The sequence below is a fragment of the Pseudosporangium ferrugineum genome, assembly GCF_003002065.1.
Classification (GTDB): domain Bacteria; phylum Actinomycetota; class Actinomycetes; order Mycobacteriales; family Micromonosporaceae; genus Actinoplanes; species Actinoplanes ferrugineus_A.
The window spans coordinates 57,268-171,162 of the sequence record NZ_PVZG01000012.1 but is presented as its reverse complement, the minus strand read 5'-3'; the positions used below and the strand labels follow the sequence as shown (position 1 = coordinate 171,162).

Annotated in this window: 98 protein-coding genes and 2 pseudogenes (2 of these 100 cut by a window edge); 56 read left to right on the top strand and 44 right to left on the bottom strand. The window is 73.3% G+C overall.

What is annotated here, in order from left to right; translation table 11 throughout:
* The 6 genes and pseudogenes from CLV70_RS24705 to CLV70_RS24685 all read left to right on the top strand — a co-directional run.
* On the top strand, positions 1–512 hold the end of the coding sequence (locus tag CLV70_RS24705) for an NAD(P)/FAD-dependent oxidoreductase (protein ID WP_211303867.1). It extends 1,150 nt beyond the left edge of the window; only the last 512 of its 1,662 coding nucleotides appear in the window; its start codon lies beyond the left edge, outside the window; the stop codon is at positions 510–512.
* Positions 513–529: 17 nt separating this feature from the next.
* Positions 530–775 (top strand): acyl carrier protein, encoded by a 246-nt coding sequence (locus tag CLV70_RS24700; RefSeq protein WP_146164144.1) that lies wholly within the window; start codon positions 530–532, stop codon positions 773–775.
* A 5-nt stretch (positions 776–780) separates the two neighbouring features.
* Positions 781–1,122, top strand: a pseudogene (locus CLV70_RS40480) (SRPBCC family protein); the annotation flags it as partial.
* Between the two features lie 69 nt (positions 1,123–1,191).
* Positions 1,192–1,635 carry a cupin domain-containing protein gene (locus CLV70_RS40475; protein ID WP_211303873.1) on the top strand — a complete coding sequence of 148 codons (444 nt, stop codon included), beginning with the start codon at positions 1,192–1,194 and terminating at the stop codon, positions 1,633–1,635.
* A gap of 2 nt (positions 1,636–1,637) precedes the next feature.
* On the top strand, positions 1,638–2,906 hold the full coding sequence (locus CLV70_RS24690) for a beta-ketoacyl-[acyl-carrier-protein] synthase family protein (RefSeq protein WP_106128966.1): 1,269 nt from the start codon (positions 1,638–1,640) through the stop codon (positions 2,904–2,906).
* Positions 2,903–4,132 (top strand): beta-ketoacyl synthase N-terminal-like domain-containing protein, encoded by a 1,230-nt coding sequence (locus CLV70_RS24685; protein WP_106128965.1) that lies wholly within the window; start codon positions 2,903–2,905, stop codon positions 4,130–4,132. The genes CLV70_RS24690 and CLV70_RS24685 overlap by 4 nt, the downstream gene beginning before the upstream one ends.
* 50 nt (positions 4,133–4,182) lie before the next feature.
* Here CLV70_RS24685 and CLV70_RS24680 read toward each other — a convergent pair whose 3' ends face one another.
* Together CLV70_RS24680 and CLV70_RS24675 are read right to left on the bottom strand one after the other, a co-directional pair.
* A complete protein-coding gene (locus CLV70_RS24680) occupies positions 4,183–4,686 on the bottom strand; it encodes an anthrone oxygenase family protein (protein WP_106128964.1) in 504 nt (167 codons plus the stop codon).
* Between the two features lie 36 nt (positions 4,687–4,722).
* Complete coding sequence (locus CLV70_RS24675) at positions 4,723–5,859, bottom strand: Glu/Leu/Phe/Val dehydrogenase dimerization domain-containing protein (protein ID WP_106128963.1); 1,137 nt, start codon at positions 5,857–5,859, stop codon at positions 4,723–4,725.
* A 283-nt stretch (positions 5,860–6,142) separates the two neighbouring features.
* Between CLV70_RS24675 and CLV70_RS24670 the strand changes: the two genes are divergently transcribed.
* The 5 genes from CLV70_RS24670 (at position 6,143) to CLV70_RS24650 (ending at position 11,858) form a co-directional block, all read left to right on the top strand.
* Entirely contained in the window at positions 6,143–7,456 is a 1,314-nt protein-coding gene (locus CLV70_RS24670) for a UDP-glucose dehydrogenase family protein (protein WP_106128962.1), read from the top strand.
* An 18-nt stretch (positions 7,457–7,474) separates the two neighbouring features.
* Positions 7,475–8,395: an ACP S-malonyltransferase gene (locus tag CLV70_RS24665; RefSeq protein WP_106128961.1), complete on the top strand. Its 921-nt coding sequence runs from the start codon at positions 7,475–7,477 to the stop codon at positions 8,393–8,395.
* Complete coding sequence (locus CLV70_RS24660; RefSeq protein WP_106128960.1) at positions 8,392–9,678, top strand: acyltransferase domain-containing protein; 1,287 nt, start codon at positions 8,392–8,394, stop codon at positions 9,676–9,678. The genes CLV70_RS24665 and CLV70_RS24660 overlap by 4 nt, the downstream gene beginning before the upstream one ends.
* Positions 9,679–9,780: 102 nt before the next feature.
* Entirely contained in the window at positions 9,781–10,284 is a 504-nt protein-coding gene (locus tag CLV70_RS24655; RefSeq protein ID WP_106128959.1) for a hypothetical protein, read from the top strand.
* The gene (locus CLV70_RS24650) at positions 10,281–11,858 is read left to right on the top strand and encodes a multicopper oxidase family protein (protein WP_106128958.1); all 1,578 of its coding nucleotides are present in this window, start codon (positions 10,281–10,283) and stop codon (positions 11,856–11,858) included. The genes CLV70_RS24655 and CLV70_RS24650 overlap by 4 nt, the downstream gene beginning before the upstream one ends.
* 195 nt (positions 11,859–12,053) lie before the next feature.
* On the opposite strand, the gene CLV70_RS24645 is transcribed toward CLV70_RS24650, so the two are convergent.
* Positions 12,054–12,635 carry a hypothetical protein gene (locus tag CLV70_RS24645; RefSeq protein WP_106128957.1) on the bottom strand — a complete coding sequence of 194 codons (582 nt, stop codon included), beginning with the start codon at positions 12,633–12,635 and terminating at the stop codon, positions 12,054–12,056.
* A 212-nt stretch (positions 12,636–12,847) separates the two neighbouring features.
* Here CLV70_RS24645 and CLV70_RS24640 point away from each other — a divergent pair, with 212 nt between their 5' ends.
* The 5 genes from CLV70_RS24640 to CLV70_RS24620 all read left to right on the top strand — a co-directional run bounded on the left by CLV70_RS24640 (position 12,848) and on the right by CLV70_RS24620 (position 17,218).
* The gene (locus CLV70_RS24640) at positions 12,848–14,080 is read left to right on the top strand and encodes an EAL domain-containing protein (protein WP_106128956.1); all 1,233 of its coding nucleotides are present in this window, start codon (positions 12,848–12,850) and stop codon (positions 14,078–14,080) included.
* 153 nt (positions 14,081–14,233) lie between these two features.
* Entirely contained in the window at positions 14,234–14,425 is a 192-nt protein-coding gene (locus CLV70_RS39815; RefSeq protein WP_158277817.1) for a hypothetical protein, read from the top strand.
* Positions 14,419–14,721, top strand: a complete 303-nt coding sequence (locus CLV70_RS24630) for a DUF1905 domain-containing protein (RefSeq protein ID WP_106128954.1) — start codon at positions 14,419–14,421, stop codon at positions 14,719–14,721. Before CLV70_RS39815 ends, CLV70_RS24630 begins: the two co-directional genes overlap by 7 nt.
* A 132-nt stretch (positions 14,722–14,853) precedes the next feature.
* On the top strand, positions 14,854–16,446 hold the full coding sequence (locus CLV70_RS24625; protein WP_106128953.1) for an alpha/beta hydrolase: 1,593 nt from the start codon (positions 14,854–14,856) through the stop codon (positions 16,444–16,446).
* 328 nt (positions 16,447–16,774) lie between these two features.
* Positions 16,775–17,218 (top strand): VOC family protein, encoded by a 444-nt coding sequence (locus tag CLV70_RS24620; protein WP_146164143.1) that lies wholly within the window; start codon positions 16,775–16,777, stop codon positions 17,216–17,218.
* A gap of 261 nt (positions 17,219–17,479) precedes the next feature.
* Here CLV70_RS24620 and CLV70_RS24615 read toward each other — a convergent pair whose 3' ends face one another.
* From CLV70_RS24615 to CLV70_RS24605, 3 genes are read right to left on the bottom strand one after another with little or no spacing between them, the layout of a single operon-like run.
* The gene (locus tag CLV70_RS24615; RefSeq protein ID WP_106128951.1) at positions 17,480–18,556 is read right to left on the bottom strand and encodes an amidoligase family protein; all 1,077 of its coding nucleotides are present in this window, start codon (positions 18,554–18,556) and stop codon (positions 17,480–17,482) included.
* The gene (locus CLV70_RS24610) at positions 18,553–19,239 is read right to left on the bottom strand and encodes a hypothetical protein (protein WP_106128950.1); all 687 of its coding nucleotides are present in this window, start codon (positions 19,237–19,239) and stop codon (positions 18,553–18,555) included. Before CLV70_RS24610 ends, CLV70_RS24615 begins: the two co-directional genes overlap by 4 nt.
* A complete protein-coding gene (locus tag CLV70_RS24605) occupies positions 19,236–19,754 on the bottom strand; it encodes a SigE family RNA polymerase sigma factor (RefSeq protein ID WP_106128949.1) in 519 nt (172 codons plus the stop codon). The genes CLV70_RS24610 and CLV70_RS24605 overlap by 4 nt, the downstream gene beginning before the upstream one ends.
* A 137-nt stretch (positions 19,755–19,891) precedes the next feature.
* Here CLV70_RS24605 and CLV70_RS40470 point away from each other — a divergent pair, with 137 nt between their 5' ends.
* On the top strand, positions 19,892–20,425 hold the full coding sequence (locus tag CLV70_RS40470; RefSeq protein WP_211303866.1) for a hypothetical protein: 534 nt from the start codon (positions 19,892–19,894) through the stop codon (positions 20,423–20,425).
* Between the two features lie 96 nt (positions 20,426–20,521).
* A complete protein-coding gene (locus tag CLV70_RS24595; RefSeq protein WP_106128948.1) occupies positions 20,522–21,211 on the top strand; it encodes a class I SAM-dependent methyltransferase in 690 nt (229 codons plus the stop codon).
* A 61-nt stretch (positions 21,212–21,272) separates the two neighbouring features.
* On the opposite strand, the gene CLV70_RS24590 is transcribed toward CLV70_RS24595, so the two are convergent.
* Positions 21,273–21,476, bottom strand: a complete 204-nt coding sequence (locus tag CLV70_RS24590; protein WP_106128947.1) for a cold-shock protein — start codon at positions 21,474–21,476, stop codon at positions 21,273–21,275.
* Between the two features lie 370 nt (positions 21,477–21,846).
* Here CLV70_RS24590 and CLV70_RS24585 point away from each other — a divergent pair, with 370 nt between their 5' ends.
* On the top strand, positions 21,847–22,620 hold the full coding sequence (locus CLV70_RS24585; RefSeq protein ID WP_106129058.1) for a hypothetical protein: 774 nt from the start codon (positions 21,847–21,849) through the stop codon (positions 22,618–22,620).
* On the opposite strand, the gene CLV70_RS24580 is transcribed toward CLV70_RS24585, so the two are convergent.
* Together CLV70_RS24580 and CLV70_RS24575 are read right to left on the bottom strand one after the other, a co-directional pair.
* Positions 22,599–24,215 (bottom strand): amidohydrolase, encoded by a 1,617-nt coding sequence (locus CLV70_RS24580; RefSeq protein ID WP_106128946.1) that lies wholly within the window; start codon positions 24,213–24,215, stop codon positions 22,599–22,601. The two genes, CLV70_RS24585 and CLV70_RS24580, sit on opposite strands and share 22 nt — an antisense overlap.
* A gap of 1 nt (position 24,216) precedes the next feature.
* Positions 24,217–24,654 carry an NUDIX domain-containing protein gene (locus tag CLV70_RS24575; RefSeq protein ID WP_106128945.1) on the bottom strand — a complete coding sequence of 146 codons (438 nt, stop codon included), beginning with the start codon at positions 24,652–24,654 and terminating at the stop codon, positions 24,217–24,219.
* A 78-nt stretch (positions 24,655–24,732) separates the two neighbouring features.
* Between CLV70_RS24575 and CLV70_RS24570 the strand changes: the two genes are divergently transcribed.
* Genes CLV70_RS24570 through CLV70_RS24560 form a run of 3 tightly spaced genes read left to right on the top strand, consistent with a single transcriptional unit; the run spans position 24,733 to position 27,825 of the window.
* Entirely contained in the window at positions 24,733–25,737 is a 1,005-nt protein-coding gene (locus tag CLV70_RS24570) for an aldo/keto reductase (protein ID WP_106128944.1), read from the top strand.
* Between the two features lie 53 nt (positions 25,738–25,790).
* Entirely contained in the window at positions 25,791–26,600 is an 810-nt protein-coding gene (locus CLV70_RS24565; RefSeq protein WP_106128943.1) for an SAM-dependent methyltransferase, read from the top strand.
* 7 nt (positions 26,601–26,607) lie between these two features.
* Positions 26,608–27,825, top strand: a complete 1,218-nt coding sequence (locus CLV70_RS24560) for a P1 family peptidase (protein WP_245908434.1) — start codon at positions 26,608–26,610, stop codon at positions 27,823–27,825.
* 885 nt (positions 27,826–28,710) lie between these two features.
* On the opposite strand, the gene CLV70_RS24555 is transcribed toward CLV70_RS24560, so the two are convergent.
* The 11 genes from CLV70_RS24555 to CLV70_RS24505 form a co-directional block, all read right to left on the bottom strand.
* Positions 28,711–29,841, bottom strand: a complete 1,131-nt coding sequence (locus CLV70_RS24555) for an alpha/beta fold hydrolase (protein ID WP_106128942.1) — start codon at positions 29,839–29,841, stop codon at positions 28,711–28,713.
* 132 nt (positions 29,842–29,973) lie between these two features.
* Complete coding sequence (locus CLV70_RS24550; RefSeq protein ID WP_106128941.1) at positions 29,974–31,155, bottom strand: serine hydrolase domain-containing protein; 1,182 nt, start codon at positions 31,153–31,155, stop codon at positions 29,974–29,976.
* Positions 31,152–32,063, bottom strand: coding sequence for a hypothetical protein (locus tag CLV70_RS24545; RefSeq protein WP_106128940.1), 912 nt, complete (start codon positions 32,061–32,063; stop codon positions 31,152–31,154). The genes CLV70_RS24550 and CLV70_RS24545 overlap by 4 nt, the downstream gene beginning before the upstream one ends.
* Positions 32,064–32,195: 132 nt before the next feature.
* Positions 32,196–34,334 carry a chemotaxis protein CheA gene (locus CLV70_RS24540; protein ID WP_106128939.1) on the bottom strand — a complete coding sequence of 713 codons (2,139 nt, stop codon included), beginning with the start codon at positions 34,332–34,334 and terminating at the stop codon, positions 32,196–32,198.
* Positions 34,334–34,612: an STAS domain-containing protein gene (locus CLV70_RS24535; protein ID WP_106128938.1), complete on the bottom strand. Its 279-nt coding sequence runs from the start codon at positions 34,610–34,612 to the stop codon at positions 34,334–34,336. Before CLV70_RS24535 ends, CLV70_RS24540 begins: the two co-directional genes overlap by 1 nt.
* Positions 34,609–34,977: a response regulator gene (locus CLV70_RS24530; protein WP_106128937.1), complete on the bottom strand. Its 369-nt coding sequence runs from the start codon at positions 34,975–34,977 to the stop codon at positions 34,609–34,611. The genes CLV70_RS24535 and CLV70_RS24530 overlap by 4 nt, the downstream gene beginning before the upstream one ends.
* An 8-nt stretch (positions 34,978–34,985) precedes the next feature.
* On the bottom strand, positions 34,986–36,026 hold the full coding sequence (locus CLV70_RS24525; RefSeq protein WP_106128936.1) for a methyl-accepting chemotaxis protein: 1,041 nt from the start codon (positions 36,024–36,026) through the stop codon (positions 34,986–34,988).
* On the bottom strand, positions 36,019–37,074 hold the full coding sequence (locus CLV70_RS24520) for a protein-glutamate methylesterase/protein-glutamine glutaminase (RefSeq protein WP_106128935.1): 1,056 nt from the start codon (positions 37,072–37,074) through the stop codon (positions 36,019–36,021). The genes CLV70_RS24525 and CLV70_RS24520 overlap by 8 nt, the downstream gene beginning before the upstream one ends.
* Complete coding sequence (locus CLV70_RS24515) at positions 37,071–37,565, bottom strand: chemotaxis protein CheD (protein ID WP_106128934.1); 495 nt, start codon at positions 37,563–37,565, stop codon at positions 37,071–37,073. The genes CLV70_RS24520 and CLV70_RS24515 overlap by 4 nt, the downstream gene beginning before the upstream one ends.
* Positions 37,558–38,391: a CheR family methyltransferase gene (locus CLV70_RS24510; RefSeq protein WP_106128933.1), complete on the bottom strand. Its 834-nt coding sequence runs from the start codon at positions 38,389–38,391 to the stop codon at positions 37,558–37,560. The genes CLV70_RS24515 and CLV70_RS24510 overlap by 8 nt, the downstream gene beginning before the upstream one ends.
* Positions 38,391–38,978 (bottom strand): chemotaxis protein CheW, encoded by a 588-nt coding sequence (locus CLV70_RS24505; RefSeq protein ID WP_245908433.1) that lies wholly within the window; start codon positions 38,976–38,978, stop codon positions 38,391–38,393. The genes CLV70_RS24510 and CLV70_RS24505 overlap by 1 nt, the downstream gene beginning before the upstream one ends.
* Positions 38,979–39,179: 201 nt before the next feature.
* Here CLV70_RS24505 and CLV70_RS24500 point away from each other — a divergent pair, with 201 nt between their 5' ends.
* A complete protein-coding gene (locus CLV70_RS24500; RefSeq protein ID WP_106128931.1) occupies positions 39,180–40,892 on the top strand; it encodes a methyl-accepting chemotaxis protein in 1,713 nt (570 codons plus the stop codon).
* A 33-nt stretch (positions 40,893–40,925) separates the two neighbouring features.
* The gene (locus CLV70_RS24495) at positions 40,926–41,558 is read left to right on the top strand and encodes a hypothetical protein (protein WP_106128930.1); all 633 of its coding nucleotides are present in this window, start codon (positions 40,926–40,928) and stop codon (positions 41,556–41,558) included.
* Between the two features lie 61 nt (positions 41,559–41,619).
* Here the strand turns inward: CLV70_RS24495 and CLV70_RS39810 are convergent, their stop codons facing one another.
* Positions 41,620–42,048 carry a hypothetical protein gene (locus CLV70_RS39810; RefSeq protein WP_158277816.1) on the bottom strand — a complete coding sequence of 143 codons (429 nt, stop codon included), beginning with the start codon at positions 42,046–42,048 and terminating at the stop codon, positions 41,620–41,622.
* 169 nt (positions 42,049–42,217) lie between these two features.
* On the opposite strand from CLV70_RS39810, the gene CLV70_RS24485 reads away from it, so the two are divergent.
* A complete protein-coding gene (locus tag CLV70_RS24485) occupies positions 42,218–43,933 on the top strand; it encodes a protein kinase domain-containing protein (protein ID WP_158277815.1) in 1,716 nt (571 codons plus the stop codon).
* Positions 43,930–44,520: an FHA domain-containing protein gene (locus CLV70_RS24480; protein ID WP_106128927.1), complete on the top strand. Its 591-nt coding sequence runs from the start codon at positions 43,930–43,932 to the stop codon at positions 44,518–44,520. The genes CLV70_RS24485 and CLV70_RS24480 overlap by 4 nt, the downstream gene beginning before the upstream one ends.
* A gap of 7 nt (positions 44,521–44,527) precedes the next feature.
* Here CLV70_RS24480 and CLV70_RS24475 read toward each other — a convergent pair whose 3' ends face one another.
* Positions 44,528–45,199: a response regulator gene (locus CLV70_RS24475; RefSeq protein ID WP_106128926.1), complete on the bottom strand. Its 672-nt coding sequence runs from the start codon at positions 45,197–45,199 to the stop codon at positions 44,528–44,530.
* A complete protein-coding gene (locus tag CLV70_RS24470) occupies positions 45,196–46,305 on the bottom strand; it encodes a sensor histidine kinase (RefSeq protein WP_106129056.1) in 1,110 nt (369 codons plus the stop codon). Before CLV70_RS24470 ends, CLV70_RS24475 begins: the two co-directional genes overlap by 4 nt.
* 134 nt (positions 46,306–46,439) lie before the next feature.
* Here CLV70_RS24470 and CLV70_RS24465 point away from each other — a divergent pair, with 134 nt between their 5' ends.
* Positions 46,440–47,069, top strand: a complete 630-nt coding sequence (locus CLV70_RS24465; protein WP_106128925.1) for a helix-turn-helix transcriptional regulator — start codon at positions 46,440–46,442, stop codon at positions 47,067–47,069.
* A 48-nt stretch (positions 47,070–47,117) separates the two neighbouring features.
* Complete coding sequence (locus tag CLV70_RS24460) at positions 47,118–48,128, top strand: LacI family DNA-binding transcriptional regulator (RefSeq protein ID WP_106128924.1); 1,011 nt, start codon at positions 47,118–47,120, stop codon at positions 48,126–48,128.
* Here the strand turns inward: CLV70_RS24460 and CLV70_RS24455 are convergent.
* The 3 genes from CLV70_RS24455 to CLV70_RS24445 form a co-directional block, all read right to left on the bottom strand.
* The gene (locus CLV70_RS24455) at positions 48,125–49,003 is read right to left on the bottom strand and encodes an enoyl-CoA hydratase/isomerase family protein (protein WP_146164142.1); all 879 of its coding nucleotides are present in this window, start codon (positions 49,001–49,003) and stop codon (positions 48,125–48,127) included. The two genes, CLV70_RS24460 and CLV70_RS24455, sit on opposite strands and share 4 nt — an antisense overlap.
* Positions 49,004–49,124: 121 nt before the next feature.
* A complete protein-coding gene (locus CLV70_RS24450; protein ID WP_146164141.1) occupies positions 49,125–50,537 on the bottom strand; it encodes a serine/threonine-protein kinase in 1,413 nt (470 codons plus the stop codon).
* A 10-nt stretch (positions 50,538–50,547) separates the two neighbouring features.
* Complete coding sequence (locus tag CLV70_RS24445; protein WP_245908432.1) at positions 50,548–51,996, bottom strand: MDR family MFS transporter; 1,449 nt, start codon at positions 51,994–51,996, stop codon at positions 50,548–50,550.
* A gap of 196 nt (positions 51,997–52,192) precedes the next feature.
* Here CLV70_RS24445 and CLV70_RS24440 point away from each other — a divergent pair, with 196 nt between their 5' ends.
* The 4 genes from CLV70_RS24440 (at position 52,193) to CLV70_RS24425 (ending at position 56,179) form a co-directional block, all read left to right on the top strand.
* Positions 52,193–52,906 carry a hypothetical protein gene (locus CLV70_RS24440; protein ID WP_106128921.1) on the top strand — a complete coding sequence of 238 codons (714 nt, stop codon included), beginning with the start codon at positions 52,193–52,195 and terminating at the stop codon, positions 52,904–52,906.
* 148 nt (positions 52,907–53,054) lie between these two features.
* Positions 53,055–54,299, top strand: coding sequence for a hypothetical protein (locus CLV70_RS24435; RefSeq protein ID WP_146164140.1), 1,245 nt, complete (start codon positions 53,055–53,057; stop codon positions 54,297–54,299).
* Positions 54,296–55,393: a phosphate ABC transporter substrate-binding protein PstS gene (pstS, locus tag CLV70_RS24430; protein WP_245908431.1), complete on the top strand. Its 1,098-nt coding sequence runs from the start codon at positions 54,296–54,298 to the stop codon at positions 55,391–55,393. The genes CLV70_RS24435 and pstS overlap by 4 nt, the downstream gene beginning before the upstream one ends.
* Before the next feature lie 102 nt (positions 55,394–55,495).
* Positions 55,496–56,179, top strand: coding sequence for a TetR/AcrR family transcriptional regulator (locus CLV70_RS24425; protein ID WP_106128919.1), 684 nt, complete (start codon positions 55,496–55,498; stop codon positions 56,177–56,179).
* A gap of 129 nt (positions 56,180–56,308) precedes the next feature.
* Here CLV70_RS24425 and CLV70_RS24420 read toward each other — a convergent pair whose 3' ends face one another.
* The 3 genes from CLV70_RS24420 to CLV70_RS24410 all read right to left on the bottom strand — a co-directional run bounded on the left by CLV70_RS24420 (position 56,309) and on the right by CLV70_RS24410 (position 58,946).
* Positions 56,309–57,019, bottom strand: coding sequence for a hypothetical protein (locus CLV70_RS24420; RefSeq protein WP_106128918.1), 711 nt, complete (start codon positions 57,017–57,019; stop codon positions 56,309–56,311).
* 9 nt (positions 57,020–57,028) lie between these two features.
* Positions 57,029–57,685, bottom strand: a complete 657-nt coding sequence (locus CLV70_RS24415) for a DUF6230 family protein (RefSeq protein WP_211303865.1) — start codon at positions 57,683–57,685, stop codon at positions 57,029–57,031.
* A gap of 94 nt (positions 57,686–57,779) precedes the next feature.
* Positions 57,780–58,946 carry a PucR family transcriptional regulator gene (locus tag CLV70_RS24410; protein ID WP_106128917.1) on the bottom strand — a complete coding sequence of 389 codons (1,167 nt, stop codon included), beginning with the start codon at positions 58,944–58,946 and terminating at the stop codon, positions 57,780–57,782.
* 124 nt (positions 58,947–59,070) lie between these two features.
* On the opposite strand from CLV70_RS24410, the gene CLV70_RS24405 reads away from it, so the two are divergent.
* A complete protein-coding gene (locus CLV70_RS24405) occupies positions 59,071–60,336 on the top strand; it encodes a YncE family protein (protein ID WP_425440213.1) in 1,266 nt (421 codons plus the stop codon).
* A gap of 42 nt (positions 60,337–60,378) precedes the next feature.
* A complete protein-coding gene (locus CLV70_RS24400) occupies positions 60,379–61,629 on the top strand; it encodes an FAD-binding protein (RefSeq protein ID WP_106128916.1) in 1,251 nt (416 codons plus the stop codon).
* 1 nt (position 61,630) lies between these two features.
* Here CLV70_RS24400 and CLV70_RS24395 read toward each other — a convergent pair whose 3' ends face one another.
* The 4 genes from CLV70_RS24395 to CLV70_RS24380 are packed head-to-tail and all read right to left on the bottom strand — an operon-like array spanning position 61,631 to position 66,392.
* Complete coding sequence (locus CLV70_RS24395) at positions 61,631–63,253, bottom strand: PP2C family protein-serine/threonine phosphatase (RefSeq protein ID WP_146164139.1); 1,623 nt, start codon at positions 63,251–63,253, stop codon at positions 61,631–61,633.
* Positions 63,254–63,295: 42 nt separating this feature from the next.
* Positions 63,296–64,084 carry a maleylpyruvate isomerase N-terminal domain-containing protein gene (locus CLV70_RS24390; RefSeq protein WP_106128914.1) on the bottom strand — a complete coding sequence of 263 codons (789 nt, stop codon included), beginning with the start codon at positions 64,082–64,084 and terminating at the stop codon, positions 63,296–63,298.
* 40 nt (positions 64,085–64,124) lie between these two features.
* A complete protein-coding gene (locus CLV70_RS24385) occupies positions 64,125–65,309 on the bottom strand; it encodes a fatty acid desaturase family protein (RefSeq protein WP_106128913.1) in 1,185 nt (394 codons plus the stop codon).
* Between the two features lie 9 nt (positions 65,310–65,318).
* A complete protein-coding gene (locus CLV70_RS24380) occupies positions 65,319–66,392 on the bottom strand; it encodes a ferredoxin reductase (RefSeq protein ID WP_106129051.1) in 1,074 nt (357 codons plus the stop codon).
* 109 nt (positions 66,393–66,501) lie between these two features.
* Here CLV70_RS24380 and CLV70_RS24375 point away from each other — a divergent pair, with 109 nt between their 5' ends.
* From CLV70_RS24375 to CLV70_RS24350, 6 genes are all read left to right on the top strand, one after another.
* Positions 66,502–67,695, top strand: a complete 1,194-nt coding sequence (locus CLV70_RS24375) for an RsbRD N-terminal domain-containing protein (RefSeq protein ID WP_106129050.1) — start codon at positions 66,502–66,504, stop codon at positions 67,693–67,695.
* A 63-nt stretch (positions 67,696–67,758) separates the two neighbouring features.
* Positions 67,759–70,035, top strand: a complete 2,277-nt coding sequence (locus CLV70_RS41790) for an AAA family ATPase (RefSeq protein WP_106128912.1) — start codon at positions 67,759–67,761, stop codon at positions 70,033–70,035.
* Positions 70,032–72,956 carry an NB-ARC domain-containing protein gene (locus tag CLV70_RS24365; RefSeq protein WP_106128911.1) on the top strand — a complete coding sequence of 975 codons (2,925 nt, stop codon included), beginning with the start codon at positions 70,032–70,034 and terminating at the stop codon, positions 72,954–72,956. The genes CLV70_RS41790 and CLV70_RS24365 overlap by 4 nt, the downstream gene beginning before the upstream one ends.
* Entirely contained in the window at positions 72,953–74,197 is a 1,245-nt protein-coding gene (locus CLV70_RS24360; RefSeq protein ID WP_106128910.1) for a CHAT domain-containing protein, read from the top strand. The genes CLV70_RS24365 and CLV70_RS24360 overlap by 4 nt, the downstream gene beginning before the upstream one ends.
* Positions 74,184–75,176 carry a hypothetical protein gene (locus CLV70_RS24355; RefSeq protein WP_106128909.1) on the top strand — a complete coding sequence of 331 codons (993 nt, stop codon included), beginning with the start codon at positions 74,184–74,186 and terminating at the stop codon, positions 75,174–75,176. Before CLV70_RS24360 ends, CLV70_RS24355 begins: the two co-directional genes overlap by 14 nt.
* Before the next feature lie 73 nt (positions 75,177–75,249).
* Positions 75,250–77,361: a glutaminase family protein gene (locus tag CLV70_RS24350; RefSeq protein ID WP_106128908.1), complete on the top strand. Its 2,112-nt coding sequence runs from the start codon at positions 75,250–75,252 to the stop codon at positions 77,359–77,361.
* Positions 77,362–77,513: 152 nt separating this feature from the next.
* Here the strand turns inward: CLV70_RS24350 and CLV70_RS24345 are convergent, their stop codons facing one another.
* Positions 77,514–78,281 (bottom strand): class I SAM-dependent methyltransferase, encoded by a 768-nt coding sequence (locus tag CLV70_RS24345; protein ID WP_106128907.1) that lies wholly within the window; start codon positions 78,279–78,281, stop codon positions 77,514–77,516.
* Between the two features lie 65 nt (positions 78,282–78,346).
* Between CLV70_RS24345 and CLV70_RS24340 the strand changes: the two genes are divergently transcribed.
* On the top strand, positions 78,347–79,162 hold the full coding sequence (locus CLV70_RS24340) for a siderophore-interacting protein (protein WP_106128906.1): 816 nt from the start codon (positions 78,347–78,349) through the stop codon (positions 79,160–79,162).
* Here CLV70_RS24340 and CLV70_RS24335 read toward each other — a convergent pair whose 3' ends face one another.
* Complete coding sequence (locus CLV70_RS24335) at positions 79,163–80,572, bottom strand: dihydrolipoyl dehydrogenase family protein (protein WP_106128905.1); 1,410 nt, start codon at positions 80,570–80,572, stop codon at positions 79,163–79,165.
* 152 nt (positions 80,573–80,724) lie between these two features.
* Between CLV70_RS24335 and pulA the strand changes: the two genes are divergently transcribed.
* A complete protein-coding gene (gene pulA, locus CLV70_RS24330; protein ID WP_425440216.1) occupies positions 80,725–86,091 on the top strand; it encodes a pullulanase-type alpha-1,6-glucosidase in 5,367 nt (1,788 codons plus the stop codon).
* A 19-nt stretch (positions 86,092–86,110) separates the two neighbouring features.
* On the opposite strand, the gene CLV70_RS24325 is transcribed toward pulA, so the two are convergent.
* The 6 genes from CLV70_RS24325 to CLV70_RS24300 all read right to left on the bottom strand — a co-directional run bounded on the left by CLV70_RS24325 (position 86,111) and on the right by CLV70_RS24300 (position 92,162).
* Complete coding sequence (locus tag CLV70_RS24325; protein WP_106128904.1) at positions 86,111–86,740, bottom strand: phosphoesterase PA-phosphatase; 630 nt, start codon at positions 86,738–86,740, stop codon at positions 86,111–86,113.
* On the bottom strand, positions 86,737–87,948 hold the full coding sequence (locus CLV70_RS24320; RefSeq protein WP_106128903.1) for an MAB_1171c family putative transporter: 1,212 nt from the start codon (positions 87,946–87,948) through the stop codon (positions 86,737–86,739). The genes CLV70_RS24325 and CLV70_RS24320 overlap by 4 nt, the downstream gene beginning before the upstream one ends.
* On the bottom strand, positions 87,945–88,478 hold the full coding sequence (locus CLV70_RS24315) for a hypothetical protein (RefSeq protein ID WP_106128902.1): 534 nt from the start codon (positions 88,476–88,478) through the stop codon (positions 87,945–87,947). The genes CLV70_RS24320 and CLV70_RS24315 overlap by 4 nt, the downstream gene beginning before the upstream one ends.
* Before the next feature lie 79 nt (positions 88,479–88,557).
* A complete protein-coding gene (locus CLV70_RS24310; RefSeq protein WP_106128901.1) occupies positions 88,558–89,025 on the bottom strand; it encodes a helix-turn-helix domain-containing protein in 468 nt (155 codons plus the stop codon).
* 303 nt (positions 89,026–89,328) lie between these two features.
* Entirely contained in the window at positions 89,329–90,630 is a 1,302-nt protein-coding gene (locus CLV70_RS24305) for a ferredoxin reductase family protein (RefSeq protein ID WP_106128900.1), read from the bottom strand.
* A 29-nt stretch (positions 90,631–90,659) separates the two neighbouring features.
* Positions 90,660–92,162: a class I SAM-dependent methyltransferase gene (locus CLV70_RS24300; RefSeq protein WP_106128899.1), complete on the bottom strand. Its 1,503-nt coding sequence runs from the start codon at positions 92,160–92,162 to the stop codon at positions 90,660–90,662.
* Between the two features lie 52 nt (positions 92,163–92,214).
* Here CLV70_RS24300 and CLV70_RS24295 point away from each other — a divergent pair, with 52 nt between their 5' ends.
* Both CLV70_RS24295 and CLV70_RS41225 read left to right on the top strand, forming a co-directional pair.
* Positions 92,215–93,579, top strand: a complete 1,365-nt coding sequence (locus tag CLV70_RS24295) for an NAD(P)/FAD-dependent oxidoreductase (RefSeq protein WP_106128898.1) — start codon at positions 92,215–92,217, stop codon at positions 93,577–93,579.
* Positions 93,580–93,772: 193 nt separating this feature from the next.
* Positions 93,773–94,351, top strand: a pseudogene (locus CLV70_RS41225) (phosphatase PAP2 family protein); the annotation flags it as partial.
* 18 nt (positions 94,352–94,369) lie between these two features.
* On the opposite strand, the gene CLV70_RS24285 reads toward CLV70_RS41225, so the two are convergent.
* A complete protein-coding gene (locus CLV70_RS24285; protein WP_106128896.1) occupies positions 94,370–96,148 on the bottom strand; it encodes an ABC transporter ATP-binding protein in 1,779 nt (592 codons plus the stop codon).
* 78 nt (positions 96,149–96,226) lie between these two features.
* On the opposite strand from CLV70_RS24285, the gene CLV70_RS24280 reads away from it, so the two are divergent.
* The 8 genes from CLV70_RS24280 to CLV70_RS24245 all read left to right on the top strand — a co-directional run bounded on the left by CLV70_RS24280 (position 96,227) and on the right by CLV70_RS24245 (position 105,999).
* Positions 96,227–96,634 carry a MarR family winged helix-turn-helix transcriptional regulator gene (locus tag CLV70_RS24280; RefSeq protein ID WP_211303864.1) on the top strand — a complete coding sequence of 136 codons (408 nt, stop codon included), beginning with the start codon at positions 96,227–96,229 and terminating at the stop codon, positions 96,632–96,634.
* A 149-nt stretch (positions 96,635–96,783) separates the two neighbouring features.
* Positions 96,784–97,611 carry a phosphatase PAP2 family protein gene (locus tag CLV70_RS24275; protein ID WP_245908429.1) on the top strand — a complete coding sequence of 276 codons (828 nt, stop codon included), beginning with the start codon at positions 96,784–96,786 and terminating at the stop codon, positions 97,609–97,611.
* A 62-nt stretch (positions 97,612–97,673) separates the two neighbouring features.
* Entirely contained in the window at positions 97,674–98,231 is a 558-nt protein-coding gene (locus CLV70_RS24270) for a TetR/AcrR family transcriptional regulator (RefSeq protein WP_106129047.1), read from the top strand.
* A gap of 1 nt (position 98,232) precedes the next feature.
* Positions 98,233–100,407: an MMPL family transporter gene (locus CLV70_RS24265; protein ID WP_106128894.1), complete on the top strand. Its 2,175-nt coding sequence runs from the start codon at positions 98,233–98,235 to the stop codon at positions 100,405–100,407.
* 196 nt (positions 100,408–100,603) lie between these two features.
* Positions 100,604–102,154 (top strand): multiple monosaccharide ABC transporter ATP-binding protein, encoded by a 1,551-nt coding sequence (mmsA, locus tag CLV70_RS24260; protein WP_106128893.1) that lies wholly within the window; start codon positions 100,604–100,606, stop codon positions 102,152–102,154.
* Positions 102,151–103,476, top strand: a complete 1,326-nt coding sequence (gene mmsB / locus CLV70_RS24255) for a multiple monosaccharide ABC transporter permease (RefSeq protein ID WP_106128892.1) — start codon at positions 102,151–102,153, stop codon at positions 103,474–103,476. The genes mmsA and mmsB overlap by 4 nt, the downstream gene beginning before the upstream one ends.
* Positions 103,477–103,534: 58 nt before the next feature.
* A complete protein-coding gene (locus CLV70_RS24250) occupies positions 103,535–104,641 on the top strand; it encodes a substrate-binding domain-containing protein (protein ID WP_106128891.1) in 1,107 nt (368 codons plus the stop codon).
* A 221-nt stretch (positions 104,642–104,862) separates the two neighbouring features.
* Positions 104,863–105,999: an ROK family transcriptional regulator gene (locus CLV70_RS24245; RefSeq protein ID WP_106129046.1), complete on the top strand. Its 1,137-nt coding sequence runs from the start codon at positions 104,863–104,865 to the stop codon at positions 105,997–105,999.
* Here CLV70_RS24245 and CLV70_RS24240 read toward each other — a convergent pair.
* Positions 105,993–106,628 carry an HAAS signaling domain-containing protein gene (locus CLV70_RS24240; protein ID WP_106128890.1) on the bottom strand — a complete coding sequence of 212 codons (636 nt, stop codon included), beginning with the start codon at positions 106,626–106,628 and terminating at the stop codon, positions 105,993–105,995. The genes CLV70_RS24245 and CLV70_RS24240 overlap by 7 nt on opposite strands.
* 156 nt (positions 106,629–106,784) lie before the next feature.
* On the opposite strand from CLV70_RS24240, the gene CLV70_RS24235 reads away from it, so the two are divergent.
* From CLV70_RS24235 to CLV70_RS24220, 4 genes are all read left to right on the top strand, one after another.
* The gene (locus CLV70_RS24235; protein WP_106128889.1) at positions 106,785–109,091 is read left to right on the top strand and encodes a putative bifunctional diguanylate cyclase/phosphodiesterase; all 2,307 of its coding nucleotides are present in this window, start codon (positions 106,785–106,787) and stop codon (positions 109,089–109,091) included.
* A gap of 273 nt (positions 109,092–109,364) precedes the next feature.
* The gene (locus CLV70_RS24230; RefSeq protein WP_106128888.1) at positions 109,365–110,288 is read left to right on the top strand and encodes a sugar phosphate isomerase/epimerase family protein; all 924 of its coding nucleotides are present in this window, start codon (positions 109,365–109,367) and stop codon (positions 110,286–110,288) included.
* Between the two features lie 20 nt (positions 110,289–110,308).
* Positions 110,309–112,378 (top strand): PQQ-dependent sugar dehydrogenase, encoded by a 2,070-nt coding sequence (locus CLV70_RS24225; protein ID WP_106128887.1) that lies wholly within the window; start codon positions 110,309–110,311, stop codon positions 112,376–112,378.
* A gap of 137 nt (positions 112,379–112,515) precedes the next feature.
* Positions 112,516–113,283: a hypothetical protein gene (locus CLV70_RS24220; RefSeq protein ID WP_245908428.1), complete on the top strand. Its 768-nt coding sequence runs from the start codon at positions 112,516–112,518 to the stop codon at positions 113,281–113,283.
* A gap of 366 nt (positions 113,284–113,649) precedes the next feature.
* Here the strand turns inward: CLV70_RS24220 and CLV70_RS24215 are convergent, their stop codons facing one another.
* Positions 113,650–113,895 carry the 3' portion of a helix-turn-helix domain-containing protein gene (locus tag CLV70_RS24215; protein WP_106128886.1) on the bottom strand. 204 nt of this gene lie beyond the right edge of the window, so the window shows 246 of its 450 coding nt (coding positions 205–450); its start codon lies beyond the right edge, outside the window — the gene reads right to left on this strand; the stop codon is at positions 113,650–113,652.

Below are 113,895 nucleotides of genomic sequence, written 5' to 3'. Positions count from 1 at the left end.
GCCTCATCGACTTCAACGACGCCATGGTCAACGCGTCGTTCATCGCGTTCGAGCACTACGAGCTCTGGAACGCGGTGTTCCGGGTGTGGGCGTACGGCGGCGTGCCGGGCAACCTGCGCCTGGAGCGGCTCATCGACAAGTACGAGGCGAGCGGGGACGACGCCGTCTTCGCGGGCGTCGAGCACCCGGAGAACATCGGGCTGTGGTGGCCGGACTCCCCGGCGTACCGGGAGCTGTTCGACGAGATGGTGCGGCTCTGCGCCGCCGTCGAGGCCGGGCGGATCCCGGCCGGCGAGGCGGGCCGCACGCTGATGGACCGGATCGCCAAGGCCGACTTCGTCGCGCCCAGCCTGGGCTTCGCCGACCGCGACGCCCGCTTCATCACCCCGACCAGGGAGATGCTCAAGGAGCTCATGCGGTGGCTCGCCACCGAGGCTCCGGAGGACATGCGCTTCCTCGCCACCGGAAGCCGATTCGCCCCGCCCGCCGGCGTCCCCGCCGGCGCCAAGTGATCAGGAGCAACGCCGCCATGAGCAACGTACTCAGCGACCAGACCGTCATCGACCTGCTCATCGCGGTGGGGGCCAGCCCCGCCGTGACGACCGGCGACTTCGACTCCACCTTCGAGGACCTCGACCTCGACTCGCTGGCCCGCGCCGAGTTCGCGGCCCGCGTCAAGCAGCACAGCGGCGTCGAGGTCGAGGACGCCGTGCACGACGACAGCACCCCGAACTCGATCCGGCGGCTCGTCTTCGCGTCGCTCGCGGAGGTGTGACCGCGATGCCGGAGAGCACCGACAACGAGATCGTCATCGACGCGCCCATCGGCTTCGTCTGGCAGCTCACCAACGACGTCCGCCGCTGGCCGGAGCTGTTCACCGAGTACGCCTCCGCCGAGATCCTCGAGGAGTCGGGCAGCAGCGTCACCTTCCGGCTCAGCATGCACCCCGACGAGAACGGCACCGTGTGGTCGTGGGTGTCGCAGCGCACCACCGACCGCGCGACGTGGTCGGTCCGGGCGCACCGAGTGGAGACCGGCCCGTTCGACCACATGAACATCCAGTGGCAGTACGAGGAACTGGGCCCGGAGAGCACCCGGATGCGGTGGCGGCAGACGTTCGCCATGAAGCCCTCCGCGCCGATCGACGACGCGGGCATGCGGGACCGGCTGAACGCCAACACGGTCGTGCAGATGGCCGTCATCAAGGAGCGGGTCGAGCTCGCCCGGCGGCGGGTCATGGACTTCGCCGACGTGCCGGCCAACCGGCGCCGCGGCGGCGATCTGCGCACCCTGCTGTCGCCGGCTACCGTGGGCAGCACCTCCGGCTTCGCCGGCGCGGTCCGGCTCGCCCCGGGGGAGACGGTCTCCGAGCACTACCACCCGTACTCCGAGGAATTCCTCTACGTCGTCGAGGGTGAGCTGCGCATCGACCTCGACGGCGACCCGCGTACGGTGCGGGCGAACCAGACGCTGTTCGTGCCGAAGGGCGTACGGCACCGGATGGTCAACGCGGGCGGCGGCCCGGCGGTCGCCGTGTTCTTCCTCAGCCCGCTGGCGCCGTCGCCGGAGCTCGGGCACGTCGACACGGAAGAGGTCGCCGAGCCCTCGGCGGCGCTCTCCGAAGTCGGGGGCTGAGCATGGCGGAACGACGCGTCGTGGTCACCGGCATCGGCGTGGTGGCACCCGGCACGCCCGGGCGGGAGGCGTTCTGGGAGCGCATCCTCAGCGGCGTGCCGGCCACCCGCCGGGCGACCCTGTTCGACCCCACCGGGTTCCGCTCGCAGGTCGCGGCGGAGTGCGACTTCGACCCGGTCGCCGGCGGGCTCTCCGCGCAGGAGATCCGGCGCAACGACCGGTTCGCCCAGTTCGCGCTGGTGGCCGGCACCGAGGCGATCGCCGACTCCGGGCTCGACCCGCTCCGGTGGGACGGCGACCAGGTCGGGGTGAGCGTCGGCAGTGCCGTCGGCGCGACCACCCGGCTGGAGACCGAGTACGTCGCGGTCAGCGACCGCGGCCGCAACTGGGAGGTGGACGGCCGGTACGCGATGCCGTTCATGTACTCGGTCTTCGTGCCGTCCGCGCTGGTCACCGAGGTGTCGATGAAGTTCGGCGCGCACGGCCCGGCCACGATGATCTCCACCGGGTGCACGTCCGGCATCGACGCCATCGGGCACGCCGCGCAGCAGATCATCGACGGCGAGGCCGACGTGATGCTGGCCGGCGGCAGCGAGTCGCCGATCTCGCCGATCTCGTACGCCTGCTTCGACGCGATCCGCGCCACCAGCCCGCACAACGACGACCCGGTCCGCGCGTCCCGCCCGTTCGACAACACCCGCCAGGGCTTCGTCATGGGCGAGGGGTGCGCGATGCTCGTGCTCGAGGAGTACGAACGCGCCAAGGCCCGCCACGCGGCGATCTACTGCGAGGTGGCCGGCTACGCGAGCCGGGCCAACGCGTTCCACATGACCGGCCTGCACCCGGACGGGCTGGAGCTCGCCGAGGCGATCCGGCTGGCCATGAGCCAGGCCGGGGTGGCGCCGGAGCAGCTCGGCTACATCAGCGCGCACGGTTCGGGCACCAAGCAGAACGACCGGCACGAGACCGGGGCGTACAAGCGGATCCTCGGCGACGCCGCGTACCGCACCCCGATCAGCTCGATCAAGTCCATGCTGGGCCACTCGCTCGGCGCGATCGGCGCGCTGGAGATGGCGGCGTGCGCGCTCGCCATCGACCGGGGTTCCGTGCCGCCCACCGCCAACCTGTACGAGCCCGACCCGGAGTGCGACCTGGACTACGTGCCGGTGGAGGCGCGCGACGTCGCGGTGCCGCACGCCCTCTCGGTCGGCAGCGGGTTCGGCGGGTTCCAGTCCGCGATGGTGTTCTCGGAAGTGGGGAGGTCACGATGACGCCTCGGGCGGTCATCACCGGGCTCGGCGTCGTCGCGCCCACCGGCATCGGCGTGGCCGACCACTGGTCGGCCACGCTCGCCGGCAAGTGCTGCATCACGCCGTTCACCCGGTACCCGGACACCTCGCCGATCCAGCTCGCCGGGCAGGTCGAGGGTTTCGACGAGCGGGCGCACGTGAGCAACAAGCTGATCGTCCAGACCGACCGGTTCACCTGGTTCGCGCTGGCCGCGACGACGATGGCGTTCACCGACGCGGGGCTCGACCCGGCGTCGATGGACCCGTACGCCGTCTCGGTGGTCACCGCGGCGGCGTCCGGCGGCAACGAGTTCGGGCAGCGGGAGATCCAGTCGTTGTGGGCGCAGGGGTCGGAGACGGTCACCGCGTACCAGTCGATCGCCTGGTTCTACGCGGCCAGCTCGGGCCAGATCTCCATCCTGCACAAGCTGCGGGGGAGCTGCGGCGTGCTCGTCGCCGACACCGCGGGCGGCCTCGACGTCTTCGGCCAGGCACGCCGGGTGATCACCCGCGGCGGCCAGGCCGTCGTGGTCGGCGGCACCGAGGCGCCGCTGACGCCGTACGCCCTGGTCTGCCAGGCGGACCTGCAGGCGATGAGCACGGCGGGCGACGCCGGCGACGGCTACCGCCCGTTCGACGCGGCGGCCGGCGGCTACCTGCCCGGCGAGGGCGGCGCCATGGTGGTCGTCGAGAGCCTCGATTCCGCCCGGGACCGCGGCGCCGAGCCGTACGCGGAGGTCCTCGGTCACGCCGCCACCCACGACGCCCACCACCACACCGAGCCCGACCCCGGCGGGCGCCAGCTGGCCCGGGCGATGGCGACCGCCATCTCGCGGGCCGGGCTGGCCCCGCACGACATCGACGTCGTGTTCGCGGACGCGGCCGGGGCGCGCGGCGCCGACGGCATCGAGGTCGCGGCGCTGCGGCAGGTGTTCGGCGACGCGGCCGGCGGCATTCCGGTGACCGCCCCGAAGAGCATGGTGGGGCGGCTCTACTCGGGCGGCGGCCCGCTCGACGTCTCGTGGGCGGCCCTGGCGCTGCGCCACGGCGTCATCCCGCCCACCGTCAACCTCGACCCGGCCTCCGCCGGCTACGGCCTGACGTTCGTGACCGAGCCGGTACGCCCGGAGCGCCTGCGTCACGCCCTCGTCGTGGCCCGCGGGGTGGGCGGCTTCAACAGCGCGCTGGTGCTCGGCGCGGTCGGCTGAGCACACGGAAGAGGCCCCGCCGGTGAGCCGGCGGGGCCTCTTTCGCGCCCTCAGGTGGTGAGCAGGACCGCGATGACGTACTCGACGAAGCCGGTCACGATGATGAGGGTCCGCCAGCCGTGCGTGCGGATCCACCGTTCGCGGACCGCGACCAGGCGCTCGGTCTCGTCCTCGGTCAGCTCGTCCAGGGACGGGCCCGGCACGCCGCCGGCCGGCACCAGGACGCGGGCGGCGATGTCCTTGTTGATGCGCACGTTGACCATCTCGGACACCACCGCGAGGGCGATGTTGTGCGCCAGCGCCACGATGCGCAGGGCGCGTACCTCGGGTTCCTGGGGCAGGAACAGCAGGATGAGCGTGGTCAGCCCGGTGACGATGTTGAGGGCCGGCATGTACCGCTCGATGCTGCTGTCCAGCGCCACGTGCAGGCGCATCCACTCGGGCACGGGAATCCGCCGGAACGTCGGGCAGACGCCGTACAGGACCATGAGCAGGGCACCCGCCTGGATGCCGCTGCCGACGAGGCTGACGCCGGTGAGCACGGAAGACCACATGTTGTTCGCTCCTGTTCGGGAAGGGGTGGACGGCGCTCAGGCGGTCCGGGGCAGGTGCACCGTGCGGACGGCGGCCAGGTCGGCCATCCGGGCCTCGGCGATCCGGGCGGCGGCCACGTCGGGGCGGACCCGGTCCGCGGCGCCGCGGCGGAAGATCTCGCGGGTGACGTCGTAGATGCGGTCCGCCCGCTTGGTGGCGCGGACCAGGTCGAAGCCGCCGATCTCGTCGGCGACCTGGATGACCCCGCCGGCGTTGACGACGTAGTCGGGGGCGTACAGGATGCCGCGGTCGTCGAGCAGCTTCGCCACGGTCTCGTCGGCGAGCTGGTTGTTCGCGGCGCCGCACACGACGCGGGCGCTGAGCCGGGAGACCGTACGCTCGTCCAGCACGCCGCCCATCGCGCACGGCGCGAAGACGTCGAGGTCCGCGGTGAGCAGCGCGTCGAGGTCCGGCGCGATCTGCACGCCGGGGATCTCCGCGCGGGCCCGGTCCAGCGCCCGCTGGTCGACGTCGTGCACGATGACCGTGGCGCCCTCCTCGGCCAGGGTCCGCGCCAGCCGGAAGCCGACCTTGCCGACGCCCTGGATGCCGATCCGCCGCTGCCACGGCGCGCCCCAGCGGCCCCACACCTGCTCGCCGGCGGCCCGCATGCCGAGCAGGACGCCGTGGGCGGTCAGCACCGCCGAGTCGCCCGCGCCGCCGAGCTCGGTGCTGCGCCCGGTGACGTAGGAGCTCTCCCGGGCCACCACGTCCATGTCCGCGGAGAACGTACCGATGTCGCAGGCCGTGATGTAGCGCCCCGCCAGCGACTGCACGAAGCGGCCGAACGCGCGCAGCAGCATCTCGGACTTGTCGCGCTCGGGGTCGCCGATGATGACCGCCTTGCCGCCGCCCAGGTCCAGGCCGGCGATGGCGTTCTTGTACGCCATCCCCTTCGACAGCTCCAGCACGTCGGCGAGGGCGTCCTCCTCGCACGCGTACGGGTAGAACCGGGTGCCGCCGAGCGCGGGCCCGAGCGCGGTCGAGTAGATCGCGATGATCGCCCGCAGGCCGCTGCGCGGCTCGTGACAGAAGACGACCTGCTCGTGACCGCTCTCGCGGGACAGGACCCCGGCCGCGCGGGGCGGGGTCCGCACGCCGGCGGTGCGGGGACTCGTTCGTTGCGTCGCCATGTCGGGTGCCTCTTTCGCGGAAGACGGCGCCGGTTGCGCCGACACGGGTGAACCTAGGTCCGCACGGGCGGGGGAGTCTTCCGACCGCGGTGGTGGTGGCGGCGTCCCCCGCACAGTGGACGCGCACCCTGCTGCGGGCCTGCCCGCGCAGGTCAGGGGCGTTCGGGCGGGCGCGTACGGGCGGCCGGCGACCGGCTCCGGGGAGGAGCCGGAACCTCATCACCGCGGTGGGCGACCCGCGGCGGCGCGGTCAATAGCGTCGGTGGTCGACGGAGGAGGCGACATGGAACCTGTCCGACTGCGGATCGGCGTCATCGGCACCGGCTATCTCGGCGTGACCCATGCGGCGTGCATGGCGGAGCTCGGGCACGACGTCGTCGCCGTGGACGTGGACCCGGTGAAGGTGGCCCGGCTGGCCGCCGGCGAGATGCCCTTCCACGAACCCGATCTGGGGCCGATGCTGGCCCGGCACGTCCGCAGTGGACGGTTGCGCTTCGGCACGTCCTTCCGCGAGGTGGCACTGAACGCCGACGTGCACTTCGTCTGCGTGGGCACGCCGCAGCAGGCCGGTTCGGACGCGTGGGACACCAGCCACGTGGAGCAGGCGTTCCGCGACCTGGCGAGGCACCTGGACCACTCGGCGCTGATCGTCGGCAAGTCGACCGTGCCGGTCGGCACGGCCGAGCGGATGGCCGCGCTGGTGGCCGAGGTGGCGCCGGCGGGCAGCCGGGTCGAGGTGGCGTGGAGCCCGGAATTCCTGCGCGAGGGCCAGGCGGTGGCCGACACCCTCACCCCGGACCGGCTCGTCTTCGGGGTGTCGTCCGGATGGGCCGAGCAGATGCTGCGGCTCACGTACCAGCCGCTGGTGTCGGCCGGCACCGCGGTCCACGTGACTGACCCGGCCACCAGCGAGCTGGTCAAGGCCGCCGCCAACGCGTTCCTGGCCACCAAGATCTCGTTCGTGAACGGCCTGGCCGAGATCTGCGAGGCGACCGGCGCCGACGTGCTCGCGCTCGCCGACGCGCTGGGCAGCGACCCGCGGATCGGTCGCCGCTCGCTCCACCCCGGCCTCGGCTACGGCGGCGGCTGCCTGCCGAAGGACCTCCGCGGCCTGCACGCCCGCGCGCGGGAGCTCGGCGTCAGCGGGGCGGTGTCCTTCCTGGAGGCCGTCGACGACGTCAACCTGCGGCGCCGGCGCCGGCTGGTCGACCTCGGGCTGGAGCTGCTGGGGTCGTACCGGGGTGCGCGGGTGTGCGTGCTGGGTGCCAGCTTCAAGCCGGGCACCGACGACATCCGGGACTCGCCCGCGCTGCACGTGGCGTCGGGCATCCAGCGCGCCGGCGCGGACGTCGTCGTCTACGACCCCGTTGCCGGGGCGGCCGTGCGGCAGGCGTACCGGCAGCTGTCGGTGGCCGGCTCGCTCGACGAGGCCGTCGCCGAGGCGGACCTCGTGCTGCTGCTCTGCGAGTGGGACGAGTTCCGCCGCCTCGACCCGCTGGCCCTCGGCACCGCCGTGCGCCGCCGCAACCTCATCGACGGCCGGTACGCGCTGGACGCCAAGCGCTTCCGGGCCGCCGGCTGGACGTACCGGGCCTGACGAAGGAGAGCTGAGCCGATGCCGTTCGACCCGTCCGGGACCCTGCCCGGGGTGGCCTTTCCGGGCCAGATCAGTGACACCGAGGCGCTGGGCCGCGGCCTGCAGCGCCACCGCGACCATCCGCTCGTCCGCGCGCTCGAGCAGGTCATCGACCACGACCCCGCCACGGCCGACTTCAGCGACACCCGGGTGGCGCAGCCGTGCACGTACGCCCTGGGCCTGATCGGCGCCTGGGCGGCGGGGGGCGAGGACGCGCCGGTGCCGGTGGCGATGGGCCACAGCATGGGCGAGATCACCGCGATGGCGTACGCCGGCGCGATCGACCCGTACGACGGGCTGCGGCTCGTCCGCTCGCTCGGCGAGATCGGCGACGAGCAGTACCGGCGCCGGCCGAGCGCCCTGGTCGCGGTCGTCGGCCTGGACCGGGACACGGTCGAGTGGCAGCGCCGGCTGGTCGTCGCGGAGTCGGGCGGCGTGCTGGAGCCGTCCGGCTTCAACGATCGCCGCCAGACGGTGCTCTGCGGCGACGAGCGTTCCGTCGACACCATGGTCCGCCGGGTGCGGGAGGGGGTGGGCTCGGCGCGGCGCCTGCAGATCCGGGGCGCGTACCACTCGTCGCTGATGGTCGAGGTGCTCCAGGAGTGGGAGGCGGCCGTCGCCAACGTGCGGTTCCGGCCGCCGCGGGTGCCACTGCTGTCCAGTGTGGACCTCTGCGTGCGCGCCGACACCGCCGGCCTGCCCGAGCTGCTGGCCCGGTGGCTGGTCCTGCCGGTGCGCTGGCACGAGGCGACGTCGGCGGCGGCGGAGCGGGGCGTGGCGGCGCTGTGGGACGCCGGGCCGGCGGACGTGCTGCGCCGGATCGGCCGGCGTACCGGCGCGATCCCGTTCCTGGACCGGGCGCCGGCCGCCCCGGCGGTCTCCGTCGGAGCGCTGCGGTGACCGCCGCGGTGCCCGTCGCGACGGGGGTGCGCCCGGACCGGCTGCCGCGGCCGGTGCTGCTGACCTGGTCGGCGCCGACCGCGGAGGCCGAGCGGGAGCTGCGGGAGCGGCTGCCGGGGCGGATCGCGGCGGCCGGCGACTCCGCGCTGGTCGCGCTCGCCGATCGGCTCGCCGCCGAGGCGGACCCCGATCATCCCGTACGCGGCGCGTTCGTCACCGACGGGGACCCCGCCGACCTGGCGCTGCTGACCCGCCCGGCGTTCGCGGGCGTACGCCGCACCGACGAGCGCGCGGCCCGTCCGGTGGCGCTCCTGCTGCCCGGCCACGGCTCGCAGTACCCGCGGATGGGCGTCCAGCTGTACGCCGCGTTCGGCGACGTGGCCGAGGCGATGGACGGGTTCCTGCGGGCGTACGGGCCCGGCGGCGCCGAACTGCACGCGGACTGGCTCACCGCCCGCCCCCGCATCCCGGTGCACGCCGCCGAGCGCGGGCAGCCCCTGCTGTTCGCCCTCGACGTGGCGATCGCCGGTCACCTCGCCGCGGCGGGCGTCGAGCCCGCCGCCCTGATCGGCCACAGCGTCGGCGAGTTCGCCGCCTTCGCCGTCGCGGGCGTGATCGGCGTCGCGGAGGCCGCCCGGCACCTCGCCGCGCGGGCCCCGCACTACTCCTCCGCGCCGCCCGGCGGCCTGCTCGCCGTCGCGGCCGACCCGGACTGGGTGGCCGGGCTGCTGCCGCCGGGCGCCACGGTGGGCGTCCGCAACGGCCCCCGGCAGACGCTCGTGGTCGGCACCGACGCCGCGCTCGCCGTCGCCGAGCAGCGCCTGATCGACGCGGGCCGCGCCCCGGTACGCGCCCAGATCCCCGTGCCGTTCCACTCCCCGCTGATGGCGCCGACGGCCCGCCGGTACCGCGAGGCGCTCGCGGCGACGACCCTGGCGCCGCCCCGCATCCCGATCTACTCCACCCGCACCGGGCGCCGGCTCACCGACCGGCAGGCGGTGGACCCGGAATTCCTGGCCGGCCAGGTCGCCACCCCGGTGCTGTTCTGGGACGCCCTGGACGCGCTGCTCACCGAGCGCGACGTGCTGCTGGTCGAGGCGGGCCCGGGGCGCGCGCTGACCATGGCGGCGCGCGCCCACCCGGCGGTGCTGGAGGGACGCAGCGACGCGGTGGCCGCCATGCCGGTGCGGGCCGGCAGGCCGGGCGTGGAGCACCGGGCGCTGCTCGGCGCGCTCGGCCGGATCTGGCTCGAGGGGCACCCGCGGCCGCTCGCCATTATGTAGCAACTCTTGGTGTGCCACGCTTTATATAGCGATGCTAGTGTTGCCCCAGACGCCGGTCGCCCGGCGGCCGTCCGTTCCCGGCTCTCAGGAGGAATTGGCACGATGAGCTCACGGCTCGAGATCGGCGATCAGGCGCCGGCGACCCTGGGAAGTCCCGAAACCACCGGCAAGGTGGCGCGGGTGGCCCGGCCCTGGGCCTACTGGCCGCTGCGGGTCGTCGCCCTCGTCGAGACGGTGCTGATCTTCGACCAGGCGGTCTACGCCGGGCGGTTCCTCTCCGGCGACTTCCCCGCCCTGCACGTGCACCGGGAGAACGCCACCTACACCGGCATCGTGCTGCTGGTGCAGCTGATCGCCGCGGTGCTGCTGCGCTGGCCCGGCGGTGGCCCGCTCTGGCCCGCCTTCTACACCGCCGGCATGTTCGGGCTCATCGCCCTGCAGATCGTGCTGGGCTTCTCCCGCTCCCTGGTGATCCACGTCCCGCTCGGCGTCGGCCTGGTCGTCGTGACCGTCCTCATGCTCGTGTGGGTGTGGCGGCCGAAGCCCCACGACTGGTGGCCGCGGGCGAACGGCAAGGACGACGCGGCCGCCGAGGAGCGCTCGTGAGCCGTCAGATCTCCCGGCGCACGCTCTTCCGGGCGGGGCTGGCCGGCGCCGGCGCCGTCGCTACCGCGGGTGTCGCCGTGCCGCTCGGCCTCAACTGGCGCGGCACCTCGTCCGCCGGCGTGCTGCTGCGCAGCGGGCGCGCGCTGCCCGAGCCGTACCAGCAGCCGCTCGTCATCCCGCCCGTCCTGCGGCCCACCCGCACCGACGGCACCACCGACTACTACGAGATCACCCAGCGGGTGGCCGACGCCGAGCTGATCCCCGGCGTGCGCACCCCGATCTGGGGATACAACGGGATCTTCCCCGGACCCACCCTGGTGTCCCGCAGCGGGCGCCGCACGGTGGTCAAGCACCGCAACGAGCTGCCCGTGCCGGCCGTGGTGCACCTGCACGGCGGCCACACCCCGCCGGAGTTCGACGGCTACCCGATCGACTTCATCCTGCCGGTGGGCGCCAAGGACGACAGTGCGTGGGGCGGCATGGCCACGCACCTGCACGGCGCGCTCCACCAGGGCGAGCGGCAGTACGAATACCCGCTCGACCAGCGGGCGGCCACCCTCTGGTATCACGACCACCGGATGGACTACACCGGCGCCTCGGTCTGGCGCGGGCTGGCCGGCTTCCACCTCGTCCACGACGACGAGGAGGGGGTGCTCGGCCTGCCCGCCGAGGGACGCGACCTGCCGCTGATGATCGTCGACCGGTCCTTCGCCGCCGACGGGACCCTGCAATACCCGGCCCTCGACCCCACGATGGCGAAGCAGCCGGGCGTGCGGAACGCGTACGCGTCGGGCGTGCTCGGCGACGCGATCCTGGTCAACGGGGTGCTCTGGCCGTACGCGGAGGTCCCGGCCGTGCGCCACCGCCTGCGCCTGCTCAATGCCTCCAACGCCCGCCGCTACCGGCTGGTCCTCGACCCGCCGCCGCCGGGCGGCAAGGGGTTCGTCCAGATCGGCTCCGACGGCGGCCTGCTCGACCGGCCGGTGACCCACGACGCTATCGAGTTCGCCTCGGCGGAACGCTTCGACGTGGTGGTCGACTTCGGACGGTACAACCCCGGCCAGCGGGTCAACCTCGTCAACGAGCTCGGCGCCGGCTCGACCCGGCAGGTGATGCAGTTCCGGGTGGGTGCCAAGGCCACCGACGACAGCCGGGTCCCGGACGTCCTGTCCAGCACCCCCGCGCTGGCGCCGGCCTCGGCGACGGTCCAGCGCGACTTCACCTTCCGTACGGGCAGCGTCGGCGCGATGACCGGGTGGCTCACCAACGGCAAGCCGTTCGACCCGCACCGGTACGACGCGATGCCGAAGCTCGGCGACACCGAGATCTGGCAGTTCCAGTCGGACTTCCACCATCCGATCCACCTGCACCTGGTGCAGTTCAAGGTGATCAGCCGCAACAACAAGGAGCCGGGGGTCTACGACGCCGGCTGGAAGGACACGGTGGACCTCAAGCCCAACGAGCAGGTCCAGGTCATCACGCGCTTCACCGGCTACCGCGGCCGGTACGTCTTCCACTGCCACAACCTCGAGCACGAGGACATGGCGATGATGGCCAACTTCGTGACCACCTGAGCTCCGGGCCGGGCGCCCCGTCCCCTGGTGAGAGCCCGGCCCGGCCCCCGGCCCGGCAGTCCGGCAGGCCACCCCGTCGCCCCCGGAAGCCGGAGCCCGCGACGCGGGCCGCGACCGTGCAGGTCGCGGCCCGCGTCCGTCGCCCTTGCGGGTCGTCCTGCCGATGCGGCGCCCGCTCCGGACGCGCCGGCGCCGTCAGTCCTTCCAGCCGAAGGTCAGGCTGTCCGCGACCGCGTCGAAGACGTCGTTGAAGACGTCCGCCAGCTCGGTGTTCGGGGTCAGGAAGGCCAGGGTGGCCACCCGGTCGGTGCCCGGGACCGGCACGACGTACCAGCGGCGGTAGGCGGCACCCGGGCCGTCCGGGGCGGGGACCGGGACCGGGCCGCTGAGGCGCACGGCCGGGCCGGACGGCAGGGTCACGGTCTCCGCGGCCTCGCCGAGGTCGCGGCGTACGTCGTCGAGCGAGCCCACCGGCGGCGACATGCTCAGCATCGCGTGCGCGGTGACCACGAGCGGCTCGGTGGAACCGGCCACCGGTACGACGTCCGTGTAGAGGCCGACGACCACGACGTACGCTTGCTCACCCTGCCGGCGCAGCTCCCGGGCGGGCGGGGTGAGCAGGGCCACCAGGCGCTCCGTGCTGATCAGGTCGTGCGCCGCCCACCGGGCCTCGACGGCGCGCCGCAGGTCGGCGGCGAGGTCGCCGGCTCGCGGGTCGAGCTCGGCCCAGTCCTGCGGGAGGCGCAGGCTGACGGACGCCGGCGGGGAGAAACTCATCGGGTCACCTTCGGTGCGATCGACGGACGAATTGGCCGGGAATCATCACCCTTGTCCATGCGGTACGGCCTGACAATCACTCGTCCGGTTGTCGAGGGTCCGCCGCTCGACAGGCGGCGCCTCGGCCGGCCGGAGGCGGTTACGGCACCAACGGACCCACCCGGCCGGGTGATTGCCTCAAGTCGGGCGTCCGGCCGCCGTAATGGCCCGGCGTGAACACTGCCGAGCTCCCCGTCGTCGAACGGTTGCTCACGCTCGTCCGGCTTCACCTGGGCACCGAGGTCGCCTGGGCGTCGGTGCTGGCCGAGGGCCGGCAGGTCATCGTCGCCGCCGCCGGGGAGACCGCGGCCATGAACATCGTGGTCGGGGACGGGACCGACGCCGACGGCTCCTATTGCGTACGCGTCCTGGCCGGCCGGCTGCCCGCCGCGGTGGGCGAGGCGCGCCGCCACCCGGTGACCCGCGACCTGGCCGTGACGCGCGACCTGCGCATCGGCTCCTACGTCGGCGTCCCGTGGCGCACCCCCGACGGCGCCGTCGGCGGCATGCTGTGCTGCGTCAGCCGCCACCCCGACCCCGGGCTGGAGGAGCGCTCGCTGGCGTACCTCGAGACGGTCGCGGCGATGCTCGGCGACCTGATCGGCGGGCGCGAGCTCCAGGAACACCACGCGGCGGCCCGGGTCGAGCGGGCCGTGCGGTCGCTGTTCGACGCCGACGGGCTGCGGATGGTGTTCCAGCCGGCCGTACGGCTGAGCGACGGCGTGCCCACCGCGGTCGAGGCGCTGGCCCGCTTCGACCACGAGCTGTTCCCGACCCCGGACCGGGCCTTCGCGGCCGCGAGCCGGTTCCGGCTCGGCGTCGACCTCGAACTCCTGGCCGTACGCCGGGCCTTCGCGTTCCTGCCCGCCGTGCCCGCCGACATGATGATGTGCGTCAACCTGTCGGCGGAGGCGCTGCTCGACGACCGGGTGCAGCGGGCCCTGCTGGCGCACGCGGACCGGCGCATCGGGCTCGAAGTGACCGAGCACACGCAGGTCAGCGACTACCTGGCGCTGATCTCCGTGACCGAGCGGATGCGGGCGGCGGGCATCCGCATCGTGGTGGACGACGCCGGTGCGGGCTACGCGAGCCTCAAGCACATCCTGCAGTTGCGCCCCAACGTGATCAAGCTGGACCTCACCCTGGTACGCGACGTCGACACCGATGCCTCCCGGCAGGCGCTGGCCCGCTCCCTGGTCTCGTTCGCCCGCGACATCGGCGCGATCCTGGTGGCCGAGGGGATCGAGACGCCGGCGGAACTCGAGATGCTGCGCCGCCTCGGTGTCGACTACGGACAGGGATACCTGCTGGCGCGGCCCGCGAGCCTCGGCCGGATCCTGGCCGACCACGCGGTCCTGGGCCGCCGGGGAAGCTCCCGATTGGACGCGAGCGGCCCGGTCGGATAAATTGATGCCACGCCGTTGCGAGTTCTTCCCCCGTGGAATTCGCAGCGGCGTCCTACGTTCCGGACATCCTTCCGGCGCGCCGAGCGGGGTCCGGTCCTCCGGACCCCGCTCCGCTCGTTCCAGCCGGGGAGCGCTCCGCTCGTTCAGGCGCAGGTGGCCGAGCCGAGTTCGACCCCGTCCGGCGTGGTGGCAGCGCCGTTCGCGGTGAAACCGATCGTCACCGACGCGCCCGCCGCGAGCGAGGGGCTGTGCGACGGCGCCGTGACCGTCGTCGCGGTTCGGCTCACCGTCGCGTTCCCGCGGGCGATCCTGTCGTACCCCCGTGCCATGCTGGCGCCGTGGTGATCGATTTCGAGGCCGAGCTGTGGATCTGGGACGCCCGCAAGGGCGACAGCTGGACCTTCGTCAGCCTGCCCGTCGAGGAGTCCGAGACGATCCGCGAGCTGACCGGGGGCCTGCGCCGGGGGTTCGGGGCGGTGCGCGTCCGGGTCCGGATCGGCGCCACCACCTGGACGACCTCCATCTTTCCGGACAAGGCGCGCGCGGCGTACGTGCTGCCCGTCAAGCGCGCCGTCCGCCGGGCGCAGCGGCTCGAGCCGGGCGACACCACGCCGGTGACCGTCGAGGTGCTCGAGCTGTGAACGGCGCCGCTGGGGGTGGGGTGGCACTATCCGGTCACCGACATCGGCCTTACGGTCCTGGCGGATGCGCATGGCTCGATGACTAGTCTCCGAAGGTCGCCCAGGACGGGCGGCCCAGTGGAAAGGCTTGGGATGAGAAGAATCCTGGCGGCTGCCGCCGCCGTGGCGCTCGGGCTCGCGGGCGGGGGCAGCGCCGTGCTGTCGCCGGCCCAGGCCCACCCGGGAGGCGGATACACGCCGCCGCCGATCGCGTGGGGCACCTGTGAGAGCGCCGGACTGCAGGCCCGTGGGGCACAGTGCGGCTTCCTGACCGTACCGTTGGACTACGCCCGGCCGGGCGGCACCAAGATCAAGCTCGCCGTGTCGCGGATCAAGCACAAGTCGTCCGAGGCCGACTACCAGGGCGTCATGCTCACCAACCCGGGCGGGCCGGGCGGCTCCGGCCTGACCCTCTCCGTCCTCGGTGAGTACGTGCCCGGCGGCGTCGGCGGCGACTACGACTGGATCGGTTTCGACCCGCGCGGCGTCGGTTCCAGCCAGCCGTCGCTGACCTGCGACCCGGAGTACGCGGGCTACAACCGGCCCTACTTCGTGCCGGTCAACCGGCAGCTCGAGAACGCCTGGCTGACCAAGACCGCGAAGTACGCCAAGGCCTGCGACCGGGCCGGCGGCGCGCTGCTCGACCACGTCAAGACCACCGACTCGGTCGCCGACATGGAGAGCATCCGCAAGGCGCTGGGCGCCGAGAAGATCAACTTCTACGGCTTCTCGTACGGCACGTACCTCGGTCAGGTCTACGCGACCCTGCACCCCGACAAGGTGCGCCGGATGGTGTTCGACGGCAACGTCGACCCCCGCCGCGTCTGGTACGCCGCCAACCTCGACCAGGACGTCGCGTTCGACAAGAACATGGACACCTACTTCGCGTGGGTGGCCAGGTACGACTCGCTCTACCACCTGGGCAAGTCCGGCAAGACGGTCAAGCAGAAGTACTACGCGACCCTGCAGAAGCTGCGCAAGGCGCCGGCTGGCGGGCTGATCGGCCCCGACGAGTGGAACGACATCTTCGTGTCGGCCGGCTACTACGTCTTCGACTGGACGGTGATCGCGCAGGCGTTCTCCGGCTGGGTCAACGACGGCGACGCCGAACTGCTGCTCGCCCTCTACCCGGAGGCCGGTGACCCGGGTGCCGACAACGGGTACGCGATGTACCTCGCCACCCAGTGCACCGACGTCCAGTGGCCGCTGAGCTGGACCAAGTGGAAGTACGACAACTGGCGCGTGTACGCCAAGGCGCCGTTCATCACCTGGAACAACGCCTGGTTCAACGCGCCCTGCCGCACGTGGGGCGGCAAGGTCGGCAAGCCCGTCACCGTCAACGGCAAGAAGGCCCCGCCGATCCTGCTCATCGGCGAGACCAACGACGCGGCGACGCCGTACACCGGCAGCCTCGAGGTCCGCAAGCGCTTCCCGCGCTCGGTCCTCGTCGAGGGCGTCGGCGGCACCACGCACTCCGGCTCGCTCAACGGGGTCGCGTGCACCGACGACACCATCGCGGCGTACCTGGACACCGGCGCGCTGCCCGAGCGCGTCCCGGGCAACCGCTCCGACAAGCAGTGCGTCCCGGTCCCGGCACCGGACCCGACGGCCGCCGCGGCGCGCAGCCTGAGCACGTCCGGGGCTGTCGACCGGGCGGAACTGCGGGACCTGGTCACCATCCGCTGACCACCCACGCGACACGGCCCGGGACCCGCTCCCGGGCCGTGCCGCTCCCGGGCGGTGCTGCTTCCGGGCCGTGCCGCTTCCGGGCCATGCTGCCCCTGGGCCGTGCTGCGCCCGAGCCGTGCCGCTTCCGGGCCGGGCCGTGCCCTGGGCCAGCGGTCCGGACCATGCTCTCCGGCGTGCCTATCCCTGGCCGCTTATCCCCGGGCCGGGCCGTTGCCGTGGCGTGCCTTGACCGGTTTGGGCACTTCCGGGCAGGGTGTGTGGGCCATCGGGCTGCGGTGCCGCCGGGAGCGGTGGCGGGCCCGGCGGCGGGGATAACGTGATCTTCATGCCGATCCCGCTGCCCGCTCTCCATCATGTCGGTGTCGTCGTCCCCGACAGCGCCGCGGCCGCCGCGGACTTCGAGCGCCGATGGGGTGTCGCCGCCGGCCAGCCCTTCGACCTGGACCTTCCGCAGGCCCTGTTCCGCGGCGTGCCGGTCGACGTGTCGGCGCGGTACCGCTTCGTCGACACCGGCGCCTCCCAGGTCGAACTCATCGAGCCGCTCTCCGGGCAGTCGCCCTACTCCGCGTTCCTCGAGGAACGCGGCGAGGGCGTGCACCATCTCGCCTACTTCGTCGAGCGGATCGACGCCTACCTCGACGGTCTCCGGGAGGCCGGCGAACCGGTCGACATCCAGTTCGACGCCACCATCCCGGGCCGCGGCCGATTCGTGTACCTGGACGGGCTGGCGCACGGCCCGGCCATCGAACTCGTCGAGGTGCCCAGCTGACCGGCGGCGCGGCCTGAACGCGTCCCGGCCCGGCCGGCCCCAGAAGCGTGGCCGCCCGCAGAGCGCATCGGTCCTCGGAGGGCGGCCGGTCTCAGAGCCGGCCGGGCTGAGAGCGTGGCCGGGGTTCAGGGCACGGCCGGGCTGAGAGCGCGGCCAGACTGAAAGCGTGGCCGGGCTCAGAGTGCAGGCGGGTTCAGGGCGTGGCCGGGCTGAAAGCGTAGCCAAGTTCAGAGCGCAGCCGGGCTGAGAGCGCAGCTGGGCTCAGAGCGCGGCCGGTGAGCGGCCCGACAGGGACTCCGCGGCTAGGTGCAGCAGCTGGGTGACCGCCTCGTCCAGCCCGTCCGGTGCGGCCGGGAAGGGTTCCGGCTCGCAGCAGCGGTCCAGGAGCAGCTCGACCAGCGCGGCCCGGTGCACGATCTCGTCCGCGGTGATGGCGCCCGGCAGGATCCGGATCTCGATGGTGTCGCGCAGCGGCGTGCTCGTCAGCAGCTGGGTCAGGTTGACGTCGAAGAATTTTGTCAGGTTGCCGAGCTCCGCCGCCTCGCGGAGCTCCTCGTACGACGGGGTGCCCTCGACCGCCCGGACCAGGGGTTCCGGCAGGGGGGCCAGGCGGCGGCAGGCCGGGTTGGTCTGGAGCACCACCCGCAGTGCCTCGCGCCAGGAGGCGAACAGGCGTACCACGTTGGCGAGGGCGTGGGGTTGCCGGAACGGGGCGCCGTCGAGGTGGAGGTGCACGGCCGCCTCGTGGGGGACGGTGAAGCCGAGTTCGCGGGCCGGGGCCAGCAGTTCCTCCAGCGCCTCGGCGTGGCCGGTGCTCAGCGGGGGAGTGACGATCTCGCAGGGCCGTTCGCGTTCCCCGCCCTGCGGCGCGGCCATCGCGATGGTCGCGCCGGCGGCGTCGGCCAGGTGGTGGATCGCGCCGTGCCGTTCGACCCGGGTGCCCCAGAGCTGGGCGGTGGCGTCGAGCGCCGCGCCGATGGTGCCGCCGGGGTCGCTGTGCCGGGCGAGCAGGCGCAGCAGCCGCGAGTCGTCGGTCAGGACGCGGAACCAGCCGGGCGGCGGGGGAGTGCGCGGCTCCAGGCCGGCCAGCAGGGTGACGTCGTCCACCAGGGTGCACAGCGGGCTGCCGTCGGCTCGGCGTACCTCGAAGCCCTGGGTCAGATGCAGGAACCGTCCCAGGCCGGGGACCAGGGACGGTTCGCTGTCGTGGTGCCACACCGGGTGGACCCGGCCGCCGTGGCGGCCGGCCAGGTCCCGTGCGAGGCTCTGCCGGCTGAGGCCTGGCGGGGCCATCAGCTCGATCTCGAATCCCGTACGCCGGTGCAGCGGTGCGGTCACGGCTGGATGGGCAGGGTCTCGCCGGCCAGCAGCTTCTTGCCGCCGAGGACCTTCGCGTCGTACGGCGTCTTCTTATGCCAGATCTTGGCCAGCTCGGCCGCGTCGTCGTAGTCGTAGCCGGCGTTGAAGAAGGCGTCGACCTGCTTGTCTTCCTTGGACGTCGGCGGCGCCGGGGCCTCCGGGGCGCTGCCCGCCTCGATCGGCAGCTTCTTGCCGGCGAGCAGTTTCTTGCCGGCGGCCGCCTTCACCGAGCCGATGTCGTCGGTCTCCATCTTCCAGATCTTGGCGAGCTCGACCGCGTCGTCGTAGTCGTAGCCGGCATTGAAGAAGGCTTCCCGCTCCCGCTCCCGCTTCAGGTCGGCCGCCGACACCGTCGGCGTGCTCCCGGGCGTCTTCGGCTTGATGAGCGACGGCAGCGGCGACGGCGCCGCCGGGGCGCCGGCCTGGATGCCTGCGTTGCCCGCGTCGGTGGACGGCTGCCCGGGCAGCAGCCCCGGCAGGGTCATCACGCCGGCGATCAGGCCGGCGCCGAGCACGGCACCACCCGCCGCTTGGGCGCCCCACCTGCGGCGCTGATAGGTGCGCGACAGCTCCTGCACCCGGGCGTAGACGGCCGCCGGATCCGGGGTCTGGGTCTCGTGCTTCTCGAAGGCCTCGCGGAGCTTCTCTCCGTTATCGATCACGACGTCTCCTCGGCGTGGATCATGGTGTGTCGCTCCGACGTCAGTCGGAGGGTCTTGAGTGCCCTCGACGCGTGGCTGCGGACGGTCGCCGGCGAGCAGCCGATCAGATCGGCGATCGCCTCGTCCTCCAGTTGCTCGTAGTAGCGCAGCACGAGCACCGCCCGCTGTTTGCGGCCGAGCGTGGCAAGGCGGTGCCACAACTCGTCGGCCTCCACGACGTCCTGGGCGTGGTCGCCCACTCCGCCCCGCGCGTCGTCGAGATCCACCAGCCGCTCACCCACGGCGTGCACGTTGCGTGCCGCCCAGCTGCGCCGCCAGGACAGATACTCGTTCAGGACCATTCTGCGGACATACGCCTCCGGGGAGTCTGCGTCACTGATCCGGCGCCAGCGCACCTGCGCTCTCGCCAGAACTTCCTGGACGACGTCCTGCGCAAGGTCGCGATCGCCGGTGAGGACGACCGCGTACCGCAGCAGGCTCGGGAGTCGGGCCACCGCGAATTGCTCGAAGGTCACATCGTCTAGGACGCCGCACCCGCGCCGGTTGTGCAACGGTGTTCGCGACTTTTTCGGATTTCCTCCGGACCCGGCCGCCGGACCCGCCCTGACCGGCAAGTATCCTGCGTCGGCCGTCGTCGGGGGAAGGAAACATCGTGTACGAGCAGCAGCCGCACCAGCCCTGGGGAGCCCAGCCGCCCGGAGCGCCGCAGGGTGGTGGCGCCATCGCCCTGACCACCAAGTACCACCCGCTGGCGTTCATGCTGGGGCTGTTCAAGCCGCAGGTGGAGATCAACGGTCACCCCGCGGCGAACGCGTGGGGCCGTACCGTGATCCCCGTGCCGGCCGGGCAGCACCACGTGCACGTCCACGTGCCCTATCTGCTGCCGCCGCGGATCGGCTCCGCGGATCTCGGCGTACCGGTGCATCCCGGTCAGACGGTCGAGCTCGAGTACCGCGCCCCGATGATCGCGTTCATCGGCGGTGCGCTCGGCGCGCCACCGCAGAAGTACCCGGGCATGGCCGTCACGATCGTGTTGATGGTCATTTCCCTGGTCATCCTCCTGTGCGTCTGCGGCGGTTTCATCCTCGCGCTGGCGAGCGGCGGGTCGAACTCCGCGCTGGGCGTGCCCGGCCTCGATGCGGCGGCCCCGGTGATCGCCGCTCTGACCACGCCGGGAAGTGCCTGATCCACCCTGTCGCCCATTCGCGAATATGCCGGGAAATTCCGCCGTGCTAAATTCGTCGGTGGGTGATATGACATCAAAATACGTGAGCAGGAAAATGTGGAACCGGCCCCGCTGGGGCCGTGGCTGACCGGTGATCCGGCGGCGGGACAACCGGCTACCGACGGTTTGTCCCTGCGCCCGGTCGCGTTCGTTCCCGAGGTCGCGTTGTTCCTCGCCGAGGATCCGACGCTGCTCTGGGCCCGCCTGGAGGCGGCCGAGGGGCGGCGGCTGGGCCCGCCGTTCTGGGCGTCGGCCTGGTCGGGCGGGCAGGCGCTGGCCCGCTACGTCCTGGACCACCCGGAGCTCGTCGCGGGCCGCCGGGTGCTCGACATCGCGTCCGGCTCGGGGCTGGTCGCGATCGCCGCGGCGCGGGCCGGCGCGGCGAGCGTGCTCGCCAACGACGTCGATCCGTACGCGGCGGCGGCCATCGTCACCAACGCGCGGGCGAACGAGGTGGACGTGACCGCCGTGCCGCACGACGTGCTCGACGGCGACGGCGAGGGCGCGGAGGTCATCCTCGCCGGCGACGCGCTGTACGAGGCGGCTCTGGCGGTGCGCGTCCTGGCGTTCCTCGACCGGGTGGCCGCCCGCGGGGTGCTCGTTCTCGCCGGGGACCCGGGCCGCGGTCACGTGCCGGAGGGCCGGCTGGACCGCCTGGCGGAGTACGACGAGCTGCACCTGGGCCCGGCCGACGACCATCGCGAGCGGCGCCCGGCGGTGTTCCGCGCCCGCGGCCGGCAGCCGTGAGCCCTCCCCGTACACGACGAACGGCCCGCTGAACCAGCGGGCCGTTCGTCTTGCGGGAAGGTCAGAGGGGGCGGATGTTCGCCGCCTGCAGGCCCTTGGGGCCCTGCGTGACGTCGAACTCGACCCGCTGGTTCTCCTCCAGGTTGCGGTATCCGTCAGCCGCGATGGCGGAGAAGTGCGCGAACACGTCCGCGCCGCCGTCGTCCTGGGTGATGAAACCGAAACCCTTGTCGCCGTTGAACCACTTGACGGTTCCGAAAGCCATGCCTGCTCCTCGCACCTGCGCGGGACCCGCACCGTGCGGAACCCGTGTCGCCCGCGTTGATCTCCCGTTTCCGGCGGAACGGAGAGACGCCCGCCCGGTGATGGCGCGGAAAACAGAAGCGCCTGGCGGGTTCGGATCCCATCAGGCGCCGGTAACGTCAACGGATATCAAAACTGCAACGCCGCCACTCTAGCACCGAAATCGCCGGGCGACCGGAATCGCGAATCGGAATCCGCCGATATGAACATTCGCATATTACTCACGGTGCTCGGCCGGTCACCCAGTCACCTCTCGCGTACGGGGCGCTCACGTTGATAGCATGCCGCCGTTCTCGGGCCACCTGTGGAGGGTCTGCGTGTCGGACAATCGGATGAAGGATCGTGTGAAGGTCATGTTCAACGGGACTTCCCCGGAAAGCGCCACCTCGGAGCACGCGCTGATCTCCCCGGCCGGGCCGGGTGTGCCGTCCAACCAGGCGTTGCAGGTGCTCACCATGGCGCAGCGCACCGCCGAGGAGCACCTCGCCAAGGCGCAGCAGCAGGCCGACAAGATCCGTACGGACGCGCTGGCCGCCGCCGAGGAGATCGGCCGCGAGGCGCAGATGCACGCGCACAACGTGCGGCGCGAGGCGGAGCAGGTGCTGTTCGACGCCCGGGCCGCCGCCGAGCACACCGCCCGCGAGGCCCAGGCGCGCGCCGAGGAGGCCCAGCGCGGCGCCGCCAAGGTGGTGCTCGAGGCCCGCGGCGAGGCCGGCCGCATCACCGCCGACGCCCAGGCGAACGCCGACCAGCTGCGGCTGGCCGCCCAGCAGCGCTACGACGACATGGTGGGCAGCCTCGGCGCCCGGCGCGAGGCGCTGCAGCAGCAGATCGAGGCCCTCGAGCAGTTCGACCGGGAGTACCGCGGCCGGCTCACCGCCTTCATGCAGGGCCAGCTGCGCGCGCTCTGGGTGGACCAGCCGCAGGTCACCGGCGAGATCACCGAGGTGCCCGCCCCGGCCGCCCCCGCCGTGACGGCCGAGCCGGTCGCCGAGCAGGCCGAGCCGGAGCAGCCCGCCGAGGAGCAGCTCGAGGACGACGAGGCCGCCGAGACCGAGGAGGAAGGGCCGTCGCGGCACGGCGCTCACGCGTCGCGCGAGCAGTAGACCCGCTCACCCCCGACGTAGGTCAGCGCCACCCGGGTCCCGCCGATCGCCCCGGCGGGCCCGGCGAACGGGTTCCGGTCGAGAACCACCAGGTCCGCCCGGTGTCCCGCCCTCAGCAGGCCGCTGTCGTCCGAGTGGTTCACAAAGGCGGACCCGCTCGTGTACGCCCGCAGCGCCGTACCCAGATCCAGCCGCTGCCCGGGCAGGAACGGCGGCCGATCCTCCCCGAGGTGCACCCGGTTCACCGCGACGTGCACCCCCAGCAGCGGGTCCGGGCTGCTCACCGGCCAGTCGCTGCCCGCCGCCAGCCGCGCCCCGGCGCGCCACAGATCCCCGAACGGATACTGGCGCGCGGCGAGCGCCGGGTCGAGGAACGGGATGGTCAGCTCGTCCATCTGCGGTTCGTGGGCGGCCCACAGCGCCTGGAGGTTCGCCGTCACCCCGAGCCGCCGGAAGCGCGGCACGTCGTCCGGGTGCACCACCTGAAGGTGCGCCAGGTGCGGGCGGGTGTCCCGCATCCCGTTCGTGGACCGGGCCGCCGCGACCGCGTCCAGCGCCTCCCGGACGGCCCGGTCACCCAGGGCGTGGAAGTGCACCTGGAACCCCAGGGCGTCGAGGCTGGTCACGTAGCCGCGCAGCGCCGCCGGGTCGAGGAACGACAGGCCGCTGTTCGCGGTGGGATGCCCGCACCCGTCGCGGTACGGCTCGGTCATGGCGGCCGTGAAGTTCTCCGCCACCCCGTCGAGCATCAGCTTCACCGTGCCCGAGCGCAGCGGCCCGACCGTGAACCGCTCCCGCCGCTCGACCAGCGACGGGATCTGCCCGGCACCCAGGTCGCGGTCCCACCACAGCGCCCCGGCGACCCGCGACACCAGCGAACCGTCGCCGGCCGCGGTCAGATAGGCGTCGGACACGTCCGGATAGCCGTTCGACCCGCACAGCAGCGCGTCCTGCCAGGCGGTGACGCCCAGCGAGTGCAGGAGCGTCTGGGCCCGCCGCAGCCCCGCCAGCCGGTCCGCGGCCGTCACGGGCGGCACCAGCGCGGCGACCAGCGCCATGGCACCCTCCTGGAGGCCGCCGGCCGGTTCGCCGCCGGGACCCCGATCGATCCGGCCGTCCGCGGGGTCGGGGGTGTCCGCGGTGATCCCGGCCAGCTCCAGCGCCCGGCTGTTCACCCAGGCCCCGTGGTGGTCGCGGTTCATCAGGAAGGCCGGCCGGCCGCCGGTCACCCGGTCCAGAAGATCCTTTCCGGGTACGCCGCCGGCGAAGCTCTCCATCGACCAGCCGCCCCCGACGATCCAGGGGGCGCCGGCGTGGCTGTCCGCGTACGCCCGGATCCGCCGTAGGTATTCGGTGGTGTCGACGGTGCCGCTCAGGTCGCACTGGCCCAGCTCGATGCCGCCCAGGACGGCGTGCACGTGGGCGTCCTGGAAGCCGGGCAGCAGCAGCCGCCCGGCGAGGTCTACCACCTCGGTGCCGGGACCGGCCAGCTCGCGGACGTCGTCGTGCCCGGTCGCGAGGATCCGGCCGTCGCGCACCAGCAGCGCCGTGCCGCCGGTGCCGAACAGCGGCCCGCCGGTGAACAGCACGTCCATCTCAGGCCGTCACCCGGTAGACCCGCCAGCCGTCCGGCGCCGGCCGCCCGCGCCACGTGGCCAGCGCCATCGCCGACGGCTCGTACAGCGGCCCGGGCAGATCGTCGGGATCGCACCAGGTCCAGGCGTCGAACGCGTGCGGCTCCAACAGCCGCGGCGGGGTACCGGGCCACTCCGCGACCGCCGCCGCCGTCACGCCGCTGCCCCGGGTCCGTACCCCGACCGCGAAGACGGCCGGCGCCGTACCCTCGATCCCCGCCTCCTCCGCCGCCTCCCGGGCGGCGGCCTGCTCCCAGGTCTCCCCGGCCTCGACGTGCCCGCCCGGCAGGCTCCAGCTCGGCGCCTCCCCGGCGGTGATCCGGTGGCCGAGCAGCACCCGGCCGCCCGGATCGACCAGGATGAGCCCCACACCGGTCACCGGCCTGCCGTTGTCCGCCATTGCGTCCCCCTTCGCGTCGTGTCCCGCCGATTCTCGCCCCTTGACCTGGAGCGCGCTCCAGGTCCTAACGTCGGTGCCGTGCAGACGACGGAACTGGGGCGCACCGGCGAGCGGGTAAGCGCGCTCGCCCTGGGCGCCATGCAGATGGGAAACGCCACCGACGAGGCCGGCTCGGTCCGGATCCTCGACCGCTACCGGGAGGTGGGCGGGTCGTTCATCGACACCGCCGACTGCTACGAATGGTGGGCCCGGCCGGGCAGCCGCGGCGGCGAGAGCGAGGAACTGCTGGGCCGCTGGATGCGTGCCGGCGGCCGGCGCGACGAGATCTTCCTGGCGACCAAGGGCAGCGCGCTGCCGGCGTACTCGCCGGACCTCTGGGCCGCCGACGGTACGCCCGACTGGGACCTGGCCCGGCGCACGTTCGCCGGGGCCGGGGCGCGGACGCTGCGCGACGCCCTCGACGGCAGCCTCCGGCGGCTCGGCACCGACCGCGTCGACCTCTACTACGTGCACGTCGACGACCGGGCCACCCCGCTCGAGGAGACCCTGGAGGCGCTGGCCGGGCTCGTCCGGGCGGGCAAGGTGCGCTACCTGGGCTGGTCCAACGTACGGACGTGGCGGCTCGAACGCATCCGGCAGCTGTGCGCGCGCAACGGCTGGCCGCTGCCCGTGGCGGTGCAGCAGCAGCACACGTACCTGCGGCCGCGGGGCGGGGTGGACAGCGTGTCGATCACGGGCGCCGAGCAGCTGGACTACCTGCGGGAACACGACGATCAGACGCTGGTCGCGTACTCGCCGATCCTCAAGGGCGTGTACGACGACCCGGCCAAGCGCGGCGGGCACTGGGCGATGGAGGCGTACGCGGGACCCGACTCGGAGGCCCGTCTCGCGGTGCTCGCCGAGACGGCGGCGGAGGCCGGCGTGACGCCGAACCAGCTCGTCCTCGGGTGGCTGCTGCACCAGACCCGGCCCCGGGTGCTGCCGCTCATCGGGCCGCGTACGCCGGAGCAGTTCGAGGATGCCCTGCCCGCGCTCGGCCTCAAGCTGACCGCCGAGCAGCTGGCCCGCCTCGACGCCGCCTGATCCGTTGTCCACAGGCATCGCCCATCGTGGACGGAAGTCGTTAGGGTGAGCCGGTGAGCAGCGAGCGAGCGCAGATCGACGAGACCGTGCCGCACTCCGCCCGGGTGTGGAACTACTGGCTCGGCGGCAAGGACAACTTCCAGGCCGACCGCCAGGTCGGCGACGAGTTCGCGCGCTTCTACCCCGACATCGAGGTGGTCGCGCGCAGCTCCCGCGCCTTCCTCACCCGGGCGGTCACCCACCTCGTCGCCGAGCGGGGCATCCGGCAGCTGCTCGACATCGGCACCGGCCTGCCGACCGTGGACAACACCCACCAGGTCGCGCAGGCCGCCGCCCCCGACGCCCGCATCGTGTACGTGGACAACGACCCGATGGTGCTCGCGTACGCGAGGGCGCTGCTGACCGGCACCCCGCAGGGGGTGACCGAGTATCTCGACGCCGACCTGCGCGACCCCGCCACGATCCTCGAGCGGGCCGGCCGCAGCACCCTCGACCTGTCGCGGCCGGTCGGGCTGATCCTGATGAACATCCTCGGCCACGTGCCCACCCTCGACGAGGCCGGCGCCATCGTCCGGCGGCTGCTCGACGGCCTCGCCCCGGGCAGCTACCTGGTCACCGCGGACGGCACCAACGTGATCGACGGGCCCGCGTTCGAGGAGGCCATCGCGGTGTGGAACGCCAACGCGCCGCTCTCCTACCACCTGCGCAGCCCGGAGCAGCTCGCCACGTTCCTGACCGGGCTCGAGGTCGTCGAGCCGGGACTGGTGCCGTGCTCCCGCTGGCGTCCCGCCCCCGGCGCGACCGCCGAGGACCTGCGCGAGGTCGACGAGTACGGGGCGGTGGCGCGCAAACCTGAGGCATGATCGGAGGATGGACGGGCCGCAGCTGCTGTCGGCGTACGCCGGACACTGGACGGGCGCCGGCACCGGCGTGACCGTGATCCTGCCCCCACCGGGCACCGTGGCCTCCGGCGAGGTCCGCGGCGGCGCCCCGGCAACCCGCGAATTCCCCCTGCTCGACCCCACCCGCCTGGTCGACCGCGTCGACGCGGTGGTCCTGTCGGGCGGCTCCGCCTTCGGCCTTGCGGCGGCCGACGGGGTGATGTCCGTCCTCCGCGAACGAGGAACGGGCTTCCCGACCCCGGCGGGCCCGGTCCCCATCGTGGTAGCCATGTCCATCTTCGACGCGTCGGTGAGCACCGCACCGCCGGACGCGACGGCCGGCCGCGAAGCCGCCCTGGCCGCCCTCTCCGGCACCCCCTTCACCGCCGGCGGCCGGGCCCTTGCGGTTGGCGGGGATCTTGCGGGTGGCGGGGATCTTGCGGGTGGCGGGGGCCTTGCGGGTGGCGACGGCTTCGTGGGTGGCGAGGGTGTTTTGGGTGGCGAGGGTGTGGCGGGTCGCGGGGGCGTCGCGGGTCGCGGGGGCGTCGCGGGTGGTGAACACCTCGCGGGTGGCCGGGGTGGCGGGGGTCTCCCGGTTGGCGGGAGTGTCGGAGGCGGCCGGGGCCCTGCGGGTGGCGAGGATCTCGTGGGTGACGAAGGGCTTGCGGGTGGCCCGGGTGGCCCGGGTGGCGAAGGCCGCGCGGGGCGGGTGGGTGCCGGGGCGGGGGCTTCGAGCGGGAAGTGGCGGGGGCGTCTGGATCCGGGCGGGCTGGGCGTCGCCGAGCGGGCGGCCGGTCCGGCGCGGGTCGCCGCGGTGGCCGTGGTCAACGCCTGGGGCGACGTGCTGGCCGCCGACGGCCGGCCCATGTTCGCCGCCCCGGCCGGCCAGGGGGACGCCTCCGAGCCGGCGGGCCGGGGCGAGGCCGCCGGCCCGGTCGAGGCGATGTTCGGGCGGGGGAACACGACCCTGGCGGTGGTGATCACGAACGCGCGACTGAGCAAGACCGACTGCTTCCTGCTGGCACAGAGCGGCCACACCGGCTTCGCCCGGGCGATCCACCCCGCCCACTCCCGCTACGACGGCGACGCGGTGGTGACCCTGGCGACCGGAGAGGTCACCGACCCCGTCGACGTGGACCTCCTGCGCGCCGTCGCCACCGAAACCGTCGCCGACGCGATCCGCGCGGCGGTCGCCGACCCCCGCTGAACCCCGGCGCCGCCCTCACGCGCTGCGTCCGTGCTCGCGCGCTGCGTCTGCCTTCGCGTGTGGCGTGCGTGCTCGCGTGTGGCGTCGGTGCTCGCGCGCCGCGCCCGCCTTCACGCGTGGCGTCGGTGCTCGCGCGCCGCGCCCGCCTTCACGCGTGGCGTCGGTGCTCGCGCGCCGCGCCCGTCTTCACGCGTGGCGTCGGTGCTCGCGCGCCGCGCCCGTCTTCACGCGTGGCGTCGGTGCTCGCGCGCCGCGCCCGCCTTCACGCGTGGCGTCGGTGCTCGCGCGCCGCGCCCGTCCTCACGCGCCGCGTCGGTGCTCGCGCGCCGCGCCCGTCCTCACGCGCCGCGTCCGTGCTCGCGCGCCGCGCCCGCCTTCACGCGTGGCGTCCGTGCTCACGCGCCGCGCCCGTCCTCACGCGTGGCGTCGGTGCTCGCGCGCCGCGCCCGTCCTCACGCGCCGCGTCGGATCTGGAGGGGTGGGCAGGTCGTCGCTGGGCGGCGGAGGCAGCGTCCAGGGACAGGTCCCCGCAGAGAGCCACGGTCGGTGGCCGGCGGAGCCGACGTCGGGGTCACCCGGGCGGCCCCCGAGCAGCGGGGGAGCGCGAAAGCCGGCGGCCGGCGTCAAGGGTGGTGCGCGCCGTCGTTCTCCAAGTGGACGCGGTGGTGGGATTGCCCTGGAAGCAGCGTCTCGGGCCGCGGAGGGTGGGCCGCGGGAAAGTGGCCGCGCCCCGCGCGGGAGTGGGGGGAGATATGGCCGCACCCCGCGCGGGGGTGGGGGGAGACATGGCCGCATCCCGCACGGGGGTGGGGGGAGACGTGGCAGCACCCCACGCGGGGGTGGTCGCGTGGGGTGCTGCCGGTCCCGAGGGGGCGGATCGGGACGTCAGGAGAAGTGTGTGGCGATCCAGGCGGTCACCGTGTCCACCGAGGCGAAGACCGCGCCGTCGTGGCTGGCTCCGGTGATGGGGACGAAGGTTACTTCCTGGTCGTACTGGTCGAGTTCGTCGAGGAGGGGGCCGGCGGTGATGGCGTACGGGACCGCGTCGTCGTCGGTGCCCTGGACGATCAGGATGGGGGCGCTCGGCGGGACCGTTGCCGGGTTGCCGTACTGGGCGAGTTTCGACAGGACCGTGGGGGACACGACGCCGTTCGGGACGAGTTCGTCGGCGTTCAGGGGGGCGTACGCCTCCAGGATCTCGTTGAGGCAGCCGGTCTGGAGCACCGACGTGCGCTGCTTGGCGGGGCTGGCCAGGTAGCTGTTCGGGTTGAAGGTCGGCTCGACGGCGTTGATGCCGTACAGGGCCATCACCAGGTAGCCCTGGCCGGGGCTGCCGGGGATCTCCGGGGCGATCATGTCGAGGTTGGACACCGGGGCGATGGCCGCGACGCCCTTGAGGACGAGCGAGCCGTCGTAGGACGGGGCGAGCTGGCCGGCGAAGAGGGCGCCCTGGCCGCCCTGGGAGTGGCCGTCGACGGCGTACTGGGTGCTCAGGGCCGGGTCGAGGCTGCGGGCCGCCTTGACGCTGTCGATGATCGCGCGGCCCTCGCTGTTGCCCACCAGGTACGGGTGGGCCTCCGGGGTGCCGAGGCCGGGGTAGTCGGGGGCGGTGACCGTCCAGCCCTTCCGGAGCAGCGCGGCGATCGCGGCGCGGGCCTCGGGCCAGAAGACCGCCTGGTTGGTGGACGGGGTGCACTTGTCGGCGATGCCGGTGGTGCCGTGGCTCCAGACCACGGTCCGGTTGGTCTTGCCGGTCTTCGGGGTCAGGACGAGGCCGGTGGCGACGGTGGTCGCGCCGGTGACCGAGGTGGTGAAGTACTGGATGCGCTTGCCGTTGGCGAGGGGGGCGAGCTCGGGCGGCAGGGTCGCGGTGGTCGAGGTGATGACGGTGCCGGGGGAGAGCCACGCGTTCGCGGGGCCGCCCGTGCTGACCACGATGCCGAGGGACATGAGCAGGGTGGCCTGGAGGGCGGCGGCCAGTCTGACGGCGAATCGCCGCCGGGGCGCAGTTCTCATCTATGTGTTCCTTCCGGGTGCGCGGAGTGATGCGGGCATGGTGGTAACCGCTCCGGCGTACCCGCGGTGATGGGGGGCCGCGGACAAGGGGGTAGCCGGGTGGGACGGCAGGGGGTGGGGGAGCGGGGTGGATCAGGCGAAGTGGTCGGCGATCCGGCGCAGCGCGGTGATCGTCTCGTGGTCGCGGGCCGGGTCGTCCTCGGTGGGCCAGGCGCTGCACTTGACGATCACGACGTCGGCGACCGGGTCGACGAAGAGGTACTGGCCGTGCACGCCGAGGCCGGTGAAGGCCTGGAAGCAGCTCTCGCCGAGGGTCCACCACTGGTTGGCGTACCCGTAGTGGTCGTAGCCGCTGGGGCCGAGGGCGCCGACGGCCAGGTGGGGCAGGTCGGCGCCGCGGCTGCGGCGGACCCAGTCGGCGGGCACGACCTGCTCGCCGGCGACGATGCCGTCGTTCGCCATGAGCAGGCCGACCCGGGCGAGGTCGCGGGCGGTGGCGTTGAAGGCGCCGGCGCCGATGGCCGTGCGCGGGTGCGAGCGGGTGAGGCCGTAGTACGCGTCGCGCTCGGCGCCGATGCGGCGCCACAACCGGTCCGACGCGTACGCCGCCAGCGACCGCCCGGTGGCCGCCTCGAGCACCCAGCCGAGCACCTGGGCGTCGAAGGTGGAGTAGTTGAAGCGTTCGCCGATGTCCGCGGTGCGCGGGGCGCGGCGGATGATGGCCGCCACGTCGCCGCCGCTGAGCACGGCCCGCTCGAACTGGCGGATGAAGCTGTCGGAGCCGTCCCAGGTCTCGAGGTCGCCGACGCCGCTGGTCATGTCGAGCAGGTCGGCCAGGGTGGTGCCGTCGTACGCCGTACCCCGGAAGTCGCGCCGGTAGTCGGTGACCTGGTCCTTGACGCTGCCGATGGCGCCCTCGGCCAGGGCGATGCCGATGAGCACCGACGTGACCGACTTGGACAGCGAGAACAGCTGCATGCGGGTGCGCGGGCCGGCGAAGGCGCCGGGGTAGCTCTCGTGCACGATCGTGCCGTGGTGCAGCACCACGAACGCGGTGGTGAACGTGCGCCGGTGCAGGTCGGCGATGGTGTGGTCGGTGTCGTCGTAGCGGTAGGTGAGGTCGAGCGGGAGCGGCGCGGCGGGCAGCGACCGGGTGGCGTGACCGCGGGCGACCCGTTCGGTCGGGATCAGCCAGTTCATGTGGGTGAAGGTGAACTCGTTGATCGGGCGGCGCATGATCAGGTCGCTCTGCCGCTCCCACCACGAGGGCGGCTCGCCGGCCGGCAGAACCGGTTGGTGCGTCGTGCTCGTCATGGCATGTCCCCGCTGTCGTCGATGGTGCGGTCGGCAGGACGCGCTCTGTTCGAGACGCCTCGGAAGTGTTCACGCAACGTCAGGCCGGTGGGTTCAGCGACAGGTTCGAGATAGCTGTTGAGGATGCCGAGCACGGCCATGCCGACCAGGTTGTCGGCGATCTCCTCACCGACGATCCCGGCGGCGGGATCGCCCAGGTGGTGCAGGGCGAAGCCTTCCGTCACGGCGGCGAGCATGTTGGCGAGCTGGTCGAGGGTGACGCCGGGGCGCAGCTGGAAGCCGCGGGAGGCGAAGGTGGACTCGTAGATCTTCTTCCACGGTTCCAGGGCGCCGGCGTACTGGTTGGCGATGGCGTCGTGGATGCCGTCGTTGCGGTCCGCGGTGGCCACCATGATCAGTTGCAGCCGGAACAGCGGCATCCGGCAGATGGCCTGCAACTCGTGGAACGTCGCCCGGTCGATGGCGTCGACGAAGCTCTCCTCGTCGTCCAGCCAGTCGCGGGTCTCGTCCTCCGCGTCGTACTGCGGGTCGTAGTTCATCGCGTGGAACAGGAACGTGAGCAGGTCGTTCAGGTAGTCGTCGTGGGTGGCCCAGGTGGCGCGGTACGGGCCGTCGCCCTTCTGCCGCAGGAAGGGCGGCTCCAGGTTCTCCATCTCGCGGGACAGTGCACGTTCGGTCAGGAAGCGGAGGCCGGACCAGTACTGCTTGCGCCCGTCCCCGGCGGGGGTCCCGTCGCAGACGCCGAGGTTCTGCTCGACCAGGTTGGCGCCCGCCTTGAGGTAGGACGCCACCTTCGGCGAGTTGACCAGCGCGGCACGGGTGGCCTCCCGGACTCCCTTGACACGCGTGACGATGCCAGAGAAGTCCTGGTTATACGGGAAGGGTAGGTCCTTCTTGCCGAACGTCATGAAGCGATTCTTTGTCCGATAACCCGCGGGGACAAGTGCGCGGGTGCGTAGTACTCGGAGTCTAGTCCTCGTGAATTTGTAGATAGGCGTAGATATAACTTTCTGTAGCCGTACGATAACGGAATGAAATGGTTAGGCGGCTCTCCGCGCCCGGACGTGCTCCCGTTCCGAATGGTCCGCCACGAGCGGCCCCACGTCCAGGATGAGGGCGATCTCGCCGCTGCCCAGGATGGTCGAGCCGCTGATGCAGGAGAGCCCGCTGAACAACACCCCGAGCGGTTTGATCACCGTTTGCAGCTCGCCCAGGAGCGCGTCCACGACCAGTCCGGTGCGCTGACCGGACTGCTCCACAATGACGACGCTCTGCCGCCTCGCGGGCTCACCGGGAATGTCGAAAAGGTCGCGGAGCCGGATGAACGGCAGCACTTCGCCGCGCAGGTTCATGCAGTCGCGGCCGAGCGGCCCGGACGGCAGCTCGACGATCTCGGTCACCCGGTCCAGCGGCACGATGAACGACGACGGGCCCACCCCGACCAGGAAACCGTCGATGATGGCCAGGGTCAGCGGCAGCCGGATCCGGATCGTGGTGCCGGCGCCCCGGGTGGTCTCCACCTCGATGCTGCCGCGCAGGCCGGTGACGTTGCGCCGGACCACGTCCATGCCGACCCCGCGGCCGGACAGGCTGGAGACCGTCGACGCGGTGGAGAAGCCGGGTTCGAAGATCAGGTCGTGGACCTCGGCGTCGGTGAGCACCGCGTCGGCGTCGACCACGCCGCGTTCCACCGCCTTGGCCAGGATCTTCTCCCGGTCCAGGCCGCGCCCGTCGTCGCCGACCTCGATCACGATGTTCCCCGCGTCGTGGTACGCGTTCAGCCGCAACGTCCCCTGCGCCGCCTTGCCGTGCCGCCGCCGCTCGGCCGGCGCCTCGATGCCGTGGTCGAGCGAGTTGCGCACCAGGTGCAGCAGCGGGTCGCTGATCCGCTCGACCAGCGCCTTGTCCATCTCGGCGTCGCCGCCGGTGATCACCAGCGACACCTCCTTGCCCAGCTCGACGCACACGTCCCGGACCACCCGCTCGAAGCGGCGCAGCGTGGTGCCGATCGGGACCATCCGCAGCGCCAGCGCGCTGTGGCGTACCTCGTCGACCAGGCGCATCACCTCGCTCTGCGCCTCGCCGCCGGCCCCGGCCCGCAGCCCGGTGCTGGACTGCGCGATGACCAGCTCGCCGACCAGGTCGATGAGCCGGTCGAGGCGGGCGGCGTCGATCCGGATGGTCTGGGTGTCCTGGGAGCGGGTCTCGATCGTCTTGCGCTGGCGGTTGAGCGCGGCGTCCACGATGGGCCGCGGCACGATCCCGTGCTCGACGAGGATCTCGCCGATCGGCACCGGGCGGGTGCCGCTGCGCACCGCCTGCTCCTGCTGGATGTGCAGGGCCTCGGCCATCTCCAGCTCGGTCACCGCGCCGCTGCTGATCAGCACGTCGCCGACCCGGTCGCTCTCCGGCATCGCCCGGATGGCCCGCACGTACGCGTCGAGCTGGTGCTCCGCCGGCACGATCCGGATGTCGCTGTCCTCGCGGACGAACTCGAAGACGGCCTCGATCTCCTCCTTCGGGGCGCCGCTCAGCAGCTCCGCCTCGAAGGCGAGGTAGCAGGTCTCGGGGTCCATCTGCTCGGCGGCGGGCAGCCCGGAGTCGTCCACCGACACCCGCGACACCGTGCCGATGCTGCCCAGGTAGCGCAGGAACGACAGCGGGTCCATGCCGTTGCGCAGGCAGTCGGCGCCGAACCGCAGGCTCAGCCGCCACGACCGCTCGGGCGCCGCCCCCGCGTCCTCGGCGTGCCGGACGGCGGTCGCTCCCGGCCCGTCCCCCAGGTAGGGCTCCAGGCCGGCGAGCAGCGCGGCCCCCTCGGCCGCCTGCGCGGCATCCGGCTCGAGCCGGCCGCCGGCCAGCCCCTCGATCATCGTGCCGATGTGGTCGGCGCACGGCAGCAGCGCGCTGACCAGCCCGGGCGACACCTCCAGATCCCCTTCCCGTACGGAACCCAGCACCGTCTCGACCACGTGGGTGAACTGCACCAGGTGCCGCAGGCCGAAGAGCCCGGACGACCCCTTGAGCGTGTGCGCCGCGCGGAACACGGTGTTGACGGTGTCCGCCGCCGCGGGACGCACCTCGAGGTCGAGCAGCCCCTCCTCGAGCTGCTGCACCAGGTCCCGGGCCTCGGTCACGAACGTGTCGAGCGCCTCGCGCATGTCGTCGTCCGTGGACATCACTCCTCCTCGGCGGCCAGGCCGGCCAGGGCGAGCACCGCGGCGACGTTGCCGGCGGGCGCGCCGAGCTCGAACGGCAGGTCCAGGCGCGCGGCCTCGCGGCGGGCCAGCAGCAGGATCTGCAGCCCGGCGGTGTCGAGCTCCTCCACGCCGGACAGGTCGACGCGCAGGCCGCCGCTGCCCTGCAACGCCGCGAGGAGCCGCTCCTTCTGCTCGGCGGCGGTCATGATGGTCAGCTCGCCGTCGAGGGCGATCCGGCGCAGCTCGCGGGTGCTCATGGCGCGATCAGCTTCGCCACCGCGCTGAGCATCTGCTCCGGCTGGAACGGCTTGGTCACCCAGGCCTTGGCGCCGGCCGCCTGCGCCTGGCGCTTCTTGTCCTCCTGGGACTCGGTGGTCAGCATGATGATCGGGGTGAACTTGTACGCCGGCAGCTTGCGCGCCTCCGCCACGAACGTGATCCCGTCCATGTTCGGCATATTCACGTCGGAGATGATCAGGTGGATCCGCTGGCCGTTCAGCTTGGCCAGGGCGTCCTTGCCGTCGACGCCCGCGATGACGTCGTAGCCCGCGCCCTTGAGCGCGATGCTGACGACCTGCCGCACCGACGCGGAGTCGTCCACGATCAGAATGGTCTTGGCCATCGTCCCCCCTAGAAGAACGTGATTTCGGACGTGGACGGCGCGGCGCCCGCCCCGGACGTGTGCGCCTCGCGCTCCTCGGCCATCGTGTAGTTCGCGGCCAGCGCGTCCAGCAGCTGCCGGGCGTCGAGCGGCCGTTCGCCGGCCTCGGTGACGACCGCCGGGAACTGGTCGATGCTGTCCCGCAGATGCTCGAGGATCTGCCCGACCCGGTCCTGGAACTGGAGGTTGACCAGCGACTGGCTGATGTCGGTGCGGATGCCGACGGCGGCCTGCTCGAGCTCGGCGGAGGAGCTCTGCAGACCCGACAGCACCGTACGGAGATCCTCCAGCACCGCCTGCACCTCCTCGTTGGCCTGCGCCACCGCCTCGTCCTCGCGCCCGGCGCTCTCCTGCGCGCTGGCGAGCACCGACCCGATCGCGGACGCCACCCCGGCCACCTTCGCCGAGATCCGTTCGCTGGTGCTGTGCGACCGTTCGGCGAGTTCGCGTACCTCCAGGGCCACCACGCCGAAGGCCGCGCCCGCCGAACCCACCCGGGCCGCCTCGATGGCGGCGTTGAGGGCGAGCAGGTTGGTCTGCGCGGCGATCCGGGTGACCTCGCCGGACATCTGCCGCAGCTCGTCGTTGAGGTCGAGCAGGGTACGCAGCTCGTCCAGCGCCGCCCGCTTCGCGGTGAGGGCATGGTCGAGCGTCCCGACGACCTCGCCGAGGCGCCGCCGGCTGCGCTCGAAGGCCGCCGCGTTCTCGTCGTGCAGCGCGCCCGACGACGAGGTGAGCACGGCGTCGAGGTTCTCCACGATGCCGGCGAACTTCTCGGTCAGCCGGCCGACCGCGGACTCCATCTGCCCGCGCGACGAGTCGATCTGCGCCGACCACACCGGCGCCACCGCCCCGGCGAACTCGGACAGCCCCGCCAGCTGGTCGCCGGCCGGCCGCTCGGGTCCGGCGACGGCGTCCGGCTCCGTACGCGTGCCGCGCCACCGGGCGATGCCGTAACCCGCGCCGGCCCCGGCGAGCAGGGCCAGGACGATACCGATCAGCTCAGCCATGACGGTGGATCACCTCCGCGATCGAGCCCAGCGGGCTTTCCCGGTCGACCGCGCCGCGCAGGACCGCCTCGCGGGGCATGCCGTGCACGACGCAGGTGGCCTCGTCCTGCGCGACGGTGAAGGCGCCGGCCCGGCGCATCTCCAGCAGGCCGCGGGCGCCGTCGTCGCCCATGCCGGTCATGATCACCCCGACGGCGTGCCGCCCGGCCACCTTCGCCACCGAGCGGAACAGCACGTCCACCGACGGGCGGTGGCGGTTGACCGGCGGCCCGTCGAAGACGCGTACCCGGTAGGTGTCGGTGCGGCGCAGCTCCATGTGCCGGCCGCCCGGCGCCACCAGGACCTGGCCGGGCAGGACCGGGTCGCCGTCGGCGGCCTCGCGGACGCGTACCCGGCACAGGGCGTCGAGGCGCTCGGCGAACGCGGCCGTGAACTTCTCCGGCATGTGCTGGACGAGCACGATCCCGGGGCACGTGGGCGCCAGCGCCGGCAGCACCACCTCGAGGGCCTGGGTGCCGCCGGTGGACGTACCCATCGCCACGAGCTGTGCCGGTTCCGTCCCCGGCGGTCCGGGCGCGGGGCCGGGGGCCGCGGGCACGGCCGCGTACGTGAGGGACCGCGGCGCCTGCCGCAACCGGCTCGCATTGCTCGCCGCCGCGGCGCGGACGGCGGCGACGATGTCGCCGGAGTCCTCCTCCATGAACCGCTTCAGCCCGGAGTCCGGCTTCGCGATCACCGCCGCGGCGCCGGCGGCGAGCGCCTCCATCGTGGTCTCCGCGCCTCGCCGGGTCAGCGTCGAGCAGATCACCACCGGCGTCGGCCGTACGGACATGATCTTCTTCAGGAAGGTGAGGCCGTCCATCCGGGGCATCTCGATGTCCAGCACCACCACGTCCGGCCAGGCGCGGTTCATGTGCTCCATGGCGAAGATCGGGTCCGGCACCGCGCCGATGACCTCGATCCCGGCGCTGCCGCGCAGCCGGGCGGCGAGCACCTGCCGCACGACGGCCGAGTCGTCGACGATCAGCACGCCGATCCGCCCGGTCATGCCGTCGCCCGCTCGTCGAGGCTCTGCAGGCTGCGCAGCCAGACGTGTCCGGTGGCCAGTTCGAGCACGATCCGGCGCGAGCCCCGGCCGCCGACCTCGCAGGCGGAGACCCGGAACCCGTGGTACCGCAGCAGTTCCAGGCCGACGGCGGCGTTGCGGCCCGCCACCCCGCCGAGCGGGCCGGAGATGTCCGGGAACTGGTCGGCGCCGCCGAACACCTTGACGACGTACTCGTCCGGGTGGGTGCCGTGCCGGCGCACCTCGTGGTGGAAGAGGGCCACCGCGTCGTCGGCGTACCGGCCGTCGAGGTGGCGGGAACGGTCCCGCCCCGGGCGGCTGGGCAGCAGGTAGTGGCACATCCCGCCGATGAGCCGCCCGGGGTGCCACAGCGTGATCGCGACGCAGGAACCCAGCAGGGTGTGCAGGCGGGTGCCGCCGGCCGCGAAACGGAAGTCGCCCGGGTTGAGGTGGAGGTCGGCCGGCTCAGGCACCGCCCGCCCCCTCGAGCCGGTAGATCGAGGGTTCGACCATGCGCAGCCGCGACGGGATCGCGTTGAGCGACTCCGAGCTGCCGATGATCAGGTGGCCGCCCGGCACCAGCACGTCCTGCATCCGGTCCACGAGGTCGCGCTTCGTCGGCAGGTCGAAGTAGATCATCACGTTGCGCAGGAAGATCACGTCGAAGCTGCCCAGCCGGCGGATGTCCTCCATCAGGTTCAGGCAGTGGAACTGCACCCGCTCCCGGAGCTGCCGGGAGACGGTCAGCAGGCCCTCGTACTCCTCGCGGCCGCGCAGGCAGTAGCGGCGCAGCAGCGGCGGCGGGATCTTCCCGGCCGCCTCGATCGGGTACAGCGCCCGCCGCGCGGTCTCCACCACCTCGGTGGAGATGTCGCTGCCGAGGATCTCCCACTGCGCCGCCGGCAGCGACTCCGCGAGGACCATCGCCGCCGTGTACGCCTCCTCCCCGGTGGAGCTGGCCGCGCTCCACATCCGCAGGACCCGGCCCGGCTGCCGCTGTGGGACGATCACCGCGCTCAGGTACTCGAAGTGCCGGGGCTCGCGGAAGAAGAACGTCTCGTTCGTGGTGAGCAGGTCGATCATCCGGTGCAGCTCGACCTCGTCGTGGCTGTCGCGCAGCAGCGAGATGTAGTCGGCGTACCCGCCGAGCCCGAGCTGCCGGACCCGTTTGTCGAGCCGGCTCGCGACCAGGGCCTCCTTGCCCGGGCCCAGCGCGATCCCGGTGTGCTCCCGCAGCAGCCCGGTGAGGTGCCGGAACTCGTCGCCGGTGAGCTGCCGGGAGGCCGCGAGCGGCAGCATCACCGCGGCTCGGTAGCCGCGTCGCCGGCCGGGGGCGGCTGCTCCCGGGCCAGTTCGCCGAGGCTCACCATGTCGCTGATGGACAGGACCCGGCTGACGTCCAGCACGATGAGGAAGTCGTCGTCGCGGCGGGCCATCCCGCTGATGTAGTCGGCCCGGATGCCGGCGCCGAACGCCGGGGCGGGCTCCATGTCACCCTCGTCGAGCGTGACGACCTTGTTCACCGCGTCGACCAGGATGCCGATGTCCTGGCCGTCCTGCCCGCCGCGCGCCAGCCCGGTGCCGTCCGTCTCGCCGGCCGCGGGCACGGACTCGCTGATGTGCACGATGATGATCGTGGTGCGGCGGCGCACGGTGGTGGTGCCGCGGGCGAAGCGGATCGCCAGGTCGATGACCGGCACGGCGCGCCCGCGCAGGTTGATCACCCCGCGGATGAAGTCCGGCACCATCGGCACCACGGTGAGCGTGCGGTACTCGAGGATCTCCTTGACGTGGAAGATGTCGAGCGCGTACGACTCGCCGTTGAGGGTGAAGGTGAGGTAGCGGGCCGACTCGGTGGCCGTACCGGCCGTCGCACTCGTGGTCACCGCCGGTCCTCCCGCCTGCCCCGGGTCGTCTGCCGGTGTCATTCGACCAGACCGGGGGCGGCCTCCGCAGGGCCTCCCGAATATTCGCGAGGAGCCTTCGGATTCCACCTTTGCGCAGGTCGGGCGTCGATAGACTGAGCCCGTCATGGGCCGGCGCGACGAATCCCCGCGCGGTCCGGCGGGGGATCAAGGGAGCCTGACATGGCCGAGACGGCCGGAAGCCGCCATCGCAACGGATTCTCGTTCCGGGACCTGCCGATCGCCTGGAAGCTGCGAGGGCTGGCGCTCATCTCCGGGCTGCTGCTGCTGACGGTGGGCATCGTGGGCATCGTCCAGCTCGGCCACACCCAGGACCGGCTGAGGCAGCTCTACAACAGCAACCTGCACGACGTACGGACGCTCGGCGAGGTCCGCGCCGGCTACAAGCAGGTACGCATCGAGATGCGCAAGCTGGCCATGTCGGCCGCCGCCGACCGGGCCGCGGCGAACCGTTCCGTGGACGCCGCGTTCGGCGGGCTCGACCAGACGTGGGCCACGTTCGCGGAGAGCCGCACCGTCGCCGCGGGCAGCCGTGAGCAGGCCTTCCAGTCGGCGTGGGCCTCGTACAAGACGATCGCGAACGAGAAGCTCAAGCCGGCCGCGGCGGCCGGCGACTTCGAGGCGTACAGCCGCATCTCCGCGGCCGAGGTGGACCCGGTCTCCGAGGCCATCGATCAGGCCGTGGACGGCCTGGTGGCCGACGAGGACGCGCAGGCCAAGGCCTCGCTCGACGCGTCCGCCTCGGCCTACGACACCGCCCGTACGGTGCTCATCGCCCTCGTGGTGCTCGCCCTCGTGCTGACCCTCGTGGTGGTGCAGCTGATCACCCGGGCCATCTCGCGCCCGCTGCGCGAGACCGTCGACGTGCTCACCGGCCTCGCCGACGGCCGCCTCGACCAGCGGCTCGCGGTCCGCGGCCAGGACGAGGTCGGGCGGATGGGCGAGGCGCTGAACCGGGCGATGAACCGGCTGAGCGAGACGGTCGGCACCGTCGTCGACTCCGCGGCCCAGCTCAACATGGCGTCCAACCAGATCAGCGGCGCCTCGCAGAGCCTGTCGCAGGCGGCGACCGAGCAGGCGGCCAGCGTGGAGGAGACCACCACGAGCGTGCAGGAGATGACCGCCGGCATCTCGCAGAACAGCGAGAACGCCATCGCCACCGAGGGCATCGCCACCAAGGCCGCCGCCGAGGCGCACGAGGGCGGTGACGCGGTGCAGCGCACGGTCGCGGCGATGAAGGAGATCACCAGCAAGATCGGCATCATCGACGACATCGCGTTCCAGACCAACATGCTCGCGCTCAACGCCACCATCGAGGCGGCCCGGGCCGGTGAGCACGGCAAGGGCTTCGCGGTCGTCGCCACCGAGGTCGGCAAGCTCGCCGAGCGCAGTCAGGTCGCCGCGCAGGAGATCAGCGAGCTGGCCGCGGGCAGCGTGCAGACCGCCGAGCGCGCGGGGGAGCTGCTCAACACGATCATCCCGAGCATCACCCGCACGTCGGACCTGGTCCAGGAGATCGCGGCGGCCAGCGGCGAGCAGTCCACCGGGGTACGGCAGATCAACGTCGCGATGACCCAGATCGGCAAGGTGACCGAGCAGACCGCCTCCTCGAGCGAGGAGCTGGCCGCCACCGCCGAGCAGATGTCGGCCCAGACCGCCCAGCTCAAGCAGCTCATGGACTTCTTCGTGACCGGAGCCGCCGCGCGCCCGGTGGTGACCGGGACGGTGCAGCCGGCCGCCCGGGGCGGGTGGGGGAACGAGAGCTATCAGCGGGCGGGACGCGACGCCGCCCGCTACAACGAGAACACCCCGGTGACCGCGCACCGGCGCGAGGTGGCCGTACCGGATCTCGAGAGCAAGTTCGAGCGCTTCTGAGCGAACTCGCGCCCGTCGGGTATAACCGGGCGCATGCACAATGAAGCGCTCGTGGGCCTGCTGGACGAGCTGGCCGGCACCGAAGTGTCCGTCGCCGCCGGCGTGGTGACGGTCGGCGTGCCGGCCATCGGTGACGCCGTCCGGGTCGCGATGCGCGACGTGCTCGGCTTCGAACAGATCATCGTGCCGACCGGCGCGCCGGGCCTCGAGCTGGGCATCCGGCGCGGCCACGAGGAGCTGCCGCTGATCGTCACCGTCGACGACGTGGCGTTCATGCCCGCGTACGCGGCCGACATGCTCGTGCCCGGCGCCCGCCTCGAGGTGCCCGCCATGCCGCATATGGTGATGTATTCGGAGATGCACCGCGACGTCCGGGCCCTCGGCCGGGCGATCGACGACGAGGACCTCGACCTGGACCTCGGCACGCTGGCGGCCACCCTGCTCGTGCACCGCTGCTTCCTGGCCGGCGCGGTGCGGGTCGGCCTCTGGCCCGTCCGGGTCGCCGCCTGGTGGGAGTACATGTGGGCCCGGGTCGGTGCCCGGCTGCCGCTCGACCCGTTCCGGCCGGACCCGGTGTGGGACAGGCTGATGGCCGACGTGACCGAGGCCCGCCGGCTCAGCGCCCAGCCGGCCCACCGGGACCAGGAGGTGTCCCGGGGATCCTGACGCGCCGGCCCGGCGTCGCCCTGATCCGCGGGACGGGTCCCCGGTCCCGGTCCCCCGTGGGTCAGCAGACGGTGCTGGTCGAGCCCCCGGTCGAGTTCAGGTAGCCGGTGACGTGCGTGCAGTGTGCGGCGGTGTTGGCGGGGGCGCCCCACAGCTCGGCGCGGGTGGTGTTGTTCAGCTCGCCGACGCCGTAGTCCGAGCCGCTGTCGGAGTGGTCGATGACGTGGACGTACAGGTCCCACTTGCTGTGCGTGGCGCGGTACTGCTCCCACACGTAGATGTACGCGTAGTTGTACCCGCACCCGTAGTACTGCTTCACCGACGCGGCCTCCATGCCGCCGACGGTGAGCACCCGCGTGGTGCCGATCTGGCGGACGCTGGAGCAGCTCGGCGGGGTGCTCGCCAACGCCGGTGCGGCGTTGACCAGGGTGGCCACCCCGGCGGCGGCCAGGGCGACCGCGCCGGAGAGCGTACGGCGGAGCATGGACATCGGGTTCCCTTCGTCGAATCCGTTGTGCCGCACCAGAAAACCAGCCAGACCGGCGGCCGGACAGGTGCCGGTCCGGCCACCGTTCCCTCCCCTCGGGCCCCGCCGCGCCCTCGGTATCATCGATGGCCGCCGACGCCCGCACGGGCGCCGGGAGCACGGGGGAGAAGCCTTGGAGAGCACCGCCGGCCCGGGCCTGGACCTCGGCGTGCCGGGGTGCCGCGACGCCGTCGAGGTGGGCCGCGGCGGCTTCGGCGTCGTCTACCGGGCCCGGCAGCCCGCGTACTCCCGGACCGTGGCGGTCAAGCTGCTCGCCGCGGACCGCCTCGACCGCGCCGCCCGGCGCCGCTTCGAGCGGGAGGTGCAGGCGATGGGCCGGCTCTCCGGCCACCCGCACATCGTCACCGTGCACCAGGCCGGGTTCACCGCCGGCGGCAACCCGTACCTGCTGATGGCGTACGAGGAGGGCGGTTCCCTGGCCGGCCGGGGACCCGCGGCGGCGTGGCCCGCGGCCGTCGCCGGTGGCATCGCGATCGCCGGCGCCCTGGAGAGCGCGCACCGCGCCGGGGTCCTGCACCGCGACGTCAAACCCGAGAACATCCTGATCTCCCGGTACGGCGACCCGAAACTGGCCGACTTCGGCCTGGCCCGCCCGGTCCGCCGCGACACCCCGCCGCCGAGCACGGTCACCGCGACGCTCCTGCACGCCGCCCCCGAGGTGCTGCGCGGCGACCCGGCGACGGTCGCGTCCGACGTCTACTCCCTCGCCTCGACGCTGTTCTGGTGGCTGTCGGGGCGCACCGCGTTCGCCGCCGCGCCGGGCGAGCGGGCCGGGGAGACCATCGCCCGGATCGCCGCGGCCCCGGTGCCGGATCTGCGGGATCACGGCGTACCCGGGCCGGTGTGCGCGGTGATCGAGCGCGCGATGGCGAAGGATCCGGCAGCCCGCTCGGCCACCGCGGACCGGTTCGCCGAGGAGCTGCGGGAGGCGCAGCGACAGGAGGGGCAGCCCGTCACCCCGCTGCTGGTGGACGATCCGGACGGCGACGGTGCGCAGGCGGCGCCCGCGGGGCCGGCGGCCGGCTTCCGGGCAGCCGGGGGATTCTCGGCCACGGTGGCCGGCGCCGCGCCGCGGACGCCGGCCCCGGCCCGGGCCGGCGGTGCGGTGCTCGCGCTGGCCGCCACCCTCGCGCTCGCCGGAGGATCCGCCACCGTCGCGGCCCCGCGCCTCGCGGCCGGCCCGGTCGACTTCGGCGGCCAGGAGATCAGCGGCCCGGGCGCCGAGCACCCGGTCACCGTCCGCAACGACGGCACCCGGCCGGCGCTGATCCGCGCGGTGAGCCTGGACGGGCCGGACTTCCGGATCGTCGCGGACGGCTGCGGCGGTCACACCCTCGCCGCCGGCGCCGGCTGCGAGGTCCGCGTCGCGTTCACCCCGGCCGGCACCGGACCGCGCCGGGCCACGCTGCGGCTGCCCGGCCGTACGGTCGACGTCGCCGGCTCCGGGCTGCTGTCGTACGCGACCGACGACGACCCGCCGCCGGGACCCTGCTACGCCGACGCGTACCAGGTCGGCCGGTCGGCGTACGGCTACGCCGGCGGGCAGAAGGTGATCTCCGTGAAGCAGTACTGGTCGCCGGGCTGCCGCAAGGTCATGGCGTACACCTGGGTCTGGAAGCAGTATCGCGACAACGCCGGTCCGCGCGGCACCTGGTCGGTGGCCCTGGGCATCGCGGGCCACGGCGACCGGGTCCGCTCGGCCGGTCAGCCGCTGGAGCTGTGGACCGAGCCGGTGACGCCCGCCGGCTGCACCCGGGCCGCCGTCACGATGACCGGCACCGGCGTGCCCGGCCCGCTCGACGTGGCCACCGGCGGTCACTGCCCATGACCTACCTGGAGGTGCACCAGGCGGGCGCCGTACGCCTGGTCCCGCTGACCGCCGGCCCGGTGACGATCGGCCGCTCGCCGGCCAACGAGCTGACCCTGGCCGGCGACCGGGTCTCCCGGCTGCACGCGGTCGTGGAACCTTTCCCGGCCGGCTGGTCGATCCGCGACCTGGGCAGCACCAACGGCACCACGGTCAACGGCGCGCGGCTGCGCCAGGCCCGGCAGTTGCGCCCCGGCGACCGCATCGAGATCGGCCCGGCCCGGCTGCTCTTCCACGCACCGCGCGGGCACCCCGCGACGGAGACGGTCAGCGCCGAGCCGGCCGAGCCCCCGCCGCCGCTGACCCGCCGCGAGCGCGACGTGCTGGACCTGCTCTGCGCGCCGTACACGACCGGCGGTGCCGCCTTTCCGGAGCCGCCGTCGGTGCGGGAGCTGGCCGCCCGGCTGGGGCTGTCGGACAGCGCCGTGAAGAAGCACCTGACGCGCCTGTACGACAAGTTCGGGCTCACCACCAACGCCGACCGCCGCCGGGCCCGGCTCGCGGCCGAGGCGGTCCGGCGCGGGGTCTGCGCGGCCCGCGACGCCTGACGGGCCGCTACCGGTCGCCCGGCGCGGGCACCACCAGGCCGCTCTCGTACGCCACCACCACCGCCTGTGCCCGGCTGGTCAGCCGCAGCTTGGCCATCATCCGCTTGACGTGGGTCTTCACCGTGGCCTCGCTGAGCACCAGCCGCTCGGCGATCTGGGCGTTGCTCAGGCCGTTGCCGACCAGCCCCAGCACCTCGGTCTCCCGCGCGGTCAGGGCGCCCAGGTGCGGGGCCGGGACCTTGGTGCGGTGCTGCCGGGCGTACGTCTCCACCAGCCGGTGGGTTATCCGCGGCGCCAGCAGGATGTCGCCGGCGGCGATGGTGTGGATCGCCGCGATGATCCGCTGCGGCGGGGTGTCCTTGAGCAGGAAGCCCGACGCGCCCTCGCCGAGCGCGGTGTAGACGTACTCGTCGAGGTCGAAGGTGGTCAGCACGACGACGTGCGGCCGGTGGTCGCCGGGCGCGGCCAGGATCCGCCGGGTGGCGCCGATGCCGTCGAGGACCGGCATCCGGATGTCCATGAGCACCACGTCGGGGCGGGTCCGCTCGGTCATCGTGACCGCCTCGGCGCCGTCGCACGCCTCACCGGCGACCTCGAGGCCCGGCGCCGCCCGCAGCAGCGCCGTCAGCCCGGCGCGGATCAGCGCCTGGTCGTCCACGACGAGAACCCGGATCGTCATCGCAGCTCGTCCGTCGGCAGGCGGAGCAGCACGGTGAAACCACCTTCCTCGCGGGGACCGGCGGTGAGGACGCCGCCGTACAACTCGGCGCGCTCGCGCATGCCGCGGATGCCGTGCGCGGCCGCCGCTTCGTCGAACGGACGCCCCGAGGCGCCGTCGTCGCTGACCTTCACCGTCAGCATGTGGGCGCCGTAGTCGATCTCGACGCGCGCGCGGGCCGGCCCGGCATGCTTGAGTACGTTCGTCAGAGATTCCTGGATCATCCTGTACGCGCACAGCTCCGCCCCCGCCGGCAGCTCCCGGCACTGCCCGGTGACCACCAGCGCGACCTCCAGCCCGGCGCCGCGGATCCGGTTCACCAGCTCTGGCACCTGGGTGAGCCCCGGCTGCGGCGCGTACTCCGACGCGTCGCCGTGGTCCACGTGCAGGACGTCGAGCAGCCGGCGCATGTCGAGCAGGGCCGCGCGGCTGGCGTCGCCGACCGTGGCGATCGCGATCTTCGCCGTGGCCGGGTCGGCGTCGATGACGTACTCGGCGACGCCGGCCTGCAACGAGATCACGGACATGTGGTGGGTGACGATGTCGTGCAGCTCGCGGGCGATCCGGACCCGTTCCCTGCTCACCGCCTGGGCGGCCTGCGCCGCGAGCCGCTCGGTGCGGGTCGCCCAGTGCCGGGTGCCCTCGCCGAGGACCCACGCCCCCACCAGGAGCAGCCCGACCTGTGCCACCTGCGACACCACGAACGACTGGCCGGTCTGCTCGAAGGCGACCGAGGTCACCACCATCGCGAGCACGAAGATCAGCGTGGCGGCGACCCGGGACCGCAGCGTCGCGACGGTGAACATCACCACGAGCATGCCCACGCCGTTGTTGGGCAGGTCGTTGTAGATCACGCTGGCCGCACCCAGCGCTCCCAGGACGACCAGGGCGACCACGATCGGCAGCCGCTGACGCAGCGCCAGGGGCGCGGCGCTCAGCACGGCCAGCCCGACCGACGCCGGGGTCACCGCGGCGTCCGGCCGGCCCACCAAAGTGGCCAGGGTGAGGCCGGTCAGAACCGTCGCGAGCAGCACATCCATGAACAGCGGCTTAAGGGGGGTCCGCACGGTGCACACCCTAGCCGGGTCCCGGTCATGCACTCGTCTTCCGCGAGGGGTATCCCCGGCTACCCCCAGCGGGGTAGTGCGGAGCCCGCGGTAGGAGGACGACGGACGTGCATGCGCTCGCTAGCGTCGTCGGCATGACCGGGGGACGCCTGTACGTCGCGGTACGCGCCGCCGACCCGTTGAGCCGGGCCGGGCTGGCCGCGCTCCTGCGCGCCGGCTCCCCCCTCGCGGTGCTCGGCGAGGGGGAGGAGAAGCGCGCCGACGTGCTCGTGGTCGCGGCCGGCGCGCTCAACGCCGAGCTGGCCGGGCTGCTCAGCCGTACGGCCCGCGAGGTCGGCCTGCCGGTGGTCCTGATCGCCGACGACCTCTCGCCGGACGACCTGCTGACGGTGGTGCGCTACCGGGTGATGTCGGTGGTGCCGCGCCGCTTCGTGTCGGCCGAGGTGCTGACCCGCTGCGTGACCGCGGTGGCCGCCGGGGGCGGGGTCATGCCGCCCGACCTGGTGGGCGGCCTGCTTCAGCACGTCGACCGGCTGCAACGGGACCTGCGGGAGACCGCGCCCGCCGTGACGGGCGGCCTCACCGAGCGCGAGGTCGAGATCCTCCGGCTGATCGCCGACGGCCTGGACACCAACGAGATCGCCGAGGCGCTGAGCTATTCCACGCGCACGGTCAAGAACATCATGTACGGCATCACCCACCGGCTCAACCTGCGCAACCGGCCGCACGCGGTCGCGTACGCGGTGCGCGCCGGACTCATCTGAGCGCGCCGGTTGTAAGTTGTGTTCGGCGTGAGTGGGAGGTGCGGCGCGATGACGGCGGAACGGAGCCGGTCCAGTGGACGACCGACCCTGGACCAGGTCGCCTCCCTGGCCGGGGTGGGCCGCGGCACGGTGTCCCGGGTCGTGAACGGCTCGGCCCAGGTCAGCCCCCAGGCGAAGGCCGCGGTGGAGACCGCCATCGCCGAGCTGGGCTACGTGCCGAACCGGGCCGCGCGCACCCTGGTCACCCAGCGCACCGACTCGATCGCGCTGGTCATCTTCGAGTCCGGCCAGCGGTTCTTCACCGAGCCCTTCTTCGGCCGGATCGTGCAGGCCATCTCGTCCGGGCTGGTCGACCGCGGCCTGCAGATGGTGCTGATGATCGCCCAGGCGCCGCACGAGCGGCAGCGGCTCGAGGGCTACCTCACCCGCCAGCACGTCGACGGCGTCCTGCTGCTGTCCCTGCACGGCACCGACGCGCTGCCGGCCAAACTGGAGCAGCGCGGCGTGGCCACCGTGCGCGCCGGGCGCCCCACCAATCCGGAGCCGGGGTGCTACGTCGACGCCGACAACCGGGGCGGGGCGCGGGACGCCGTCGCGTACCTGCGCCGCCAGGGCCGGCAACGGATCGCCACCATCACCGGCCCGCTCGACATGGCGGCGGGCATCGCCCGCCTCGACGGCTTCCTCGACGTGGTCGGCACCGGCCCGATCGCCCACGGCGACTTCAGCGAGGAGAGCGGCGCGGCGGCGATGGCCTCGCTGCTCGAACGCCACCCGGACCTCGACGCCGTCTTCGCCGCCTCCGACATGATGGCCGCGGGCGCGATGCGCGTCCTGCGCGAACACGGCCGCCGCGTGCCGCACGACGTGGCGGTGATCGGCTTCGACGACTCGGTGATCGCCCGCCACACCGACCCGCCACTGACCACAGTGCACCAGCCGATCGAGCAGATGGGCCAGGAGATGGTCCGCCTCCTCCTCGCCAAGATCGACGGCGCGGACCACCCGTCGGACCCGATCGTGCTCAGCACCAGCCTCGTGGTCCGCCGCTCCGCCTAGCCTCGGGCTGCCGCCAGGAGCGCCTCGAACTTCTCGGTCTCCAGGTCGAGGGCGGCGTCCAGGTCGAGCCGGACGCTCTCGCGGGCGACGCGGTAGATCGTCCGTACGGCGTCCGCCGACGGCCCGGACAGCAGCGTGAGCCGCGCCGGGTCCACGTCGCGCAGCAGGCCGTCCGCGTCGGTCTGCTCCGGGAGGCCGCCGGGGATCTCGTATCCCGGGCGCTCCCAGCGCTGCCGGTACGGCCGCTCCTGACCGAGCACCCACCGCCGGGCCGCGGACAGGACCGCCTCCCGCGTCGGCGCCAGCTCGTCGACGAGGCCGATCTCCGCCGCCGTCGCCGCGCTCAGGTGCTCGCCCGGCGCCAGGACCCGGGTGAAGGCGCGGGTGACGCCGAGGGCGCGGACCGAGCGGACCAGGCCTCCGCAGGCGGGCAGGATCCGCCACGTCACCTCGGGCAGGCCGTACACGACGTGCGGCGCGTCGAGGCCGACCCGGTGGTGGGTGCTGAGGGCGATCTCGAAGCCGCCGCCCAGGGCGCTGCCGACCAGCGCGGCGGCGACCGGGACCCCGAGCCGCTCCAGCCGCCTCAGATTCGCCTTGATGGGACGCTGCAATTGGTAGGCGCGGGCCAGCTCCTCGTCGGGCACCTCGTCCTCGAAGACGTCGTCGCCGCTGAAGAAGGACCGCTTGGCCGACGTCAGCACCACGCCCCGGGCGCCGTCGCGTTCGAGCTCGTCCAGCACCGCCGACAGGCCGTCGTGGAAGCCCTGGTTCATCCGGTTCCCGACCCGGCCCGGGTGGTCGAAGGTCACGGTGAGCACGCCGTCGTCGTCGCGTACCCAGCGCACCGGGCCGGCCTGCGGTGTTCCGTCCATGTCGGTCACTCCTCCGCCGCCCGGGGATGCCACCGAGCACGAGAACACGAAACGGCGGAGCCCGCCGTTTCCTGCCGAGCACGATACGGCGGGCCCCGCCACTTGGCAACGGTGCGCAGCCCTACAGTCCGGCGGCGCGGTCCAGGTCGTCGAGGCGGGAACGCAGGACGGCGGCGCGCTCGCGCTCGACGCTGCCCTCGCCGGCGCGGGCCTCCACCTTGGTGGCCAGGTCGGTGAGGCGGGCCTCGACGCCGGCCGCGTCCGGGCCGTCCAGCGTCCGGGCCACGTTGAGCAGGTCGGTGGCGACGTCGGAGCGGATCTCCCCGGTCGCGCGGCCGTCCTCGACCGCGCTCCGGAAGCGGGTCACCGCGTCGTCGAAGTCGAGCCGGGCGGGGGCGGGCCGCGTCGTCGCGGCGGTGGCCCGCCCCGGCGCGCCCGTGGTCCCCGCCGGTGCGGCGGTGGTCCGCCCCGGCGCGGTGGTGGCCCGGGCGGACGGGCGCTCCGGCGCCGGCGAGGGGGACGGCGACGCGGCCGACGGCGGTGGCACGACGGCCGGCGGGGCCACCGCGGGTGGCGCCGCCCGCTCGCTCCCCGGCCCGCCGTCGCGGGTGCCGAGGATCAGCGCCGCCACGCCCGCGAGCAGGACCGCGGCGAGACCGGCCGGAACGGCGATCCGGCGGCGGGCGGCGTGCCGGGGCGACGGCGGCTCGTCGGCGAGCGGTGCCAGCCGGTCGCCCACCTCCTCGGCGGTCGGGCGCAGCCCCGGCTCGTCGGCGAGGCAGTCGGCGACCAGGGCGCGGAACTCGGCCGGCACCTCGTGCGGGAGCCGGGACGGGCCGCGCAGGCGTGCCGCCTCCAGTTCCTCCCAGGTGTCCACGGGGTACGGCGGCTGCCCGGTGACCATCTCGAACAGCAGCACGCCCAGGCCGTACACGTCGGTGGTGGGCTCCGCGGGCTTGCCGTCGAGGCGTTCCGGCGCCACGTACGCCGGGGTGCCGAACGTCGCGCCGGTCTCGTCGTCGTCCGGTTCGCCGGTGATCGCGCTGATCCCGAAGTCGAGGATCTTGACGCCGGCCGGGGTGAGCATGACGTTGCCCGGCTTGATGTCGCGGTGCACGACCCCGCTCGCGTGCGCCGCGGCGAGCGCGCCGGCGACCGCCCCGCCCACCCGCGCCGCCTCCCGCCACGTCAGCGGCGCCCGCTCGACCCGGGCGGCCAGGGTCTCGCCGGTGAGCAGCTCCATCACCACGAACGGGGCGACCGAGCCGTCGGGGCGTACCGCGCCGTTGTAGTCGTGCACCACCGCGATGCCCGGATGCGCCGGGCGGGCCGCCATCCGGGCCTCCTTCCAGGCCAGGTGCAGCGCCTCCGCGCTGGTCGCGGTGCCTCCGGTGGGCAGTTTCAGCGCCACCGGCCGCTCGAGCAGCTCGTCACGGGCACGCCAGATGTCCGCCATGCCGCCGGACTCCAGCCTTGTGACCAGGCGATAGCGGTGGGCCAGCAGGTCGCCCGCGGCCGGCCAGTCAGGGGTCACCCAGGAACACTCACCCACGCCGTACGGGGGTGTCAACCGCACGGGCCTCGGGCTCCGCGGCCGCGCCGGGCTCCGGCCGGTCACCGCGCGGCATCGCCGAGACCATCACGATCATGAGTACGGCGACGAGCGTCAGCCCGATGGCGATGTCGTGCACGGCGGCGGCCAGGCGTGCCGGGTCGGCGGTGTCCGAGCCGATCCGCGCGTTGGCGATCGCGCCGAACACCGCCACGCCCAGCGAGCTGCCGAGCGAGCGCAGGAAGAGGTTGTTGGCGGTCACCACCCCGCGTTCCTGCCAGCCCACACTGGACTGGGCGGCGACCAGCGTCGGCGGCGCGGTCAGGCCCATGCCGAGCCCGATGACCAGGCAGTACGCCCCCACCTCCAGCACGCTGGAGTCGCGCCCGAGCAGCAGCAGGAGCGCCGTGCCGGCCAGCACCACCGTGGCACCGATCAGCGCGCATCCGCGGAAGCCCAGCCGCAGGTAGACCCGGCCCGACAGGCTCGCGGTCAGCGGCCAGCCCAGCAGCAGGGTGGCCAGCGCGAACCCGGCGACGAGCGGGCCGGTGCCGAGCACGACCTGCACGTACGTGGGCACGTACGAGGTGAGGCCCAGCAGGATCGCACCCACCCCGGCCGACGTCAGGCCGCTGAAGACCAGGAGCCGGCGCCGGAACACCCACAGCGGCAGCACGGGTTCGCCGGCGCCGCGCTCGGCGAAGCCGAACGCCACGAGCAGGACCACCCCGGCGCCGAGCACCGCGATGCTCGCGGGGGAGCTCCACGCCCAGGCCTGCCCGCCCTCGAGAACGCCGAGGATCAGCAGGGTCAGCCCGGTGGTGAGCAGCACGGTGCCCCGGTAGTCGATCACCGGCCGGCCCCGGTCGACCCGCTCGTGGAACCGCCGCACGATCATCAGGGCGGCCGCCGCGCACAGCGGGATGTTGATGAAGAAGATCCACCGCCAGGAGACCCACTCGCTGAACACGCCGCCCAGCGTGGGTCCGACGACCGACGAGACGCCCCAGACGCCGGCGAGGTAGCCCTGCACCCGGGCGCGTTCCTCGACCGTGTAGATGTCGCCGATCATGGTGACGGTGGTCGGCATGACGGCCCCGGCGCCGAGGCCCTGCACCACCCGGAACAGGATCAGCACCCACACGTTCCAGGCCACGCCGCACCCGATCGAGCCGAGCAGGAACAGGGCGATGCCCCACAGCACGATCGGCTTGCGGCCGAACAGGTCGGACAGCTTGCCGTAGACCGGCACCGAGACCGCCTGCGCCAGCAGGTAGATGGAGAACAGCCAGGGAAACTCGGCGAACCCGCCGATGTCCGCCACGATGGAGGGTACGGCGGTCGCGATGATCGTCGAGTCGATCGCCACCAGCGCGGTCGAGAGCATGACCGCGGCCAGCACCGGCCCTCGCCGCGAGCGCAGTCCGATTCCGTCAGCCACGACCCCACGTAACCACGCCCGGCCGCGCACCGCCCGCGCTGCGGCCCGGGTGTGACGCCCGCCGCTCTCGCGCGGCGGGCCGGGCCGGGGTCGCCCGCGAGGGCCGGGGCGCGGCCCGGCGCCGGGCCGGCGTGGGAGCGATCTTGGGGGCGGGCCCGGCGGTTGCGGGCGGGACGGGTGGTGACACCATTCCCCCATGCGTTCGGCGTTCCCGGAGCCGTACGGGCCGTCCCGCCCGCACCCCGCGATCTTCGTACCCCCGCGCCGGCCCCGGACCGGCGGACCCACGCGCCCGGCACCCGGCCTGACCTGGGCCGAGAGGCGCTGCGACGAGGTCGTCACCCCACCGGTACGGGCCACCCTGTGGCGCTTCGTCCGCGGGACGGCGCACCTGCTGCACCCCGGCGCGGCGACCCCCGACGAGCCGGCGCGGCTGACCGGCCTCAACGACCGCCGCGGTGCCGGCGTGAAGATCGGGATGCTCGGCACCGACACCGGCCGCGTGTGCCTGGTGCTCCGCGCCCACCTCGCCGAGCCGCCCGCCGGCCCGGCCCGCCCGTGGCGCCACGGCCTCGGCGTGCCGGGGGTACGCCCGGGCGCCGTCGTCGTCTCCGGCGTCGACCAGGTCGCCCCGGCGGACGTGGCCCCGCTGCTCACCGAGGAACCGTCGCCGCACGTGTGGCCGTGGCTCGTGGTGCGGGCCGCGGTACGCGACGCGACGGGCACCCTGGCGGTCGACCCGGGCGACGGCCTGCTGCGCCCGGTGCTCGACTTCGTGGTGCTGCCGCTCGCCGGCCCGCACCCGCCGGGGGAGCGCCCGGTGCGCTGCCCGGCCTGCGACCGCGGCCGCGTCCGCCGCTACGCGGCCTTCGACCTCTGCCCCGACTGCGCCTGGACGGCCACCGCCTGACGGGCTGCCCGGCGGCCCGGCCGGGAGGGGCCGGGGAACACTGCGTGAACGGCGCCCGGCCGGCTCATGAAGTGGTGCGGCCGATCGTCCCGATAGGACGGTGTCCGCGCCGGTTTGGCCGCATGCCGTCCCGCCCTACCGTGACGGCGTGCCCCCACGCTCCGACACGCCGGCGGTCCTCCGGCGCCGGGCCACGGCCGTCGTGGTCGTCGCCGCCGCGCTGCTCACCACCCTCACCGCCGCCATGGTGGCGGCGCGGGCGCAGGTCCGGGCCATCGGCGACGCCGCCGCCCCGCAGGCCGCCACCGCCGCCGACCTCTACTTCGCCCTCAGCGACCTCGACGCCCAGGTGGCCCGGATGGTGCTCATCGGCGGGGACGACGCCCGGGCCGGCAGCCGCATCGACGCGCTGGGCACGTACGACCGGCGCAGCGAGCAGGTCGACGCCGATCTGCGGCGGGTCCTGGGCGTCGCCGGCCCCGCCGACGAGGCCGTGGTCAGGCGGTTGCTCGACGGGCTCGCCGTCTACCGGCAACGGGTGGGGCAGGCGCTGACCGCCGCGGCCCGCCCGGACGCCCAGGGCGCCTACACGCAGGCGACCAACGTGCTCCACCTCGAGCTGCTCCCGGCCGCCGCGGAGCTGCGCGACCGCAGCGAGGAACGGCTCGGCGACGCGTACGCGACCGGCCTGCGCACCGAGATCGCCGGGGTGACCGTCGCGGTCCTGCTCGGCGGGGCGCTGCTCGTGCTGCTCGTGCGGCTTCAGGTCTTCCTCACCCGTACGTTCCGCCGGCTGGTCAATCCCGCCCTGCTGGCCGCGACCGTGGCGGTCCTCGGCCTCGCCGCCGGCGCCGCGACCGTGCTCGTGGCGCAGGGGGAGTGCCTGCGCGCCGCCCGCACCGAGAGCCTCTCGCCCTTCCTGGCGCTGTCCCGGGCGCGGGCGGTGAGCTACGACGCCGCCGCCGACACCGGCCGGGCCCTGCTCGGCGCCGACCCGGGCCACTACGACCGCGAGTTCGCCCGCAAGTCGGCGCTGCTCACCGGCGACCGCGACGGCCTCGCCGCGCTCTCCGGCAGCGCCGAGCTGGCCGAACGCTGGCTCGGCTACCGGCGCGACCACCAGCGCATCGTCGCCCTGGCCGGCGCGGGCCGGCGCGCCGAGGCGGTGGCCGGCCTGACCGGGCTGCGCCGCGGCGACGCCGCCTTCGACTTCTACGCGTTCGACACGGCGGTCAGCGCGGTCGCCGCCCGCCACGACCGCGACTTCGGCCGGGAGGTCGCCCGCGCCGGCCGGCTGCTGCGCGGCTGGACGGTCATCCCGGCCGCCGCGGCGGGACTGGTGATCCTGCTCGCGCCGCTCGGCGTCCGCGCGCGGCTGGCGGAGTACCGGTGAGGGCCCGGCGCAGGCCGGCGACCGGCACCACGGCCCGGCGCGCGATGGCGGCCGGCGTCGTCGTGATGCTGCTCGCGGCGTGCGGCACGGCCGGTCCCGCCCCCGCGGTGGACGGTGGCGCGGGGATCGACTGCGCCGCGGGCTCGATCGCCGGCCGGGGTTCCTCGGCGCAGACCACCGCGATGCACCTGTGGATCAAGCGCTACCAGGTCGCGTGCCCCGAGGCGTCGATCGCGTACGAGAGCACCGGATCGGGCGCCGGGGTGGCCCGCTTCCTCGCCGGCGACGGGGACTTCGCCGGCTCCGACGCGCCCCTGTCGCCGCGGGACCGCGCGCGGGCCGTGGCGCGGTGCGGCGGCCCGGTGCTGCACCTGCCGATGGTGGCGGGCCCGATCGCGGTGGTCCACAACGTGGCCGGGTCCGGCGGCCTGCGGCTGCGCCCGGCGACCCTGGCCCGGATCTTCGCCGGGACGGTCACCGTGTGGAACGATCCGGCCGTCGCGGCGGACAACCCCGGTGCCGTGCTGCCGGCCACCCCCATCCGTACGGTGCACCGCTCCGACGGCTCCGGCACCACCGCGAACTTCACCGCGTTCCTCGCCGCCACGGCACCCGCGCAGTGGCGGGCCGGCTCCGGCTCCCGCTGGCCGGCCCGGGGCGGGACGGCGGTGCAGGGCAGCGACGGGGTGGCGGAGGCGGTCGCCCGGACCGACGGCGCGATCGGGTACGTCGAGCGCTCGTACGCGGACGTCCACCACCTCACGACGGCCCGGGTCGGCAACGGCGCGGGGGAGTTCGCCGGCCTGACCGACGAGGCGGTCGCGCTCACGGTGGGCGGTGCACGGGTCGGCGACGCCCTGCGGCTGGACGTCGACTACGCGACCCGGGCGGCCGGGGCGTACCCGATCGTGCTGGTGACGTACGAGATCGTCTGCCGGGACGGCACCCGTCCGGCGGCGGTCGCCCTGCTCGGCGGCTTCCTGCGGTACGCGGCCGGCGAGGCCGGGCAGCGCGACGCGGCGGAGCTGGGCTACGCGCCCCTCCCGGCGGCCCTGCGCGCCCGGGTCACCGCCGCGGCGGGCGCCCTGACCTGAGCCGCGGGCTGCGGAGGTGGGTGGCCTCGCGCGTACGGTAGCCGGGTGAGCATCGCCATGACCGCCGCCGCGGGCGACCGCGGGGACGGGGACTGATCGGCCATGGTCGCGGAACGGGACCGCCTTCCCGGCTCGCGCGCCGCCGCTGACCCGGGGCGGCTGCCCCGCGGGCGCCACGACCTGCCGCGCGAGTTCGTCTCCCGGACCCAGCGTGACCGGCTCATCGACGCGATGGCCCGGGTGGTGGCGGAGAAGGGTTACGCCAGCGCCTCGCTGACCGACGTGTGCGCCGCCGCGGGCGTGTCGACGCGGGCGTTCTACGAGCACTTCGCCGACAAGGAGGCCTGCCTGCTCGCCGCCTTCGACCTGGGCGTGGAGCTGATGCAGCGGTCGGTCGCCGAGGCCTTCGCCCGGCCGGCACGGTGGCCGCAGCGCATCCACCGGGGCCTGGACACGCTGCTGCGGATCCTCGCCGCGGAGCCGGCGTTCGCGGTGCTCGCCGTCGTGGAGGTGCTGGCCGCCGGCCCACGCGTCCGGCAGCGGCGGCGGTCGCTGCTGGAGAGCTACGCCGGCTTCTTCGCCGTGGTGCCGAAACGCCCCGGCGGGCCGGCCGTCCCGCCGGGGGTGGTGGAGGCCGTCATCGCCGGGGTCTACGGCGTCATCTTCGACCTGGTGTCGACCGGGCGGGCGGCGGAGCTCCCGGACCGCCTGCCCGATCTCACCTACTTCGTCCTCGTCCCGTTCCTCGGCCCCGCCGCCGCGGCCCGCGTGGCCGCCTCCGGCTGAGCCCCGCGGCCCGCCCGCCGCCGGCCGTGCGGGCCGGCTCAAGGCCGCCCGGCGGCCACGCGGGCCGGCTCAAGGCCGGGCTCCGCTGAGGCCGGCCACGCCAGCCGGCTCAGGGCCGAGCGCGGGCGCTCATCCCTCGGGCGGGGTGACCACTGTGCCGTCGGTGACCGTGATCTGCTGGGCCGCGTCGGTCGTGTCGGTGACCGCGTACCGGGCGCGGAACGTCGCCGACGTGGCGCCGGTGGGGCAGGTCAGGCCGCCGGTCACCCGGATCGGCAGGCTGACCCCGGCGGAGAAGTCGAGCACCGGTGCGCTGGTGTCCGTACCGTCGATCCAGGGTCCGCTGATCGATGCCGGGCCGTTCGGGGCGACCGTCACCGTGCACGAGGCGAGGCCCGAGATGGTGGTGACCACGCCCGCGGTGGGGATGGTCATCGTGCCCGTCGAGCCGGCCGGGTCGTACTGCAGGCCGATCGTCCAGTCGCCGTTGGTGTTGTTGGAGACCGTGCGCGCGGTCGTGAACAGCACGTTGGTGGGGCAGTTGTTCCCGTTGTTGCTGAACGTGGCCGGGGTCAGGGCGGAGACCACCGGGCCGTCCGCGCTGGTGTTGCCCGGCTCGTCCGGCACCTGGCCGGTGTTGCCCGACCGGTTGCAGGTGACCGTGGTGCTGCCGACCACGAAGGTGGCGGTCGTCCCGCTCACCAGGGAGGCCGTGTACGCGTGCCCGGCGGGCCCCACGGTGGTGCCCGGCGCGAGCGCGAGGGCGGGTGCAGCGGGCAGCGCGCCGAGGCCGAGGCCGAGGGCGGCGGCGACGACGCCGGTACGGCGGAGGTGTCGCATCTCAACTCCTTAGAAGCACTCGTCCTTGCCCCAGTGCAGGGCCAGCTTGAGGTTGCGCAGGTTGAACTCGCCGGCCGAGGTGGACCAGGCGACCTGCTTCAGGTTGGTGATCGTGACCTTGTCGGCCTGCTGGCTGAAGAAGCCCTCGCGGCGCTGCGCCTTCTCGCCCGGGTCGTTCTCCGGGCCCTTGTCCAGGGTGGACGCGTCGCGGCCGATCTCGATCTGTTCGAACTTGGCGTTGCCGTCGAGCTGGGACATGTCGACGACCATGTTCTTGGCGGTCACCGGCTGGCCGCCGGTGCCGGCCCGGATGACCAGGCTGACCGAGCCGAAGTCGCCGAGGTCGGTGACGACGGACTGGCACAGGTTGGTGAGGGTGGCGGTCTTCATGGCCGAGACCGCGACGGGCTCGGGCTGCTGCGACTGCGGGTCGCTGCCGGGCTCGATGCGGGCGTCGACCGTGCCGTACTGGATGAAGCCGGTGGCCACGAGCTCGTCGGCGCTGACCTTGAACTGCTGTCCGGAGACGACGAACGTCGCCGCCAGCGCGCCTTGCGAGATCAGCGACACCACGCCGGCGGTGGCGACGGTGCTCAGTGCCATCACCACGCCGAAGCGACGCCAGTGGGTGCGGCCTTCCGGGGATGGGGGGCGGGGATCGGTCACCGTCGTCGCTCCTGTCCGGAGAGGATCCAGAAAAGCTGGTTTTTCTGGATGGACGGACGTTAACCCCGGCCCGGAAGCACCGTCAAGACATGAATCATCTTCGATGTACGCCGTCGCGCGCGGCCGGCCAGGATCGCAGCGCCCACCACCAGCGCACGGTGGCGAGCACGGTCAGCCGCTCGCCGAGCCCGGTGAGCTCCTGGAGGCGGCGCAGCCGGTAGCGGACCGTGTTGGGGTGCAGGTGCAGCGCCTCGGCGGTGCGGTCCAGGCGCTGGCCCTGGTCGAGATAGGCCAGCGCGGTGGTCACCAGGTTGTGGTGGAACTCGTCGCCCGGGTCGAGGGCGCCGAGCAGGTTCTCGCAGAGCAGCCCGGCCAGCATCGGCTGCGCCGCGAGCGCGGTCTCACCGGCCAGCATGACCACGTCGTGCATCCCGCTGAGCGACTCGCCGGCGGCGGCGTCCAGGGCCGTGCGGCACAGCCCGTACGCGGCCGGCGCCCGGTCCAGCGGCACGGCCGGGGTGGTCACCACCAGCGCGGCGGTCCCGGCGGGCAGGGCGGGCAGCCGCGGGGCCAGCCCGGCCAGCCGTCCCGCCACCGGGGCGACCACGCCGCCGCACCGCGCGAAGGCGTGCTCGAGCTGCCGCACCAGCGCCGGGTCGGCGGCGTCGGAGATCAGGCAGTGGTAGCGCCCGCCGGGACGCAACCCGAACCGGGCCGGGTCCGGCGCCGGACCCTCACCCTCCTCGCCCAGCAGCAGCCGGCGCAGCAGGGCGATCCGGGCGCCGCGGTGGTCGCGGCCCAGCTCCCGCTCGGCGGCCCGGTACGCGTCCACCACCCGCCGCTCCAGCCGGGTGCCGTACCGGTCGAGCCGGAGCAGGGCCGCCAGCATGACGTCGTCGGGCAGGCCCGCCGCGCGCCCCCGCTCGACGGCGACCTCCAGGATCCGGCTGCGGCCCGCGTGCACCCCGGAGAGCAGCGCCGCCACCGGTACGCCCAGCGCCGCCCGCTCCCGCCCGAACCGTTCCGCCTCGGCGAAGTCCGGCTCCCCGACGGCGGTGAACGCGGCGAACCCGGCGGCCAGCAGCGCGGCCACGTGCCGCCGGCTCTCCGCCCACGGCAGCCGCGCCACCTCGGCGGACTCGGCGCGGGCCGCGCGCACCACGTCGTCGACCAGCTGGGTGTCCCGGGCGAGGTCCTCCACCAGTGCCGTGAGGGCGTCCTCGCGCGGTTGTGGGCGGTGCACAACGGGCTGCTGCGGCATTGGTCCCCGTCCTCTACCGGCACGCGGAAATTCATTGTTCCCTATGCGTTACCGCAAAGTAACATCGCGGGACGCCCGGCGGAACCGCCCGGACCGCGCCCCGCCCGTCCGCCCGGGAGGCGTCGTGGGAGCTGCGTCCGTACCGAAGAGATCCCGGGCCCTGGTCGCCCTGCTGCTCGCGGGCGTGCTGGGCGGTGCACCGGTCGCCTCGGCCGGTCCCGCGCAGGCGGCGCCCGCCCTGCGCGAGGTCATGTTCGTGGGCAACAACTGGGACGGCACGGTCGACGTCATCGCGTCCCGCGGCGACTTCGCCAAGCTCGGCCGGATCAACGTCGTGCCGGACAAGACCGAGCGGCTGTGGGAGATCTACCTCAACCCGATCAAGCTGGCGTTCTACCTCGGCGTCCAGCTCGGCCCCGGCGAGGGCCACGACCAGCTCGTCGACGACATGTACACGACGCCGGACGGCACCGCGCTGGTGGTGTCGCGGCCCAGCTTCGCCGACGTGGTCTCGATCGATGTGGCCACCGGGGCGGTCCGCTGGCGCTTCCCGGTCTCCGGTTTCCGCGCGGACCACATGGCGGTCTCGCCCGACGGCCGGGCGGTCGCCGTGTCCGCCTCGACGTCGAACACCGTGCACGTGCTGGACATCGTGACCGGCCGGCAGCTCGGCTCGTTCACCGGCGGCGACAAGCCGCACGAGAACATCTACACCGACGGCGGCCGGTACCTGTGGAACATGTCGATCGGCGAGGTCAACACGTCGCTCGACGACCCCTCCGCCGACTGGACCAAGGGCGACCGGCACATCACGGTCGCCGACGCCCGGACCTTCCAGACGGTACGGACCATCGACATGCGTCCCCGCCTCGACGCGTTCGGGCGTGCCGACCTGTCCGACGCCGTCCGCCCCGCGGTCTTCACGCCGGACGAGTCGAAGCTCTACTTCCAGGTCTCCTTCTTCAACGGGCTGGTCGAGTACGACGTGGCCGGCGACCGGGTGACCCGGGTCAAGGAGCTGCCGAAGAACCCCGCCACCAGCGAGGACCGCACCACCTGGGTGAACGACTCGCGCCACCACGGCCTCTCGGTCAGCCCGGACGGCAGCAAGCTGTGCGTCGCCGGCACCATGGACGACTACGCCACGGTGGTGGACCGGGCCTCCCTCACCCCCGGGGAGCTGGTCACCGCGAGCAAGCCGTACTGGGCGACGGTCAGCGGCGACGGGCTGGACTGTGTGATCTCCGAATCCGGCGCCGACCGGGTGACGGCGATCAGCTTCGCGACCGGCCGCCGGGTCGTGTCGGTGCCGGTCGGCGACCACCCCCAGCGGGTACGGGTGGGGCACGTGCCCACCACCTGGACCCCGCCCCGATCTTGGAGATCTTGACGTCCGATGTCCCGCCCGGCGCATCCGTGATGTGCTGGACCCATGACAGACGAACGGGTGACCAACTGGGCGGGCAACATCGTCTTCGGAGCGCGCCGGCTGCACCGGCCGGCCTCCGTCGACCAGGTGCGGGAGCTCGTCGCGGCCGGCAACCCGGTCAAGGTGCTCGGCAGCGGGCACTCCTTCAACCGGATGGCCGACACCGGCGGTGACCTGATCTCGCTCGCCGGGCTGCCCCGGGTCGTCGAGATCGCCCCGGACCGCCGGTCGGTCCGGGTGGACGGCGGCATCCGCTACGGCGACCTCTTCGCCCGGCTGGACGCCGAGGGCCTCGCCCTGCACAACACGGCGTCGCTGCCGCACATCTCGGTGGCGGGAGCGGTCGCCACGGCGACCCACGGCTCCGGCGTCCGGCACGCGAACCTCGCCACCGCGGTCTCCGGCATCGAGCTGATCCGCGGCGACGGCGAACTGGTCACGCTGCGGCGCGACACCGACGGGGACCGCTTCGCCGGCGCGGTCGTGCACCTCGGCGCCCTCGGCGTGATCACGGCGCTCACCCTGGACGTGGAGCCCGCGTACGAGCTGCGGCAGTACGTCTACGACGATATTCCCCGCGCTTCGGTCGAGGCGTACCTGCCGGAGATGCTCGCGGACGGCTACAGCGTCAGCCTCTTCACCACCTGGACCGGTCCCGGCATCACCATGGCCTGGGTCAAGCGCCGCGACCCGATGCCCGCCGGCGACTGGTACGGCGCCCGCCGCGCCGACAGCCCGCGCCACCCGGTCCCCGGCATGCCGGCGCGCAACAGCACCGACCAGACGGGTGAGCCGGGGCCCTGGCACACCCGCCTGCCGCACTTCCGGATGGAGTTCACGCCGAGCAGCGGCGAGGAGCTCCAGTCCGAATATCACGTGCCCCGCGAGCGCGCCCTGGAAGCCGTCGACGCGGTGCGGGCGATCGGTGCGGACGTCGCGCCGGTCCTGCAGATCTGCGAGCTCCGCACGATCGCCGCCGACGAGCTGTGGCTGAGCCCGAACTACCGCCGCGACACGTTCGCCCTGCACTTCACGTGGATCGCCGACACCGCGGCGGTCCTGCCGGTGGTCGCGAAGCTGGAGCAGGCGCTCGCACCGCTGGACGCCCGCCCGCACTGGGGCAAGGTCTTCACGGCCGGCCCGGAGACCGTACGCGCCCGGTACGACCGCTTCCCCGACTTCGTGGCGCTCGCCCGGGAGTTCGATCCGCGCGGGATCTTCCGCAACCCCTGGCTCGACGAGCTGCTGGGCTGACTCAGGGCAGGTGGAGGCAGAGCACGGCGACGTCGTCGGGCAGCGGGCCGCCGGCGGTGAGGGTCGCCATCAGGTGGTCCCGTACGGCCGCCGGCCCGGTCTCGCCGCGCACTTGCTCCGCCGCCTCGGCGAGGCGCTTGAGGCCGGTGTCGAGGTGCTCGGCGCGGCGCTCGACGAGCCCATCGGTGTACCAGACGACGGTCGCCGCCGCCGGGACCAGCAGGCTCGCCTCCTCCCGGGCGCGCCGGGTGCGTACCCCCAGCGGCGCGCCCCGGCCGCCGGTGAGGAAGCGGACCCCGGTGGCCGTCAGGAGCAGCGGCGGCAGGTGACCGGCGCACACGTACCGCAGCATGCGGCTCGGCCCGTCGTAGTCGCCGTAGCCGAGCGACGTGCAGAACGCACCCGGCACGTCGGCGGCGACCCCGTCCAGCACCGTCGCCACCGCGGCGGGGGAGCCGGACGTGCGCGCCGCGACGCGCAGGGCGGTCTGGAGCCGGCCCATCGTCACCGCCGCCGGCAGGTCGTGGCCGACCACGTCGCCGACCGCGAAGGCGATCCGCCCGTCGCCGAGCCGGAACACGTCGTACCAGTCGCCGCCGACCTCGTTGCGCACCTCCGACGGCTGGTACGCCCCCGCCGCCCGGACCCCGGGCAGCCGCTCGGCCAGCACCGGCAGCAACGCCGTCTGCAGCCGGTGCGCCGCCTCGTGGTCCCGTTCGAAGTCCGCCGCCCGGGCCCGCTCGTCCTCGCGCTCCCGGGCGGTCACCGCCAGGGCCCACGCGGTCAGCACGGTGACGGCGACGAAGACCTGGAGGGTGGCGGCGGCGAGCCACGGATCGCCGAGATCGCGCCACGGTCCCCGGCCGGCGGCGGAGACGACGTTCGCGGTCACCGCCAGCGCCACGCCGCTCAGCGTCAGGGCCGGGACCCCGCGGCGTACGGCGACCCAGAACAGCACCGGGATCGGCAGGAACAGCAGCGGTACGTGCAGCGGCCAGAATCCGGCCACCGTCACCGCCGAGGTCGCCAGGGCGGCGAGCAGGAGGCCGCCGGTACGCCGCCCGGCGCGCGAGCCGTGCCAGGCGAGCACGGCGCTGCCGACGGTCAGCACGCCCACCGCGTCGCCGGCCCAGAACGGCAGGAAGAGGCTCGCCCACTCGGCGCCGCGGCCCACCGCCACCGTGGTCGCGCCGATCAGCGCCCCGGCGAGCGGGCCGGCCAGCACGCAGCAGGCGACGAACGCGACCACGCCGGGGCGGCGGGTGAGGTCGGGTGTGCTGCGGGCGTACCGTCGCAGCAGCACCGCGCCCAGCACCGGCTCGGCGGTGTTCGCCAGGGCGAAACCCGCCGCGAAGCGGAATTCCCAGCCGTGCAGGACGTCGACCGTGACCTCGATGAGGGCGACCGTGAGCAGGATGGCCGGCCAGCGGCCCGTCCGGGACAGCACGAGGGCCGCCGACGTCACCCCCGCCGACGCGAAGAAGACGGGGGCGGTGTCGGCGGTCCCGAGCAGCGTCCACGCGAGCAGCGCGCCGGTCGTGTAGCCCAGCGCGACCCACAGCACCACCCGCCGCACAGGGTCCAGCTTCGACGGTGGCCCCCGGCCGGACAAGGCCCCGGTCATCAGCCGGACGCAGGTCGGCACGGCCGGGGCCGCCGGGCGGGATCAGTAGCCGGGGAAGACCGCGCGCAGCTCGTCGAGGGTGACGTTGCCGGTGACCGCGACGCCGGCCGGGGTGAACTTCGGCGTCAGCCGCCCGGAGAGCAGGCGCACGGCGGCCTCCGCCGGCCCGGTGAAGGTCGCGGTCGCGGGCAACTCCTCGGTGGTGAGCCGGACCTGCTCGTCGAGGACGACGCGGTACGGCGTGCCGGCGATCTCGAGCACGACGGGCCGGCCCACCTCGCCCGGCTTGCCCACGAAGCCGAGCAGGAAGCCGAGGCCGCCGGCGAGGTGCTCGGCCGCCACCAGCCCGGCCGGCTCGGTGAGGCCCGCCGCCGGGTCGAGGCCCGCGCGCACGTCCCAGACGTGGTTGACCACCTCGTTCAGCCGCAGGCCGGCGTACGAGGCGAAGGGCACGGGCTCCGGCAGGAAGCCGAGCTTGACCCGGAGCTCGTCGTGGCGCTCGGCGGGCACCGCCTCCAGCGCGGTGACCAGCGCGGTGTCGGACTCCAGCCAGCCGGCGGCCTGCTCCCGCGGGCCGAGCGCGTTCCACCGGTCCCACACGCTCTGGTTGAACCCCGGACCCGGCGGCTCCGCCTCGCCGAGCGCCGCCCGCAGGTCCCGCAGCGCGATCTCGGCGCCGCTGCCCAGGTGCGACAGCACGTCGGCGACCGTCCACTCGGACGCGCCGGACGGGCCGGAGAGCTGCTCGGGGGTGAGTCCGGGAACGGTGCCGGCGAGCGTGTCGTGCTCGCTGCGCAGGGCCGCGATCGTGCGGCCGGCGAGGGTCGTCATGGTCAAGAGCCTAGTACGCCCCGCGCCGGCCGTGCCGGGCTCAGGAGCCGGCGGGCTTGGGCTGCGCGCGCTGCCAGCGGGCCACCGGCTCGGCCGCCGGGTCGATCACCTTGCGGGGCGGGCGTACGGACGCCGGGCCGCGGTTGGGCAGCGACAGCCGGAACACCTTGGCCCACGCCGAGGCGACCTGCTTCGGCAGCGGGCCGGTGGTGTAGCGCAGGTCGTACTTGTCGAACAGGGCCCGCACCCGGGGGGCGATCTCCGCGTAGCGGTTGCTCGGCAGGTCGGGGAAGAGGTGGTGCTCGATCTGGTGCGACAGGTTGCCGGTCATGATGTGCATCAGCTTGCTGCCGCTGATGTTCGCCGAGCCCAGCATCTGGCGCAGGTACCACTCGCCGCGGGTCTCGCCCTCGATCGAGGTGCGCTCGAAGGTCTCGACGCCGTTCGGGAAGTGGCCGCACATGATGACCGAGTGGGTCCACAGGTTGCGGACCAGGTTGGCGGTGGCGTTGGCGGCGATCGTGTGCAGGAACGACGGGCCGGACAGCGCCGGGTGCAGGATGTAGTCCTTGAGCACCTGCTTGCCGATCTTCTTGCGGACCTCCTTCAGGCGGGCCCGGAATTCCGGCGAGCGGCGGCGCTTCTTCGTCTTGAGGTTGCGGCCCAGCTCCAGGTCGTACGCGGCGATGCCGTACTCGAAGAAGCAGGCGTTGACGAAGTTCCACAGCGGCTGGCCCAGGTAGACCGGGTGCCACGGCTGGTCCTCGTCGACGCGCATGATGCCGTAGCCGAGGTCGTTGTCGCGGCCGACCACGTTCGTGTACGTGTGGTGCAGCTCGTTGTGCGAGTGCTTCCACTGCTCGGACGGCGACGCGTTGTCCCACTCCCACGCGGTGGAGTGGATCTTCGGGTCGCGCATCCAGTCCCACTGGCCGTGCATGATGTTGTGGCCGATCTCCATGTTCTCCAGGATCTTGGCCACCGACAGCCCGGCCGTGCCCACCAGCCACGCCGGCGGGAACAGCGAGAACAGCAGGACCGCGCGGCTGCTCAGCTCCAGGCGCCGCTGCACGGCGATGACCCGCCGGATGTACTTCGCGTCGCGCTCGCCGCGGCTCTCCACGATCTCGTCGCGGATCGCGTCGAGCTCGATGCCGATCTGCTCGATGTCCTCGGGGGTCAGGTGCGCGATCGGGTTGACGTTCTTGCGCTGCAGTGTGGTCACGGTGGTTCCTTACAGATCGATGCGGCAGGGGCCGGCGGCGGCGTTGATGCAGGTCTGGACGGCGATGGTGTCGCCGGGCTCGGCGACGGTGAGGGAGCCGTCGCGCAGGTCACGCACGGCGCCCTCGCGCAGCGGCAGCACGCACTTGAAGCAGATGCCCATGCGGCAGCCCGAGGGCATCAGCACCCCCGCGGCCTCGCCGGCGTCCAGCAGCGGTTGCCCGCCGCCGGCCACGACCGTTTTTCCGGTACGGGTGAAGGTCACGTCCCCGCCCCCGGCGCCGTCGGGGATCACGGTCGGCCGGAACCGCTCGGTGCGCAGCCGCGCCCGCTCGCCGGCCTGCTCCCAGTGCTCCTCGAGGTCGTCGAGCAGCTCGTTCGGGCCGCACGCCCACGTCTCCCGCTCGAACAGGTCGGGCACCAGCTCGTCGAGGTCGGCGGGCTTGATCCGGCCGTCGGTGCCGGTGTGCCGCTCGATCAGGCGCAGGTGGCCCCGGGCGGCGAGCTCGCGCAGGTCGGCGCCGAAGACCACGTCCGCGGGGGTGCGCGCGGAGTGCACGACGACGACGTCGGCCAGCTCGGACAGGCGGCTGCGCAGCATGCCCATGACCGGGGTGATGCCGCTGCCCGCGGTGACGAAGAGCGCCTTCGCCGGCGCCGTGGCGGGCAGGGTGAACTCGCCCGCCGGCACGTCGAGGTGGAGGATCTGCCCGGCCCGCGCGTGCCGTACGAGGTGGGTGCTGACCGCGCCGCCGGGTATCCGGTTGACGGTGACGGTGAACCGGTGGTCGTCGCGGCGGGGCGCGCTGGTCACCGAGTACGAGCGCCAGAGCCGGACGCCGTCGACGTCCACGCCGAGCCGCACGTACTGCCCGGGGGTGAACGGGCGCCACCCGCGCCCCGGCCGCAGGGTCAGCGTGACGCTGTTCGCGGTCTCCGGCCGGACCCCGGCGATCCGGGCCCGCAGCACCGTCGGATTGCGGAGCGGGGCGACCGCGTCGAGATAGTCGGCGGGGACGAGCGGTGTCGTGATCAGTTCGACGACTCGCCAGGCCCCCGACCGCAGGGTCTGCGTGACTGCCATCATTCAAGGGTGCTGTGTCGGGAGAACGAATGCCTGACCTGTCGAAGTGAATCCCCCGGGCGTTATTGTTCGCTGGGTACAAGTATTGGCCGTCAAACGCGGGGTGGACATGGACGAGGCGCTGTCCGGGGTGAATGATTTCCGGCTTTCCGAGGACATCGTCGCGCCGCTGCGCCAGCGGCTGCCCGACGTCGCGGTGCAGACGATCGCCGCCATCACGGCCACGGTCCCGGCGTACGCGGAGGCGTTCGCGGGGGAGCTGGGCGCCAAGATCGAGCGGGCGGTCCGGGCGGCCCTCGGCGCGTTCCTGCACCTGGTCTCCCGCTCGGCGCCGGACCCCGGTGCGCCGCTGGGCCCGGCGATCGAGGCCGCGTACGCCCTGGGCCGCGGCGAGGCCCGCTCCGGCCGCAGCCTGGACGCGCTGCTGGCGGCGTACCGGGTCGGCGCCCGGGTGGCCTGGCGCGAGCTCGCCGCGATCAGCGTCGCCACCGGCCAGCCCGCGCACACCATCGCCCGCTTCGCCGAGCTGGTGTTCGCGTACATCGACGAGCTGTCGGCGGCCAGCGTGGCCGGGCACGCGGACGAGCTGGCCTCCTCCGGCCGGGCCCGCCGCCGCCAGCTGGAGCTGCTCGCCCAGGCCCTGGCCACCGGCGAGCCGGCCGACGTGGTCATCGCCGCGGCGGAGCGCGCGGAATGGGCACCACCGCAGAGCCTGACCGCGGTCCTGGTGCCCGGGCACGCCGTCCGGCCGGTCGCGGACCTGCTCGACCCGCGCACCCTCGAGGTCGCCGAGGCGGCCCCCGACCTGCCGGAGACCTCGGTGCTGCTGGTGCCCGACGCGCACGGGCCGTCGCGGGCGCACCTGCTGCGGGTGCTGGCCGGCCGGGGCGCGGTGGTCGGCCCGGCGCGCCCGTGGCTGCGGACCCGGGAGTCGGTGACCCGGGCGATCCGGGTGGACCGGCTCGGCGCCGGCGGGACCGGCCCGGCGGCCGTCGACACCGAGGAGCACCTGCTGGCCCTGGTCGTGACCGCGGACCCGCCGGCCCTGGCGGACCTGCGCGAACGGGCGCTGGCGCCGCTGGCCGAGGAGCGCGACGCGACCGCGGCGAAGCTGGTCGAGACCCTGCGCAGCTGGCTGCTGCACCAGGGCCGCCGCGAGGACGTGGCGGCGGAGCTGTTCGTGCACCCGCAGACGGTCCGCTACCGCATGTCGCGCCTGCGCGAGCTGTACGGCGACCGCCTCAAGGACCCGCAGTGGCTGCTCCTGCTGACCGTGGCGCTGGCCGTCCCGTCGGGAGAGTGACGCTGAGTGGCCTGATGAGCATCGCTGCGTCATGATGGCTCTACCCGGCGTAGGGAGTGCCCCGTGGACGCAGGCGCAGGTCGGCTGGTCGCGTTCGCGGCCGCGCCCTTCGCCGCGGCCCTGGTCGCCGCCGTCCTGCTCGACCGGTTCCCGTGGTGGCTCACCGGCACCCTGGCGCTGTGCACCGTCGGCACCTCCGGCCTCGGCACCTGGGTGCCCCGCCCGCGGCTGCGCGGCGAGCGCGGCCGGCTGCCACCGTCCAATCTGCCGCCCCCGCCGACCAACCTGATCGGACGGTCCGCGTACGCCACCAGCCTCGCCGCGCACCTCACCGCCGCCGACGGCAGGAGCCGCCGGCTGGCCGTGGTCGCGGGCGAGCCGGGCATCGGCAAGACGGCCTTCGCGCTGCACGTGGCGCACGACGTCGCCCGCGAGTTCCCGGGTGGGGAGCTCTTCTTCCGGTTCGACCCGGCCGACAAGCGCATCGTGCGGCACGTCCGCCAGCGGATCATCGCCGCCCTGAGCACCGGCGACGCGCTGCCGTTCTGGCCGTGGCAGCAGCGGTCGCAGTACCGCCGGCTGTTCTCCCGCCTCGGCCGCGACAACGAGCTGCTGATCGTGTTCGACGACGTACGCCGGGCGCGCCACCTGCGTGCCCTGCTGCCCGCGAGCCCGTGGTGCGCGGTCGTCGTCACCACCCGTACGGAGCTGGGCGGCCTGCCGGCGACCCGCGAGTTCGTCCTGCACCAGCTGGAGCTGCCCGCGGCGGTGGAGATGCTGGGGGCGATCATCGGGCCCGGCCGGGTGCGCGCCGAACCGGCCTTCGCCCAGCGGATCGTCGCCGCCGCGCGCTGCCGCCCGCTCGCCGTGCAGCTCGTCGGCATGGCGCTGGCGAACCGGCCGAACATCCGGCTGGCGGTCGCCCACGACCGGATGCGCGCGGGCACCGGCGGCCACCCGCCGACCGGCGACACGGCGCTGGACCTGAGCCACGCCATGCTGACCAAGAAGGAGCAGCGGGCGCTGATGGCGGTGGGGCTGTTCGGGCGCCCCGGGCACCGGTTCGCGCCGTGGGAGCTGGCCGCCCTGATGGCCGGCGACCTGCGCAGCGCCCGCGAGACCGAGGAGTCGCAGGAGCGCGAGGCGTGGCGGCTGTGCGACCGGCTCACCGACGCCGGGCTGCTCGAGCGGCACAGCCCCGACGCCGTCGGCGTGCAGCTGTTCCGGCCCCTGGAACGGGTCGAGCTCTACGCCCAGCAGCTCGCCGGCCGTACGCTCACCGAGCAGGAACGCAGTGCCCGGCGTACGGCGTTGCAGGTCCGCCGCAGCCGGCGCCGGCAGCCCGCGGCGCACGCCGGCGGAGAGATCTTCGAGCAGCTCAACCGCACGTTCGAGCAGGGCCGCATCTCGCGGGCCTTCAAGGACGCGCGGGACCAGGTCTCGCTGGCCCGGGACAAGAACGCCGGCGCCGCCGAGGCCGAGGCGACCACGATGCTCGCCGAGCTGCACGCCGAGCTGGGCGGCCTGGAGGAGCACGACGACCTGGTCGTCGACCCGCTGGCCTCCGGCTTCCCCCCGGCGCGGCTGCGGGCCCTGCGGATCCGGGCGCGGATCCGGCGCCGCCGCCGGGACCTGGAGGGCGCCGGCGCCGACCTGGAGGCGGCGCGCCGGCTCAACGTCGACCTGTCCGACCCGGTCGAGGAGGTACGCCGGCTGCAGGAGGCCGCCATCGTCGCGGCGCTCGGCCCCGAACCGCAGCGCGGCCTGCAACTGCTCGACGGGGCGGCGGAGCTGAGCAACGAGCACCAGGACCAGTGGGCCGGCATCGCGTACGCCCGCAGCTGGGTGCTGGTCAACCTGGACCGGCCGGGCGACGCCCAGCGCGAGGCGGCCGACGGCGAGCGGCAGGCCCGGCGGACCGGGCAGCGGCTGTGGGCGGTGTGGCTGACCTACCAGCAGGGCTACTGCCGTGCGGAGGCGCGGGCGGACGACGAGGTGAACCTGCTCGCCGGTCGCGCCCTCGAGGAGTTCGGGGAGATGCGCCACCGCTACGGCGCCGCGCACTGCCGGCTCCTGCTCGGCCGGGTGGCCCTCGCCCGCGACGAGCACCGCCGGGCCGGTGCCCTGCTCGGCGAGGCGCTGGCCGGCTTCCGGTACTGCGACGACACCTGGATCGAGGCGGTGACGGCGGAATACCTCGCGCGGGCGCTGGACGGCGCCGGGCGCTCCGACGCGGCGGCGGAGCTGCTCCAGGACGCCCACGACCTCTTCGCCGCCATCGGCGCCGACGACCGGGCCCGGGTCGTCCGGGCCTCGCTGCGCGCCCGGGAGAAGCGATGACGAGGGCGCTGGCGGTCGCCGCCGGGGTGACCCTGGCGGCCGCGCTCGGGCTCCGCTGGGGGTGGTCCGCGTTCGTCGCCGGCCTGCTCGCCCTCGCGCATCTCGCGGTGGTCCGGCACCTCGCACGGCAGCGCGGTACCCGCGGCGAGGAGAGCGCCGACGCCGAGCGGGGCCGGACGCCGCGGTCCCCGGCGATCTCGGTACGGCTCAGCGGGCGCCCCACGTCGCTGGTCACGTTCGCCGGCCGCCGGCACGAGCTGCAGGAGCTGCTCGGGCGGTTCGAGGCGCTGCGCGCGCCGGACGCGGCGGACGGCGCGATCATCCTGGCCGTGCACGGCATGCCCGGCGTCGGCAAGTCCGTGCTGGCCCACGAGCTGGCCCGGCAGCTGTCCGTGCACTTCCCCGACGGGGCGCTCTTCGCCAACCTGGGCAACGCCGGCAGCATCCGGGCCGAGGCGGACGTCCTGAACCGCTTCCTCATGGCGCTGGGCGTACCCAAGGACGAGATCCCGGGGCCGACGCTGGAACGCGCGGCGCTGTTCCGGTCCGCCACGGCCGGCAAGGAGATCCTGGTGGTGCTCGACGCGGCCCGCGACCACCAGCAGGTCACCCGCCTGCTGCCCGCGGCGAGGGGCTGTGCCGTCATCGTCACCAGCCGCCGGGACCTGGCGCCGGCGCTGGGCATCAAGCCGTACCGGCTGGTGCTGCCCGAGGTCGAGGGCGCGCTGGAGATGCTGCTGGCGATGATCTCCCCGGAACCGGCCGGCACCGGTGACACCGGGTACGACTACGAGTCGGCCGTCGAGATCGTCAACACCCTCGGCCGGCTGCCGCTCGCCATCAGCGCGGTCGGTGACCTGGTCGCCCAGCGGGCCGAGCCGCTGGCCGGGGTGGCCCGGCGGCTGCGCGACCGGGCGGCGCTGGAGGCGTTGCTGAGCAACAACGGCCGGGGAGTCGAGGAGCGGATCGACACCGAGTACGACCGCCTGTCCGGCGACGAGCAACTGGCCTTCCGGCTGCTCTCCCTCGTGGACTCGGCCAGCTTCGTGCCGTGGGTGCTGGTCCCGCTGGTCGGCGACGAGCAGCGGCTCAACCACCTGGAGGCGGAGAAGCTCATCGGCCGGCTCGCCGAGCGGCAACTGCTGGAACCGGCCGGCCGCGACGACGTCACCGGCCTGGACCGCTACCGCTTCCACCCGGTCGTCCGGATCTTCGCCGAGCACCGCCGCGGCGAGGACGAGAGCCTGACCGGGCCCGCGCTGGGCCGCCTCGACGACGCCTACCTGGAGGCGGTGGACCTGATCCTGGCCGCCGGGGACGACCTCTACCGCCGGGAGAGCGGGCCGCGCCTGCCCCGCCGCTGGTTCCCGGCCGGTTCGTCGCTGCCGCGCGACATCGGCGCCCTGCCGCAGGGCTGGGTACGCGCCGAGTCCCGCAACCTGATCCGCTGCGTGTCGGCGGCGCACCGCCGGGAGCACTGGAGCCTCTGCTGGCGGGTGGCCGCCCGGCTCGGCGAGTGCGTGCCCGAGGGGGCTCCGGCGGACGACCTGACGAGGACCTTCGCGCTCGGGCTCGACGCGGCGGCGCAGCTGCGGCACCGCAGCGCCGCCCGGCGGGCACAGGCCGAGGTGCTGCTGGCCCGCGCCGACCACCTGGCCCGGCGGGAGTCGTACTCGCCGGCGTACGACGACTTCCACCGCGCGGCGCTGACCGCGAACCACCTCCGGCCGCTGGCCGCCGTACGCCGCCGCCCGCGCAGCGACCCGCACGAACGGGCCGCGCCCGGGATCGAGTGCGACACCCACCGCCGGCTCGCCGCCGCCCACCTGCGGGCCGGCATGTACCGGGAGGCGGCGTTCGAGCTGACCCGCGCCGAGCGGCTCGTCCCGGCGGGCGGGGAGCCGCGGCTGCGTCGCCTGATCGCGCTGATGCGGGCCCACATCGAGCCGGGGAGCCTGACCGGGGACGGGTACGCCGGCGCCGACGACGAGCTGTACCTGTGGTTCGAGTCGGCGATGGCGGAGTCCGAGCGGCACGGCGGTGCGTACAAGCGCGCCTCCGACCGCCTGCGCCGGCTGCGCCACCGCTATGCCGACGACGTCGCGCTGAGCTGCGATCTGCTGGCGCGGATGGCCGACCTGCGGCTCGACGAGCACCGCTACGGCGCGCCGGTGGACGCCGGCCACACCCTGCGCCGCGCGCTGCGGCGGGCGGCGGAGGCGTTGCACGGCTACGAGCGGCTGGGCAACCGGGTCGGCGTGGTCCGGGCCCGCTGCCTGCTCGTGCGCGCCCTGGTCCGGCTGCACCGCCCCAAGGACGCCGAGAAGCAGCTGGCCCTCGCCCTGAGCGGGTTCGCGAGGCTCGACCCGGTCGTGTCGCACCCGCTGTCGACCGTGTACGCGGCGCTGAGCTGGGCCCGCGGCGACCTGCTCACCGAGCAGGGTCTCCGCGGCGAGGGCGACCTGGACCTGCGCGCGGCCGCCGCGCTCCTGCTGGCGCACGGCGACGAGCGCACCAGCCGGATGGTCCTCGGCACCGCCGCGCCGCCGCCCGTGCCCGGCGCCGCCGGGCGGGAGCCCGCCGTACGGCTCCACGGCGAACCCGCGGCCGGCCGGGTGCTGGACGTGACGTACTCCGTCGGGCCGCCGGGGCTGGACCCGGACCGGTACCCGGTGGGCGCCCGCTACGTGCGGGTCGTGCTGGTGGCCCCGGGCGCGGACGTGAACCCGCCGGAGCGGACGGCCCGCCTCGACGCCTGGGCGCCGCTCGCCCCGCTGAGCTTCGCGGTCACGCCGGCGGCGCCGGGCCGGCTGGTGCTCGGCTTCCTCGTCTACGACGCCGACGACGGCACGCTGCTGCATCACGTCGAGGCCCGCCCCCGCGAGGTGACCGGACCCGCGCTCGAGGACGCCCCCTCGTGACCGAGCCGCTGCGCGTCGTGGTCGACAACAGCGCGGGGCTGACCGCCCCGCCGCCGGCCTGCCCGCGCCGGGCCCGCACGCTGTTCATCGACTTCGTCGCCACCGACAGCAGCTACGAGCTGCGCATCCAGGGCTCGGCGATGCCCGAGGACGGCAGCGAGCGGTGGCTCGGCCGGGTGCAGGTGCCCCGGGCCGCGGTCGACGACTGGGTGGCCTACCTGCACGAGCAGTGGGACGGGTCGGTGATCAGGCGGCGGCGGGACGGCGGTTATCCGTACGCGGAGCACGTGAATCTGCTCGCCCGCACCGCCACGGCCGACCGCGAGGCGGTGTGGCGCTCCCTGGCCCGCGCCGGCCACGACCTGTTCAAGCTGCTGTTCCACGGGCAGGACGACGAGCTGAAGTGGATCGGCGACCGGCTCGCCGACGCGCTGCGCGCCGACCATCAGGTCATCTGCGTGCACTCGGACGAGGTGGTGGTGCCGTGGGCGATGCTCTACGTGCCGCCCGATCCCGCGGACGACCTGTCCGGGGACGCGCCGGTCGACCGGTCGGGCTTCTGGGGCCTCCGGCACGTCATCGAGCACTGCTTCAACGGGCCCGCCCGCAGTGCCCCGCACACGCGCTACGCCGTACGCCCGCTCGCCGGGTCCTTCGTGGACCCCGAGCTGGCCACCCGGCGCGGGCACAACGTCGCGGAGCCAGCGCTGCGGATGCTGCGGGCGCACACCGACCTGCGGCAGAACGCCTCCAGCAGGGAGCTGGAGGACGAGCTGCGGGGCCCGGCGCGGCGCTACCACGTCATGTACTTCTCCTGCCACTGCGTGCCCGACGGCAACGGCTCGGCGAAGCTGCGGCTGCCCGGGGCGGCGGTGTCCACGACCAACTTCGACATCTGGCTGCGGGGCTCCGGGCTCACCGCCAACCCGCTGGTGTTCATCACCGCCTGCCGGTCGGCGGGGCTGGAGGCGTCGCCGCACCACTTCAGCCGTACGTTGCTGAACCAGGGCGCGAACTGCCTGGTGGGACCGTACGTGAACATCCCGACGGCGTTCGCCCGGAGCTTCGCCGCGCGGCTGCTGGGCCAGGTCCTCGGCCACCGGGCGACCGTCGGCGAGGCGGTCCACGCGGTGGCCGTGCACTTCGCCGAGCGCTTCGACAACCCGCTCGGGCTGACCTTCAGCGTCTACCACGGCACCGACAGCCATCTCTGCCCGGAGGGACCGGATGTCACCGGATGAGGAACCCGGCCGCATCGACGGGATCGTGCTCGACGAGGACGGCACCCTGCTCCACCACGGCCGCCGGGTGCCCGAGGAGGACCTGGGCCTGCGCCTGCCCGACCTGGTCGACGTCCCGGAGGACACCACCGACATCTACGTGTACGTGCACGGCTGGCAGACGGACCGGGAGAAGGCCTTCGGCACTGCCGGGGCGCTGCTGCGCGGACTGCTCGACGGTCACCGGCGGGCGCCCGGCTGCTATCCGCACCTCGACCCGTACGTGCCCCACGTGGTCGCCGTGCACTGGCCCTCCACCAGCGCGCCGCTGCCCGGGGGCTACCGCCGGATCCGCGACCGGGCGCACGCCATGACCTCGACCGGCCACGCCGCGCACGTGATCGGCATGCTGCTCGGGTACCTGGACGCGGGCCGGGCCCGGCCGGGCGGCCCCGACGTCCTGGCCACGGCCGGCGGGCAGTACCTGCACGGCGTCGCGCACTCGTTCGGCGGCCGGATGCTCGGCGAGGCCGTCACGTGGGCGGCCGACCCGCCGGAGCCGCCGGTGATGGGCCGGCGGTGGCCGTCGCGGCACCCGTTCACCGCGGACAGCCTCGTCGTCTTCCAGATGGCCGCGCCGCCCCGCGCGTTCCGGGATCACTTCACCGCGCTGGTCGACGGCGAGGCGCCGATCTCGGGCCCGGTGGTGGTGACGATGAGCGGCCACGACACGGCCCTGTCGGCCTGGCACCGGCGCATCGAGGGGGTGCCCGGGATCGGGGCCGCCGGGGCCGAGGGGGCACCGGTCGTGGCGCTGCGGCCGCTGACCGAGGATTACCGGGCCGGCGACTTCGCGCGGCTCACCACTGTGGACGCGACGTGGCGGTTCCGGGACGGCCCCCGGGCCGCCCAGGGCGCCCACTCGGACATCTGGCATCCCGAGTCCTACCACCTGCTGCTGTCCATCGCGGACCTCGGTCGCATCGACGTTTGTCTCTAGCGCACGCCGCCGTGTCCGGTCTAGTTTGATCCCGTTGACTTGTGTTCGCAACGTGCGCGAAACGGGGTGCTTCATGGAGCGACGTCGGTTGTTTCAGGTCGGTGTGGCGGGGATCGCGGCCGGGGCGCTCGCGCCGGACGGCGTCGCGCACGCCTCGCCCGGGGCCGCGCACGCCTCGCCAGGGGCCGCGCACCCCTCGCCCGGGGCCGGGGACCTCCGGCCGCCCGCCGTGCCGCTGGCGGTGCGCTCGCCGTACCTGAGCACCTGGCTGGCCGCCGACAACCTGCCCGGAAGCTGGCCCTCGTTCTGGACCGGCCGGACCACCGCCATGACCGGTCTCGCCGTCATCGACGGCGAACCGTTCCTCTTCCTGGGCTCGCCGTCGGCGCCGGGGCCCTACCCGTTCCCCAGCCTCCGGCAGACCTCGCTGACCGTCACCGCGACGAAGTCCGAGTTCGTGCTGGAACGGGCCGGAGTGGAGCTCACCGTCACGTTCCTGTCCCCGGTCACGCCCGGCGACCTGCGCCGGCAGTCGCAGCCGCTGAGCTACGTGAGCGTCAGCGCCCGCAGCCTCGACGGCGCCGCGCACCGGGTCGGCGTGTACGCCGACGTGTCGGGGGAGTGGGCGTCGGGCGACGCGCGGCGCCCGATCACCTGGGACCAGCGCACCACCGGCGGCGTGGTCAGCCTCAGCTTCACGCAGAGCGAGCCGCGGGTGCTCGCCGAGTCCGGCGACAGCGCCGAATGGGGCACCGTCGTGCTGTCCGCCCCGGTCCGCCCCGGCCTGACCTGGCAGATCGGGCCCGACGGCGAGGTGCGGGGACAGTTCGCGGCCCGCGGCAGCCTGCCCGGCACCGTCGACCCGCAGAAGCCGCGCCCGATCAACGACCGGTGGCCGGTGTTCGCGTTCCACCAGGACCTCGGCACGGTCGGCCGCGACCGCAGCGCGCCGTTCGTGCTCAGCATCGGGCACGTCCGCGAGCCCGTGGTCAGCTACCTCGGCCGGCAACTGCCCCCGCTGTGGAAGAAATACTGGCCGGGCTGGCCGGAGATGGTCGCCGCCTTCCACGCCGACCACGGCGCGGCGGTCGCCCGCGGCGCGAGACTCGACGCGAGGATCGAACGGGACGCGACCCGGGCCGGGGGGCCGAGATACGCGGCGCTGTGCGCCCTCGCGTTCCGGCAGGCGTACGCGGCGACCGACCTTGTGGACAACGACGGCGAGCCGTGGGCGTTCCTCAAGGAGATCTCCAGCAACGGCAACATGCAGACGGTCGACGTGACCTACCCCGCCATGCCGGTCTTCCTGTACGCCGACCCGCAGTACCTCGGGCTGCTGCTCGCGCCGGTGCTCGACTACGTGGAGAAGCGCGGCTACCCGCACGAGTTCGCCCCGCACGACCTCGGCGCGCACTACCCGAACGCGGACGGGCACCTCTCGGGCACCGGCGAGGAGGACATGCCGGTCGAGGAATCGGCCAACATGCTGATCATGGCGGCGGCGTACCTGGCCCGCGTCCCGGCGGCGGAGCGGCAGGCGTACGCGATCAAGCACTATCCGATCTTCCAGCAGTGGGCCGACTACCTGGTCGAGCACGCGCTGGACCCGGACCTGCAGAATCAGACCGACGACTTCACGGGCTTCATCGCGCACAGCGTCAACCTCGCGCTGAAGGGCATCGTCGGCCTGGGCGCGATGAGCAGGATCGCCGGGTACGCCGGCCGCACGACGACCTACCTGGCCACCGCCCGCCGGTACATCGCCGACTGGGAACGGATGGCCACCGACCCGTCCGGCGAACACCTCAAGCTCGCGTACGACCTCGACGGCACGTGGAGCCTCAAGTACAACGGCTACGCCGACAGGCTCCTCGGCCTCGGCCTGATCCCGCCGTCCGTGGCGGCCCGCGAGGCAGCCTGGTACCTGACCCGCGCCGCCACCGAGGGCGTCCCCCTCGACCTGCGCCACGGCTACACGAAGGCCGACTGGGAGATGTGGACGGCGGCGTGGCTCAAGGACCACCACGACCTCCGCGACCTCCTGATCGACGGCCTCCACCACTTCGCCACCACCACGAACCAGCGCGTCCCGATCACCGACTGGTACGACGTCCTGACGGGCCGCCAGCAGGGCTTCCAGGCCCGCCCGGTGGTCGGCGGCTTCTACGCCCTCCTCACCGTCTGACAGAGAGCGTGCGCGGCGCGGCGGTCCCCACCCGGGCCACCGCGCCCCGCCCCGCGGATCGAAAGTCCAACCCGCCGCAGATCGAAAGTCCGACCCGCCGCAGATCGAAAGGCGTTGACCGAAACCGCAGGTCGGCGCGCCGGATAGCCTACTCAGCCGGTAGTGGTGCCGCGGACCGCCCAGGCGCGGGCCGTGAGGTGGATCGAGCCGTCCGGGGCGGCGGGCAGGCGGTTCTTCAGCAGGTGGCGGATGGCGTCGCGGCGGGTGGGAGGCAGGGACATCAGGTAGGCCGGGGCCGCGCCCTGGCCGCCGAGGAACGGGTCCCAGTAGTCGGCGAAGTCCGGGAAGACCGTGGGGATCTCGATCGGCCGCACGGTGACGTGCGCGAGGCCCGCCGCCCGCCACAGCGCCGCCAGTGGTTCGGGGCGGCACAGGGGGAAGCGGGCGGCCTCGTCGGCGGCGCCGCCCGGGTCGGCCTCGGCGGCGGCGTCCCAGAAGAAGCGCATCATGCGCATGCCGTCGGCGTAGTCCCAGACGTACGCGGCGACCGTGCCGCCCGGGGTCGCGACCCGGGCGAACTCCGCGGCGGCCCGGCCGGGGTCGGGTACGAAGTTGAGGGCGAGCCCGCTGATCACGGCGTCGAAGGTCCCGCCGGCCAGCGGCAGGGCCCGTGCGTCGGCGGCGATCCGCGGGCCCGAGCCGGCCCGGAGGAAGCCGGCGGACGGATCGGCGCCGACCACCAGTCCCGCGCCGGCCTCCCGCGCCGCGGCGCTCAGGGCGCCGGTGCCGCAGCCCACGTCGAGCCACCGCCCGCCCGGCGGCAGGCCGAGCCACGCCACGAACGGCCCGGCGACCCGCCGGCTCCAGCGCCCGACGTACGCCTCGTACGCCTCACCCTTCTCCCACACGTCCCGCACCATGCCGCTCACCGTAGCCACAAGCCGAGGGGCGAACGCGGTGGATGGCTGAGGGTAGCCTTACCCGCATGCCGAACAGACCAGCGCGGCCCGCTCGTACCGGTGTCGTCTCCCGGGTGGAGCGGCTCACTCCGCACATGGTGCGGATCGTGGTGGGGGGTGACGGGCTGCGGGATCTGCGGGCCGGGGAGTTCACCGACCACTACGTCAAGGTGATCTTCCCGCAGCCGGGGGTAGCATATCCCGAGCCGTTCGACATGGGGTCGATCCGCGAGACGATGCCGCGGGAGGCGTGGCCGGTCGTGCGGACGTACACGGTGCGGCATTGGGATCCTGTGGTTCCCGAGTTGTGGCTGGACTTCGTCGTGCACGGGGACGAGGGGATCGCCGGGCCGTGGGCGGTGGCCGCGCGGCCCGGGGATCCGGTGCGGTTCATGGGGCCCGGCGGGGGGTATGCGCCCGACCCGGCCGCGGGGTGGCATCTGCTCGCCGGGGACGAGAGTGCGCTGCCCGCGATCGCCGTCGCGCTGGAGCGGATGCCGGCCGGTGCGCGGGTGCACGCCTTCGTCGAGGTCGCCGGCGCGGCCGAGGAGCAGAAGCTGGACGGCGACGTCACCTGGCTGCACCGCGGCGACCGGCCGGTCGGTGCGGCGCTGGTGGAGGCCGTGCGCGGGCTGGAGTGGCCCGCCGGGGACGTGCAGGCGTTCGTCCACGGCGAGGCCACGTTCGTCAAGGAGCTGCGCCGGCTGCTGCGGGTGGAGAGGCAGGTGCCGCCCGCCCGGCTGTCGATCTCCGGGTACTGGCGGCTCGGCCTCGACGAGGACGGCTGGCAGGCCGGCAAGCGGGAGTGGAACCAGCGGGTCGAGGCCGAGCAGGGCCAATGATTATCTTCCGTACGCCTCCAGCAGGCGCAACCAGATCTCGCTGACCGTCGGGTACGCCGGCACCGCGTGCCACAGCCGCTCGATCGGCACCTCGCCGACCACGGCGATCGTGGCGGCCTGGAGGAGGTCGCTGACGTCGGGGCCGGCGAACGTCACGCCGAGCAGCACCCGGCGGCGCTCGTCGACGATCATGCGGGCGGTGCCGGCGTACCCGTCCTGGCGCACGCTCGCGCCCGCCACGTTGCCGATCTCGTAGTCCACGACCCGGATGTCGTGCCCGGCCGCCCGGGCGGCGCGTTCGGTGAGCCCGACCGAGGCGACCTCCGGGTCGGTGAAGACGACCTGCGGCACGGCCGCGTGGTCGGCGGTCGCCACGTGCCGGCCCCAGGGCTGGTCCGCGACCGGCGCCCCGGTGGCCCGGGCCACGATGACGTCGCCGGCCGCCCGTGCCTGGTACTTGCCCTGGTGGGTGAGGAGCGCCCGGTGGTTGACGTCGCCGGCGGCGTACAGCCAGTCGTGGCCGGGGACGCGCAGGGTGTCGTCGGTGGTCAGCCACTCCCCGGCGGCGAGGCCGACCGTCTCCAGGCCGATGCCGGTGGTCCGCGGCGTCCGTCCGGTCGCGACCAGGACCTCCTCGGCGGTGATCACCGTGCCGTCGCCGGTGTGCACCTCGACGCCGGCGTCCGTGCGGGTCACCCGGCTCACCGCGGTGTCCAGCAGCACCGTGGCGCCCTGGTCGCGCAGCCCGGCGGCGACGAGGTCCCCGGCGAACGGTTCCATCCCGCGGAGCAGGCCGCCGCGGGCCACGAGGGTGACGGTGCTGCCGAGGCTCGCGTACGCGGATGCCATCTCGGTCGCGACCACGCCGCCGCCGATGATCGCGAGGCCGGCCGGGACCCGTTCGGCGCTGGTCGCCTCGCGGCTGGTCCACGGCCGGGCGTCGCGCAGCCCTTCGGTGTCCGGGATGAGCGCGTCGGAGCCGGTGGCCACGACGACCGCGTGCCGGGCGGTGAGGACGGTCGCGGTGCCGTCGGCGGTGTCCACGGTGACCTGTCGTACGCCGCTGAGCCGGCCGTGCCCGCGGACCAGGTCGATGCCGGCGCCGCGGACCCACTCGACCTGGCCGTCGTCCTTCCAGCCGCTGGTGAACGAGTCGCGCCGGGCGAGGACCGCGGCGACGTCCAGTTCGCCGGTGACGGCCTGGGCGGCGCCGGCCACGTGCCGCGCGGCGCGCAGGGCCTGGGCCGGGCGCAGCAGGGCCTTCGACGGCATGCACGCCCAGTACGAGCACTCGCCGCCGACGAGCTCGTGTTCGACGAGGACCGCGCTGAGGCCGCCCCGTACGACCCGGTCGGCCACGTTCTCGCCGACCGGCCCCGCGCCCAGCACAATGACGTCATATTCACTCATGTGCCTGATCATCCACCCTCCGCCGGAGATGTCCGCAGCGTTTCTTGCACGATGCGATGTAATGACACGACAGACCTTGCAAACTCTTGCATGGGAGTGCGGCGGGGGTTAGCGTGCGTCGTCCCCGCCGATAGGAAGGCCTCGATGTGGAGATCTCCCGGTTGAGCAGGCTGCTGCTCGCTGTCCTGCTCGTACTCGGCGGGTGGGTTCCCGCGCCCGCCCAGGCCGCCCCGCCCGGCGGCGACTGGGGCTTCGACCGGCCCGGCAGCGCCACGGCCAACGAGCAGTTCTACTTCGTCCTGCCGGACCGCTTCGCCAACGGCGACCCGCGCAACGACCGCGGCGGCCTCCCCGGCGACCGGCTCTCGACCGGTTACGACCCGGCCGACAAGGGCTTCTACCACGGCGGCGACCTCAAGGGCGTCATCGACCGGCTGGACTACATCCAGGGAATGGGCACCACGGCGATCTGGCTGGCGCCCGTCTTCAAGAACCGGCCCGTGCAGGGCAGCGGCTCCGACGTCTCGGCCGGCTATCACGGCTACTGGATCACCGACTTCACCCAGGTCGACCCGCACTTCGGCACGAACGCCGACCTCAAGCGGCTGGTCGGGCTCGCACACAAGCGCGGCATGAAGATCTATCTCGACATCATCGTCAACCACACCGCCGACGTGATCAAGTACGCGGAGGACAAGTACGCGTACGTCGACAAGGCCACGAAGCCGTACCGGGACGCCCAGGGACGCACCTTCGAGGACCGCAACTACGCCGACGGCACCCGTGCCTTCCCGGCCGTGAACGCGAAGTCGTTCCCGTACACGCCGGTCGTCGACGCGAAGGACAGCGACGTCAAGGTGCCGCGCTGGCTCAACGACCCGCTGATGTACCACAACCGCGGCGACACGACGTTCGTCGGCGAGAACAGCGAGTACGGCGACTTCTTCGGCCTCGACGACCTCTGGACCGAGCGCCCCGAGGTGGTCCGCGGCATGACGAAGATCTACGCGGACTGGATCAGGGACACCGGCATCGACGGCTACCGCCTCGACACGGTGAAGCACTCCAACCTGGACTTCTGGCCGCAGTTCTCGGCCGGCATCGAGGTCGCCGCGCGTAACGCCGGCAAGCCCGGGTTCTTCATGTTCGGCGAGGTCTACAGCGCCGACCAGGAGATCGAGTCCACGTACGTGCGCCGCGGCGGGCTGCCTGCCACGCTCGACTTCTCCTTCCAGGACGCCGCGAAGAAGTTCACCGCGGACGGCGGCTCCGCGAAGGCGCTCTCCGACCTGTACGCCAAGGACGACCTGTACACCACCGACGACACCTCGGCGGACCGGCTGCCGACGTTCCTGGGCAACCACGACATGGGCCGGATCGGCTCGTTCATCGCCGGGGGCGGCACCGACCCGGCCACCCACCTGCGCCGCGACCAGCTGGCCCACGAGCTGATGTTCCTCACCCGCGGCCAGCCGGTGATCTACTCCGGCGACGAGCAGGGCTTCACCGGCCCCGGCGGCGACAAGGACGCCCGCCAGGACATGTTCGCCAGCCGTACGCCCGACTACCTCGACGACGACCTGCTCGGCACCGACCGCACCCACGCCCAGGCGAACTACGAGACGCAGCACCCGGTCTACCGGACCATCGCGTCGCTCGGGGCGCTGCGCAAGGCCCACCCGGCCCTGCGCGACGGCTCGCAGGTCACCCGGTACGCCGCGGACGGCCCCGGGATCTTCGCCGCGTCCCGCATCGACCGGGCGAAGCGCCAGGAGTACGTGATCGCCGTCAACAACGCGACCACCGCGCAGACCGTCACCGTCGAGACCTGGACGCCGGGCTCGCCGTTCCAGGGCATCTACGGCGGCGCGGGCGGCCTGACCTCCGGCGCCGACGGCAAGCTGACGATCACCGTCCCGGCGCTGTCGGCGGTGGCGTACCGGGCCGGCCGGGCCATCCCCCCGCCCGCCGCGGCGCCCGGCGTGCGGATCACCTCGCCGGAGGCGGGGGCGTTCGTGCCCACGCGCACGGAGCTGACGGCCGCCGTGACCGGTGACCCGCTGGCGACCGTGCGGTTCGAGGCGAAGGTGGGCGACGGGCAGTGGCGGACCCTGGGGACGGCGGACACCGCGCCGTACCGGGTCTACCACGACCTGACCGGGCTCGCCGGGGCCACGCCGGTGACGTACCGGGCCACCGTGCGGGACAGCAAGGGGCGTACGGCGTCGACGACCGGCGGCATCAGGGTCGGCACCCCGGTGGTGACCGCGGGACCGGACTACGCGGTGGTGCACTACCAGCGGCCGGACGGCGACTACGACGACTGGGGGCTGTACGCCTTCGGCGACATCGACGAGTCGGCGCAGACCACCTGGCCGGCCGGGCAGCCGTTCGCGGGCGTGGACGCGTACGGTCGCTTCGCCTGGGTGAAGTTGAAGCCCGGTGCCAAGAACGTGGGCTTCATCGTGGTCGACAAGAACGGCACCAAGGACGTCGCCGCCGACCGGTTCCTGGACCCGACGGTGCACCCCGAGGTCTGGCTGAAGCAGGGCGACGCGGCGGTCGGCACCGAGCCGCCGCCGGTGACGCAGGACCAGGACACGGCGGTCATCCACTATCGCCGTGCCGCGGGTGACTACACCGGCTGGGGCCTGCACGTGTGGGACGGCGCCGCGAACCCGACCGAATGGTCCGCGCCGCTGGCACCGGCCTCTGTCGACTCCTTCGGCGCGACCTTCCGGGTGCCGCTCGCCGCCGGGGCCACCGGGCTGAACTACATCCTCCACAACGGCGACACCAAGGACCTGCCCGCGGATCAGCGGCTCGACTTCGCGTCGGCCGGGCGGGAGGTGTGGCTGCTGGCCGGCGTACCCGATCGGCTGCTGCCCGTGGTGCGCAGGGCCGGCGCCGGCGGCACGGTCGACCTGACGAAGTCGGCGGCGGTGTGGCTGGACCGCTCGACGATCGCCTGGAAGACGGGCACCGGCAGCACCCTGGAACCGGTCGGTGCGGGCACCGACGGCCGCGTCTACGACCTGATCTGGGCGCCCGGCGGCGGCCTCGACCCGGCCGCGCCGCGGCACAGCGTCCGGTTGAGGGCCCAGCGCAACGGCCTGACCGAGGCGCAGCGGCAGAAGTTCCCGCACCTGTGGCAGTACGGCGCGTTCACCCTGCCCCGCGGCACCGACGTGCGGGACATCGTGCGGGGACAGGTGGCGGTCACCGAGCGCGACGCGCAGGGCACATTGCTCTCCGCGACCGGCGTGCAGACGGCCGGCGTGCTCGACGACGTCTACGCCGCCGCCACGGGCGCGCGGCTCGGGCCCACGTTCGACGGCGGACGGCCCCGGCTGGCGGTGTGGGCGCCGACCGCGCAGTCGGTGCGGCTCGAGCTGTCCGACACCCCGGGCGGCGCCGCCCGCGACGTGGCGATGGTGCGCGACTCGCGGACCGGCGTCTGGTCGGTGGCGGGGGCGAAGGACTGGAAGGGCAAGTTCTACCGCTACCGGGTCACCGCGTGGCAGCCCGTCGCGCGCAAGGTGGTCACGGCGAGCGTGACGGACCCGTACTCGGTGGCGCTGTCGGCGAACTCCACGCACAGCCAGATCGCCGACCTGGCCGACCCGGCGCTGGCCCCGGCCGGATGGGACCGGCTGCGCAAGCCCGCGCCCGGAAAGATCCAGATCTCGGAGCTGTCCGTACGCGACTTCTCCGCGCAGGGCACCTACGCCGCGTTCACCGACCCGGGCTCGGCCGGGATGAAGCAGCTCGGGCAGCTCGCACGGGCCGGGACCACGTACGTCCACCTGCTCCCGGTCTTCGACTTCGCCACCATCCCGGAGCGGCGCGCCGACCAGAAGCAGCCGGCCTGCGACCTCGCGGCGCTGCCGCCGGACTCCGCCGAGCAGCAGAAGTGCGTCGCGGCGGTGGCCGACGCCGACGGCTACAACTGGGGCTACGACCCGCTGCACTACACGACGCCGGAGGGCGGCTACGCCACGAACCCCGAGGGCGCGGCCCGGACGAGGGAATTCCGGCAGATGGTCGCCGGCCTCAACGGCACCGGCCTGCGCGTGGTGATGGACGTCGTCTACAACCACACCTCCGCCGCCGGCACCGATCCGCACTCGGTGCTCGACCAGATCGTGCCCGGTTACTACCAGCGGCTGCTGGAGGACGGCTCGGTCGCGAACTCGACCTGCTGCGCCAACACCGCGCCGGAGAACGCGATGATGGGCAAGCTGGTCGTGGACTCCGTGGTCACCTGGGCCAAGGCGTACAAGGTGGACGGTTTCCGGTTCGACCTGATGGGCCACCACCCGAAGGCGAACATCCTGGCCGTCCGGGCCGCCCTCGACAAGCTCACCGTCGCGCGCGACGGCGTCGACGGCAAGAAGATCTACGTGTACGGCGAGGGCTGGGACTTCGGCGAGGTGGCCGGCAACGCGCGCTTCGTCCAGGCCACCCAGGCGAACCTGGCCGGTACGGGCATCGGCACGTTCAACGACCGGCTGCGCGACGCGGTCCGCGGCGGCGGCCCGTTCGACGACAACCCGCGCGTGCAGGGCTTCGGTTCGGGGCTGTTCACCGCGCCGAACGGCGACCCGGTCAACGGCACCGCCGCCGAGCAGCGGGCCCGGCTGCTGCACTACCAGGACCTGATCAAGGTGGGGCTGAGCGGCAACCTCGCGAAGTACACGTTCACCGCCTCCGACGGCACGGTCAGGTCCGGCGCGCAGATCGACTACAACGGCTCGCCGGCGGGCTACAACGCCCGCCCGGTCGAGGCGATCACGTACGTGGACGCGCACGACAACGAGATCCTGTACGACGCGCTCGCGTACAAGCTGCCGCAGTCGACGCCGGCCACCGACCGGGCCCGGATGCAGGCCCTGGCCCTGGCCACCACCGCGCTCGGACAGGGACCCGGGTTCGTGACGGCCGGCAGCGAGCGGCTCCGCTCCAAGTCGCTGGACCGCAACTCGTTCAACTCCGGCGACTGGTTCAACCGCATCGAGTGGGACTGCGCGAAGGGCAACGGCTTCGGCCGCGGCCTGCCCCCGGCGGCGGACAACGAGGCGAAGTGGCCGTACGCGAAGCCGTTGCTGGCCGATCCGGCGTTGAAGCCGGACTGCGCCGCGATCGGTCTCGCCGACGCGACCTACCGGGAGCTGCTCGAGATCCGCGGCTCCTCGCCGGTCTTCGGGCTGCCGGACGCGGCCGAGGTGCAGAAGCGGCTGTCGTTCCCGCTCTCCGGCACGGCCGAGACCCCCGGCGTCCTCACCATGACGCTCGACGGGCGCGGCCTGGACAAGCGCTGGAAGTCGGTCACGGTCGTGTTCAACGCGACCCCGGCCGCCGCCACCCAGCGGGTCGGCGCCCTGCGCGGGGCGGACGTGGCGCTGCACCCGGTGCAGCGCACGGCGGCGGACCCGGCCCTGCGGACGGCGTCGTTCGCGGCGGCGACCGGTACGTTCTCCGTACCGGCCCGGTCCGTGGCGGTGTTCGTGCAGCGCTGAGGCGGGCTCCCGGCCCTGGTCAGGACGCCAGGGCCGGGAACAGCAGCCCGGTCGCGCACGCCCCGACGACCGCGCCCGCGACGACCTGCGCGGGGGTGTGGTCGCGCAGCCGGACCCGGGACCACCCCACCGCGGCGGCCAGCGGCAGGGTGGCCAGCAGGGCGGGCCCGCCGACCACGACCAGGGCGATCGCGGTGCCGGCCGCCACCAGGGAGTGGACGGAGATCTTCCACCGCCCGGCGAGCGTCACGGCGACGGCGACCACCAGGGCCGCCACCATGCACGCGATGAGCGCCAGGAGCTCCCGGGGGGCGCCGGCGACCGCCAGCGTCACCGAGCCCGCCGCCGTCGAGACGAGGCAGACCAGCAGCGGCAGCTTGCGCTGCTCGCGGACGCCCACGTGCTTGTCGGTCCAGTGCCCCCGCCGTACGCCGCGGATGATGTACGTGATCGGGATGAAGCTGGCCGCCGCCGCCGCGATGAGGCCCCACAGCAGGGCCTGACCGGGCGTGTCGGCGGCGTGCCAGGCGACCGCCAGCAGCACCGTGGCGACGAGCACCGCGGGGGACAGGATCTCGGTGAGCAGCCTCGCGACCCGGTCCGCGGTCCGCGGGCCGGCCGCGGCCCCGGGGGGCGCCGCGGCGGTCATCGGCCGGCCGCCCCGGCGGCCTCGCGCTGGGCCCGCACGATGGGGGAGCCGGCGAAGGCGCGGGAGATGGCGGCGAGGCGCCGGGCTGCCTCGGTGTCGTGCTCCTCGGCGAGCACCAGCGTGTCCGCGTCGCCGCCGGCGGCGGGCACCCGGTCCGCCGGCGCGGTGCGCGAGACGTAGTCGATCATCGCCGCGATCGCGGCCGCGTCGCCGATCGCGCGGGCCTCCCCGGGCGGCAGGCCGGCCTCGAGCGCGGCCCGCGAGGCCGCCTCGCTGGCGTCCCGGTCGAGGTAGGCGCTGTGCTCGCGGATGCTGTCGAGGATCTCGATGATCCGGCGGTACATCTCGATGTCCAGGGTGGACAGCGGCGGCCGGCGGCCCGGCGGGTTCAGGTTGACGCTGTTGTCGAGCGCGTACAGCGCCTGCCAGAGCGGCAGCATGTCGCGGTACAGGCGGTAGGAGCCGGGCCACTGCCGGGCGGCGACGAGTACCTTCGCCACCGACGGGATGACCAGGCCGCTGCTCACCAGGGCGATGCCGAGGGAGATGAGGAACTGGGCGGTCGGTGCCTCCGGCCAGGGCACGTCGACGCCGCGGGCGGCGACCAGGATGAAGGTCGTCTTGTGGATCACGTAGAGCAGCCCGTCGAGCGCGCCGAGGGCCAGCACGCGCAGGCCGAACCGCAGCGCGGACGGGGGCAGGCGGCGGGAGTAGCGCAGGGACATGCGCATGATGTCGACCATCGCGAGGGCGAGGTAGGCGAGGAACCCCAGCATGTACTCGCGCATGTACGGCGCGGTCGCGTACCGGTCCGCGAAGGTGCGGGCGTCCTCGACGGCGAAGTCGGCCAGGTGGAAGGAGACGCCCATGACCACCGCGACGACGGCCAGGAGCAGCCAGCGCCACCGGGCCCGGGTACGCGCCGTGGCCGGGTCGTTCAGGTGCAGGAACAACGACTGGACGACGGCCGCCGCGACGAGCGCGCACAGGTGCATGAGATAGCGGGCCAGGTTCGGCACGCCGGTGAGCTGGCCGATCGCGTGGTAGCTCGGCTGCCACGCGACGATCTGGGCCAGGCCGAGGCTCCCGAGCACGCCGCAGGTGGCACGCAGCGCGGGGTTCCGCGGGTCCCGGACGAGCTGGACCGTCTTCGGTGCCAGGGCCAGGAAGGCGATCGCCGCCGCGACCAGCGGTACGGGATCGCTCACTTCCAGCTCCGGTCGGCGGCGAGTGCCGCGCTGACCCGGTCGAGCTCCGCGGTGGCGCTGTCGTCCGATCCGCGGGGCCGCGGCACCGGCGAGCGCTGGGCGGCGAACCGGATGAAGACGCTGGCCAGGCCCTCGGCCTCGCGCTCCTGCTCGTCCGGGTAGCGGCTGGTGCGGCCGAGCACCCGCTTGACCATCTCGGGGTCGAGGATGGTGAAGGCCGGCGTCGCGGTGTCCAGTTCGAGCCGGCCGGTGTGGTCGCAGAGCATGTGCGCCAGCTCGTGCAGCAGGATGTGGCTGCGCAGGACCGGCGGCGCCTTCTCGTCGACGGCGATGTAGTCGGCCTTGTCGGTCGCCAGCCACAGCCCGCACGGTGCGGCGGCGGCGCTGGTGTCCAGCGACAGGACGTGGATCGGGCGGCCCCGGCGCTCCGCGATGTGCGCGCAGAAGGTCCGGGCGTCGAAGGGCACGGGAATGGTGATGTCCAGGTCACGCAGGCGCTGCTCGTACCGCCTGATCTGACGGGCCTTCACCGCTGTCCACCCCGTACGGCATCCACAGGTGCCGATGGTGCCACAGTCCGTCCCGGCGCGGGACGGGTGGCGCGGTGTCTCATTCGTCGAGACCTTCGAGCTGCCGCACCTGATCGAGCATGGCGGAAACAAGTTGCAGATGCGAGGGGGAGAGCCCCCGCGCCTTCATGGCGACCACCCGCACGCCCGGGTCGCTCATCGCCTCGTCGGCGAGTTGCTGCTGCTCACGGGCCGCGACGACGGCGCGCAACTGCTCCAGCTCGGACGTGATCCGGCTGAGGTCGCCCTCGCCGAACAGGAACGCGGCCGGCACGCCGAAGAACGTGGCGAGCGCCCGGACCTGTTCCACGCCGGGGTTGTCGCGCTTGCCGGTGCAGATGTAGTTGATGTACGCCGCGGTGATCTCGAAATTCTGGTCGCGCTTGATGGCCTCGGCGACGTCGCGGTAGGTGTACCGGTTCTTGCCGACGGGTCGCACGGTCTCGAACAGGTAGTTGAGCCGGCCCTGCATGGTCGCGAACCGGGGATCCTCCGGCGTGCTGTCCATAGTGGTCCCCACAGTTCGTCAACTATACGTGCCACCAATCGAACCTCATCGACTGTCCGGTTGACACATGTGCGGCGATCATGCGTATGCTCGACGCTAGTTGTCAACTGGGGAGCCCGAAGACGGGCTTACGAGGGATTCCCAGTTGACACCGCCGCACGCGCCGCGGCCCGGCCGCGGCGCCCACCGGGGGAGGTGCCGCGCGGAGGCGCTGCGCCACGGGGGCGAGGGAAGGCGGCCGGCCCCGCGCCGCCGACCCCTCGGCGCTCTCATCGTCGCGCCTCCCCGGTGGAACGGAAGCGGTCAGGCCGCCAGGCTGAAGCGTTCCGCGTGCACCTGGCGGCGGGGCACCCGCAGGGCGCGCAGGGACCGCAGCACCGCCGAGGTCATCGCCGGCGGCCCGCACACGAACACGTCCCGCTCGGCGACGTCCGGCACCTCGGCCGCCAGGTTCGCCGGCTCGAAGGGCGCGAGCGGTGGATCGCCGGATCCGGTACGGCCGGAGAGCAGCACCACCCGCGCACCCCGCTCCCGGGCCAGCGCCTCCAGCTCGGGCAGCAGCACCGCGTCGGCCCGCCGATGCACCCGGTAGAGCACCACGATGTCGCCGGCCGACTCCTCCAGCAGCGCCCGGATCGGCGTGACCCCGACGCCGCCGGCGATCAGCAGCGTCTTCTCCCGGGTGCGGTGCAGGGAGGTGAAGGCGCCGTACGGCCCCTCCGCGAACACCCGCGACCCGACCGGGATGTGCCGCAGGGCCGCACTCGCGCCCCCGACGGCCTTCGCGGTCAGCCGCAGCGAGCGCCCGTCCGGCGCGGCCGACAGCGAGAACGGGTTCGCCTGCCACCAGCGGGCGTACCCGGGGAAGCGCCAGATGAAGAACTGCCCGGCCCGCGCCGGGAGCTTGTCGAGGTCCCGGCCGCGGATGTGGACCGAGACGACGTCGTCGGACTCGGGCACCACGGCGGCCACCCGGAACCGGTGGCGGGCGTTGCGCCACAGCGGCAGGACGATCCGGCCGATGAGCAGCGCGCCGATCGCGAAGGTCCACAGCGTCCACCAGTACGCCGTGGCGACCGGCGACGCGGTGAACGTGGAGAGCTCGAACAGCTGGTGGATGAGCCCGAGCGTGATCGCCAGGTAGAGAATGAGGTGCACGGCGTGCCAGGTCTCGTACTGCAGGCGGCGGCGGGCGTACCGGATCGACGCGCCGGCCGCGACCACGACGAGGACCAGGGCGATCATGCCGGCCAGCGAGCCCACCATGACGGCCAGGTTGAGGAACTGCCGCCACATCGTGGAGTCGTAGGCGGTCGCGTAGCCGGCCAGCACGAACAGCGGATGCGCGAGCACCACCCAGAACAGTGTGAACCCGGTCCACCGGTGCCACGAGGTGAGCCGGTCCATGCCGATCCGCCGGTCCAGCCAGGGCAGCCGGGCGATCAGCGTCAGCTGCAGGATCATCAGCAGCGCGACGTGCAGGCCGAGGAGCTGGCCGGCGCCGAGGATCGCGTTCTTCGGCTCGGGCGCCACGGTGAAGAACAGGGCCCACACGACGGCGACGTTGAGGAGCACGACACCCCAGAACAGCTGAGCGGTCCGCATGCCGCACAGGATAGGCCCGGAACGGCAGGTCAGGTATTGAACGGACGGCGCGCCACGAGCAGCACATGGGTGACCGGCCAGTCGAGCGGCTCCCCGCGCACGGTCGCCAGCGACGCGGTGGGCGCCAGCCGGTTGCTCACGATCCAGTCGTTGCGGCTGGGGGCCGACGCCGGGTCGAGCTCGAAGCCCACGTCGGTGAGCAGCGACTTCCAGTCGGCGAACTCCAGCCCGCAGAACTGCTCCTGGGTCTCGGAGAGCCAGTTGTCCGGGTAGTCCTTGCGGGTCAGGTAGTCCATCGCCGCGCCCAGGGGCAGCTCGACGGTGTCCGCGCCGACCGGCTCGTAGCCGAACGGGAAGCGGTAGTCGACGGCGAACTGGTCGAGGCGGGCGCGGGTGGACAATCCGGCCACGTACGCCGACACCTCGGCCGAGGGCAGGGACGCCAGGTCCGTCCGTACGGCCGGAGGGTTGTCGCCGTCGTCGGCACGCAGGGTGAGCCGGACCGGGACGTCGCGGCCGTCCGGGCCGCAGACGTCGCTGTTGATCCACACGCCGCCCGGCGCGGTGTGCTCGTAGATCGCGCGGGCGAACGCGCGCAGCGACTCCCAGCGGTCGCCGTAGGACCAGATCTCGTGGGTGAGGGCGAAGGTCAGCGTGGTGTCGATCGAGCGCGGCGGGAAGATGGCCCCGCCCAGCACGTTGCGCCGGTAGAAGTAGACGTTGGCGTTGCGGAACGCGCCCTGCGCCTTCTTGTGCACGCACTCCTCGAACAGGTGACGGGCGATCTCGACGCCGATCAGGTCGCTCTCGCGCAGCGCCGGCTCGGCGTCGGCCAGCTCCAGCACCGCGCCGGCCCCGCAGCCGATGTCGACGATCCGGCCCGGCCGCACGTGCCCGCGGACCAGGTCCCACTTGCGGCCGGCGGCGTCCGCGAAGGCCGACGCGTACGTACGGTAGTCGCGGGTGGCGGTCAGCCCGCCCTCGTCGCCGACCACCGGGTCGTTGACCACCGACCGTACGGCGTCCACCAGGCGGTAGCGCTCGAAGACGTCCACGGTCGACGGGTGGGCCAGCTCGCGCCACGACTCGTCGCCGGCGGCCAGCCGCAGCAGCACGTCCCACGGCCGCTCCGGCGCCGGCGTGACCCCGGCCTCCACGCCGGCGATGCCGAAGCCCAGCGCCTCGTACAGGGCCGCGACCTGCGGGGTGGAGCAGGCGACCAGGCAGTTCTCCGGGGTCAGCTCCAGCCCGGTGGCGACCGTGATGTTCTTCAGCGTCACCTCGGCGAAGCGGTCCGTCGGCGCGGTGTCGAACACCGGCACCACCAGCGACCGCAGCCCCTCCAGCGCGCTGAACCGCTCGATGGCGGCCTCGCGGCGGTGGTACGGCACCGGGTTGCGCTTCGTGTTCTCGTGATTCGCCGATGTGACGGCCCACACGATCGTCGCGCCGCCGAAGCGGGAAAGGTAATCGGCCTGGAACCGGGTGAGTACATGGTGCCGGCCCGGGAACAGGACAAACTCAGGATCCACCCTGCGTTGATACCGTACGCGGAGGACGACTCGAACACCGGAGGCCCCGATCATGGCTGAAAGCGCTGCTCGCCGGCACCGGGTGGTGATCGTCGGGGCCGGTTTCGGCGGTCTCTTCGCCGCCAGGTCGCTGCGCCGGGCCGACGTCGACATCACGCTGATCAACGGCACCGCCTACCACCTGTTCCAGCCGCTGCTCTACCAGGTGGCCACCGGCATCCTGTCCGAGGGCGAGATCGCGCCGCCGATCCGCGAGATCCTCAAGCGGCAGGACAACGTCGACGTCAAGCTGGGCTGGGTCACGGACGTGGACGTCGAGGCCCGGCGGGTGTCCGTCGAGGCGCCCGGCATCGACTACACGGTCGACTACGACACCCTGATCGTCGGCGCGGGCGCCTCCCAGTCGTACTTCGGCAACGACCAGTTCGCCGACCACGCGCCCGGCATGAAGAGCATCGACGACGCCCTCGAGCTGCGTGCCCGCATCTTCGGCGCGTTCGAGCTGGCCGACCTGCACACGGACCCGGCCGAGCGGGAGCGCTGGATGACCTTCGTGGTGGTCGGTGCGGGACCGACCGGCGTCGAGATGGCCGGCCAGATCGCCGAGCTGGCCCATCGCAACCTGCCCGGCCAGTACCGGCACATCGACCCGCGCAAGGCCCGGATCATCCTGATCGACGCGGTCGACGCGGTGCTCAAGACGTTCGGCGACCGGCTGTCCACCCGGGCGCTGCGCCGGCTGCACCTGCTCGGCGTCGAGGTCGAGCTGGAGACGAAGGTGGTCGGCGTCGACGCGACCGGCATCGAGGTGGAGACCCCGCGCGGGCACGAGCGGATCGGGGCCATGACCAAGATGTGGGCCGCCGGCGTCGCGGCGCCGCCGCTGGCCCGCAGGCTCGCGGAGGCCGCCGGGGCGGCGACCGACCGGGCCGGCCGGATCCGGGTCGAGCCCGACTGCACCCTGCCCGGGCACCCGGAGATCTTCGCGGTCGGCGACATGATGGCCCTGGACGACCTGCCCGGGGTCGCGCAGGTCGCGATCCAGAGCGGGCGGCACGCCGCCGATCAGATCAAGCGCCGGCTCGCGGGCAGGGAGACCGGCCAGAGGTTCACCTACTTCGACAAGGGCAGCATGGCGACCATCTCGCGGTTCAGCGCGGTCGCCAGCATCGGCAAGGTGCACGTCTCCGGCTTCCTCGGCTGGCTGATGTGGCTGGTCGTGCACCTGCTCTACCTGGTCGGCTTCAAGAACAGGGTGACCGCCGTGCTGCACTGGTTCGTCAGCTTCCTCGGCCGCGGGCGCTCCGAGCGGGTGGCGACGTTCCAGCAGGCGTACGCGCGCGCCGCGGTCCGGGCGTACGGCGACCCGTTCGAGCGCCGCCGGGTCCCCGCGGGTGCCGACGGCGGCGGAGAGTAGCGGCGCGACGGCGTACCGGCCGAAAGGAGGAGAACAGGAAAGATCGGATTCAGCCGCGCGCCAGATTCGCGCAAGCTCGTGTCTACGCGAAGCTTCCCTCGATCGCCGAACGGGGGAGGGACACGTGTCACGACGAGGATGGCGCGAGATCGCGCTGCTGCTGGGCCTGTTCGGGGCGTACAGCGCGGCGCGGATGCTGGCCGATCCGGACCTGGGCGCGGCCCGTGAGCAGGCGACCGCCCTGCTGGGCGCCGAGCGGCTCGTGGGCCTCGACGTCGAGGCGGGGCTCAACCATGCCGTGACGGTCACGCCCTGGCTGGCCGCGGGCCTGTCCTTCTGGTACGCCGCCCTGCACTACCTGGTCACGCCGCTCGTGCTGCTGTGGCTGTTCCGCCGCCACCCCGGCCGCTACGTCCCGGCCCGCAACGGGCTGGTGCTCGCCTCCGCGATGGGGCTGGTCTGCTACGTGCTGATGCCGACCGCCCCGCCGCGGCTCATGCCGTCCGGCTACGTTGACACCCTCGCGAGCACCTCGGACCTCGGCTGGTGGTCCGCGCACGCGTCGGCGCCAGCCGGGATGGGCCACCTCACCAACGAGCTCGCGGCGATGCCGTCGCTGCACGTGGGCTGGGCGTTCTGGGTCGCCTGGGTGATGCGCGGCCCGCTGCTGCGCGTCCTCGGCGGCCTGTACGCCGCGATCACCGTGGTCGCGGTGGTCGGCACCGCGAACCACTGGGTCCTCGACGCGGTCGCCGGGATCGCCGTGGTGACCGCCGGCATGCTGGTCGCGTCACGCCGCCAGCGCCGCGTACCGGCCGCCCTCGGAGATCAGGGCGTCGTGCGTCCCGGACTCCAGGATCCGGCCGTGGTCGACCACCGCGATCCGGTCGGCGTCGCGCACGGTCGACAGCCGGTGCGCGATGGTCACCGTCGTACGCCCTCGCGCCAGTTCGTCGAAGGCACGCTGCACGGCCCGCTCGGTCTCGGTGTCCAGCGCGCTGGTCGCCTCGTCGAGCACCAGGATGCGCGGGTTCCGCAGCAGGGTACGGGCGATGGCGATCCGCTGCTTCTCCCCGCCGGAGAACCGGTGGCCCCGTGAGCCGACGACGGTGTCGTAGCCGTCCGGCAGCGCGCTGATCAGGTCGTGGATCCGCGCCGCGCGGGCCGCCTGCTCGAGCTGCTCGTCGGTGGCGTCCGGCCGGGCGTAGCGCAGGTTCTCCCGCACGGTGGTGTGCAGCAGGTACGTCTCCTGGCTGACCACGCCGACGATCCGGGCCAGGTCGGCCAGGCGCAGGTCGCGCAGGTCGACGCCGTCGACGGTGATCCGCCCGGCGTCCGGGTCGTGCAGGCGGGCGATCAGCCCGGCCAGCGTGCTCTTGCCCGAACCGGTCTCGCCGACCAGGGCCAGCGAGGTGCCGGCCGGGACGTCGAGGGTCACCCCGGCGACCGCGGCGGTCGCGCTGCCCGGGTACGTGAAGGTCACGTCCTCCAGGCGCAGGTGCCCGCGTACGCGATCCGGGTCGAGGTCCACGGGGTGTTCGGGGTCGTCCACCTCGACGGGCAGGTCGAGGTACTCGAAGATGCGCGCGAACAGGGCGAGGGAACTGGTCAGCGACACGCCGACGCCGAGCAGCCCCATCAGCGGCCGGAACAGTCCCGCCTGCAGCGAGGTGAAGGCCACCAGGGTGCCGATGCTCAGGGTTCCCGCGGTGAAGGGCAGGCCGGCGCTGAGGTAGATGACCGCGGGGATCGCGGCGAACAGGATGCTCATGGACGCCATCCGCCAGCGGCCGGCCAGCTCCGCGCGCAGTTCGAGGTCGATCAGGCGCTCGGACGAGGCGGTGAAGCGGTCGACGAGGGTGGCGCCGGTGCCCAGGGTCTTGCTGAGCTGCACGCCGCTGATCGACAGCCCCTCCTCGACGGTGACGTTCAGGTCGGCCAGCTCCCGCTGGCGCCGGGCGGTGATCTCCCGGCGCATCCGGGCGACCCGGCGGGTCAGGAGGATCGCCGGGGGCAGCACGACCAGCGAGACCAGCGAGAGCTGCCAGCTCAGGGCGGCCATGGCGACCGCGGTGGCGACGGCGGTGGTGAGGTTCGAGGCGACCGAGGTGGCCGTCGAGGTGACCACCGACTGCATGCCGCCGATGTCGTTGGTGATGCGGGACTGCACCTCGCCGGTGCGCGTACGGGTGAAGAACGCGACGGACTGGCGGTGCAGGTGGCGGAACACGTCGGTGCGCAGCCGGTGCATGACCCGCTGGCCGACGGTGGTGGAGATCCAGGTCTGCACCACGCCGAGGGCCGAGGTGAGCGCGGCGACGGCGACCATGCCGGCGACCAGCCAGGCCAGCAGCGTGAGATTCCGGTCGGGGAGCGCGACGTCGATGACCTCGCGCAGCAGGAAGGGCGAGGCCATCGAGACGACCGAGGAGACCACGATGATCGCGACGACGAGCGCGAGTTGCCCGCGGTGGGCGGTGAACAGCCGGCCGATGCGGCGGAGCGAGACCTCTCGCGCCTGGGCCTTCTCGGCGGCACTGACGGTTCTGGGGCGTCGGGGGGCTTCCAAGTGCGTACCTTCTTCCGGAGTTTTACTGAGGTTACCTCAACATGAGGGAACAACCGCAACCGCTGGTACGGTATTCCCGTGGAGGACAACACCCTCTCGGAGCTGTTCTGGGGCGTCGCCCGCCGCCTGCGGCACCTCAGCCGCGAGACACTCGAGCCGCTGCACGTCTCCCCGTCCCACGGCCGGGCCCTCGCCGTGCTGATGCGGCACGGGCCGATGCGCCCGGGCGCGCTCGCCGAGCACCTGCGCATCGCGGCGCGCTCCGCCACCGAGGTGGTGGACGACCTGGAGCGGCGCGGCCTGGTCGAGCGCGGACCGGACCCGGGCGACCGGCGGGCCACGCTGGTGTCGCTGACCGCGGCCGGCCGCGCGACCGGCGAGCGGATCAAGGCCGCCCGCTACGCGGAGAGCGAACGGTTCTTCGCCGCGCTGAGCGCCGCCGACCGCGCCGAGCTGACCCGCATCCTGCGTAAACTCCGCGACTGAGCTGCCCCCGCACACCCCTTCACGGTGAGCGACTGGTCACATCCGGCCGTCCGGGAGGTGACGTCCGGATGTCCGGAGGTCCAAGATCTCCCTGAGTGCCGTCCGCGCCGTCGTCGTCGCAGGGGTCCGGCGCGGAGACGGGGGCTGCCGTGACGGTGGTGGAACAGGCCGGCGCGGGGCGCCGGCTGGTGGTGCGGGCCGCGGTGCGGGAGATCCTGCTGGTGGGGCTGCTGTTCCTCGCGTATCAGGCGGGGCGGATGCTGGCCACCGGCCACGTGGCCGAGGCCATGGGCAACGCCGGCCGGGTGTGGGAGCTGGAGCGGGCGCTGCGCCTGCCCGCGGAGTCGTCGGTGCAGGAGGCGATCATCGACCATCGCTTCCTGGTGCGGCTGGCCAACTGCTACTACGCGTACGTGCACTTCCCGGCCACCGCGGTCACCCTGGTCTGGATGTACCTCCGCCGGCCCGCCCACTACCTCTGGATGCGCCGTACGCTCGCCTGCCTCACCGCCGTCGCCCTGGTGGTGCACCTCGTCATCCCGCTGGCCCCGCCGCGGATGATGGCCTTCGCCGGCGTGCTCGACACCGGCCACCTCTACGGCCCGGCCGTCTACGGCTCGCCGGCCGCGGACGCGGTCAGCAACCAGTACGCGGCCATGCCGTCGCTGCACGTGGGCTGGGCCGTCGCCGTGGCGATCGCCCTCATCGCCGCCACCACCTCCCGGCTGCGCTGGCTCTGGCTGGCCCACCCGGTGCTCACGCTCGCCGTGGTGGTCGCGACCGGGAACCACTACTGGCTCGACGCGTTCGTCGCCGTCTCGCTGCTCGGCACCGTGCTGCTCCTGCTGCCCGGTCCGCGCCGCTCGAGGGCCGCCGCGCCGGAGGGCGTCGTCGGGGCGTTGCCGCAGCCCAGGACCCCCGTCCCCGCGCTGTCGCTGGCCTCCTCGCCCCCGCCGGAGGGGCCGGGCCGGCTGTAACCTGGGCCACTTTCTGACCGATCGGCCAGTCTCTGACCGATCGGTCAGGCATGCTGGTGCCCATGGTTCGCGTCAACACCCGCGACGAGATCCTCCGCGTCGCCGCCGAGCAGTTCGCCCACACCGGCTACAAGGGCACCTCGCTGCAGGACATCGCCGCCGAGGTCGGCTGCTCCAAGGCCACGTTGCTCTACCACTTCGCGAGCAAGGACGCCATCCTCGCGGAGCTCACCGCCCCCGCGGCGAGCGAGCTCGCCGAGCTCGTGGCGGCCCTCGAACCCCTCGACGACGACGCCGCGCAGGCCGCCGCCATCGAGGGGTTCGTCGATCTCGTCCTGCGCCACCGGCGGGAGGCCGCGCTCGTCTACAGCGGCATCCCGAAGTTCATCACGGAACCGGCGTTCGCCGGTCTGCTCCCGCACACCGAGGCACTCTGCGCCGCGTTCGCCGGGCGCTCCGCCGCCGTCGCGGCCTGTGTCGCCGCCGAGGTGGTGCTGACCGGGATCGTCACCGTCGTCATCGACACCGACCGGGACGCCGCCGAGCTGCGGGCCGCCCTGATCGGCGTCGCCCGGCGGGCCCTGCTCTCCCCTTCCGACTCCCCTCACGACAAGGACTGACATGGCAACCCTGCTCTATCGGCTCGGCCGGGCCTCGTTCCGCCGCCGCAAACTGGTGGTCGTCCTGTGGCTGGTCGTGCTCGCCGCCCTCGGCGGGGCGGCGCTCGCCTTCAAGGGGGAGACCGCCAGCAACTTCACCATGCCCGGCACCGAGTCCCAGCGGGCCATCGACGCCCTGCGGCAGGAGTTCCCCGAGGCCAGCGGCGCCACCGGCACCATCGTGGTGGCCGCCCCGCAGGGCCGTACGCTCGCCGATCCACAGCTCAAGTCCGCGGTGGAGGGCCTGGTCAAGGAGGCCGGCGGCCTGCCCGGCGTGGTCGGCGCCGTGGACCCGTTCCAGTCCCGGGCGCTGTCCCAGGACGGGCGGTACGGGCTCGTCCAGGTGCAGTTCGCCGATCGCTCCGACGACGTGACCCCCGAGCAGCGCCACGCGTACGAGGACAGCGGCGCCGCGGCCGAGGCGGCGGGCCTGCGCGTCGAGCACGGCGGCGAGGTCATGAACGCCGAGCCCGAGGTCGGCGGCACCGAGTCCATCGGCGTGATCATCGCGCTGGTGGTCCTCGTCATCACCTTCGGCTCGCTGGTCGCCGCCGGGATGACGATGCTGAACGCGCTCATCGGCGTCGGCGCGGGCATGGCCGGCCTCTTCGCCCTGAGCAGCGTGGTCTCGCTGACCAGCACGGCCCCCGTGCTGGCCCTGATGATCGGGCTCGCCGTCGGCATCGACTACTCGCTCTTCATCACCTCCCGGCACCGCCAGCACCTCGCCGAGGGCACCGAGCCGGAGGAGGCGGCGGCCCGCGCGGTCGGCACGGCGGGCTCGGCCGTGGTCTTCGCCGGCATCACGGTGATCATCGCGCTGGCCGGCCTGGCCGTGGTCAACATCCCGTTCCTGACCGTGATGGGCCTGGCGGCGGCGGGCACGGTCGCCGTGGCGGTGCTGGTGGCTGTCACCCTGCTGCCCGCGCTGCTCGGTTTCGCCGGCACCAGGGTGCTGCCCCGCCGGCTGCGCGGGGACCGGACCGGGCAGGCGGCGTCGCGCGAGGGCTTCGGGTTCCGGTGGGCGCGGCTCGTCACGCGGCTGCGCGTACCCGTGATCCTGGTCGGCATCCTCGGCCTGGGCGCGCTGGCGCTGCCCGCCGCCGACATGCGGGTCGCGCTGCCCGACGCCGGTGCCGCCGCGGAGGGCACGCCCGCCCGGGCCGCCGCCGATCTCATCAAGGCGGGCTTCGGCCCGGGCTTCACCGGCCGGCTCGCGCTCGTGGTCTCCAGCGACTCGCCGCAGCGCACGGCCGCCGCGGTGGGCGAGGTCAACCAGGCTCTGCAGGGCACGCCGGGCCTGCTCGCGGTCACCCCGCCGAACCTCAGCCGGGACCAGCGGACCGCCCTGCTGGCCGTCATCCCGACGACCGGCCCGACCGAGGAGGCGACCGAGAAGCTGGTGCAGGAGGTCCGGGAGCGGACCCGCGGCCTCGGTGGCGCCGACGTCGCGCTGACCGGCCAGACCGCCGTCGGCATCGACGTCTCCGAGAAGCTCTCCGACGCGATGCCGGTCTACCTGCTGCTCGTCGTCGGCCTGTCGGTGCTGCTGCTGATGCTCGTCTTCCGGTCGGTGCTGGTGCCGATCAAGGCCGCGCTCGGCTTCCTGCTCACGGTCGGGGCGACGTTCGGCATCACGGTCCTCGTCTTCCAGGAGGGCCACCTGGCGGGCCTGGTCGGGCTCGACACGCCCGCGCCGCTGATCAGCTTCCTGCCGATCCTGCTCATCGGCATCCTGTTCGGGCTGGCGATGGACTACGAGGTGTTCCTGGTGTCGCGGATGCGCGAGGACTTCGTGCACGGGGAGGGCCCGCAGGAGGCGACGATCAGCGGCATGGGCCACGGCGCCCGGGTGGTCACCGCCGCCGCGCTGATCATGACCTCGGTCTTCTCCGGCTTCGTGCTGCTCGACGACCCGGTGATCAAGTCGATGGGCTTCGCCCTCGCGATCGGGGTGGCCATCGATGCCTTCATCGTCCGGATGACCATCGTGCCGGCGGTGATCTCCCTGCTCGGTCGCGCTGCGTGGTGGCTGCCCGGCTGGCTGAACCGGGCGCTGCCCAACGTCGACATCGAGGGCGAAAAGCTCCGTAAGCAGCTTGACCAGGCATCGGACAAGGTTCCGGTCGGCGTCTGACGGACATCTTAACCGTTTAAGGGCAGGCTGCCGTTACGGCAGCCTGCCCTTTCATTGCCGGATTGTTACATGACAGGAGGATCTCGAAACTTGCGAAGCGTCTTCGGGGCGGAATAGGTTGCCGTCGGCAACAAAACAAGAGGAAATATCAGATCCCCCCGGAGGCATCCATGACGTTCGTGAGGTGGTGTGTGCGATGACGACGACCGCACCCGTCCTCCTGGAGATGCGTTCCATCACCAAGGAGTTCCCCGGCGTCAAGGCGCTCTCCGACGTCAACCTCCTGGTCCGGGCCGGCGAGATCCACGCCATCTGCGGGGAGAACGGCGCCGGCAAGTCCACGCTGATGAAGGTGCTCAGCGGCGTCTACCCGTACGGATCGTACTCGGGTGACATCGTTTACCAGGGCTCCCAGGTGCGCTTCTCCGACATCCGGCAGAGCGAGCGGGCCGGCATCGTGATCATCCACCAGGAACTCGCGCTGATCCCCGACATGTCGATCACCGAGAACATCTTCCTCGGCAACGAGCCCCGCAAGCGGGGTGCGATCGACTGGAAGTCCGCGCAGCGCCAGGCGCTGGACCTGATGGCCCGGGTCGGCCTCAGGGAGGACCCGGACACCCTCATCAAGGACATCGGCGTCGGCAAGCAGCAGCTGGTGGAGATCGCCAAGGCGTTCGCCAAGGACGTCAAGCTGCTCATCCTCGACGAGCCCACCGCGGCGCTGAACGAGGCCGACTCGCAGCACCTGCTCGACCTGCTGCGCGGCTTCCGCGAGCGGGGCATCACCTCGATCATGATCTCGCACAAGCTCAACGAGATCGAGGCGATCGCCGACGAGATCACGATCCTGCGGGACGGGAAGACGGTCGAGACGCTCAACATCCAGCGCGACGGCGTCGACGAGGACCGCATCGTCCGGGGCATGGTCGGCCGCGAGCTGGGCAGCCGGTTCCCGGACCACACCCCGAAGATCGGCGACACCTTCTTCGAGGTGCGCGACTGGACCGTCCGGCACCCGATCTCCGCCGAGCGGCTGGTCTGCAAGGGCGAGAGCTTCCACGTGCGGCGCGGCGAGATCGTCGGCTTCGCCGGCCTCATGGGCGCCGGGCGCACCGAGCTGGCGATGAGCATCTTCGGCCGCTCGTACGGCGTCTACCTCGGCGGCCAGATCTTCAAGGACGGCAAGGAGATCCAGCTCAAGACCGTGGCCGACGCGATCCACCACGGCCTGGCGTACGTCAGCGAGGACCGCAAGGCGATCGGCCTCAACCTGCTCGACGACATCAAGACGTCGACGGTGGCGGCCAAGCTCTCCAAGATCTCCAAGCGCGGCGTGCTCGACCAGGTCGCGGAGTACAAGGCCGCCGAGGAGTACCGCAGGGAACTCCGCACCAAGGCACCCACCGTCGACGAGGGCGTCTCCAAGCTCTCCGGCGGTAACCAGCAGAAGGTCGTCCTGGCGAAGTGGATGTTCACGGACCCCGACCTGCTGATCCTCGACGAGCCCACCCGCGGCATCGACGTGGGCGCGAAGTACGAGATCTACGGCATCATCCAGCGGCTCGCCGACCAGGGTAAGGGCGTCATCGTCATCTCCTCGGAGCTGCCCGAGCTGATCGGGCTCTGCGACCGCATCTACACCGTGTTCGAAGGCCAGATCACGGGTGACATCGCCCGCAAGGACGCGAACCCGGAGACCCTCATGAAGCAGATGACCTCGACGAAGAAGATGCAGACCCGATGAGCCGAATCAAGGACCTTCAGAAGAACCTGTTCGGAGGCACGACCTCCAACGCCCGCCAGTTCGGGATGATCTTCACCCTGGTGGCGATCGTCCTGCTGTTCCAGTTCCTCACCGCACGCGACCTGGGCGTCGGCTTCGGCGACGGCCTGACCCTGCGGTCGGACAACCTGATCGCCCTGTTCCAGCAGAACTCCTACATCCTCATCCTCGCCATCGGCATGCTGATGGTGATCGTGGCCGGCCACATCGACCTGTCGGTCGGCTCGATCGCCGCCTTCGTCGGCATCCTCGTGGCCAAGGCGATGGCGGACTGGGACCTGCCCTGGCCGGTGGCGATCCTGTTCGGCCTCGCGATCGGCGCGGTCATCGGCGCCTGGCAGGGCTTCTGGGTGGCGTACGTCGGGGTGCCGGCGTTCATCGTCACGCTGGCCGGCATGCTGCTGTTCCGCGGCGCCAACCAGTACGTCGGCAACGCCGACACGATCCCGGTGCCCGCGCCCTTCCAGAAGATCGGCGGCGGCTTCCTGCCGGAGACCGGCCCGGACACCGGCTACAACAACCTGACGCTGCTGCTCGGCCTGGCCGCCTGTGTCGCCGTGGTGTGGCGCGAGCTGCAGCTGCGCCGTACCCGCAAGGAGATGAACGCCGAGCCCGCGCCCATGTGGGTGTCGGTGATCCGGATGGCGATCATGGTCGGCCTCCTGATCTTCGTGACGCTGCGGTTCGCCGGCGGCCGGGTCGGCACGAGCTTCCCGATCTCCGGGCTCATCCTCGTCGTGCTGGTGCTCGTGTACGGCTTCTACACCCGCAACACCGCGGGCGGCCGGCACATCTACGCGGTCGGCGGCAACTCCCGGGCGGCCGAGCTGTCCGGTGTGAAGCTCCGCCGGGTCAACTTCTTCGTCATGATGAACATGTCCGTCCTCGCCGCGCTGGCCGGCATGATCTTCGTGGCCCGCTCCGGCGCCTCCGGCCCGCAGGACGGTCTCAGCTGGGAGCTCGACGCGATCGCGGCCGTCTTCATCGGTGGCGCGGCCGTGTCCGGCGGCATCGGCACGATCTCCGGCTCCATCGTCGGTGGTCTGGTCATGGCCGTCCTGAACAACGGCCTCCAGCTGCTCGGCGTCGGCACCGACCGGGTCCAGATCATCAAGGGCCTGGTCCTGCTGCTCGCCGTCGCCCTGGACGTCTACAACAAGAGCCAGGGGCGCTTCTCGGTCATCGGGAGCATCACCCGCCCCTTCCGCCGGGAGGCATCCGCCGAACCGGCTTCTTCGTCCGAGGCGGGCAGCCAGCCCGCCAAGACGACGGTGGCCGGCTGACGGTCCACCAACCCCCTCTCACCCCCCGTATCACTCACAAGAAGGGCATCACCCTCCAATGCGCAACTTCTTCGGCAAGTCGGTGGCCGTCGGCGCCATCGCCGTGCTGGCCTTGACGGCCTGCGGCTCCGGCCGCGACGACAGCAAGGGCACGGACTCGAGCGGCTCCGGTGCCAAGGGCTTCGCCGCGAACTCCCTCATCGGGGTCGCGCTGCCCGCGAAGACCTCGGAGAACTGGGTCCTCGCCGGTGACCTGTTCACCAGCGGCCTGAAGGAGGCCGGCTTCACCAGCGACGTGCAGTACGCCGGCGCGTCGACCACGGTCGCCGACCAGCAGGCCCAGATCACCGCCATGGTCACCAAGGGCGCGAAGGCCATCGTCATCGGCGCGACCGACGCCGCGCAGCTGTCGACCCAGGTCGCCGCCGCGCACGCCGCCGGTGCCAAGGTCATCGCGTACGACCGCCTGATCCTGAACACGCCGGACCTCGACTACTACGTCGCGTTCGACAACTTCAAGGTCGGCCAGCTCCAGGGCCAGGCCCTGCTGGACGGCATGAAGAAGAAGAAGCCGGCCGGCCCGTACACCGTCGAGCTCTTCGCCGGCTCGCCGGACGACAACAACGCCACCGTGTTCTTCAACGGCGCGATGGACGTGCTCAAGCCGGAGATCGACAAGGGCAACGTCGTGGTCGGCTCGGGTCAGAAGGACTTCAAGTCGATCGCCATCCAGGGCTGGAAGGCCGAGGGTGCGCAGGCCCGCATGGACCAGCTGCTCACCTCGACGTACGGCAGCAAGGCGATCGACGGCGTCCTCTCGCCGAACGACACGCTGGCCCGCGCGATCATCCAGTCGATCAAGAGCCGCAACAAGCCCGTCCCGGTCGTGACTGGTCAGGACTCCGAGGTGGAGTCGATCAAGTCGATCATGAAGGGCGAGCAGTACATGACGATCAACAAGGACACCCGGAACCTGGTGAAGGAGACCATCAACATGGTCAAGGCCCTCCAGGCCGGTACCGAGCCGCAGATCAACGACACCAAGTCGTACGACAACAAGAGCAAGATCGTCCCGACGTACCTGCTCCCGCCGGTCGCCGTCACCAAGGACAACGCGGCCGAGGCGTACGCGAACGACCCGAAGCTCGCGCCGCTCACCAAGTAATTCCGTTAGGTAACTGACGGCCCTTGGGGTCCCCGGAGTCCGTCTCCGGGGACCCTTCGCCGTTTCCGCCCGCGCGCTAGGAGGCCCCGCCCGTGGTCACCCCGCTGCGGCGCGCCCTGCGCCGGGCCGGCTCCGCCCCGGCGCCCGACCCGCAGCAGCCACCCGCCCCGCCGCCGCCCGCCGCCGGCCAGGAGGAGATCCGCCGCCAGAACCTGGGCGCGATGCTGCGCTACGTCCACCTGCACGGCCCCACCTCGCGCGCGGAGCTGACCGGCCGCCTCGGCCTGAACCGCAGCACCATCGGCGCGCTGGCCGCCGAGCTCGTCGCCTCGGGCCTGGTCACCGAGGAGGTGCCCACCACCCCCCGGCGGGCGGGCCGGCCGTCGCTGGTGGTGAGCCCCCGCTCGGTCCGGGTCTACGCCACCGCGGTCAGCGTCGAGCCGGAGCGCCTGCGGGTGGCCCGGATCGGTCTGGGCGGCCGCATCCTCGACCTGCGGGAGGCGCCCCGCCCGCACGGCTCCGCCCTGCTCGACGCGGTGCCGGCGGTCGCCGCCCTGATCCGCGAGTCCGAGCGGGAGCTGGCCGCGGACGCGTTCTGCGCGGGCGGCGCCGCGGCCGTCGCCGACACCACCCGCGACGACGACGGCACGGTGCACGTGACCGGCGGGGACGAGACCTTCGCGGTGGCGCTGGACGCGGCGCTGGTCGGCGACGGGCCCGGCCGGCGCGGCTTCGTCTGGGGCGACCTCGCCGACATCGCCGCGCTCGCCGAGCACACCCGCGGCGTCGCGGCCGGCGTGGACGACCTCGTCTACCTGCACGGCGACCTCGGCGTCAGCGCCGGCATCGTGACCGGCGGCCGGCTCGTCACCGGGCACGGCGGGCGCAGCGGCAAGGTGGGCCACATGGTGGTCCACCCGCACGGCCGGCGCTGCGGCTGCGGCTCCCGCGGCTGCTGGGAGACCGAGGTGGGGGTGGCGGCGCTGCTGCGCCGGGCGGCGGCCCCACCCGGCACCAGCGCGCTCGCGGTCGTCCGGGCGGCCGCGCTCGGCGACAGCACCGCCCGCGACGCGCTGCACGGGGTCGCGGACTGGCTGGGCTTCGGCGTGGCCAACCTGGTGAACGTCTTCAACCCGGACATCGTCGTCTTCGGCGGCACCCTGCGCGAGGTGTACGCCGCCGCCGCCGGAACGGTGCGCCACCGCGTCGACACGATGGCGCTCCCGGCCTCCCGCGAGCATCTCCAGCTGCGCGCCGGCGCCCTCGGCCCGGACGCGCCACTGATCGGCGCGGCGGAACTGGCCTTCGAGAACCTGCTGACCGACCCGTTGCTCGGCCCGGCCGCCGGCTCTCAGTAACCCTGCGGGTAGTGCCGCCGTGCGGTGAGCCCGGGCAGCAGCGACAGGGCGGCGACGAAACCGCCGGCGACCATCATCAGGTAGCCGACCATCAGGCTCTCCGCGCCGCCGCCGACCATCGCGCTGAGCACCACGAGGACGAACGCCAGCAGCACCGGCCCGCCGGACAGGACCCACGCCGCGGTCTTCTGCGCGGTGCTCCACCGGGCCGAGCCCGAGACCAGCAGCATCCCGGCGAACGGGCCGATCACCGGCAGCATCACCGAGCCCGCGCTGAGCAGGGCGATGCCCGCGTACTCCCCGCCCGCCGAGGGCTGCGGAGGCGCCGGCATCGGCGCCACCGGCTCGCGGCTGGGCCGCCGCAGGTGCGCGGGCACCCGCCCGCGCCGGGCCGCGGCGGCCAGCGCCTCCGGCGGCCCCAGGCGGTGCAGGATCTGCGCGTGGTCCGGCACGGGCCCGTTCGCCGCCCGCCGCATCGCGATGTAGTCGGCGACCGTGGTCATCAGCTCGTCGCGCAGCTCCGGCTCGAGATCGTCGGTGGCGGCCCAGAGCGCCGCCAGGTAGTCGAGGACGAGCACATCCGAGTGCACCAGCGGCGCGGTGTCGGAAGAGTACGGCCCGGACGTCATGTTTCCCCCTGAGAGCTCGGCCGGCACAGTGCAGCCAGCATCGCCGTACGCCCACCGGCGGCGCATCAGACCGGGGACCGGCCTTGCCGCGCGGCCCTCTGTCTTTCGGCCGATCCATTTCCTAACGCGTGCCGCGGTACGGCCGATCGAACGGTCATGGGTGAGGACAGGCGCGTACCCCAGCGCTACGGGTGGATCGTGTCCGCCCTCGTGCTCGCCAGCTCCGGATGGTTCCTGCTGTGGTCGACCGTCGGCGCCGGGCCGGTCTGGCTCGGGTACGTGGCCGTGCCGCTCGGCGGGATGGTGGCGGTCGTCGCGCTGCACCGGCTGTGGCGCATCGTCCGGCCCGAGCCGGTCGCCGGCCGCTTCTGGCGCGGGCTCCTGATCGGTGCGGCCTTCATGACGGTCGGGTACGTGCACATGGCGGTCAACGCCATCCGCTACACGACCGGCGACGACCCGCCCGACATGACGGTCCCGGCCGCCGCCACCATCGCGCTCGGCTTCGGGCTGGCGATGTGGGCCGTCGCGCGGGTGCCGGTGGGCGCCACCGGCCCCGGCGAGCGCCGCCGCCGGACCCTCGACCGGACGATCGCCTTCCTCGGCTGCTCGACGCTGCTCTGGTACTTCGGGATGGCCCCGATGATCACCGCCGAGGAGCGCTGGAGCCCGCAGACCCTCGCCCTGGTCGGCCTGGCGTTCCTGATGTCGGTCGTCTCCATCACCAAGGTGTCGTACCTCGGCGGCGGGCCGGTCGACCCCACCGCCCTGCGCCTGGTCGCGGGCATCGGCCTGACCGCGGCCGGGGTGGCCGTGCTCGCCACCACGTACGGCGACGCGGGCGGGCCGCCGTCGCAGGCGGTGGTGCTGCCGCTGGCGCCGCTGCTGCTGGTGCTCGCCGTACGCGCGCAGTGGTCGGCCGTCCTGCGCCCCCGCCGGACGTCGCGCCGCTCGTCGCCGTCGCTGTTGCCCTACCTCGCGGTCGCCGCGGTCGACGTGCCGCTGGTGGCCATCGCCGCGGGCGAGGTGCGCTGGCCCGACCGGATCGTGCTGGTCGCCGCCGTGGTGGTCAGCGTGCTGGTGGTGGTACGCCAGTTCGTGGCGTTCCGGGACAACGCGCGGCTGCTGCACGACATCCGGGCCCACGAGGAACGGCTCCAGCACCAGGTCAGCCACGACAGCCTGACCGGCCTCGCCAACCGGGCGATGTTCCGCGACCGGCTGCACGCCGCGCTCGCCGGGGGCCGGGGCGCCACGGTGCTGCTCGTCGACCTCGACGACTTCAAGACCGTCAACGACTCGCTCGGCCACGACGTCGGCGACGAGCTGCTGGTGTCGCTCGCCGGGATGCTGCGGGAGCAGGCGGGAGAGGGTCTGCCCGTACGCATCGGGGGCGACGAGTTCGCCGTGCTGCTGACCGGCGGCACGACCGTGGGGGAGACCGTAGCGCAGCGGATCCTGGACGCGCTGACGTCCCCGATCAGCCAGCACCGGCTGCTGATGCAGGCCAGCATCGGCATCGCCACCGCCGAGCCGGGCGCCACGGTCGACACCGTGCTGCGCGAGGCCGACGTCGCCATGTACGCGGCCAAGCAGCGTGGCAAGGCCGGCTACGTGCGCTTCCTGCCCGGGATGGCCGAGCCGGTCCTGGCGCACATGCGGCTCGGCGGCGAGCTGCGCCGCGCGCTCGACCAGGACGAGCTGGAGGTCGTCTACCAGCCGATCGTGGCGCTGGACACCGGGAGGGTGGTGGGCGTCGAGTCGCTGGTGCGCTGGAACCACCCGGAGCGCGGCCTCGTCATGCCGGGCGACTTCATCCCGGCGGCGGAGCGCACCGGCCTCATCGCGGACCTCGGGCGCTTCGTGCTGGACCGGACGTGCCGGCAGCTCGCGGCGTGGCTGGCCGAGTTCGGCCCGGCGGCGCCGGGGCACGCCGGCGTCAACGTGTCCGCGCGCCAGCTGCACGACCCCGGCTTCGTCGCTCATGTGCTGGCCACCCTCGACGGCCACGGCCTGACCTCCGACCGCCTGGTGCTGGAGCTGACCGAGTCCGCCGTGCTCCGCGGCAGTCAGGTCTCCCGTACGCTGCACGACCTGGACCAGGCGGGCGTGCGCCTCGCGCTCGACGACTTCGGTACGGGCGAGTCCTCGCTGAGCCTGCTCCGCGCGTTCCCGACGGCGATCGTGAAGCTGGACAAGTCCTTCGTGGACGGCATCGAGATCGACGACGCGGACGCCGCCGCGCGGGACGCCCGCCAGGCCGTCGCCCGTGCCGTGGTGCAGCTGGCCGGGGCGCTGGGCCTCGAGGCGGTCGCCGAGGGCATCGAGAGCGAGGCGCAGGCCGAGCAGCTGCGCGCCCTCGGATACTGCTTCGGTCAGGGCTACCACCTGTCGCGCCCGCTCTCCGCGACGGCCCTCACCACGCTGCTCAGCTCCCGGCAGCGGGCCCTCACCGGCGGCTGAGCCCCGGAAAGATCGCCGAATGCCCGTCATGTCCGCATGGTCGGGCTAGATGCCTTTGGCGGGGACTTATCGCCGGGCGCGTCGAAACTTTTGGATTTTTCGAAGATTCTTTTCGCCACGGCAGCGAAACCTGTGATTAACATCAGTCAGCGAAGGACCTCGATGCAAGACACGTGCTCCGGCGTGGCACGTGGCCCGCGGGCCGCTGCCTGATCGGCCGCTTCGGCGTGCCCACGCCGTTCCCGCACCATCGACCGGGAGGCAGTGCAAGCGATGCAGAACGAGACCACCGTCAGCCGCAGGAACCTACTGGGCGCCGCGGCAGTGGGCGCCGCCGCGATCGGCACCGGCGCCCTCGCCGCCGGCCCCGCCGAGGCGCACGGCAAGGGGGGACGCCCGTCCCGCGTCCCGCTCGACAAGATCAGCGTGCAGCTCTACACGCTGCGCGACCAGCTCGCCATCGACCTCGACGGAAGCCTCGCCGAGCTGGCCGAGATCGGCTACACCCGGGTCGAGCACGCCGGCTTCGTCGGGCGCACGGCCACCCAGTTCCGCGCCGCGCTCGACCGGGCCGGGGTGCGCGCCACGTCCGGGCACGCCAGCATCCCGCAGCCGTTCAACGCGGCGGCGTGGGAGGCCACGCTCGAGGACGCCCGGATCGTCGGCAACACCTACATCGTGCACCCGTGGTTCGGCCAGGCGTCGAACGGCCAGCCGGTCCGCGACAGCGCGGTCTACAAGGCCTTCGCCAAGGACCTCAACCAGGCCGGGGCGCTCGCCCGCAAGCACGGGCTGAGCTTCGGATACCACAACCACCAGAACGAGTTCGCGCGGCAGGACGGCGGCACCCGTACCGGGTTCGACATCCTGACCCGCGAGACCGACCCCGGCCTGGTCCACCTCGAGGTGGACCTGTTCTGGGCCATCCGCGGCGCCCACGACCCCGTCGACCTCATCCACCAGCACCGCGGCCGGATCCGGCAGGTGCACGTCAAGGACCTCGCCAACTCGGGTGGCATGACCGACCCGGGCGCCGGCCTCATCGACTTCGCGCGGATCTTCGAGCACTCCCGCGAGGCCGGCCTGGTCGAGTACATCGTGGAACGCGACGACGCCGGCACCCCGCCGCGGACCCCGGCCGACGCGCTGGTCACCGCGGAGATCGGTTACGACTTCCTCGCCAACCTGCGGTTCTAGAGGGGACACCCGTGAAGCGAATGCTCACCGCCGTACCCGCGCTCGCGCTCGTCGCGACCGCCCTGATGGCGCCCGCGGCCCCGGTCGGGGCCGCGCCCGCCGCCGCACCGCCCGACTCCGACTTCCAGAAGGTGACGCTCAACGACTTCCCCGGCGAGCCGATCGCCCTGGCGGTCCTGCCCGACAAGCGCGTGCTGCACACGTCCCGCAAGGGTGAGGTACGCATCAACGACCCGAAGAGCGGCCGCAACGTCCTCGCCGCCACGATTCCGGTCTACCAGCACGACGAGGAGGGCGTGCAGGGCATCGCGATCGACCCCGGATTCGCGGCGAACAAGTGGGTCTACATCTACTACTCGCCACCGCTCAACACGCCGTCCGACGACCCGGCGACGCCCGGCGTCAACGAGGGGGACGCGCCGGAGCAGGGCACCGCCGCGGACTTCGCCCGGTTCAAGGGCGTCCTGCGGCTGTCGCGCTTCAAGCTGAACGGCAACACCCTGGCGCTCGGCTCGGAGCAGAAGATCCTCGAGGTGCCCACCGACCGCGGCATCTGCTGCCACGTCGGCGGCAAGATCGATTTCGACGCGGCCGGCAACCTCTACCTGTCCACCGGCGACGACACCAACCCGTTCGCCTCCGACGGCTACGTGCCGATCGACGAGCGGCCGGACCGCAACCCGGCCTTCGACGCGCAGCGCACCGCCGCCAACACCAACGACCTGCGGGGCAAGATCCTGCGGATCAAGGTCACCGGCAACGGCGGCTACCGGATCCCGAAGGGCAACCTCTTCAAGCCGGGTACGGCGTACACCCGCCCCGAGATCTACGCGATGGGCCTGCGCAACCCGTTCCGCTTCGCCGTCGACAAGCAGACCGGCGTCGTGTACGTCGGTGACTACTCGCCGGACGCGCAGAACCCCAACCCGCAGCGCGGACCCGCCGGGCACGGGCGCTGGGCGGCCATCGACAAGCCCGCGAACTACGGGTGGCCGTACTGCGTGGCGCCGGACATGCCCTACGTGGACTTCGACTTCGCCACCCGGACCTCGGGCGCGCCGTTCAACTGCGCGGCGCCGGTGAACGACTCACCGCACAACACCGGCAAGCGCGAGCTGCCACCGGTGGAGAAGGCCGAGGTCGTCTACACGTACGGCCCCAGCGCGCAGTTCCCCGAGCTGGGCACCGGCGGCATCGGCCCGATGGGCGGCCCGGCGTACGACTACGACGCCGCCAGCACCTCGGCGACCAAGTGGCCCGAGTACTACGACGGCAAGCCGCTGTTCTTCGAGTGGACCCGCGACTACGTCAAGGAGTTCACGCTGGGGCCGGCCAACGAGGTGACCTCGATCAAGCCGGTGCTGCCCTCGATCGTCTTCGACAACCCGATGGACCTCGAGTTCGGCCCGGACGGCTCGCTCTACGTGCTCGAGTACGGCGACGGCTACTTCTCGGAGAACCCCGAGGCGCAGCTGGCCCGCATCGACTACGTACGCGGCAACCGCAGCCCGATCCCGAAGATCACGGCGACGCCGACGAGCGGGCAGGCACCCCTGACGGTGACCTTCTCCAGCGCCGGCACCGTCGACCCGGACGGCGACAGCCTCCGCTACGCCTGGGACTTCGACGCCGACGGCGTGGTCGACTCCCGGCAGCCGAACGCGGTCCACACGTTCACCGCGAACGGCAACTACCGGCCGACCCTCAAGGTCACCGACCCGACCGGCCGCTGGGCGTCCGCCGAGGTGATCCTGCCGGTCGGCACCCTCGCACCGCGGGTGAGCCTGGTGACGCCCACGGAGGGCCAGCCGTTCGAGTTCGGTGACACGGTCGACTTCCGGGTCACCGTGACCGACGACCAGCCGGTCGACTGCTCCCGCGTGACGGTGACCTACGTCCTGGGCCACGACCAGCACGGCCACCCGCTCTCCACGGCGTCCGGCTGCTCCGGCTCCATCACCACGTTCGTCGACGGCGGCCACGCCGGCGCCGACAACCTGACGGCGGTGTTCGTGGCGGAGTACACGGACTCCGGCACCCCGCCGCAGAGCGGCTCGGACACGGTCGTCCTGACCCCGTCCGGAGACTGACCGCCCGCACTCCCGGCGCGGCCGGCCCCGTCCACCGGGAGCCGGCCGCGCCCGGGCGGGCGGTCCGGGACGTGCTTTGCCGGGTGACGTCGGGCGTTTGGGCCCCATCCGCCGTGCCCGTCCGCCACCCTGGGAGGGTGGAGCGGCACCTGGCGTCCTGGTGGGCGGGATTCCTGGCGGAGTCGGACCGTTTCGACCGGGCGTACCTGGTCGAGGGCTTCGGTGAGCTGCTGTTGCCGCAGATCAAGGCCCCGCTGCTGCGCCGCGAGGTGCAGAACGCGGCCGACACGGTGGTCCGCTACCTGGAACGGCCCGCGAACGAGGAGCGCCGGGAGTACGCCCGGGAGGCCATCGACCGCCTCGCCGACACCCTGGCCCGCATCGAGGACCGCTCGACCGGCTCGGCCATCTCCACCGAGGAGGCGGCCGTCGTCCTGTCGGCCCTGCGCGGCGACTACGGCGAGGCGGCGGCCGCGGCGGAACCCCTGATCGGCGCCGCGAAGCTGCAACGCCTCTTCGTGACGGCGCTGCGCCGGGAACGCTTCGACATCCCGCTCACCCTGCGGCTGTTGCAGGGCGGCCAGACGCCCGCGGAGGCCGTACGCTCCGGAAACCTGATCGGCCGCTACAGCTGGTGGCCGGCCTGGCTGTTACGCATCGTGACCGAACGCGCCCTCGCCGGCACCCTCGACGAGGAGACCATCGCGGCGCTGGACAAGTGCGCGTACGCCGAGCTGAGCCCGATCCAGGCCAACCTGGCCCGCAAGCTCCTCAACGGCGACGACCGCCTGATCCGAACGGCGGCCGAGCGCCTGGCCGGCCTGGGCGAACCGGACGCCGCCACCCGCCTGCGCGACGGCGACCTGACCGCCGTGGCCCTCGCCGCCCGCCTCGTCTCCGCGTAGCCGCCCGCCTGCCTACGAAGAGCAGCCCGCGAAGGCTCCGCCGGGGGCATCCAGCCCGGCCCTCTCAGTCCTCCCGGTCCGCCAGCATCACCTGCAGTCGTTGAGCGAACGCCGGCACGCCGGCTTTGGACACGAGTCAGCCAACTCGGCCGGAGTCAGCGGCTCGCGGAGGTGATCGCCGCGGCGGAGGCGGCGGACCGGCGTCGTGCACGCACGATGACCCGCTCCCGTTCGGCGAGCAGCGCCTGGGTTCACAGCACGTCGTGCACGCCGTCCTCGGTCAGGGCGAGCAGGAGATCCATGACCGAGAACGGGACAGGGCGTTGGTATCGACGAAGGCTCTGGCCATCGAGATCGCCTCGGCTTTCAGTAGGGAAGGTCCGCGGCCTGGGCGGCATCGGCAAGCCTGCGGCGGCCTGCCCGCCGGCGTTCCCTGCGCGCCTGGAACTCCAGCACGTCCACCAAACGCACCACACGGTGTCTGCTGTCGGGCAGGTGCTCCGAGGGGATCTCGCCGGCGTCCAGCAGCCTGGCCACGAACGGACGGGACAGGCCGAGCAACTCGCCCACCTCGGCCGGAGTCAGAAGAACTTCGGTGGCGAGCACGGTGAC

What these genes read in the sequence shown, in the direction of transcription:
- CLV70_RS24700 (WP_146164144.1), top strand. Translation starts at nt 530, where the DNA reads ATGAGCAACGTACTCAGCGACCAGACCGTCATCGACCTGCTCATCGCG.
- CLV70_RS40475 (WP_211303873.1), top strand. Translation starts at nt 1,192, where the DNA reads ATGGCCGTCATCAAGGAGCGGGTCGAGCTCGCCCGGCGGCGGGTCATG.
- CLV70_RS24690 (WP_106128966.1), top strand. Translation starts at nt 1,638, where the DNA reads ATGGCGGAACGACGCGTCGTGGTCACCGGCATCGGCGTGGTGGCACCC.
- CLV70_RS24685 (WP_106128965.1), top strand. Translation starts at nt 2,903, where the DNA reads ATGACGCCTCGGGCGGTCATCACCGGGCTCGGCGTCGTCGCGCCCACC.
- CLV70_RS24680 (WP_106128964.1), bottom strand. Translation starts at nt 4,686, where the DNA reads ATGTGGTCTTCCGTGCTCACCGGCGTCAGCCTCGTCGGCAGCGGCATC.
- CLV70_RS24675 (WP_106128963.1), bottom strand. Translation starts at nt 5,859, where the DNA reads ATGGCGACGCAACGAACGAGTCCCCGCACCGCCGGCGTGCGGACCCCG.
- CLV70_RS24670 (WP_106128962.1), top strand. Translation starts at nt 6,143, where the DNA reads ATGGAACCTGTCCGACTGCGGATCGGCGTCATCGGCACCGGCTATCTC.
- CLV70_RS24665 (WP_106128961.1), top strand. Translation starts at nt 7,475, where the DNA reads ATGCCGTTCGACCCGTCCGGGACCCTGCCCGGGGTGGCCTTTCCGGGC.
- CLV70_RS24655 (WP_106128959.1), top strand. Translation starts at nt 9,781, where the DNA reads ATGAGCTCACGGCTCGAGATCGGCGATCAGGCGCCGGCGACCCTGGGA.
- CLV70_RS24645 (WP_106128957.1), bottom strand. Translation starts at nt 12,635, where the DNA reads ATGAGTTTCTCCCCGCCGGCGTCCGTCAGCCTGCGCCTCCCGCAGGAC.
- CLV70_RS24625 (WP_106128953.1), top strand. Translation starts at nt 14,854, where the DNA reads ATGAGAAGAATCCTGGCGGCTGCCGCCGCCGTGGCGCTCGGGCTCGCG.
- CLV70_RS24620 (WP_146164143.1), top strand. Translation starts at nt 16,775, where the DNA reads ATGCCGATCCCGCTGCCCGCTCTCCATCATGTCGGTGTCGTCGTCCCC.
- CLV70_RS24590 (WP_106128947.1), bottom strand. Translation starts at nt 21,476, where the DNA reads ATGGCTTTCGGAACCGTCAAGTGGTTCAACGGCGACAAGGGTTTCGGT.
- CLV70_RS24585 (WP_106129058.1), top strand. Translation starts at nt 21,847, where the DNA reads ATGAAGGATCGTGTGAAGGTCATGTTCAACGGGACTTCCCCGGAAAGC.
- CLV70_RS24580 (WP_106128946.1), bottom strand. Translation starts at nt 24,215, where the DNA reads ATGGACGTGCTGTTCACCGGCGGGCCGCTGTTCGGCACCGGCGGCACG.
- CLV70_RS24575 (WP_106128945.1), bottom strand. Translation starts at nt 24,654, where the DNA reads ATGGCGGACAACGGCAGGCCGGTGACCGGTGTGGGGCTCATCCTGGTC.
- CLV70_RS24560 (WP_245908434.1), top strand. Translation starts at nt 26,608, where the DNA reads ATGGACGGGCCGCAGCTGCTGTCGGCGTACGCCGGACACTGGACGGGC.
- CLV70_RS24555 (WP_106128942.1), bottom strand. Translation starts at nt 29,841, where the DNA reads ATGAGAACTGCGCCCCGGCGGCGATTCGCCGTCAGACTGGCCGCCGCC.
- CLV70_RS24550 (WP_106128941.1), bottom strand. Translation starts at nt 31,155, where the DNA reads ATGACGAGCACGACGCACCAACCGGTTCTGCCGGCCGGCGAGCCGCCC.
- CLV70_RS24545 (WP_106128940.1), bottom strand. Translation starts at nt 32,063, where the DNA reads ATGACGTTCGGCAAGAAGGACCTACCCTTCCCGTATAACCAGGACTTC.
- CLV70_RS24540 (WP_106128939.1), bottom strand. Translation starts at nt 34,334, where the DNA reads ATGTCCACGGACGACGACATGCGCGAGGCGCTCGACACGTTCGTGACC.
- CLV70_RS24535 (WP_106128938.1), bottom strand. Translation starts at nt 34,612, where the DNA reads ATGAGCACCCGCGAGCTGCGCCGGATCGCCCTCGACGGCGAGCTGACC.
- CLV70_RS24530 (WP_106128937.1), bottom strand. Translation starts at nt 34,977, where the DNA reads ATGGCCAAGACCATTCTGATCGTGGACGACTCCGCGTCGGTGCGGCAG.
- CLV70_RS24525 (WP_106128936.1), bottom strand. Translation starts at nt 36,026, where the DNA reads ATGGCTGAGCTGATCGGTATCGTCCTGGCCCTGCTCGCCGGGGCCGGC.
- CLV70_RS24520 (WP_106128935.1), bottom strand. Translation starts at nt 37,074, where the DNA reads ATGACCGGGCGGATCGGCGTGCTGATCGTCGACGACTCGGCCGTCGTG.
- CLV70_RS24510 (WP_106128933.1), bottom strand. Translation starts at nt 38,391, where the DNA reads ATGCTGCCGCTCGCGGCCTCCCGGCAGCTCACCGGCGACGAGTTCCGG.
- CLV70_RS24500 (WP_106128931.1), top strand. Translation starts at nt 39,180, where the DNA reads ATGGCCGAGACGGCCGGAAGCCGCCATCGCAACGGATTCTCGTTCCGG.
- CLV70_RS24495 (WP_106128930.1), top strand. Translation starts at nt 40,926, where the DNA reads ATGCACAATGAAGCGCTCGTGGGCCTGCTGGACGAGCTGGCCGGCACC.
- CLV70_RS39810 (WP_158277816.1), bottom strand. Translation starts at nt 42,048, where the DNA reads ATGTCCATGCTCCGCCGTACGCTCTCCGGCGCGGTCGCCCTGGCCGCC.
- CLV70_RS24480 (WP_106128927.1), top strand. Translation starts at nt 43,930, where the DNA reads ATGACCTACCTGGAGGTGCACCAGGCGGGCGCCGTACGCCTGGTCCCG.
- CLV70_RS24475 (WP_106128926.1), bottom strand. Translation starts at nt 45,199, where the DNA reads ATGACGATCCGGGTTCTCGTCGTGGACGACCAGGCGCTGATCCGCGCC.
- CLV70_RS24465 (WP_106128925.1), top strand. Translation starts at nt 46,440, where the DNA reads ATGACCGGGGGACGCCTGTACGTCGCGGTACGCGCCGCCGACCCGTTG.
- CLV70_RS24460 (WP_106128924.1), top strand. Translation starts at nt 47,118, where the DNA reads ATGACGGCGGAACGGAGCCGGTCCAGTGGACGACCGACCCTGGACCAG.
- CLV70_RS24455 (WP_146164142.1), bottom strand. Translation starts at nt 49,003, where the DNA reads ATGGACGGAACACCGCAGGCCGGCCCGGTGCGCTGGGTACGCGACGAC.
- CLV70_RS24440 (WP_106128921.1), top strand. Translation starts at nt 52,193, where the DNA reads ATGCGTTCGGCGTTCCCGGAGCCGTACGGGCCGTCCCGCCCGCACCCC.
- CLV70_RS24425 (WP_106128919.1), top strand. Translation starts at nt 55,496, where the DNA reads ATGGTCGCGGAACGGGACCGCCTTCCCGGCTCGCGCGCCGCCGCTGAC.
- CLV70_RS24420 (WP_106128918.1), bottom strand. Translation starts at nt 57,019, where the DNA reads ATGCGACACCTCCGCCGTACCGGCGTCGTCGCCGCCGCCCTCGGCCTC.
- CLV70_RS24410 (WP_106128917.1), bottom strand. Translation starts at nt 58,946, where the DNA reads ATGCCGCAGCAGCCCGTTGTGCACCGCCCACAACCGCGCGAGGACGCC.
- CLV70_RS24400 (WP_106128916.1), top strand. Translation starts at nt 60,379, where the DNA reads ATGACAGACGAACGGGTGACCAACTGGGCGGGCAACATCGTCTTCGGA.
- CLV70_RS24395 (WP_146164139.1), bottom strand. Translation starts at nt 63,253, where the DNA reads ATGACCGGGGCCTTGTCCGGCCGGGGGCCACCGTCGAAGCTGGACCCT.
- CLV70_RS24390 (WP_106128914.1), bottom strand. Translation starts at nt 64,084, where the DNA reads ATGACGACCCTCGCCGGCCGCACGATCGCGGCCCTGCGCAGCGAGCAC.
- CLV70_RS24380 (WP_106129051.1), bottom strand. Translation starts at nt 66,392, where the DNA reads ATGGCAGTCACGCAGACCCTGCGGTCGGGGGCCTGGCGAGTCGTCGAA.
- CLV70_RS24375 (WP_106129050.1), top strand. Translation starts at nt 66,502, where the DNA reads ATGGACGAGGCGCTGTCCGGGGTGAATGATTTCCGGCTTTCCGAGGAC.
- CLV70_RS24365 (WP_106128911.1), top strand. Translation starts at nt 70,032, where the DNA reads ATGACGAGGGCGCTGGCGGTCGCCGCCGGGGTGACCCTGGCGGCCGCG.
- CLV70_RS24355 (WP_106128909.1), top strand. Translation starts at nt 74,184, where the DNA reads ATGTCACCGGATGAGGAACCCGGCCGCATCGACGGGATCGTGCTCGAC.
- CLV70_RS24350 (WP_106128908.1), top strand. Translation starts at nt 75,250, where the DNA reads ATGGAGCGACGTCGGTTGTTTCAGGTCGGTGTGGCGGGGATCGCGGCC.
- CLV70_RS24345 (WP_106128907.1), bottom strand. Translation starts at nt 78,281, where the DNA reads ATGGTGCGGGACGTGTGGGAGAAGGGTGAGGCGTACGAGGCGTACGTC.
- CLV70_RS24340 (WP_106128906.1), top strand. Translation starts at nt 78,347, where the DNA reads ATGCCGAACAGACCAGCGCGGCCCGCTCGTACCGGTGTCGTCTCCCGG.
- CLV70_RS24335 (WP_106128905.1), bottom strand. Translation starts at nt 80,572, where the DNA reads ATGAGTGAATATGACGTCATTGTGCTGGGCGCGGGGCCGGTCGGCGAG.
- CLV70_RS24325 (WP_106128904.1), bottom strand. Translation starts at nt 86,740, where the DNA reads ATGACCGCCGCGGCGCCCCCCGGGGCCGCGGCCGGCCCGCGGACCGCG.
- CLV70_RS24310 (WP_106128901.1), bottom strand. Translation starts at nt 89,025, where the DNA reads ATGGACAGCACGCCGGAGGATCCCCGGTTCGCGACCATGCAGGGCCGG.
- CLV70_RS24305 (WP_106128900.1), bottom strand. Translation starts at nt 90,630, where the DNA reads ATGCGGACCGCTCAGCTGTTCTGGGGTGTCGTGCTCCTCAACGTCGCC.
- CLV70_RS24295 (WP_106128898.1), top strand. Translation starts at nt 92,215, where the DNA reads ATGGCTGAAAGCGCTGCTCGCCGGCACCGGGTGGTGATCGTCGGGGCC.
- CLV70_RS24270 (WP_106129047.1), top strand. Translation starts at nt 97,674, where the DNA reads ATGGTTCGCGTCAACACCCGCGACGAGATCCTCCGCGTCGCCGCCGAG.
- CLV70_RS24265 (WP_106128894.1), top strand. Translation starts at nt 98,233, where the DNA reads ATGGCAACCCTGCTCTATCGGCTCGGCCGGGCCTCGTTCCGCCGCCGC.
- mmsA (WP_106128893.1), top strand. Translation starts at nt 100,604, where the DNA reads ATGACGACGACCGCACCCGTCCTCCTGGAGATGCGTTCCATCACCAAG.
- mmsB (WP_106128892.1), top strand. Translation starts at nt 102,151, where the DNA reads ATGAGCCGAATCAAGGACCTTCAGAAGAACCTGTTCGGAGGCACGACC.
- CLV70_RS24250 (WP_106128891.1), top strand. Translation starts at nt 103,535, where the DNA reads ATGCGCAACTTCTTCGGCAAGTCGGTGGCCGTCGGCGCCATCGCCGTG.
- CLV70_RS24245 (WP_106129046.1), top strand. Translation starts at nt 104,863, where the DNA reads ATGCTGCGCTACGTCCACCTGCACGGCCCCACCTCGCGCGCGGAGCTG.
- CLV70_RS24240 (WP_106128890.1), bottom strand. Translation starts at nt 106,628, where the DNA reads ATGACGTCCGGGCCGTACTCTTCCGACACCGCGCCGCTGGTGCACTCG.
- CLV70_RS24235 (WP_106128889.1), top strand. Translation starts at nt 106,785, where the DNA reads ATGGGTGAGGACAGGCGCGTACCCCAGCGCTACGGGTGGATCGTGTCC.
- CLV70_RS24230 (WP_106128888.1), top strand. Translation starts at nt 109,365, where the DNA reads ATGCAGAACGAGACCACCGTCAGCCGCAGGAACCTACTGGGCGCCGCG.
- CLV70_RS24225 (WP_106128887.1), top strand. Translation starts at nt 110,309, where the DNA reads ATGCTCACCGCCGTACCCGCGCTCGCGCTCGTCGCGACCGCCCTGATG.